The 95,277-nt window shown below is 65.7% G+C and carries 89 protein-coding genes, 1 tRNA gene and 2 riboswitches (1 of these 92 running past the window's edge); of the genes, 54 read left to right on the forward strand and 36 right to left on the reverse strand.

Going from position 1 to position 95,277, the window contains the following annotated elements:
- The 6 genes from soxB to soxX form a co-directional block, all read right to left on the reverse strand.
- On the reverse strand, positions 1–971 hold the 5' portion of the coding sequence (gene soxB, locus ACQR1Y_RS10260; protein ID WP_434876058.1) for a thiosulfohydrolase SoxB. The gene continues 778 nt to the left of window position 1, outside the view; the window shows 971 of its 1,749 coding nt (coding positions 1–971); its start codon is at positions 969–971; the stop codon falls past the left edge of the window.
- Between the two features lie 111 nt (positions 972–1,082).
- The gene (locus ACQR1Y_RS10265; protein ID WP_434876057.1) at positions 1,083–1,412 is read right to left on the reverse strand and encodes a hypothetical protein; all 330 of its coding nucleotides are present in this window, start codon (positions 1,410–1,412) and stop codon (positions 1,083–1,085) included.
- On the reverse strand, positions 1,409–2,254 hold the full coding sequence (gene soxA, locus ACQR1Y_RS10270; RefSeq protein WP_434876056.1) for a sulfur oxidation c-type cytochrome SoxA: 846 nt from the start codon (positions 2,252–2,254) through the stop codon (positions 1,409–1,411). Before soxA ends, ACQR1Y_RS10265 begins: the two co-directional genes overlap by 4 nt.
- The gene (gene soxZ, locus ACQR1Y_RS10275) at positions 2,251–2,562 is read right to left on the reverse strand and encodes a thiosulfate oxidation carrier complex protein SoxZ (protein ID WP_434856505.1); all 312 of its coding nucleotides are present in this window, start codon (positions 2,560–2,562) and stop codon (positions 2,251–2,253) included. The genes soxA and soxZ overlap by 4 nt, the downstream gene beginning before the upstream one ends.
- 14 nt (positions 2,563–2,576) lie before the next feature.
- Positions 2,577–3,071 carry a thiosulfate oxidation carrier protein SoxY gene (soxY, locus tag ACQR1Y_RS10280; RefSeq protein ID WP_434856504.1) on the reverse strand — a complete coding sequence of 165 codons (495 nt, stop codon included), beginning with the start codon at positions 3,069–3,071 and terminating at the stop codon, positions 2,577–2,579.
- Positions 3,072–3,091: 20 nt separating this feature from the next.
- Positions 3,092–3,430: a sulfur oxidation c-type cytochrome SoxX gene (gene soxX, locus ACQR1Y_RS10285; RefSeq protein WP_434856581.1), complete on the reverse strand. Its 339-nt coding sequence runs from the start codon at positions 3,428–3,430 to the stop codon at positions 3,092–3,094.
- Between the two features lie 154 nt (positions 3,431–3,584).
- Here soxX and ACQR1Y_RS10290 point away from each other — a divergent pair, with 154 nt between their 5' ends.
- Complete coding sequence (locus tag ACQR1Y_RS10290; protein ID WP_434876055.1) at positions 3,585–4,262, forward strand: DUF938 domain-containing protein; 678 nt, start codon at positions 3,585–3,587, stop codon at positions 4,260–4,262.
- Positions 4,263–4,383: 121 nt separating this feature from the next.
- Here ACQR1Y_RS10290 and ACQR1Y_RS10295 read toward each other — a convergent pair whose 3' ends face one another.
- Positions 4,384–6,462, reverse strand: coding sequence for a prolyl oligopeptidase family serine peptidase (locus ACQR1Y_RS10295; RefSeq protein ID WP_434876054.1), 2,079 nt, complete (start codon positions 6,460–6,462; stop codon positions 4,384–4,386).
- A 238-nt stretch (positions 6,463–6,700) separates the two neighbouring features.
- Here ACQR1Y_RS10295 and ACQR1Y_RS10300 point away from each other — a divergent pair, with 238 nt between their 5' ends.
- A complete protein-coding gene (locus ACQR1Y_RS10300; protein WP_434876053.1) occupies positions 6,701–7,930 on the forward strand; it encodes an MFS transporter in 1,230 nt (409 codons plus the stop codon).
- A 267-nt stretch (positions 7,931–8,197) separates the two neighbouring features.
- On the opposite strand, the gene ACQR1Y_RS10305 is transcribed toward ACQR1Y_RS10300, so the two are convergent.
- Positions 8,198–8,743: a carboxymuconolactone decarboxylase family protein gene (locus tag ACQR1Y_RS10305; RefSeq protein ID WP_434876052.1), complete on the reverse strand. Its 546-nt coding sequence runs from the start codon at positions 8,741–8,743 to the stop codon at positions 8,198–8,200.
- A 154-nt stretch (positions 8,744–8,897) separates the two neighbouring features.
- On the opposite strand from ACQR1Y_RS10305, the gene ACQR1Y_RS10310 reads away from it, so the two are divergent.
- Positions 8,898–10,082, forward strand: a complete 1,185-nt coding sequence (locus ACQR1Y_RS10310; RefSeq protein WP_434876051.1) for an acyl-CoA dehydrogenase family protein — start codon at positions 8,898–8,900, stop codon at positions 10,080–10,082.
- Between the two features lie 161 nt (positions 10,083–10,243).
- Positions 10,244–11,383, forward strand: coding sequence for an acyl-CoA dehydrogenase family protein (locus ACQR1Y_RS10315; protein WP_434876050.1), 1,140 nt, complete (start codon positions 10,244–10,246; stop codon positions 11,381–11,383).
- A 329-nt stretch (positions 11,384–11,712) separates the two neighbouring features.
- On the opposite strand, the gene ACQR1Y_RS10320 is transcribed toward ACQR1Y_RS10315, so the two are convergent.
- From ACQR1Y_RS10320 to ACQR1Y_RS10365, 10 genes are all read right to left on the reverse strand, one after another.
- Entirely contained in the window at positions 11,713–12,225 is a 513-nt protein-coding gene (locus tag ACQR1Y_RS10320) for a fasciclin domain-containing protein (protein ID WP_434876049.1), read from the reverse strand.
- 999 nt (positions 12,226–13,224) lie between these two features.
- Complete coding sequence (locus tag ACQR1Y_RS10325; RefSeq protein WP_434856497.1) at positions 13,225–14,262, reverse strand: amino acid ABC transporter substrate-binding protein; 1,038 nt, start codon at positions 14,260–14,262, stop codon at positions 13,225–13,227.
- 66 nt (positions 14,263–14,328) lie between these two features.
- The gene (locus ACQR1Y_RS10330) at positions 14,329–14,922 is read right to left on the reverse strand and encodes a L,D-transpeptidase (RefSeq protein WP_434856496.1); all 594 of its coding nucleotides are present in this window, start codon (positions 14,920–14,922) and stop codon (positions 14,329–14,331) included.
- A gap of 109 nt (positions 14,923–15,031) precedes the next feature.
- A complete protein-coding gene (locus ACQR1Y_RS10335) occupies positions 15,032–15,160 on the reverse strand; it encodes a DUF2474 family protein (protein ID WP_434876048.1) in 129 nt (42 codons plus the stop codon).
- On the reverse strand, positions 15,160–16,170 hold the full coding sequence (gene cydB, locus ACQR1Y_RS10340; RefSeq protein ID WP_434856494.1) for a cytochrome d ubiquinol oxidase subunit II: 1,011 nt from the start codon (positions 16,168–16,170) through the stop codon (positions 15,160–15,162). Before cydB ends, ACQR1Y_RS10335 begins: the two co-directional genes overlap by 1 nt.
- Entirely contained in the window at positions 16,167–17,570 is a 1,404-nt protein-coding gene (locus ACQR1Y_RS10345; RefSeq protein WP_434876047.1) for a cytochrome ubiquinol oxidase subunit I, read from the reverse strand. The genes cydB and ACQR1Y_RS10345 overlap by 4 nt, the downstream gene beginning before the upstream one ends.
- A gap of 347 nt (positions 17,571–17,917) precedes the next feature.
- Positions 17,918–18,529 (reverse strand): sigma-70 family RNA polymerase sigma factor, encoded by a 612-nt coding sequence (locus ACQR1Y_RS10350; RefSeq protein WP_434856492.1) that lies wholly within the window; start codon positions 18,527–18,529, stop codon positions 17,918–17,920.
- A 240-nt stretch (positions 18,530–18,769) separates the two neighbouring features.
- Positions 18,770–19,519, reverse strand: coding sequence for a response regulator (locus tag ACQR1Y_RS10355; RefSeq protein ID WP_434876046.1), 750 nt, complete (start codon positions 19,517–19,519; stop codon positions 18,770–18,772).
- A complete protein-coding gene (locus ACQR1Y_RS10360; RefSeq protein WP_434876045.1) occupies positions 19,516–21,261 on the reverse strand; it encodes an ATP-binding response regulator in 1,746 nt (581 codons plus the stop codon). The genes ACQR1Y_RS10355 and ACQR1Y_RS10360 overlap by 4 nt, the downstream gene beginning before the upstream one ends.
- Positions 21,231–23,165, reverse strand: coding sequence for an ATP-binding protein (locus ACQR1Y_RS10365; protein ID WP_434876333.1), 1,935 nt, complete (start codon positions 23,163–23,165; stop codon positions 21,231–21,233). Before ACQR1Y_RS10365 ends, ACQR1Y_RS10360 begins: the two co-directional genes overlap by 31 nt.
- Before the next feature lie 557 nt (positions 23,166–23,722).
- Between ACQR1Y_RS10365 and ugpB the strand changes: the two genes are divergently transcribed.
- The 10 genes from ugpB (at position 23,723) to ACQR1Y_RS10415 (ending at position 34,625) form a co-directional block, all read left to right on the forward strand.
- Positions 23,723–25,039, forward strand: a complete 1,317-nt coding sequence (ugpB, locus tag ACQR1Y_RS10370) for a sn-glycerol-3-phosphate ABC transporter substrate-binding protein UgpB (protein WP_434856579.1) — start codon at positions 23,723–23,725, stop codon at positions 25,037–25,039.
- Positions 25,036–25,998 carry a phosphotransferase family protein gene (locus tag ACQR1Y_RS10375; protein WP_434876044.1) on the forward strand — a complete coding sequence of 321 codons (963 nt, stop codon included), beginning with the start codon at positions 25,036–25,038 and terminating at the stop codon, positions 25,996–25,998. The genes ugpB and ACQR1Y_RS10375 overlap by 4 nt, the downstream gene beginning before the upstream one ends.
- A 203-nt stretch (positions 25,999–26,201) precedes the next feature.
- Positions 26,202–27,824: an ABC transporter substrate-binding protein gene (locus ACQR1Y_RS10380; protein ID WP_434856488.1), complete on the forward strand. Its 1,623-nt coding sequence runs from the start codon at positions 26,202–26,204 to the stop codon at positions 27,822–27,824.
- A gap of 196 nt (positions 27,825–28,020) precedes the next feature.
- Entirely contained in the window at positions 28,021–29,034 is a 1,014-nt protein-coding gene (locus ACQR1Y_RS10385; protein ID WP_315722552.1) for an ABC transporter permease, read from the forward strand.
- Complete coding sequence (locus ACQR1Y_RS10390) at positions 29,031–29,930, forward strand: ABC transporter permease (RefSeq protein ID WP_434856487.1); 900 nt, start codon at positions 29,031–29,033, stop codon at positions 29,928–29,930. The genes ACQR1Y_RS10385 and ACQR1Y_RS10390 overlap by 4 nt, the downstream gene beginning before the upstream one ends.
- A gap of 138 nt (positions 29,931–30,068) precedes the next feature.
- Positions 30,069–31,901 (forward strand): dipeptide ABC transporter ATP-binding protein, encoded by a 1,833-nt coding sequence (locus ACQR1Y_RS10395; RefSeq protein WP_434876043.1) that lies wholly within the window; start codon positions 30,069–30,071, stop codon positions 31,899–31,901.
- A gap of 13 nt (positions 31,902–31,914) precedes the next feature.
- Positions 31,915–32,106 carry a DUF4089 domain-containing protein gene (locus ACQR1Y_RS10400; protein ID WP_434856485.1) on the forward strand — a complete coding sequence of 64 codons (192 nt, stop codon included), beginning with the start codon at positions 31,915–31,917 and terminating at the stop codon, positions 32,104–32,106.
- Between the two features lie 10 nt (positions 32,107–32,116).
- Complete coding sequence (locus ACQR1Y_RS10405) at positions 32,117–33,517, forward strand: AtzE family amidohydrolase (RefSeq protein ID WP_434876332.1); 1,401 nt, start codon at positions 32,117–32,119, stop codon at positions 33,515–33,517.
- Positions 33,498–33,890, forward strand: coding sequence for an oxalurate catabolism protein HpxZ (gene hpxZ, locus ACQR1Y_RS10410; RefSeq protein ID WP_434876042.1), 393 nt, complete (start codon positions 33,498–33,500; stop codon positions 33,888–33,890). Before ACQR1Y_RS10405 ends, hpxZ begins: the two co-directional genes overlap by 20 nt.
- 3 nt (positions 33,891–33,893) lie before the next feature.
- Positions 33,894–34,625, forward strand: coding sequence for a GntR family transcriptional regulator (locus ACQR1Y_RS10415; RefSeq protein ID WP_434876041.1), 732 nt, complete (start codon positions 33,894–33,896; stop codon positions 34,623–34,625).
- A gap of 394 nt (positions 34,626–35,019) precedes the next feature.
- Here the strand turns inward: ACQR1Y_RS10415 and atzF are convergent, their stop codons facing one another.
- From atzF to ACQR1Y_RS10430, 3 genes are all read right to left on the reverse strand, one after another.
- Positions 35,020–36,810, reverse strand: coding sequence for an allophanate hydrolase (atzF, locus tag ACQR1Y_RS10420; protein WP_434876040.1), 1,791 nt, complete (start codon positions 36,808–36,810; stop codon positions 35,020–35,022).
- A gap of 242 nt (positions 36,811–37,052) precedes the next feature.
- Positions 37,053–37,598: a DUF805 domain-containing protein gene (locus ACQR1Y_RS10425; protein ID WP_434876039.1), complete on the reverse strand. Its 546-nt coding sequence runs from the start codon at positions 37,596–37,598 to the stop codon at positions 37,053–37,055.
- A gap of 330 nt (positions 37,599–37,928) precedes the next feature.
- Positions 37,929–38,447, reverse strand: coding sequence for a MarR family winged helix-turn-helix transcriptional regulator (locus ACQR1Y_RS10430; RefSeq protein WP_434876038.1), 519 nt, complete (start codon positions 38,445–38,447; stop codon positions 37,929–37,931).
- A 77-nt stretch (positions 38,448–38,524) separates the two neighbouring features.
- Between ACQR1Y_RS10430 and ACQR1Y_RS10435 the strand changes: the two genes are divergently transcribed.
- The 9 genes from ACQR1Y_RS10435 (at position 38,525) to ACQR1Y_RS10475 (ending at position 46,947) form a co-directional block, all read left to right on the forward strand.
- Positions 38,525–39,748, forward strand: a complete 1,224-nt coding sequence (locus ACQR1Y_RS10435; protein ID WP_434876037.1) for a cytochrome P450 — start codon at positions 38,525–38,527, stop codon at positions 39,746–39,748.
- A gap of 9 nt (positions 39,749–39,757) precedes the next feature.
- The gene (locus ACQR1Y_RS10440) at positions 39,758–40,081 is read left to right on the forward strand and encodes a 2Fe-2S iron-sulfur cluster-binding protein (RefSeq protein WP_434856478.1); all 324 of its coding nucleotides are present in this window, start codon (positions 39,758–39,760) and stop codon (positions 40,079–40,081) included.
- A gap of 46 nt (positions 40,082–40,127) precedes the next feature.
- Complete coding sequence (locus ACQR1Y_RS10445; protein WP_434876036.1) at positions 40,128–41,348, forward strand: ABC transporter substrate-binding protein; 1,221 nt, start codon at positions 40,128–40,130, stop codon at positions 41,346–41,348.
- 261 nt (positions 41,349–41,609) lie between these two features.
- Positions 41,610–42,782, forward strand: a complete 1,173-nt coding sequence (locus ACQR1Y_RS10450; protein WP_434856476.1) for an ABC transporter substrate-binding protein — start codon at positions 41,610–41,612, stop codon at positions 42,780–42,782.
- A gap of 143 nt (positions 42,783–42,925) precedes the next feature.
- Positions 42,926–43,843: a branched-chain amino acid ABC transporter permease gene (locus ACQR1Y_RS10455; RefSeq protein ID WP_434856475.1), complete on the forward strand. Its 918-nt coding sequence runs from the start codon at positions 42,926–42,928 to the stop codon at positions 43,841–43,843.
- Positions 43,840–44,787: a branched-chain amino acid ABC transporter permease gene (locus ACQR1Y_RS10460; protein WP_434876035.1), complete on the forward strand. Its 948-nt coding sequence runs from the start codon at positions 43,840–43,842 to the stop codon at positions 44,785–44,787. Before ACQR1Y_RS10455 ends, ACQR1Y_RS10460 begins: the two co-directional genes overlap by 4 nt.
- Complete coding sequence (locus ACQR1Y_RS10465) at positions 44,780–45,550, forward strand: ABC transporter ATP-binding protein (protein WP_434876034.1); 771 nt, start codon at positions 44,780–44,782, stop codon at positions 45,548–45,550. Before ACQR1Y_RS10460 ends, ACQR1Y_RS10465 begins: the two co-directional genes overlap by 8 nt.
- 31 nt (positions 45,551–45,581) lie before the next feature.
- Complete coding sequence (locus tag ACQR1Y_RS10470) at positions 45,582–46,286, forward strand: ABC transporter ATP-binding protein (RefSeq protein ID WP_434856577.1); 705 nt, start codon at positions 45,582–45,584, stop codon at positions 46,284–46,286.
- A 508-nt stretch (positions 46,287–46,794) separates the two neighbouring features.
- Positions 46,795–46,947 (forward strand): transporter, encoded by a 153-nt coding sequence (locus ACQR1Y_RS10475; RefSeq protein ID WP_434880034.1) that lies wholly within the window; start codon positions 46,795–46,797, stop codon positions 46,945–46,947.
- On the opposite strand, the gene ACQR1Y_RS10480 is transcribed toward ACQR1Y_RS10475, so the two are convergent.
- Both ACQR1Y_RS10480 and ACQR1Y_RS10485 read right to left on the reverse strand, forming a co-directional pair.
- Positions 46,944–48,062, reverse strand: coding sequence for an IS630 family transposase (locus ACQR1Y_RS10480; protein ID WP_434880035.1), 1,119 nt, complete (start codon positions 48,060–48,062; stop codon positions 46,944–46,946). The two genes, ACQR1Y_RS10475 and ACQR1Y_RS10480, sit on opposite strands and share 4 nt — an antisense overlap.
- A 118-nt stretch (positions 48,063–48,180) precedes the next feature.
- Positions 48,181–48,540, reverse strand: a complete 360-nt coding sequence (locus ACQR1Y_RS10485) for a hypothetical protein (protein ID WP_434880036.1) — start codon at positions 48,538–48,540, stop codon at positions 48,181–48,183.
- A 219-nt stretch (positions 48,541–48,759) separates the two neighbouring features.
- Positions 48,760–48,862: riboswitch (guanidine-I (ykkC/yxkD leader) on the forward strand.
- A 75-nt stretch (positions 48,863–48,937) separates the two neighbouring features.
- Here ACQR1Y_RS10485 and ACQR1Y_RS10490 point away from each other — a divergent pair.
- From ACQR1Y_RS10490 to ACQR1Y_RS10510, 5 genes are all read left to right on the forward strand, one after another.
- Positions 48,938–50,008 (forward strand): putative urea ABC transporter substrate-binding protein, encoded by a 1,071-nt coding sequence (locus ACQR1Y_RS10490; RefSeq protein ID WP_434880037.1) that lies wholly within the window; start codon positions 48,938–48,940, stop codon positions 50,006–50,008.
- Between the two features lie 436 nt (positions 50,009–50,444).
- On the forward strand, positions 50,445–51,266 hold the full coding sequence (locus ACQR1Y_RS10495; RefSeq protein WP_434880038.1) for an ABC transporter permease: 822 nt from the start codon (positions 50,445–50,447) through the stop codon (positions 51,264–51,266).
- Positions 51,266–52,039 (forward strand): ABC transporter ATP-binding protein, encoded by a 774-nt coding sequence (locus ACQR1Y_RS10500; protein WP_434880039.1) that lies wholly within the window; start codon positions 51,266–51,268, stop codon positions 52,037–52,039. The genes ACQR1Y_RS10495 and ACQR1Y_RS10500 overlap by 1 nt, the downstream gene beginning before the upstream one ends.
- 27 nt (positions 52,040–52,066) lie before the next feature.
- Positions 52,067–53,272 carry an agmatinase family protein gene (locus tag ACQR1Y_RS10505; RefSeq protein WP_434880040.1) on the forward strand — a complete coding sequence of 402 codons (1,206 nt, stop codon included), beginning with the start codon at positions 52,067–52,069 and terminating at the stop codon, positions 53,270–53,272.
- A gap of 143 nt (positions 53,273–53,415) precedes the next feature.
- Entirely contained in the window at positions 53,416–53,790 is a 375-nt protein-coding gene (locus tag ACQR1Y_RS10510; RefSeq protein ID WP_434880067.1) for a hypothetical protein, read from the forward strand.
- Between the two features lie 51 nt (positions 53,791–53,841).
- Here ACQR1Y_RS10510 and ACQR1Y_RS10515 read toward each other — a convergent pair whose 3' ends face one another.
- A complete protein-coding gene (locus tag ACQR1Y_RS10515; protein ID WP_434880041.1) occupies positions 53,842–54,762 on the reverse strand; it encodes a helix-turn-helix transcriptional regulator in 921 nt (306 codons plus the stop codon).
- Positions 54,763–54,890: 128 nt separating this feature from the next.
- On the opposite strand from ACQR1Y_RS10515, the gene ACQR1Y_RS10520 reads away from it, so the two are divergent.
- The 4 genes from ACQR1Y_RS10520 to boxB all read left to right on the forward strand — a co-directional run bounded on the left by ACQR1Y_RS10520 (position 54,891) and on the right by boxB (position 61,004).
- The gene (locus ACQR1Y_RS10520; RefSeq protein WP_434880068.1) at positions 54,891–56,411 is read left to right on the forward strand and encodes a benzoate-CoA ligase family protein; all 1,521 of its coding nucleotides are present in this window, start codon (positions 54,891–54,893) and stop codon (positions 56,409–56,411) included.
- Positions 56,412–56,888: 477 nt separating this feature from the next.
- On the forward strand, positions 56,889–57,692 hold the full coding sequence (locus ACQR1Y_RS10525; RefSeq protein ID WP_434880042.1) for an alpha/beta fold hydrolase: 804 nt from the start codon (positions 56,889–56,891) through the stop codon (positions 57,690–57,692).
- Positions 57,693–57,787: 95 nt separating this feature from the next.
- On the forward strand, positions 57,788–59,476 hold the full coding sequence (boxC, locus tag ACQR1Y_RS10530) for a 2,3-epoxybenzoyl-CoA dihydrolase (RefSeq protein ID WP_434880043.1): 1,689 nt from the start codon (positions 57,788–57,790) through the stop codon (positions 59,474–59,476).
- A gap of 76 nt (positions 59,477–59,552) precedes the next feature.
- Positions 59,553–61,004: a benzoyl-CoA 2,3-epoxidase subunit BoxB gene (gene boxB, locus ACQR1Y_RS10535; protein ID WP_434856462.1), complete on the forward strand. Its 1,452-nt coding sequence runs from the start codon at positions 59,553–59,555 to the stop codon at positions 61,002–61,004.
- Positions 61,005–61,264: 260 nt separating this feature from the next.
- Here boxB and ACQR1Y_RS10540 read toward each other — a convergent pair whose 3' ends face one another.
- Positions 61,265–62,074 (reverse strand): SDR family oxidoreductase, encoded by an 810-nt coding sequence (locus ACQR1Y_RS10540; RefSeq protein WP_434880044.1) that lies wholly within the window; start codon positions 62,072–62,074, stop codon positions 61,265–61,267.
- 170 nt (positions 62,075–62,244) lie between these two features.
- On the opposite strand from ACQR1Y_RS10540, the gene ACQR1Y_RS10545 reads away from it, so the two are divergent.
- On the forward strand, positions 62,245–63,525 hold the full coding sequence (locus ACQR1Y_RS10545; RefSeq protein WP_434880045.1) for a hypothetical protein: 1,281 nt from the start codon (positions 62,245–62,247) through the stop codon (positions 63,523–63,525).
- An 8-nt stretch (positions 63,526–63,533) separates the two neighbouring features.
- Here ACQR1Y_RS10545 and ACQR1Y_RS10550 read toward each other — a convergent pair whose 3' ends face one another.
- Positions 63,534–64,592 carry a polysaccharide deacetylase family protein gene (locus tag ACQR1Y_RS10550; RefSeq protein WP_434880046.1) on the reverse strand — a complete coding sequence of 353 codons (1,059 nt, stop codon included), beginning with the start codon at positions 64,590–64,592 and terminating at the stop codon, positions 63,534–63,536.
- Positions 64,593–64,757: 165 nt separating this feature from the next.
- Here ACQR1Y_RS10550 and ACQR1Y_RS10555 point away from each other — a divergent pair, with 165 nt between their 5' ends.
- The 4 genes from ACQR1Y_RS10555 to ACQR1Y_RS10570 all read left to right on the forward strand — a co-directional run bounded on the left by ACQR1Y_RS10555 (position 64,758) and on the right by ACQR1Y_RS10570 (position 69,281).
- On the forward strand, positions 64,758–66,152 hold the full coding sequence (locus ACQR1Y_RS10555) for an OmpA family protein (RefSeq protein ID WP_434880047.1): 1,395 nt from the start codon (positions 64,758–64,760) through the stop codon (positions 66,150–66,152).
- 2 nt (positions 66,153–66,154) lie between these two features.
- Positions 66,155–66,460: a hypothetical protein gene (locus ACQR1Y_RS10560; RefSeq protein WP_434880048.1), complete on the forward strand. Its 306-nt coding sequence runs from the start codon at positions 66,155–66,157 to the stop codon at positions 66,458–66,460.
- Positions 66,461–66,886: 426 nt separating this feature from the next.
- On the forward strand, positions 66,887–67,942 hold the full coding sequence (locus ACQR1Y_RS10565) for a lysylphosphatidylglycerol synthase domain-containing protein (protein ID WP_434880049.1): 1,056 nt from the start codon (positions 66,887–66,889) through the stop codon (positions 67,940–67,942).
- Positions 67,943–67,970: 28 nt separating this feature from the next.
- Positions 67,971–69,281 (forward strand): ATP-binding protein, encoded by a 1,311-nt coding sequence (locus ACQR1Y_RS10570; protein WP_434880050.1) that lies wholly within the window; start codon positions 67,971–67,973, stop codon positions 69,279–69,281.
- 63 nt (positions 69,282–69,344) lie between these two features.
- On the opposite strand, the gene ACQR1Y_RS10575 is transcribed toward ACQR1Y_RS10570, so the two are convergent.
- Positions 69,345–69,860: a GcrA family cell cycle regulator gene (locus ACQR1Y_RS10575; RefSeq protein WP_257167179.1), complete on the reverse strand. Its 516-nt coding sequence runs from the start codon at positions 69,858–69,860 to the stop codon at positions 69,345–69,347.
- Between the two features lie 473 nt (positions 69,861–70,333).
- Between ACQR1Y_RS10575 and ACQR1Y_RS10580 the strand changes: the two genes are divergently transcribed.
- The 5 genes from ACQR1Y_RS10580 to ACQR1Y_RS10600 all read left to right on the forward strand — a co-directional run bounded on the left by ACQR1Y_RS10580 (position 70,334) and on the right by ACQR1Y_RS10600 (position 74,990).
- Positions 70,334–71,542, forward strand: a complete 1,209-nt coding sequence (locus ACQR1Y_RS10580) for an aspartate aminotransferase family protein (RefSeq protein ID WP_434880051.1) — start codon at positions 70,334–70,336, stop codon at positions 71,540–71,542.
- A gap of 8 nt (positions 71,543–71,550) precedes the next feature.
- On the forward strand, positions 71,551–72,477 hold the full coding sequence (argF, locus tag ACQR1Y_RS10585) for an ornithine carbamoyltransferase (protein ID WP_434880069.1): 927 nt from the start codon (positions 71,551–71,553) through the stop codon (positions 72,475–72,477).
- A gap of 310 nt (positions 72,478–72,787) precedes the next feature.
- Complete coding sequence (locus tag ACQR1Y_RS10590) at positions 72,788–73,795, forward strand: Hsp33 family molecular chaperone (RefSeq protein WP_434880052.1); 1,008 nt, start codon at positions 72,788–72,790, stop codon at positions 73,793–73,795.
- 297 nt (positions 73,796–74,092) lie between these two features.
- Positions 74,093–74,470 carry a hypothetical protein gene (locus ACQR1Y_RS10595; protein WP_315783032.1) on the forward strand — a complete coding sequence of 126 codons (378 nt, stop codon included), beginning with the start codon at positions 74,093–74,095 and terminating at the stop codon, positions 74,468–74,470.
- A gap of 139 nt (positions 74,471–74,609) precedes the next feature.
- Positions 74,610–74,990: a hypothetical protein gene (locus tag ACQR1Y_RS10600; protein ID WP_434880053.1), complete on the forward strand. Its 381-nt coding sequence runs from the start codon at positions 74,610–74,612 to the stop codon at positions 74,988–74,990.
- Between the two features lie 780 nt (positions 74,991–75,770).
- On the opposite strand, the gene apaG is transcribed toward ACQR1Y_RS10600, so the two are convergent.
- Positions 75,771–76,166 carry a Co2+/Mg2+ efflux protein ApaG gene (gene apaG / locus ACQR1Y_RS10605; RefSeq protein WP_434856451.1) on the reverse strand — a complete coding sequence of 132 codons (396 nt, stop codon included), beginning with the start codon at positions 76,164–76,166 and terminating at the stop codon, positions 75,771–75,773.
- Between the two features lie 314 nt (positions 76,167–76,480).
- Here apaG and ACQR1Y_RS10610 point away from each other — a divergent pair, with 314 nt between their 5' ends.
- From ACQR1Y_RS10610 to ACQR1Y_RS10620, 3 genes are read left to right on the forward strand one after another with little or no spacing between them, the layout of a single operon-like run.
- Positions 76,481–77,797, forward strand: a complete 1,317-nt coding sequence (locus ACQR1Y_RS10610; RefSeq protein ID WP_434880054.1) for an OpgC domain-containing protein — start codon at positions 76,481–76,483, stop codon at positions 77,795–77,797.
- Entirely contained in the window at positions 77,797–78,555 is a 759-nt protein-coding gene (locus ACQR1Y_RS10615) for an SGNH/GDSL hydrolase family protein (protein ID WP_434880055.1), read from the forward strand. Before ACQR1Y_RS10610 ends, ACQR1Y_RS10615 begins: the two co-directional genes overlap by 1 nt.
- Before the next feature lie 55 nt (positions 78,556–78,610).
- The gene (locus ACQR1Y_RS10620) at positions 78,611–79,681 is read left to right on the forward strand and encodes a GDSL-type esterase/lipase family protein (RefSeq protein ID WP_434880056.1); all 1,071 of its coding nucleotides are present in this window, start codon (positions 78,611–78,613) and stop codon (positions 79,679–79,681) included.
- A gap of 75 nt (positions 79,682–79,756) precedes the next feature.
- Here the strand turns inward: ACQR1Y_RS10620 and ACQR1Y_RS10625 are convergent, their stop codons facing one another.
- Positions 79,757–80,965: an O-succinylhomoserine sulfhydrylase gene (locus ACQR1Y_RS10625; RefSeq protein ID WP_434880057.1), complete on the reverse strand. Its 1,209-nt coding sequence runs from the start codon at positions 80,963–80,965 to the stop codon at positions 79,757–79,759.
- Between the two features lie 76 nt (positions 80,966–81,041).
- Positions 81,042–81,121: riboswitch (SAM riboswitch) on the reverse strand.
- Positions 81,122–81,227: 106 nt separating this feature from the next.
- Between ACQR1Y_RS10625 and ACQR1Y_RS10630 the strand changes: the two genes are divergently transcribed.
- Positions 81,228–82,334: a 2'-deoxycytidine 5'-triphosphate deaminase gene (locus ACQR1Y_RS10630; protein ID WP_434856446.1), complete on the forward strand. Its 1,107-nt coding sequence runs from the start codon at positions 81,228–81,230 to the stop codon at positions 82,332–82,334.
- A gap of 111 nt (positions 82,335–82,445) precedes the next feature.
- Positions 82,446–83,918, forward strand: coding sequence for an MATE family efflux transporter (locus ACQR1Y_RS10635; RefSeq protein ID WP_434880058.1), 1,473 nt, complete (start codon positions 82,446–82,448; stop codon positions 83,916–83,918).
- Here the strand turns inward: ACQR1Y_RS10635 and ACQR1Y_RS10640 are convergent.
- The 5 genes from ACQR1Y_RS10640 to ACQR1Y_RS10660 all read right to left on the reverse strand — a co-directional run bounded on the left by ACQR1Y_RS10640 (position 83,915) and on the right by ACQR1Y_RS10660 (position 86,872).
- Positions 83,915–84,316: an SRPBCC family protein gene (locus ACQR1Y_RS10640; protein WP_434880059.1), complete on the reverse strand. Its 402-nt coding sequence runs from the start codon at positions 84,314–84,316 to the stop codon at positions 83,915–83,917. The genes ACQR1Y_RS10635 and ACQR1Y_RS10640 overlap by 4 nt on opposite strands.
- 10 nt (positions 84,317–84,326) lie before the next feature.
- The gene (locus ACQR1Y_RS10645) at positions 84,327–84,686 is read right to left on the reverse strand and encodes a VOC family protein (RefSeq protein ID WP_434880060.1); all 360 of its coding nucleotides are present in this window, start codon (positions 84,684–84,686) and stop codon (positions 84,327–84,329) included.
- 52 nt (positions 84,687–84,738) lie between these two features.
- Positions 84,739–85,578 (reverse strand): helix-turn-helix transcriptional regulator, encoded by an 840-nt coding sequence (locus ACQR1Y_RS10650; RefSeq protein ID WP_434880061.1) that lies wholly within the window; start codon positions 85,576–85,578, stop codon positions 84,739–84,741.
- A gap of 81 nt (positions 85,579–85,659) precedes the next feature.
- A complete protein-coding gene (locus ACQR1Y_RS10655; RefSeq protein ID WP_434880070.1) occupies positions 85,660–86,244 on the reverse strand; it encodes a methylated-DNA--[protein]-cysteine S-methyltransferase in 585 nt (194 codons plus the stop codon).
- 214 nt (positions 86,245–86,458) lie between these two features.
- Positions 86,459–86,872, reverse strand: coding sequence for an SPW repeat protein (locus ACQR1Y_RS10660; protein WP_434880062.1), 414 nt, complete (start codon positions 86,870–86,872; stop codon positions 86,459–86,461).
- A gap of 216 nt (positions 86,873–87,088) precedes the next feature.
- Between ACQR1Y_RS10660 and ACQR1Y_RS10665 the strand changes: the two genes are divergently transcribed.
- A tRNA-Gly gene (locus tag ACQR1Y_RS10665) sits at positions 87,089–87,162 on the forward strand.
- Positions 87,163–87,193: 31 nt separating this feature from the next.
- On the opposite strand, the gene ACQR1Y_RS10670 is transcribed toward ACQR1Y_RS10665, so the two are convergent.
- The gene (locus ACQR1Y_RS10670) at positions 87,194–89,041 is read right to left on the reverse strand and encodes an AMP-dependent synthetase/ligase (protein WP_434880063.1); all 1,848 of its coding nucleotides are present in this window, start codon (positions 89,039–89,041) and stop codon (positions 87,194–87,196) included.
- 144 nt (positions 89,042–89,185) lie between these two features.
- Complete coding sequence (locus ACQR1Y_RS10675; RefSeq protein ID WP_434856439.1) at positions 89,186–89,551, reverse strand: nuclear transport factor 2 family protein; 366 nt, start codon at positions 89,549–89,551, stop codon at positions 89,186–89,188.
- A 28-nt stretch (positions 89,552–89,579) separates the two neighbouring features.
- Here ACQR1Y_RS10675 and ACQR1Y_RS10680 point away from each other — a divergent pair, with 28 nt between their 5' ends.
- From ACQR1Y_RS10680 to ACQR1Y_RS10705, 6 genes are all read left to right on the forward strand, one after another.
- Entirely contained in the window at positions 89,580–90,077 is a 498-nt protein-coding gene (locus ACQR1Y_RS10680) for a hypothetical protein (protein ID WP_434856438.1), read from the forward strand.
- A gap of 711 nt (positions 90,078–90,788) precedes the next feature.
- Positions 90,789–91,313, forward strand: a complete 525-nt coding sequence (locus ACQR1Y_RS10685; RefSeq protein WP_434856437.1) for a hypothetical protein — start codon at positions 90,789–90,791, stop codon at positions 91,311–91,313.
- A gap of 158 nt (positions 91,314–91,471) precedes the next feature.
- Positions 91,472–91,654, forward strand: coding sequence for a hypothetical protein (locus ACQR1Y_RS10690; RefSeq protein WP_434880064.1), 183 nt, complete (start codon positions 91,472–91,474; stop codon positions 91,652–91,654).
- Positions 91,655–91,670: 16 nt separating this feature from the next.
- On the forward strand, positions 91,671–92,264 hold the full coding sequence (locus ACQR1Y_RS10695; RefSeq protein WP_434856435.1) for an SCO family protein: 594 nt from the start codon (positions 91,671–91,673) through the stop codon (positions 92,262–92,264).
- Between the two features lie 101 nt (positions 92,265–92,365).
- Entirely contained in the window at positions 92,366–93,274 is a 909-nt protein-coding gene (locus tag ACQR1Y_RS10700) for a transporter substrate-binding domain-containing protein (RefSeq protein ID WP_434880065.1), read from the forward strand.
- 181 nt (positions 93,275–93,455) lie between these two features.
- Complete coding sequence (locus tag ACQR1Y_RS10705) at positions 93,456–95,102, forward strand: lysine--tRNA ligase (protein ID WP_434880066.1); 1,647 nt, start codon at positions 93,456–93,458, stop codon at positions 95,100–95,102.
- Positions 95,103–95,277 lie beyond the last annotated feature (175 nt).

The raw sequence follows: 95,277 nt of genomic DNA on the forward strand, positions 1-95,277 counted from the left end.
GCGTTGCGGACCGCGACCGGCTGCGGAATCGCATCGTGGGTGTGGCCGCCCAGGATGACGTCGATGCCGGTCACGCGGCTCGCGAGCTTGAGATCGACATCCATGCCGTTGTGCGACAGCAGGATCACGGCGTCGACCTTGTCGGCGCCGCGCAAGGCATCGACCAGCTTCTGCAGCTCTTCCTCGCGGATGCCGAAGGTCCAGTCCGCGGTGAAGCGGCGCGGATGCGCGATCGGCACATAAGGGAAGGCCTGGCCGATGATGGCGACGCGCGCGCCGCCGACCTCCTTGATGACCGCCGGCTTGAACACGCGACCGGAGCCCGGATCGAACGCCTTGGCGTCGTTGAAGGCGGCCTCCTCGGTGAGGAACACGTTCTGCGCCAGGAACTCGCCCTTGAAGCGCGCGAGATTGGCGCGCAGCGCCGCCTCGCCATAGGTGAATTCCCAATGTCCGGTCATCGCATCGATGCCGAGCAGATTGGCCGCGCTGACCATGTCGGCGCCGCGCATCGCATGGGCGAGCCCGCTACCCTGCCACAGATCCCCGCCGTCGAGCAGCAGCGAGCGATGATCGCCGGCGTCGCTGCGCAGCTTGTCGATCAGCGTCTTCAGGTGCGCGAAACCGCCCATCTTGCCGAACCGGCCGGCATATTTCTCGAACTCGAACGAGGTGAAGGCGTAGGATTCGGCGCTGTCAGGACGAATGCCGTAGCGGTCGAGGAAGGCGCGCTCGACCAGATGCGGCGGCTTTCCCCACATCTCGCCGATGCCGAGATTGACGCTCGGCTCGCGGAAGAACACCGGCCGCAGCTGCGCATGCGTGTCCGTGATGTGCAGGATGCGCGCGTTGCCGAACTTCTCGATGTCGTAGAGACTGACGGTCTCGGCAGCGCGGGCGTTGCGCAGCAGCGCTGGCGCGGCGAGCGCAGCGGCACCTGACCATCTCAGAAAATCCCGGCGCCGAATCATGGCTCGCGTCCTAGCTCATGATGCGATTCCACGGAATCGCGTCATGATCCATCCTTTTTGTTCGAGCGTGAGGCTTCGGAAAACCGCTGGCCCAATTTTCCGGATCATGCTCTAGCGGATCTCCAAGTCTCTCCAGCGCTGATTCTCGCTGGTGGCCTGGACGATCGAGGCCTTGGCGAGCGCCTCGGCCTCCTGCGCGGATTTCAGCGCCTGGTCGAAATTGCCGGACTCCGCCGCCTTCTTTGCAGCATTCAGTGCGGCCTGGGTCACGGTCCATTGGTTGCGCAGACGTCCGGCTTCCTTGTTGGCGCTCTCGGCCGCCGCGAATGCCGTGAAGTAGTCGGCTTCCGACGCGGCCCGCGCGGAGCCGGCGCAGACCGCGGACACCATCATGGCGAACACGATCTTTTTCATGACGTTTGCCGCCGAGATATTTCTCATGGCCGCGCTCCCGGACCTGAAACCGGCAGGCCGTTCGATACGTAAGACAGATAGTATTCGAGGTTGCGGTACTCGTCCGACTGCGGCTCCAGCGGCACGGCGCGGGTCTGGCTGTTGCACGTCACGATGCGGCGGCTGATCGTGCCCATGCCGCTCCATTCGGAGCGGTAGATCGGCATCGCGTTGAGGATGCCGAGCGCCGGCGCCAGGATCTCGGCGCGGATGCGCTCGCCGGGGCTCTGCACATGGCAGCTCGCGCAGGAGAAGTTCAGCTGGCCGCGACGGGTGTAGAAATACTCCTTGCCCTTCTCGAAGGCCTCCAGCGCGCGCGGATCGTCGGGAATCTTGATGTCGAAGCGCTTGCCGCGCGAGGTATAGGCCATGTAGGCGGTGAGCGAGGCCATCTCGTCCTTGACGTAGGAGTAGGGCGGTTCGCCATTGGCCTCGCGGCAACGGTTCAGCGCCAGCTCCAAGGTGATGACCTTGCCTTCCTTGTCATCGAAATACGGATAGGTCTGGCGGATGCCGATGCCGCCGTTGGGGAAGCAGTCGGCGTAAGTCTTGCCGTTCTTGAACGGCTTGGCGAACATCTCCTTGCCGGCCTCGAGCGCGAACTCGTACGGAGGAAACTGCTCCTTCTCCTCCCACTGCTTCCGCATGTCCGCGTTCATCGAATACGGCCCGTTGACGAAATCGTCGAACGCCACCTTCGGGAACTTCTTGATGAAGAACTGCTGGAACACCTTGGCGTCCGCCGCCGGATCGGGCTTGTCGGCGGCAACGGCCGGTGCGCCGAGGCCGATCAGCGCGGCGAGGGCGAGAAGCGGGCGCAGGCGCATCATTGGATCGTCGCTGACAGGCTGTCGGTCGCGCCCTTGTTGTCGACCCAGCTCACCTTGAGCTCGTCACCCTTGGCCGCGCCCTTGAAGGCGAATTTGACGTAAGGGTCCTTGGAGACCGCAGTGCCCCAGTCGGCCAGGAACACGGTCTTGTCCTTGTGCGTGAAGGTCAGCTGCTGGATGTAATGCGCCGGAATCACTTCGCCCTTGGAATCCTTCACCAGGCCCGTATCCATCGGGTGCTGGATCAGGGTCTGAACCTCGGTGATCTCACCATTCAGGATCGCGCGGACGCGAATGCTCGCTGCCATGATCGTTCTCCCCCTTAGCCGCCGCAGCCGCCGACGGTGACCTTCACTTCCTTGGTGGCGCTGTAGAGCTTGCCGCCGGATTCGACGAGCGCGATGACGCTGGAGGTCTTGGCCATCTTCAGCCGGTTCGCCACCGCGGGCACGGTGCCCTCGGGGATCTTGTAGGTCGCGGCCAGCGCGTTCGGGTTCTCGGCGACGATGAACGCGATCGAGGTGACGTTCGGCAATGTCGTCGATACCGCGATCGGCACCACGCCGCCGTTCTCGGCAATCTCCGGCGCATCCAGCTTGATCTTGTCGGAGGCCTCGTGATCCCGGCCGTACAGCGCCTTGATCGCGTCGCCCGCGTTCTTCTGCTTGAAGGCGTCCTCCGGATATTTGTTGTCGTTGGTGGCGGCGAAAGCCGGCGTCGCGTGCAGCACGGCGTTGCCGAGGCCGATCAGCGCGACGAGGCCGGCGCCCTTCAGGAACAGGCGGCGATGGGCCAGCGGGCCGGACGAGGCGGACATGTGTATCTCCAGGCGGAAAGTCAGAGGGTCTGCAGGAAATCGACGATGGCGCTGATTTCCTGCTCGGTCAGGATGCGGTTGCGGCCGAACGGCGGCATCACGGTCAGCGGATTGCGAACGGTCTCGTCGTTGAGGATCGCGATCAGCTCGGTACGGTCGTACTTCGCTTTGAGGTTCTCGAGCTTCGGCCCGATCGAGCCCGGCAGGTCGCCGCCCTTGATCTCATGGCAGGTCAGGCAGTTGCCCTTGCTGCGGTCGAAGGCCAGCTTCTGGCCCTCGGTGGCGCCGGACTGGGCGTAGGCGGCCGCGGCAAACGAAGACATGGCGAGCGAAAGCCCCAGCGCCAGGGCGGTACGCATGACGGATGTGATCAAGATGGAGTTCCGACGGCTCGGTGATGTCAGCAATATAGCGGCTGCAAAGCATAAAGACCATCGGCTGACAATGCGGGTATGCTGGCCGCCGCAACGCGGTTAACGAGAGCCGTTCATCTGGACGGCCGGGGAGTTCGGAATGGCGGAGTATGTCGTGGAGTTCGGCCGGGACGGCCGGCGGGTGGAACCGGATGGACGGCTGGATGCAGCCGCGTTTCACCGCAACCACCAGCCGATCTGGGCCGTGCTGGCACGGCTGCTCGACGGCCGCTCCGGCGACGTGCTGGAGGCCGGCAGCGGCACCGGCCAGCATGTCGTGCATTTTGCCTCAGAGCGGCCGGACCTGACATGGTGGCCGAGCGACCTGAACGACAATCATCTCGCGAGCATCGCGGCGTGGCGCAGGCACGCGGGGCTGTCCAACATCCGCGACGCGCAGCGCATCGATTTGTCCGATACCGGCTGGGTCGGCGCATTCCGCGCCGCCGGCGGCCCTGCGCAACTGACCGCGATGTTCTGCGCCAACGTCATCCATATCGCGCCGTGGGCGGTGGCGGAGGGATTGTTCGCGGGCGCGGGGCAGGTGTTGTCGCCGAACGGACTGCTGGTGCTCTACGGCCCGTTCAAGCGGGACGGAAAGCACACGGCCGTCAGCAACGCCGTGTTCGATACGTCGTTGCGCGAGGGCAATCCGGAATGGGGCGTCCGCGACATCACCGATCTCGACGCGCTCGCCGCGCGCAACGGCTTGGTCTTGCGCGAGACGGTCGAGATGCCGGCCAACAACATGATTCTGGTGTTCGGGCGGGCTGCGTGAGTTGTCGACGGCGCATCGTCGACCCCCGTCATTGCGAGCGCAGCGAAGCAATCCAGGGGCCGGGTCGGGACTCTGGATTGCTTCGTCGCTTCGCTCCTCGCAATGACGCTGAGAGGTCGGCTCACCCCATCTCCAGCCCCACATGCCGCGCCAGGAACCGCGTGCCCAGCGTGATGAAGCTGGCGCGTTCGCGGTTGTCGGTGCCGTAGCCATGGCCGCCTGCGGCGGGCTCGTAGAACCAGGTGTCGTAGCCCATGGCCTGCAGCTTGGCGGTCATCTTGCGCGCGTGGCCCGGATGGACGCGGTCGTCGCGGCGCGTGGTGGCGATCAGGATCGGCGGATAAGGCTGGCCGGGCGTCGCGGTGTGATAGGCCGAGTAGGTCTGCAGCCAGCCCCACTCCTGGACCTTGTCCGGATCGCCATATTCGGCGATCCAGCTCGCGCCGGCGAGCAGCTTGGTGTAGCGGCGCATGTCGATCAGCGGGATGGTGCAGAACAGCGCGCCGAAGCGCTCGGGGTAGCGCACCAGCATGTTGGTGATCAGGATGCCGCCATTCGAGCCGCCTTGCGCGGCGATGCGCTTCGGCACGGTGACGCCGCGCCGGACGAGGTCGGCGGCGACGGCCGCGAAATCATCATGCGCGAGCCGCTTGCCGGCATAGCGGCCGGCATCGTGCCAGGCGGTGCCGAACTCGCCGCCGCCGCGGATGTTGGCCTGGACGAGCGTCCCGCCGCGCTCCAGCCACAGCTTGCCGAGCGCGGCATTATAGGCGGGCAGCAGCGTATGGCCGAAGCCGCCATAGGCATTCATATGCACCGGCGCATCGCCGGTCGGCTCGGCGGGGCCGGTCTGCGTGTAGGGAATCTTCACGCCGTCCACCGAGACCGCCTCGTGCCGCGTGACGACGTGTCCGTCGGCGGTGAACGTCCGTGGCGCCTGCTTCAAGACCACCGGCGCGCCGAGGTTTTCGACCAGTTGCAGCGACGGAGGAGTCAGCGGATCCTGGATGCTGGCCAACAGATCGCCATTTCCGGTCAATTCGTCGGAATCGAGCGGCCACACATTGACGGTGGCGAGCGTGGGCAGTCCCGGCAGCGGTTGAGAACTCCAGCCCTCCGCCGACGGCGTCCACACCTCGAATTGCGGCCGCAGCTCGTCCAGGATCGATAGCACCAGGCGGCCGCCGGCCCAGGACAGGCCCTGCAGCGCGCGCCGCGCGCTGGGCTCGAACAGGCGGATGAATTCGCGCGAGCCGGCGAGAAACGCCGACAGCCTGATGCCCAGCACGACGTCGGCCGGATGCGTGACCGCATCGATGGTCCAGGGCTGGCGCAGCTTGATTGCGATCCAGTCGCCATCCGGTGTGACCCAGCTGTCGCTCGGCACGTCCAGCCGCGTGACCGCGCCGCTGGCATCGCCGAGCCAGAGCTGATGGTTGAAGAAATCGAGCCCTTCCGAAAACCACACCCGCGCCGGCGTCACGCTGCGGTCGACACCGGCGCGGACCCAGACCGACTGGCCGTTCTCGGCCGCGAAGATCTGCTTTGCCGCGGCGACGGGCTCCCCGCGCCGCCACAATCGCACCGTGCGCGCATAGCCGGACGGCGTCGCCATGCCCTCGCCGAACGCGCTCGACAGCAGCAGCGTATCCCGGTCGAGCCAGTCGACGCTGCCCTTGGCCTCGGCCAAGGCGAAGCCGCCGTCGACGAAGCGCTTGGCCGTCAGATCGAACTCGCGCAGCACCACGGCATCGCTGCCGCCGCGCGACAGCGACAGCATCGCGCGCTCATGCTTGGGCGGCAGGCTGGAGACCCAGTTCAGCGCCCAGTCCTCGCCCTCGTCAGTCGCGAGGCGGTCGATGTCGAGCAGCACCTCCCATCGCGGTTGCGCTGTCCGGAACTCGTCCAAGGTCGTGCGCCGCCACAGGCCGCGCGGATGCACCGCGTCCTTCCATTGATTGTACAGCAGCCCGCCGCGCCTGGAGACGAACGGGATGTTGTCGGGCCGGTCGAAGATCGCGGCCAGCGCGTCGCGGTCGTGTTCGAAACCGGTATCGCCGAACGCGGCCAGTGTGCGCTGATTTTGCGCCGCGACGAAGGCCAGCGCGCGGTCGCCCTCGATGTCCTCAAGCCACAGATACGGATCGTCATCGGGGGCCGCGAGCGTCGGACGATCGTCGATTGAATCATCGATTGACATGGCTCAAGCTCCGCAGTCGCTGTGACCCGATAATACCGCTTGGCTTGATTAGCCGCGCCTACCGAGGCTGTCGAATCACGCCTCGCGATGCTGCAGGTCTTGTGGCTGCAAGTCTTGTGGCTGAAGGTCCTGTGGCTGCATGGCTTGCCTCCGCTGCGGCCGGTTGCCTCGGGCGCAGGCTTCCCGCAATAGTGCGGCCAGCAGAGCAGGCGCGCCGCCGCGCAGCCGGACATTCGAGATGATCGACCTCACCGTGACCGAAGACACTTCCGATGATGCCCGCGCGCGCCGCAACGTCACCCGCCTCGCCGCCGCGCAGGCGCTGACCGGCGCCAACTCGGCCGTGATCTTCGCCACCGGCGCGATCGTCGGCGTGACCATCGCACCGGACATCGGGCTCGCAACGGTGCCGATCTCGATGTACGTGGTCGGGCTTGCCGCCGGCACCTTGCCGACCGGCGCGATCTCGCGCCGCTACGGCCGCCGTGTCGCGTTCCTGATCGGCACCGGCTGTGGCGCGGTGACCGGCGTGCTCGGCTGCCTTGCCATTCTCCGCGGTTCGTTCGCGCTGTTCTGCCTCGCGACCTTCCTCGGCGGTCTCTACGGCGCCGTCGCACAATCCTATCGCTTCGCCGCCGCCGATGGCGCCAGCGCCGCGTTCCGGCCCAAGGCGGTGTCGTGGGTGATGGCGGGCGGCATCTTCGCCGGCCTGCTCGGTCCGCAACTCGTGCAATGGACGATGGACGTCTGGCAGCCTTATCTGTTCGCCTTCAGCTACCTGATCCAGGCGGCGGTGGCGCTGATCGCGATGGGCATCGTCTTTGGCGTCGATCTGCCGAAGCCGCAAGCCGCCGATCTGCACGGTGGCCGGCCGCTGTTGGAGATTGTGCGCCAGCCGCGCTTCATCGCCGCCGCGCTGTGCGGCACCATCGCCTATCCCGTGATGAACCTGGTGATGACCTCGGCGCCGCTGGCGATGCAGATGTGCGGTCTCACGGTGTCGGATTCCAATTTCGGCCTGCAATGGCACATCGTGGCGATGTACGGCCCGAGCTTCTTCACGGGCTCGCTGATCGCCCGCTTCGGCGCGCCGGTCATCGTCGCGCTCGGGCTGGCGCTGGAAGCGGTCGCCGCGATCATCGGGCTGTCCGGCCTGACCGCGATGCACTTCTGGGCCACGCTGGTGGCGCTCGGCGTGGGCTGGAATTTCGGCTTCGTCGGCGCCTCCGCGCTGGTGCTGGAGACGCATACGTCCGCCGAACGCAACAAGGTGCAGGCGTTCAACGATTTCCTGATCTTCGGCCTGATGGCGCTGGGCTCGTTCTCATCGGGGCAATTGCTGGCGCATTTCGGCTGGTCGGCGGTGAACCTGGTGGTCTTCCCGCCGGTGCTGCTGGGCCTGTGCGTGCTGGCGCTGGTGTGGTCGTCGAAGCGGCGGGTGGCTGCGAATGTGGTCGAGCGGAGCTAGAAGCCGCGCGCTCGGTGCGCCCCCCTCCCCCTTGCGGGGAGGGGTCGGGGGTGGGGGTTCCACGAACCGTGCTCTCGGTTAAACAAGATCGGAATCTCTCAATAGAGCCGGATTCCACGCCTCCATACACAACAGCTATTTGCACGAACAAAGGCGCGCCTCACTGAGTTCAGCGCCCGGAGACCCCCACCCCCGACCCCTCCCCGCAAGGGGGAGGGGATTGCACCGTCTTCGCGGTGACAGCGACGGATCGCAGCTCACAGCTGATCACTTCAACTCCGACACCTCGCCGTCCGGCAGATCGAACTCGAACGCGTTCAGCGTCATCGACACCATCGTGTAGTAGCCGCACAGGCCGATGATTTCGACCAGGCCGCGCTCGCCGAGCGTGGCGATCGCCTCCGCATACAGCGCGTCCGTCAGCCCGTGCCCCTCATGCAGCGACTTGGCGACGTCGTAGATCATCTGCGCCTTGGCATCGGAAAAGTCCGGCGTGCGGCGGTCGCGAATGTCCTCGATGATCTTGATGTCCAATCCGCCCGCCAGCGCCAGGCGCTTATGCGCGTACCATTCGTAATGCGCAGTCCAGTGCCGGGCCGTGACGAGGATCGCGATCTCCGACAGTGCGGCGGGAAACACCGTGTCGTAGCGCAGGAAGGCGCCGAGCCGGGTCGCGTGCCGCGCCATCTCCGGGCTGTTCAGCCAGGCCATCATCGGCGGCGGCGGCGAGCCCCGCTTGCTGGCGATCGACTCGTCATAGGTCTGGCGCTGGTCGGCGCTCATTTCGCCAGGCGAAAGAAGTTTCAGGCGCATGGTCGTTTCCTCGTATTTTCACGCGGCGGCATCATGACCATAGATCGCCGGACAAGGCGAGGGCGCCCGCGGCGACATCGATGTTGAATTCCCTGACGCGCTGAGGTTAGGTCGTTCCAACGACAGCAAACATGGAAACGCGCGAGGATCAGATATGGCCGATCTCGACACATTCCGCCGCGAAACGCGCGCCTGGCTCGAGGCCAATTGCCCGCCGGAAATGCGCCGGCCGATGACGTCCGACGAGGACACGTTCTGGGGCGGCCGCAACGCGAAATTCTCCTCCGAGCCGCAGCGCATCTGGTTCGAGCGCATGCGCGACAAGGGCTGGACGGTGCCGCATTGGCCGAAGGAATATGGCGGCGGCGGCCTCGACGGTGAGGAGGCGAAGATCGTGCGCCAGGAGATGGCGGCGATCGGGGCGCGCGCGCCGATCACCTCGTTCGGCATCTCGATGCTCGGACCGGCGCTGCTGAAATACGGCACCGAGGCGCAGAAGCGCGAGCACCTGCCGAAGATCACCGCCGGCCTCATTCGCTGGTGCCAGGGCTATTCCGAGCCGAATGCCGGCTCCGATCTCGCCTCGCTGCAGACGCGTGCCGAGAGCGACGGCGACGACTACATCATCAACGGCCAGAAGATCTGGACCTCCTACGCCAACTACGCCGACTGGATCTTCTGCCTGGTGCGCACCGATCCCACGGCGAAGAAGCATGACGGCATCAGCTTCATCCTGTTCGACATGACCTCGAAGGGCGTGTCGACCAAGCCGATCCTCTTGATTTCCGGCCGCTCGCCGTTCTGCGAGACCTTCTTCGACAATGTCCGCGTGCCCAAGGCCAATGTGCTCGGCACCGTCAATCGCGGCTGGGACGTCGCAAAATATCTGTTGCAGCACGAGCGCGCGATGATCTCCGGCATGGGCGAGCGCGGCGGCAGCCGGCCGCTGGGTCAGGTCGCGGCCGACTCGGTCGGCAGCGATGCGCAAGGCAGGCTCGACGATGCGCTGCTGCGCGCTGACATCGCCACCTTCGATGTCGACGAGGCCGCGCTTGCGGCCGCCGCCGAGCGCATGGTCGATCTCGCCAAGGCGGGGCAGGGCCATCCGGCATTCTCGTCGGCGATGAAGTATTACGGCACCGAGCTCAACAAGCGCCGCCACGAGATCCTGATGTCATCAGGCGGCATCGATGCGCTGGAATGGGAGAGCGAGCGCTCGCACGAAGGCGCCCGTCCGCGCGCCTGGCTGCGTACGAAAGCGAACTCCATCGAAGGAGGCACCTCCGAGGTCATGCTCGGCATTGTCGCCAAGCGCATCCTCGATCTGCCGGGGGCGTGACGAAAGACCCTCATCCTGAGGAGCGCGCCCCTTTGCGCGCGTCTCGAAGGATGAGGCCCCACTGTCGGCCTCATGGTTCGAGACGGCGCAAGGGCGCCTCCTCACCATGAGGGTTGAGAGCGAACCGGTCAGCCTCAGTTTCAGTTTCAAGGATTCTCGCCATGCCTCTCCTCCTCACCGAAGAACAATCCATGCTGCGCGACAGCGCGCGCGGTCTGATCTCCGATCACGCGCCGGTCGCTCACTTGCGCAAGCTGCGCGACACGAAAGACGAGACCGGCTTCTCGCGCGAGCTCTGGGCGACGTTCGCCGAGATGGGTTTCGCAGGCCTCCTGGTTCCCGAGGAGCATGGCGGCTCCGGACTCGGCGCGGTCGAGGCTGGCGTTGTCATGGAGGAGATCGGACGCACCTTGATGCCCTCGCCGTTCCTGGCGACCGCAGTGTTGTCAGCGTCGGCGCTGACCCGCGCGGGTTCGACCGCGCAGAAGTCAGAATACCTGCCGAAGATCGCAAGCGGCAAGCTGCTCGCCGCGCTCGCGCTCGATGAAGGCGCCAAGCATCGGCCGCTGCACACGGTGCTGCAAGCGGTGCGCTCCGGCAACGGCTTCAGGCTCAATGGCGCCAAGGCGATGGTGGTCGATGGCCATGTCGCCGATCTCCTGCTCGTCGTCGCGCGCAGCGCCGGCGCGCCGGGCGAGCGGGACGGCCTCACGCTGTTCCTGGTCGATCCCAGGGCCAAGGGCGTGGCGATAGAGCGCACCATCATGGTCGACGCGCACAACGCCGCGCGCATCACTTTCGACAATGTCGAGGTCAACGCGGATTACGTGCTGGGCGAGGTCGACGGCGGCGCCGCCGTGCTCGGCGGCGTGCTCGATCTCGGCCGTGGCGCGGTCGCCTCCGAGATGGTCGGCCTGAGCGAGGAGGTGTTCGGCCGCACGGTGGCGTACCTCAAGGAGCGCAAGCAGTTCGGCAAGGCGATCGGCGAATTCCAGGCGCTGCAGCACCGCGCCGCCCAGCTCTACATCGAGATCGAGATCACCCGCGCCGCAGTGCTGAAGGCGCTGCAGGCGCTCGAGGCGGATACCAGTGCTGCAACGGCCGCCGTCGCCGTGGCCAAGGCCCGCGCCGGCGCCACCGCAACGCGCGCGGTGCAGGAGGGCGTGCAGATGCATGGCGGCATGGGGATGACCGACCAGTTCGACATCGGCCTCTTCATGAAACGCGCCCGGGTCTGCGAGGAGCTGCTGGGGGATGCGAACTACCACGCGGCGCAGTTGGCGCAACTCAGAGGGTATTGAGTGAGGCAGCTCCTGCGAATCGTTATGCTCTTCGCAGGATGCCGAGGTTGGGCCATACCCACCGCTGTCGTCCCGGCGAACGCCGGGATCCATAACCACAGGGCGATGTGGCGACGCGCGCTGGTAGCTCCAGCGGTCGCCAAATTCCAGGCGGTGGTTATGGGTCCCGGCTCAAAGGCCGGGACGACACCGTTGTTGTTGAGACCGTATCGGCCCTCATAGGTCAGTTGCGTCCCCGCTATCTTGAACGTCGCGACGTCGGAGCTCACGAACAAAGAGCGCGACGTCATCGACGGCGCGCTCTCGTTTCAATCAATGTTCTCGCCGGATCAGTGATGCATCGCGGTCTTGGCCGGCGGCAGCAGCACCTTGTCGATGACATGGATGACGCCGTTCGAGGCGACGATATCGGCCTGGACGACATGGGCGTCGTTGACCTGCACGCCGAAGAAGGTGCCGTCGACGGCCACCGGCTGGCCCTGCGCGGTCTTGACGCTGAGCTTCTTGCCGGCGACGTCGCCCGCCTTCACCGCACCCGGAATGACGTGATACTTGAGGATCGCGGCGAGCTTGCCCTTGTTCTTCGGCTTCAGCAGGTCCTCGACGGTGCCCGGCGGAAGCGCTGCGAACGCCGCATCGGTCGGCGCGAACACGGTGAACGGGCCCTTGCTCTTCAGCACCGGCACGACGCCCGCGGCCTTGGCGGCGGCGACCAGCGTCTTGAACTGGCCTGCGCCGACGGCGGTGTCGACGATGTCAGCAGCGCGAGCAGCCGTGGCGGAGATGGAGAGCGCGCCGACCATCAACGCGCCGGCCACGAACGAACGGAATCCCAGCGTCATTCGAGTGTTTCCCTGTCAACTGAACTGATGAGTTGGCTGATGCGCAAAAGGGATTTGCAGCCCCTGTTCGCCCTGTCCTCCAGGTCGCACCAGCCTGACCGGATTGGTCGAGTTCGTTACGACCGATGCGATCGGATGGATTTGAGAGCGCGTTCACGAACTCGTGAGCGCGTTGCGGAGCCTCGGTAGCGGAGTGCGCGAGAGGCATGATTCTGCGGGACGAGTTACGCCATATCAGCAGGAGCTTTGCCCGTCGTGCCAATTTGTCGCAATCCGACGGGCGTTGTGTCGTCGGGCAAATCAGCTGCACAGTCTGCCGGTCTTGGCCCACAAGAGGGACGCTTCGCGATCGTCACGAGTGTCGGGCTGATGATGCGATGGCCGCATCGGATCGCAGCGCGTGTGAGCGTGCCGACGAACGATTCCGATGCGGACGTGAAAGTGCGTGGTCCTGGCGCCCCGAGGCTGGCGTCAAGCTCGCGACGATGCTGGCGCATCGCGCGGGCGACGGTGGCTAACAAGCCGGACACCGGGGAGAGCGCGCCATAAGCGTTAACACCATCGCGCAGGGAAGGCCGGGTTGTCCCGGCTGAGCCTGTGGTTCCTGCCGCCTGCAATTTTTTTCGCAGGCGGGCCGCAGGTGCCAGTCGGCACCTGGCCTTCCCTGCGCCCTCGATTTGGAAGAGGGCGGAGAAATGAGCAAAGCTCGGACGCGGAGAAGCGTCGCGAGGATGAGTTTGCTTATGCGATGTCGTTTGTCGGATTTAGCTCTCGTTGCGCGGGCGGTACGCTCCCTCTCCCCGTTCTTACGGGGAGAGGGTTGGGGTGAGGGGCAGACGCACGGGTGGTGTGAGCGGAGAGACCTGTACCCCCTCACCCGGATGTCATCTTGCGATGCCATCCGACCTCTCCCCGCAAGCGGGGCGAGGTACACCGAGCGAGCCGCTCATGATGTGGACTCACGTCCGCGACTTCGGCAAATGCCGGCGTCCGTCGGCCCTACCTGATCGGCGGCGCGTATTGCACGCCGCCCGCGTTCCACAGCTGGTTCATGCCGCGCGGGATCTTCAGCTTCGACTCGCTGCCGACGTTGCGCTCATAGACCTCGCCGTAATTGCCGACGTGGCGGATGATGCGGGCGGCCCAGTCCTTGGTGAGGCCGAGGTCCTGGCCGTAGGTGCCTTCATTGCCGACCAGCCGCATCACGTCCGGCTTCTTCGACTTCAGCGCCTCGTCGATGTTCTTGGAGGTGACGCCGAGTTCCTCGGCGTTGATCATCGCATACAGCGTCCACTTTACGATCATCATCCAGTCGTCGTCGCGCTGGCGGACCACCGGCGCGAGCGGCTCCTTGGAGATGACGTCGGGCAGGATGTCATGATCGTTCGGCTTCGACAGCGTCAGCCGCAGCGCATAGAGCTGCGAGACGTCGGCGGTGAAGGTGTCGCACTTGCCGCTGTCATAGGCCTTGAGGACGTCCTCGAGCTTGGGCAGCTTGACCTCCTCGTACTTCATGTTGTTGGCGCGGAAGTAGTCGGAGACATTGAGCGCGTTCGTCGTCGAGTCCTGCACGCAGACCTTGCTGCCGCTCAGGTCCAGCGCGGTCTCGAGCTTGCGCGAGCGCGGCACCATGAAGCCCTGGCCGTCGTAATAGGCGACCGCCGGGAAATACAGGTCGAAATTCTGCTCGCGCGCCATCGACCAGGTGGTGTTGCGCGAGAGGATGTCGACCTTGCGGCTCTGCAGCTCCTTGAAGCGCTCGTTGGCGTCGAGCGGCACGAACTTCGCCTTCTTCGGATCGTCAAAGATGGCGGCCGCGACCGCGCGGCAGAAATCGACGTCGAACCCGGTCCAGTTGCCCTTGTCATCGGGGATCGAGAAGCCGGGCAGGCCGGCATTGACTCCGCACAGCACCTCGCCGCGGCGGATCGTCCGCTTCAGGGTGCGGGTGTCGTACATTTCGTAGGTGACGGCGAAGGCCGCGACGAGGACAGCGACGGCGAGCCCGATCAGCAGGCCGCCTCGGAAAGTGCGCATGATGAATCTCTTTCGAAAAATGTCAGGACAAAGCGATGGCTGAATGTCCGGCGGCAGGCGCCGCCGTCACAGTTCCGGCTTCTGCCGCACCACGACCTTGGTGCCGACGGGCACGCGGTCGTAGAGATCGGCGACATCGGCATTCACCAGGCGGAAGCAGCCGGAGGAAATCTTGCTGCCGATGGTCCAGGGCTGGTTGGTGCCGTGGATGCGATACACGGTGGTGCCCAGATACATCGCGCGGGCGCCCAGCGGATTGCCGGGACCGCCGGCCATGAAGCGCGGCAGATAGGGCTGGCGCTGGATCATTTCCGGCGGCGGCGTCCAGTCCGGCCACTCGGCCTTCTTGGTGATGCTGAGCAGGCCCTGCCACTGGAAGCCGTCACGGCCGACCCCGATGCCGTAGCGGATGGCGCGGCCGCCCGGCTGCACCAGATAGAGGTGACGCTCGGCGGTGGAGACGATGATCGTGCCCGGCGGCTCGTTGGTGCGGAAGTAGACGACCTGCTTGCGCCACTCGGGATCGAGCTCGTAGCCGTCATCGGCGACCAGGCCGGGCTGATCCCCGGGATCGTCGGACTGGGCGAAGCTGTGCGATGTGGACAGCGCCAGCGCGATGATGGCGCTGGTGGCACACAGCAGGCGACGGAAACTCGGCATTCAAAGCTCTCCTCAACGGACCCCTGCGAAGCTTGCCCGATCAAATCCACCCGCCAAATTTCAGGGGCAAATTTGCAGCAAAGTCAAGGTGAGCGAGCGTGGCCGACCGTCATCCAAGCTTCATCCAGAGTCGCAGTAGAAATGCGACCGCGCCGACGGTGGCCACGCCGGCGAGCCACAGCGCGACGAACCAGCCGAGGCGCTTGGCGAGCGGGGCGGGAGGTGGTGACGGCGGCATCAATGATAGCCGGCGTCATGGCCGACCTTGCCGCGAAACACCCAATAGGCCCAGCCGGTGTAGCCCAGGATCAGCGGCACCAGCACCAGCACGCCGGGCAGCATCATCAACTGGCTGCGCTCGGGCGCGGCGGCCTGCCAGATCGTGACGCTCTGCGGCACGATGTAGGGATACATGCTGATGCCGAGGCCGGCATAGGACAGGAAGAACAAAGCGAGAGCCAGAAAGAACGGCCAGCCGTCGTGCTTCTGGGCGAGGTTCTTCATCAGCAGCACGGTGACGCCGATGACGGCGAGCGGCACCGGCGCGGTCAGCACGATCGCCGGCCAGCTGAACCAGCGCTGGGCATATTGGATGGTCAGCAGCGGCGTCGCCAGGCTCACGGCGGCGATGGCGAGCAGCATCATGAACAGGAGCACCCAGCTGATGCGATAGGCCTTGTCGCGCAGGTCGCCCTCGGTCTTCAGGATCAGCCAGGTGGCGCCGAGCAGCGCGTAGCCTGCGACCAGCGACACGCCGGTGAGGATGGAAAACGGCGTCAGCCAGTCCCACCAGCCGCCGGCATAGTGCCGGCCGTCGACATGCACGCCCTGCAGGATCGCGCCGAGCGCGATGCCCTGCGCCAGCGCCGCGACCCAGGAGCCGCCGGCGAAGGCGATGTCCCAGAGATTGCGTGTGCTGCGCGTGCGCCAGCGGAATTCGAAGGCGACGCCGCGGAAGATCAGCCCGACCAGCATCGCGATCAGCGGCGCATAGAGCGCCGGCAGCAGGATGGAGTAGGCGAGTGGAAACGCCGCCATCAGCCCGCCGCCGCCGAGCACCAGCCAGGTCTCGTTGCCGTCCCATACCGGCGCGACGGTGTTGGTGATGATGTCGCGGTCGTGCTTGCCCGGAAACAGCGGGAAGAGGATGCCGAGGCCGAGGTCGAAGCCGTCCATCACGACATAGATGAAGACCGCGAGCGCGATGATGAAGGCCCAGAGCGTGGCGAGATCAACGGCGACGCTCATGATCCCGCTCCCTGCACGACGCCGGCGGCCGGTGTGATGCCCCCTGATCGCACCGGCTCCGTGCCGCTCGGGCCGGGCTCGCCGGGATGCGGCGGGTCAGCCATCAGGCGCAGGATGTACGCAACGCCAGCGGCGAAGATGATGAAATACACGACGATGAAGGCGATGAGCGAGGCGCCCACGGCCGGTGCGGCCAGAGGCGAAACGGAGTCCGCCGTGCGCAGCAGCCCGTACACGGTGAACGGCTGGCGGCCGGTCTCGGTGGTGACCCAGCCGGCGATCACGGCGATGAAGCCGGCGGGACCCATCGCAATCGCGAAGCGATGCAGGCCGCGGTTGATGTACAGCCGGCCGCGCCAACGCTCCCACAGGCTGAACAGGCCGAGCGCCAGCATCAGGATCCCCAGCCCGACCATGATGCGGAACGACCAGAAGGTGATCGGCACCGGCGGCCAGTCCTTGCGGGGCACGGTGTCGAGCCCGGCCATCGGCGCGTCGATCTGGTGCTTGAGGATCAGCGAGCCGAATTTGGGAATGCCGAGCGCATATTTCAGCTCGCCCTTTTCCTGGTCGGGCCAGCCGAACAGATACAGCGGCGCGCCGTCCTTGTGGCTCTCGAAATGGCCCTCCATGGCCATGATCTTCACCGGCTGGTGCTCGAGCGTGTTCAGGCCATGCTGATCACCGACGAAGATCTGCAGCGGCGCCACCAGCGCCGCCATCCACATCGCCATCGAGAACATCACGCGCGGGCCCGGCAGATGCGGATTGCGCAGCAGATGCCAGGCGCCGACCGCGCCGACCACCAGCGAGGTCGTGAGATAGGCCGCCAGCACCATGTGGACGAGCCGATACGGGAAGGACGGATTGAAGATCACCTTGAGCCAGTCGACCGAGACGAACTGGCCCTCGGCGTTCACGGCGTAGCCGGCCGGCGTCTGCATCCAGGAATTGGCCGAGAGGATCCAGAACGCCGAGATCAACGTGCCCACGGCGACCATCAGGGTGGCGAGGAAATGCAGCTTCGGCCCGACGCGCTTGAGCCCGAACAGCATGACGCCGAGGAACCCGGCCTCGAGGAAGAACGCGGTCAGCACCTCATAGGCCATCAGCGGGCCGATCACCGGTCCGACCTTGTCGGAATAGACCGACCAGTTGGTGCCGAACTGGTAGGACATCACGATGCCGGAGACAACGCCCATCGCGAACGCGATGGCGAAGATCTTGAGCCAGTAGTTGAAGACGTTGAGGAAGACGTCCCGCCCCGTCCACAGCCACAGCGCTTCCAGCACCGCAAGGTAGGAGGCGAGCCCGATCGAGAAGGCAGGGAAGATGATGTGGAAGGTGACCGTGAAGGCGAACTGCGCGCGCGCGAGCTCCACCGCATCCAAACCGAACATCCGCGACCGTCCGTCATTGCAGGGCGCGCCCGGCCCTTCTCGCGCGGACCATTGCACCGGGACAAGGCGATATCAAATGGTCAAATCGCCCTATACCGACCCCACAAAAGACGAAGACCCGGCGGGGGCATCCGCCGGGTCTTCGGAGCAACCTTGGAGGTGGAATTTGCTCGCTCAAAACCGGGATCAGCTGGGGGACTGACGTCCGGTTGATGGGTCACGTTCTAGCGGTCGAACTTTTCCGAGTGATTGCGCCGAATGTTTCAATTGTTTCGTTCGGCGATTTTCTTGGTGTCGTCGTCACGGGAACCCGCCGGGACACCGGTCCCGACGAGAAGGAAGCGATATCAGGCCGCCAGGCTATGAACGCCGGCGCCGCGCAGGAGTTCCGCGAGGTGCTTGCGGGCGTAGAACATGCGGGTTTTCACCGTCGACTGCGGGATGCCGATGATCTGGCCGACCTCTTCCACGGACTTCTCATGGTAGTAGATCAGGGTGATGATCTCGCGATGCGCCGGCGACAGCTTGGCGACGCAGGCGCGCAGGATGGCGCTGGTGGTGGAGCGCTCGAGCGAGGTCTCCGGCGTGTCGCTGTCGTCGGCGATCTCGCGCACCTCGTCCTGGTCGATGTCCTCGAAGCGGCGCTGGCGCAGCGCGGTCAGCGCCTTGAAGCGGGCGATCGAGAGCAGCCAGGTCGAGACCTGCGAGCGGCCTTCGAACTGCTTGGCGGTGCGCCAGACGTCCAGGAACACCTGGCTGACGAGGTCCTCGGCGATCGTGGTGTCGCGGACGATGCGCAGGATGAAACGATAGACCCGCACATTGTGGCGCGCATAAAGCGTGTGCATCGCGGTGCGGTCACCATCGGCAATGCTCTCCAGGAGCATGTCGTCCGTGGTCGCCTGGGCCGCGATGATGCCCCGGCTGGCGGCGGAATTGATGGCAACGACGTTCTGCATGTCACTCTCCCGTTCCGCCGCCCCCTTGCGGCGTTTCGACGGGTGGGATTGTTACGGGGGCCCCGTTTCGGGACGTCTGCACCAAAGCAGGAAAATGGTTTCGTCGACCGGCAGAAATGTTTCGTCGCGCCGCACATCGCGAAACAGTCGTGGCGGAATTGTGCCTTATTCCAAAATGCGGAACGGAATCAGCGCCCAAGCCGGCTGCTGATGTCGCGCAAGCCCCCGCGCAGGGCCGATTCAGGCCCTATCGCCGGCCGGAGAAAACAGATAGCCGCCGCCACGGATGGTGCGGATCACCGCCGGCTTCGCGGGATCCGGCTCGATCTTGCGGCGAATCCGCATGATGCGCAGGTCCACGGCACGGTCGAATGCCTCGGCGTCGCGGGCATTGGCGAGCTCCAGCAGCCGTTCGCGGGACAGTACCCGCTTCGGATTGGCCGCGAATACCTTGAGCAGGCCGAATTCAGAGGCGGTCAGCGGATGCTCGTTGCCCTCGTCGTCGCGCAACGCCTGGGCATCGAGATCGAGCCATTTGGTCCCGAACCGCACCAGCTGCGGGTCCGGGGCCTTGGCCGGGGCGGGCTCCGCGACAGCCGCCACGGCGGCGGCTTTGGCCGGGACACTGCGACGCAACACGGAGCGGATGCGGGCCATCAATTCGCGCAGCTCGCAGGGCTTGGCGACATAATCATCGGCGCCGAGTTCGAGCCCGACCACCCGGTCGATCGGACTGGCCGTGGCCGTCAGCATGATCACCGGGATGTTGGTGCGGCCCTTGAGATCGCGGATGATGGAGAGGCCATCCTCCTCGGGCATGTTGAGGTCGAGCACGACGAGATCGGCGGGCCCGGTCTCGATGGCGCTGCGCAAGCTTTTGCCACCGTCGCACAAGGTCACGGTGAAACCGTGCATCTTGAGGTAATCACCCACCATCTCGCGGGCGGGCGCCTCGTCGTCGACGATGATGATGTGCTGGCTCTGACTCATGACAACTCGGCCGCCGGCAGTGTGATGGTGAAGGTTGACCCCGCTCCCGGCCCATCGCTCTTGGCCGTCACCTCGCCACCATGCATGTCGACGATGCGTTTGACAATCGACAGGCCGAGCCCGGTCGAGCTCTCGCCCGCGGTCGGCTTGGCCGACAGTCGCTGGAATCGCCCGAACAGCCGTCCGAGGTCCTCCGGCGACAGGCCGGCGCCCTGGTCGGTGATGCCGATGCTCGTGTTGTCCCCGTCGCCGCTGACGTCGACGCTGATCCGGCCGCCGATCGGGCTGTATTTGATGGCATTGCTAAGCAGATTGTCGATTGCCTCGCGAACGCGGTCGATGTCGCACATCGTCGACAGCTGCGGCGGCGCGGACACGGCGATGACCTGCTGCTTGTTCAGCGCCAGGGGCTGGTTGGCCTCGACCACCTCATGGACCAGCGCGGCGATATCGACCGACTCGCGGCGGATGGTGATGTCGAACGCATCGGCCATCGCGTCCGAGATCAGATGGTCGACCATCGAGGTGAGCCGCTTGGCCGCGTCCCGGATGTGGCCGATCTGGCTGGTGATGCCCTCGGCCGAGGCGCCGGTCGCGATCAGCTCGGTCAGCATCTCGGTGCGGCCGAGGATCACGCCGAGCGGATTCTTCAGATCGTGCGCGACTGTGCCCAGGATCTCGTTCTTGAAGCCATTCGCACGCTGCAGCCGCAGCCATTGCGCCGACAGCCGCCGGTTGGCCTGCATCAGCGCGCGGGTGCGCTGGGCGACGCGGTCCTCGAGCTGGGTGTTGGCCTCATGCAGCTGCTGATAGAGGATCACGTTGTCGAAGGCGATCGACAGGCGGCTGGAGAAGATCTCCACCAGCGAGCGATCCGTCTCGGACAGCGGCCGCTCCGCCTGCAGCAGCACCACCACCTCGCGCCCCGAGCCGGTGCGGACATAGAGCACGGTGCGGTGATCGGCGAACTCGTTGCTGCGCTGCCGGAACGCGGCCTCGACCATGTCGCGAAGATCGGGGTCGAGCGAGCGCGAGGTGACGGCGCCGGAGAAGCGGCTGTAGCAGCCGGAGCCGGCCAGCACCGAGAAATCCTCGGTCTGGCTGCCGTCGTCGCGCAGCACGAGGATTCCGGCGCAGTCGACGTTGAGCAGGGAGGCGATCTGCGTGAGCACGCCCTCGGCCAGCCGCTGCATCGATTTGAAGTCGTAGAGTGTCGAGGCGGCGTCGATGATGATCTCGAGGCCGCGCCTTGTCTGCACCATGCGCTCGAGCTGCTGGTAGCTGCGCAGCGCCGCGGTCAGCGAGGTGAACAGCTTGTCGGCCGTCAGCTCGGTCTTGGCCTTGTAGTCGTTGATGTCGTATTGGACGATGACGCGTCGCTCCGGCGCCTGGCCGGGCTGTCCCGTGCGCAGGATGATGCGGACGGTCTCGTTCTTGATTTCGTTGCGGATGTATTCGACGAGCTCGAGGCCGGCGACGTCGGTCTCCATGATGACGTCGAGCAGCACCGCGGCGATGTCGCTGTGCTCCCGCATCAGGGCGCGCCCCTCGGCGGCCGAATAGGCGGAGAGGATCTCGAGGCCCTGGCCGTTCAGGCTGTAGTCCGACAGCGCAAACCGCGTGCCCTCGTGCACGGCATGGTCGTCGTCGATGACGGCAATTTTCCACTTCCGGGCCGAACGGTCGTCCTCGTCGAAACCGGCATCCTCGATCAGCTGGAGGACATCGTCCTGTTCGGCCATTGCGTCGTTCCGTCACCCATTGCCGTCTCGGCGCCGCCCTTGGCGACCCGCGGCATGATAATCCGAAATGTGGTGCCTTGTCCCTCGCGGGATTCCAGCATCATGCGGCCGCCGAGCTGCTGCGTCACGAGGTTGTAGACGATATGCAGCCCCAGGCCGGTGCCCCCTTCGTTGCGGCGGGTCGTGAAGAACGGGTCGAACGCCTGCCGCTGCACGTCGGGGGTCATGCCGGCGCCGTTATCGGCGAAAATGATCTCGATGTCATCCGTCCCGCGCGGCCGCGCCGTGATCGAGATCGTTCCCGAGCGGCCGTCGGCGAAGGCGTGGTTGACGGCATTGAGGAAGAGGTTGGTCAGGATCTGGCCATAGAAGCCGGGATAGCCGTCGATGAAGAGGCCCTCGGGGACATCGACCTCGAGCGTGATCGGGGCGCGCTTGAGCACCGGCTTGAGGCTGGTGATGATCTGATCGGTGGCCTCGCCGAGCAGGAACGTCCGCCGCTCCGCATGGGAACGGTCGACCGCGACCTGCTTGAACGACTGGATCAGTTCGCCGGCGCGCTGCAGATTGGCGACCAGTTGCACCGAAGCGTCGCGCGAGGAGCGCACGAATTCCTCCAGCTGCGACCGGCGCAGGCCGCCTTCCGGCGAGCGCAGCGCCGCCTCGAACATCTCGACCCGGCGCGCAAAGCTCGAGGCCACAGTCAGGCTGATGCCGATCGGGTTGTTGACCTCATGGGCCACGCCAGCGACCAGGCCGCCGAGCGCGGCGAGCCGTTCGGCATCGATCAGATTCCGCTGCGCGGCATTCAGCTCGAGCAGGGCGCTTTCGGCCTTCTCCTTGGCGGTGCGCAACTCGTCCTCGGTCTTGCGCTTGGCGATCGCGTTCTCGCGGAAGGTTTCCACCGCGCGGGCCATCGCGCCGACCTCGTCGCGCGCTTCGGTGCCCTGGACCTTGCGGTCGTAATCGCCGAGCATGATCGCGCGCATCGAGGCCATGATCTGCTGCAGCGGCAGGCGGATCGACAGGGCGATCAGCACGCCCGCGGACAGGATGATGCCGAGGAAGATCACCGCGATCGACAGCACGCGGCGCGAAATGTCCTTCAGCGTCTTGTCGAAGGTCGCCTGCGCCTTCTGCTCGTGCTGGCGCATCTTCACCGAGAGGTCATCGATCGCGCCGATGGTCTCGGCCTGGCTCGCATCGATGGTGTTGCGCAGGAGCTCGGTGCGGTTCGTCAGTTGGTCGGTGAGCTTGGAAAAGCCGGCGCGCAACGCCGCGGTCCGGGCCGACAGCCGCTGCAGCGCGAGCCGCTGCAGATCGTTGTCGGCCAGGCTGGACATCACCGGAATGGTCTTCTCGATGGTTTCCGTGTTGCGGCGGGCATCGTCGGCGGAGGCGGGCGCGAGCGACAGATAATAGGAGTTTGCGGCCACCAGCATGGCCGTGAAGGCCTCGCGAGACTTGCCGAGCGACGGCCAGATCTCGGCGTCGCGATGGCCGGTCGCGCCCTCGATCACCGAATAGAGCCCGGCAATGTCGCGGGCGGGGCCGAGCACTTCCTCCTCATAGGTCTTGGAGATCGTCGCCTGCAGTGCGCGCAGTTCGCCGAAGCCATCGAGAAAGCGCACCGTGACCCGCTCCAACTCCTCCACCGAGCCCGACAGCATCGGATCGGTCGAGGCGCGCGTGGTGAGCGTGCCGAGCACGGCCTCGCGCAGCAGCAGGATCTCGGCAAACAGCTCCGGGCTCGGCTGATTGATGTAGCGGTGGATCAGGTTCTGCAGCCGGCTGGTTTCGCTTTCCAGCAGCGCCAGCACCTTGTCGGATTCGCGGACCTGGCGGACATCGTCCCAGGCGGTGCCCAGCACGGTGGCACCGTTCCAGATCAGCGCCGCCAGCACGATCACGACCGCCGAGTTGAGGGCGGCGATCGACAGGATGCGCCAGCGGATCGGAACGGCCCGCAGCACGCGAACGATCCGCGCCCGGCCCAGCACCGCCAGGCTCAATGGCCGCTTGACGGATCCCGGTTGCTCGGACCGCGCCACCATCGCTACCTCAGGCCGCGCGAGCGGAACCCGGCCGCACGCCAGCTTCCGCGCGTCGACCGGCTCGAATGCTGCGCCGCAGCCAATTGCGGCGACGGGCGGCGGCGCGCGCCTGCCAAAGGCCGCGCGAACACCGGCGCGGCGTCCACTCTCGAGATCGACGAAAGACGGGCGCAGTACACAGGCAACACTTTCCCCTTGATGATGAGGTCGGCCTGGAAACGAAAAGGTTCAACGGGGGTCCCGAGCAGGTGCTATAAGGCCATTCTGACGCCAAAGCGATACCCGTTCAATGGGTTACTCAAAAGTTGTTGCAGCCAAGGGTTGTTGGTTGGCCATATTGGTTCCGATTGCGATTTCAGTCACGCGCGCATTCATCAAACGAGTTGGAGATCAATCCGGTGAGGTTTCTGTCCCGTTGTCTTTCGATCGGATTGCTTCTCTGCGCCGTCGGCTCTGCCGCCGAGGTTCACGCCGCGACCGAGATTGCGTGGTGGCATGCGATGTCGGGCGAGCTCGGCAGGCAGGTCGACCGGCTGGCCGCCGAGTTCAACGCGTCGCAGGCCGACTATCGCATCGTGCCGACCTACAAGGGGAGCTACACCGAAACCGTCACGGCCGCGATCTTCGCGTTTCGCTCGCGCAGCCAGCCGGCGATCGTGCAGGTCAATGAGATCGCGACCGCGACGATGACCGCGGCCAAGGGCGCGATCTATCCCGTGTACGAGTTGATGCGCGACGAGCAGGAGGGCTTTTCGCCGGCCGCCTATCTGCCTGCCGTCGCCGGCTATTATGCGGATGCCGACGGCAACATGCTGTCATTTCCGTTCAACGCGTCGACGCCGATCCTGTACTACAACAAGGACCAGTTTCGCGCCGCCGGGCTCGATCCGTCTGCGCCTCCGAAGACATGGCCGGAGCTCGGCCAGGCGGCCAAGCGGCTGCGCGACCATGGCATGGCCTGCGGCTTCACGACCTCCTGGCCGTCCTGGATCAACATCGAGAACTTTTCCGCCTTCCACAACCTGCCGGTCGCCAGCCGCGCCAACGGCTTCGGCGGACTGGATGCCGTGCTGAGCTTCAACAATCCGCAGGTCGCGCGGCACGTCGGCCAACTGGCGGAATGGCAGAAGAGCAAGGTCTTCGACTACGGAGGCCGCGGGCAGGCGGCAGAGCCGCGCTTCCAGAAGGGCGAGTGCGGCATTTTCATCGGCTCGTCGGCGACGCGCGCCGACATCAAGGCGAATTCGAAATTCGAGGTCGGCTATGGCATGCTGCCGTATTGGCCCGACATTGCCGGGGCGCCGCAGAACTCGATCATCGGCGGCGCGACGCTGTGGGTGCTGCGCGACCGTCCCAGGGCCGAATACAAGGGTGTCGCCAAGTTCTTTGCCTATCTGTCGCGGCCGGACATCCAGGCGGCCTGGCACCAGAACACCGGCTATCTGCCGATCACCCGGGCCGCCTTCGATCTCACCCGTGCGCAAGGGTTCTACGACCGCAATCCGGGTGCGGCGATCTCGATCGAGCAGGTGACGCTGCATCCGCCGACGGAGAATTCGCGCGGCTTGCGGCTCGGCTCCTTCGTGCTGATCCGCGATGCGATCGAGGACGAAATGGAGCAGGCGTTCAGCGGCCGCAAGCCGGCACAGGCGGCGCTGGATTCCGCCGTCGAGCGCGGCAACAAGCTGCTGCGCCAGTTCGAGCGTGCGAGCCCGGACCGTTGACGCCGACGCTGCCGCCGGTTGCGGATAGCGCCGAGCTCCGGCGGCTGCGGGCCGACACAGCGCGCTGGCTGCCCGTGGCGCGCGACATCGTCCGCGGCCATGGCTATGGCGAAGCGCCGCTGGCGCCCTTCGCCTCCGGCACCAATTTGGTCGCTGCGCTTGGCGACGATGCGATCCTGAAGATCTTTCCCGCCATCCTGCACGGACAGTTTCTGTCGGAGCAGGCCACGCTGCGTCTGCTCGGCGGGCGCGTCGGGGCCGTCGATACGCCGGGCCTCCAACACGCCGGGGAGCGTGACGGCTGGTCCTACCTGATCATGACACGGCTCCAGGGTATTCCAGCCGCGCAGGTGTGGCCGGAACTGCCGGAAGACGGCAAGCAGCATCTGCTGCGGCAGCTCGGCCAGTTGATTGCCGCCGTCCAGCGCGTCCCGGCCGGCGACCTGCTCGTGCTCGAGCCGCGCTGGCCGGATTTCCTGCATGCGCAAATTGCCGGATGCCATGCGCGTCATACGCGGCTCGGCTTGCCCGAGCGGCTTCTTGCCGAACTCGACGATCTCCTGCGCGACGTGGCGGCATGGCTTCGCACTGATACGCCGCCGGTCATTCTCACCGGCGAATACATTCCGGAGAACTTCCTCGTCGCGCGCGATGGCGATGGCTGGCGCGTCAGCGGCCTGTTCGACTTCGGCGACGTCATGACCGGTCCCGGGGAGTACGATCTGCTCGGGCCCAGCGCGTTCATGGCTGCGGGTCATGCGGGCCGCGTGCGGGCGCTGTTCGAGGGCTATGGTCTCGCGCCGTCCGCGATTGACTCGCGGCTCAAGCGACGGCTGCTCGTGCTCATGATGCTGCACCGGGCCAGCGATCCCGTTCGGCACATCGCCATTCCGGATTGGCCTGCCAAGGTCAGCAGCTTCGATCAGCTGCAGGCGTTGATCTGGCCGGATGGATCCTGAGGGGAGCGCTGCGTAAATCGGTCGCATGATGGTTGCGTAGGCTACAATTTGTGCAATTTCGTCCTTCTGTATGCAATGAGGTTCTGCCCAAGTTGCCGTTCATGTGCTCGCCTATAGCGAATTCAACGGCTTAGTCGTTTCCTGGGCTTGGCACGAAGCTTGCGATCAATGTTCCCGCCGGTCGTTGTTCTCGGGAGCATTTGATGAAGCGTCGTGATTTTCTGAAATCCGTGTCCGGTCTGGCCGCAGGTGCCGCGCTGCCGATGGCGCCGGCGGTGATCTCCTCCGCCAGGGCCGATGCGCGGTCCGAGACGCTGCTCATCGTGTCCGAGGGCGGCCCCAACAATCTCGACATCCACGGCGTCGGCACCAACGTGCCGGGCTACGAGGTGTCGTGGAATTGCTACGACCGCCTCATCAGCCACGAGATGAAGAGCGGCCCGGGCGGCGTGCCCTATTACGACCGCGACAAGTTCAAGCCCGAGCTCGCCGAGGACATGACCATCGGTGACATGTCCGCCACCTTCAAGCTGCGCAAGAACGCGAAATTTCACGACGGCACCCCGGTCACGGCCAAGGACGTGAAATGGTCGCTCGACCGTGCCGTCAGCGTCGGCGGCTTCCCGACCTTCCAGATGAGTGCGGGCTCGCTGACCAAGCCGGAGCAGTTCGTCATCGTCGACGACCATACCGTGCGCGTCGACTTCCTGAAGAAGGACCGGCTGACGATCCCCGATCTCGCGGTCATCGTGCCCTGCGTGGTCAATTCCGAGCTGGTGAAGAAGAACGCCACGGAAAAGGATCCGTGGGGTCTCGAATACACCAAGCAGCAGACAGCTGGCTCCGGCGCCTACAAGGTGACGAAGTGGACCGCCGGCACCGAAGTCATCATGGAGCGCAATGACGACTGGGTGTGTGGCCCGCTGCCCAAGATCAAGCGCGTGATCTGGCGGATGGTGCCGCAGGCCGGCAACCGCCGGGCGCTGCTCGAGCGCGGCGACGCCGACATCTCCTATGAGCTGCCGTTCAAGGACTTCCAGGAGATGAAGACGAACGGCAAGCTCAGCGTCGTGTCGCTGCCGTTCTCCAACGGCATCCAGTATATCGGTATGAACGTCACCAAGCCGCCGTTCGACAATCCGAAGGTGCGGCAGGCGATGGCCTATGCCATGCCTTACCAGAAGATCATGGACGCGGTGCTGTTCGGCCTCGCCAATCCGATGTTCGGTGCGCCGGCCGACAAGGCGACCGACGTCGCCTGGCCGCAGCCGACCAAGTACTTCACCGACATGGACAAGGCGAAGGCCTTGCTCGCGGAAGCCGGTTATCCCAATGGCTTCGAGACCACGATCTCGTTCGACCTCAACTTCGCGCAAGTGAACGAGCCCTTGTGCGTGCTGGTGCAGGAGAGCCTCGCCCAGCTCGGCATCAAGACCACGATCAACAAGGTGCCCGGCGCCAACTGGCGCACCGAGCTGAACAAGAAGGAAATGCCGCTCTACACCAACGTGTTCTCAGGCTGGCTCGATTATCCCGAGTATTTCTTCTACTGGTGCTATCACGGCAACAATTCCGTGTTCAACACGATGAGCTACAAGTCGCCGGTGATGGACAAGTTCATCGACGGCGCCCGCGACGCCGCCGCGATCGGCGACAAGGCCAAGTACGACGCCGATGTGAAGGGCTTCGTCGATCTCGCTTTCGCCGAGGTCCCGCGCATCCCGCTGTACCAGCCGTTCGTCAACGTCGCGATGCAGAAGAACATCTCCGGCTATCAGTACTGGTTCCACCGCCGCCTCGACTATCGCGCGCTGGTGAAGGGATGAGCGTCGTGATCAGGGCAAGTGAGGTGAGCCGCGCTCTTTCCCTCCCTCCCCCCTTGTGGGGGAGGGGCGGGGAGGGGGGTAGCCACAGCCACCGCCGTTGCGGCTTACCCCCCTCCCCAGCCCTCCCCCACAAGGGGGGAGGGAGCGCACCGGGCCGTGCTGCCAAATCGTGCCTCGTTCCGGCGAGGCAGTGCCCATGCTGAGCCTGATCGCCAAGCGCCTCGCCTTCGCCATCCCCTCGCTGATCGGCGTCGTGATCGTCACCTTCCTGCTGACCCGAGCACTGCCGGGCGATCCCGCCGCCTACTTCGCCGGTCCCGCCGCGACCAAGGAAGCGGTCGAGCAGATCCGCAAGAAGCTCGGCTTCGACAAGCCGCTGGTCGAGCAATTCTTCCGCTACACCGTCGATCTCGCCCATGGCGATCTCGGCAGCTCGCTGACGACGGGCCAGCCGGTCGCCACCGAGATCCGTAATCGCCTGCCGGCCTCGGCGGAGCTGACGCTGCTCGGTCTGCTGGTATCGGTCGCGATCGCGCTGCCGCTCGGCGTGCTCGCTGCGACCCGGCCGGGATCGTGGATCGATCACACCTGCCGCGTCGTCACCACGGCCGGCGTGTCGCTGCCGGTGTTCTTCACCGGCCTCGTGCTGGTCTACGTGTTCTATTTCCGGCTCGGCTGGTCGCCGGCGCCGCTCGGCCGGCTCGACGTGTTCTACAGCGCGCCGAACAATGTGACCGGCTTCTATCTGATCGACACGCTGATCGCCCGCGACGGCGAGGCGTTCCGCTCGGCGCTGAGCCAGCTGATCCTGCCTGCCGCGACGCTCGCGATCTTTTCGCTGGCGCCGATCGCGCGCATGACGCGCGCCTCGATGCTGGCGATTCTGTCGTCGGAGTTCGTGCGCACCGCGCGCGCCTCGGGCCTGTCGCCGTCGACGGTCACGGTGACCTACGCGTTCCGCAACGCGATGCTGCCGGTGATCACCACGCTGTCGATGGTGTTCTCCTTCCTGCTCGGTGCCAATGTGCTGGTCGAGAAGGTGTTCGCCTGGCCGGGCATCGGCTCCTACGCGGTCGAGGCGCTGATCGCCTCCGACTTCGCGCCGGTGCAGGGCTTCGTGCTGACGATGGCGGTCATGTACGTGATCCTCAACCTCGTCATCGACATTCTCTATGGCGTCATCGATCCCCGTGTGAGGCTGGAAGGATGAGCACTGTCGCGCCGACCCTCGAACCTGCCGCCGCCAACAGCACGTCCGGCCTCATGGCCCTGATCGGGCATGCGCGCTATGTGCTCGCCGAGAACAAGGTGACGGGCTTTGCCTTCGGGCTGCTGGTCATCATCCTGTTCGCGGCGATCTTCGGCCCGTGGATCGTGCCGTATGATCCGCTCGCCAGCGACACCGCGTCAGCGCTGAAGCCGCCATCGGCGGCGCATTGGTTCGGCACCGATCAGCTCGGCCGCGACATCTTCAGCCGTGTCGTGGTCGCGACCCGGCTCGACACCTTCATCGCGGTCGCCTCGGTCGCGCTGGTGTTCTTCATGGGCGGTCTGGCCGGCGTCGCCGCCGGCTTCTTCGGCGGCTGGACCGACCGCATCGTCGGCCGCATCGCTGATACGATCATGGCGTTCCCGCTGTTCGTGCTGGCCATGGGCATCGTCGCCGCGCTCGGCAACACGGTGCAGAACATCATCATCGCCACCGCGATCGTGAACTTCCCGCTCTATGCCCGCGTCGCGCGCGCGGAAGCCAATGTCCGCCGCAACGCCGGCTTCGTGCAGGCCGCGCGGCTGTCCGGCAACAGCGAATTGCGCATCCTGCTCGGTCATATCCTGCCCAACATCATGCCGATCATGATCGTGCAGATGTCGCTGACCATGGGCTACGCCATCCTCAACGCCGCCGGCCTGTCCTTCATCGGCCTCGGCGTCCGGCCGCCGACGGCGGAGTGGGGGATCATGGTCGCCGAGGGCGCCTCCTTCATGGTCTCAGGCGAATGGTGGATCGCGCTGTTTCCCGGCCTCGCGCTGATGATCGCCGTGTTCTGCTTCAACCTGCTCGGCGACGGCCTGCGCGACATCGTCGATCCCCAGCGCAGGACGTGAGGCGATGGGCGCGCCACACCAAAACTCCGTCATTGCCGGGCTTGACCCGGCAATCCATCAACTGACGACGAAATTGTTGGTTTGGATGGATGCGCGGATCAAGTCCGCGCATGACGGTCTGAGATTCTGGAGAGCAACATGACCGCCCAGCCGCTGCTCGACGTTCGCGATCTCACGGTCGAATTCTCCACCCGCCGCGGCATCGTCAAGGCGGTGCAGCATGTCGACATCTCCGTCGCCAAGGGCGAGACGCTGGCCATTGTCGGCGAGTCCGGCTCCGGCAAGTCCGTGACCTCCTATGCCGTCATGCGCATCCTCGACCGCGCCGGCCGCATCGCCGAGGGCTCGGTGATGTTCTCCGGCGTCGACGTCAAGGCGGCCGCCGAGACCGAGATGCGCGACCTGCGCGGACGCGAGATCTCGATGATCTTCCAGAACCCGCGCGCGGCGCTCAACCCGATCCGCAAAGTGGGCCAGCAGATCGAGGACGTGCTGAAGCAGCACGCCCAGGCCGCGGCCAGCGACCGCGCCGAGAAGGCGATCGCCGCACTCGAGCAGGTCAAAATCGCCCGCCCGCGCGAGCGCTACCACGCCTATCCGTTCGAACTGTCCGGCGGCATGTGCCAGCGCGTCGTCATCGCGCTGGCGCTGGCGTGCAATCCGCAGCTCCTGATCGCCGACGAGCCGACGACGGGCCTCGACGTCACCACGCAGAAGGCGGTGATGGACCTCGTCGTCGAGCTGACCAAGAGCCGGGGCATGTCGACGATCCTGATCACGCATGATCTCGGTCTCGCCGCGGCCTATTGCGACCGCGTCGTCGTGATGGAGAAGGGCCGCGTGGTCGAGACCGCCAAGGCCACCGACATCTTCGCCAACCCGCAGCATCCCTACACCCGCAAGCTGATGCGAGCCACGCCGCGGCTCGGGGTGTCTCTGCGCGAGTTGCTGCCGGAGGAGGAGGCGCCAACCGCGCCGCACACACCATCCGTCATGGCCGGGCTTGACCCGGCCATCCATCCTTCTTCGCAAGAGTCGCGCAAGACGATGGACCCCCGGGTCAAGCCCGGGGGTGACGAGCGGAGTGGGGAGGGCGAGCGGAGCAGAGAAGGCGAGCAGCGTACGGGTAGCAGCAAGCCGCTCCTCCTGGTCGACAAGTTGGTCAAAGAATATCCCCGCCAAGGCGCGTCCGCGACCTTATCAAAACTGTTCGGCCGCAAGCCGGCCATCGAGCCGGAGGTGTTCCGCGCCGTCGACGGCATCAGCTTCACCGTCGGGCACGGCGAGAGCGTCGGCCTAGTCGGCGAGTCCGGCTGCGGCAAGTCGACGACGTCGATGATGGTGATGCGGCTGCTCGACCAGACCTCGGGCCGCATCAGCTTTGACGGCGAGGAGATCGGCAACATCCTGCCGCAGGCCTTCGCGCGGCTGCCGCAGCGCAGCCGCATCCAGATGGTGTTCCAGGATCCGACCGACAGCCTCAATCCGCGCTTCACCGCGGCGCGTGCCATCGCCGATCCGATTTTGCAGCTCGGCGACATCAAAGGGCGCAACGCGCTGCGTGCGCGCTGTGAGGAGCTCGCGACCATGGTCGGGCTGCCGCTGAACCTGCTCGACCGTTTTCCGCACCAATTGTCGGGCGGCCAGAAGGCCCGCGTCGGCATCGCCCGCGCGATCGCGCTGCACCCGAAGCTCGTCATCCTCGACGAGCCGACCGCGGCGCTGGATGTTTCCGTGCAGGCCGTCGTGCTGAACCTGTTGCAGGACCTGAAGCAGAAGCTAGGCATGAGCTATCTGTTCGTCTCCCATGATTTGAACGTGGTGCGGCTGTTGTGCGATCGTGTGATCGTGATGCGGTCGGGGCGAATCGTCGAGGAAGGCACGTCCGAACGTGTGCTAGGTGATCCGCAGGACGCCTATACGCGCGAATTGCTGACCGCGATTCCGCATCCGCCGTTGCCGGCGCATTGAGGGGGAGAGCTGCATGGCCGAGCCATCGGATCGGGACTGGGATGACTACATCGACGCCGTCGGGCGCGCGCTCGGCCTGCCGATCGAGGATGCCTGGCGTCCTGCCATCCGCGCCAATCTCGCGGTCTCGCTGAAGATGGCCAAGCTGGTCGACGAATTCTCCCTCACTGACGAAGCCGAGCCCGCCAGTGTCTTCACCGCTTGATTCCGCCGACATGACCGCGGGCGCCATCGCCGCCGCGGTCGCCACCCGCAAGCTCACCGCCGTCGAGGCCACCGACGCCGCCTTGGCGCGGATCGCGGCTCGCGACGGCGTGCTCAATTCCTTCACCGACGTGACCGCCGAGCGGGCGCGTGCGAAGGCGCGCGCGGTCGATGCCGACATTGCTGCCGGCAAGCCGGTCGGCCCGCTCGCCGGCGTGCCCTTCGCGGTGAAGAACTTGTTCGACGTCGCGGGCCTGCCGACGCGGGCCGGCTCCAAGATCAATCGCGATCGTGCGCCGGCCACCCGCGACGCGACGCTGATCGCGCGCATGGAGGCCGCCGGCGCCGTGCTGGTCGGCGCGCTCAACATGGGCGAATACGCCTACGACTTCACCGGCGAGAATGTGCACGACGGTCCGTCGCGCAATCCGCATGATCCCTCGCGGATGAGCGGCGGCTCGTCGGGCGGTTCGGGCAGCGCCGTCGGCGGCGGCCTGGTGCCGATCGCGCTCGGCTCCGACACCAACGGCTCGATCCGCGTGCCCTCGTCGTTTTGCGGCATCTTCGGCCTGAAGCCGACCTATGGCCGGCTGTCGCGTGCGCGCTCGTTCCCGTTCGTGATGAGCCTCGATCATCTCGGCCCGTTCGCGCGCTCGGTCGAGGATCTCGCGCTTGCCTATGACGTGATGCAGGGTCCCGATGCCGAGGATGCGGCATGCACGACGCGCGCTCCGGAACCTGTGTCGAACCTGTTGTCGCAAGGACTCGACGGGCTGCGAATTGCCATTGCCGGCGGTCACTTCCAGAAGAACCTGTTTCCCGAAGCCGCCGAGGCCGTCAGCCGGGTTGCGACCGCGCTGAAGGTGACGCAGGTGGTCGATGTGCCCGAAGCCGCGCGCGCGCGCGCCGCGGCCTATGTCATCAGCACGACCGAAGGCGCCTCGCTGCATCTCGACCGCCTGCGTAAGCAGCCGCAGGATTTCGATCCGGCGGTGCGCGATCGCCTGATCGCGGGCGCGATGATTCCGGCGCCGATGGTCGACCGCGCGCAGAAATTCCGCCGCTGGTATCGCGCCAAGGTGCTGGAGCTGTTCAAGTCGGTCGACGTGCTGATCGCGCCGGCGACGCCGTGCATTGCGCCGAAGCTCGGGCAGGCGACCTTCGTGCTGGATGGCGTGGAGCTGCCCGTGCGCGCCAATATCGGCATCCACACCCAGCCGATCTCGTTCATCGGACTTCCCGTCGTCGCCATTCCCATTCCGCTGGCGCCGATGCCCATCGGTGTGCAGATCATCGCCGCCCCCTGGTGCGAGCACGTCGCATTGCGTGTGGCCCACGCCTTGCAACAGCTGGGCGTCGCCGCTGCGCCGGCCCCGAGAGGAGTTCTGGAGAATGGAAGTCGATCTGCCTGATGTCGTTGCGGAGGTCACAGCGCAGTTCCAGCGTTACGAACAGGCGCTGGTCAGCAACGACGTTGCCGTGCTCGACGAGCTCTTCAAGCAGGACGCGCGCACCTTGCGCTACGGCATCGGCGAGAACCTCTATGGCTATGGCGAGATCTCCGCGTTTCGCGCCGCGCGCTCGCCGGCCGGATTGATGCGCCGCACGGCGCGCACCGTGATCACTACCTATGGCCGCGACACCGCGGTCGCCTCGACGCTGTTCTATCGCGACACGGTGCCTGGCAAGGTCGGGCGCCAGATGCAGACCTGGATCCGGTTTCCCGAGGGCTGGAGAATCGTGGCCGCCCATGTCAGCATCATCGACGAAGCAAAAGGCGCCTGAGGCATGAGCCTGGACGATCTTCCGCCGCGGACGCGTGCGCGGGTCATCCGTGAAGCCGACGTGCAGCGCAGCGAGCGGGCGCCGCCGGCGGTCGCGAAGATCACGCGCGCCGAGGAGCTGCGTCTGCAACTCGCCGACGACATCGTGCGCGGCATGCTGGCGCCGGGCGCGCCGCTCGACGAGACCGAGATCGCCAAGCGTTTCAACGTCTCGCGCACGCCGGTGCGCGAGGCGCTGCGCCAGCTGGCGGCGTCCGGCCTGATCGAGGCGCGCGCGCATCGCGGCGCCGTCGTGGCGCGTCCCTCGGTCGACCGTCTGACCGGCATGTTCGAGGCGATGGCCGAGCTGGAAGCCATGTGTGCGGGCCTCGCCGCGCAGCGCATGACCCCGGTCGAGCGGCAGCGGCTGGAAGCGATCCACGAGGAGCTGCGCAATCTCAGCCACGCCGGCAACCCCGAGCGCTTCCACGAGGTCAATGAGCGCTTCCACAACGCGATCTATGCCGGCGCGCACAACGCCTACATCGCCGAGATCACGCTGGCGACGCGCGTGCGCGTACAGCCGTTCCGCCGCGCCCAGTTCCGCAATCTCGGCCGTCTCGCCAAGTCGCATGCCGAGCACGACCGCGTCGTCGTCGCCATCCTGCGCGGCGACAAGGCGGGCGCCGCGAGCGCCATGAAAGCCCATATCGAGCTGGTGCGCGGCGAGTACGAGATCTACGCGGTGTCGGTGTAGGCCGCCGATCGTCTTCGCTAGGAACCGCGGAGAGTAGGACTCCTGGACAAGCAGGATGCTCTCCCCCCGGCGGTGGTGCGCCCCCTCTCCCGCGTGCGGGGGAGGGATGGGGTGGGGGCGCCACAGCAGCAGTCTTTCCGGAGCGGCCCCCACCCGCATCGCATCTGACGATGCGATGCGACCTCCCCCGCACGCGGGGGAGGCACCGATCGAGCTTGCCGCGCGCGTAGGACTTTTGGACGAGCAGGATGCTCTCACCCCGGCGGCAATGTGCCCCTCTCGCGTGCGAGAGGGCGCATTCATGAACAGCGCGCTGATCTTCCGGCGATCGAATGCGGCGATGATGAGCCGATTGGCTGCAACGGCCGCGCCGTGCTCGTCACGACGGAAGTCCTCAATCCTTCTGCGCCATGTAGGCGCGCCAGCCGCCGAATTCCGAGATGTCGCGCGCGCCGTCCAGCGCAACCGGCTCGACGAGGAATCCCTTGGCGGTGCGGCCGTCCTGCAGCCGGATCGTGCCGATCGACAGCGGCGGCGGAATGAGGTTGATGAACTTTCCGAAGCTTGCGGCCGACAGCGCCCAGAGCTCGACCGCCATCGCGGTGCCTTTGCCCTCGTCGACGCGCAGCATTCCGGGCTTGGGCGGCGTGGTCGACAGCGCATAGAGCTTGTAGTCCGGCGCGGTCGCCGTCGCTTCCAGCAGCCGACCTCCCAGACCTGTCAGTTCGTGATTGAGCGCCATTCCGGAGAGATGCGCGCCGACCACGACGATCGCGATCTCGTCGCCATGCAGCGACGGTGACGGCGGGGCCAGCGGCGGCTGCGGCACGGCCTTGGCTCCGACCGGCAGCGCCGTATCGGCATGAAACGCGCGGCCGACGCTCGCCAGCGCCGCATCGTGTCCGGCGGGTGCGAGCAGCGTGACGCCGAATGGAATCCCGTCGCCGCGCATCGCGGCCGGCACGGCGAGGCCGCAGAGATCGAGCAAATTGACGAAATTGGTGTAGGTGCCGAGGCGGCTGTTCAGCAGAATCGGATCGGCGAGGACCTCCGCTGTCGTGTAGGCGGTGGGCGCCGTCGGCAGCACCATCGCATCGATCGCGCCGAAGGTGCGCTCGGCGACCTTGCGTAGCGCCTGCAGGCGATACAGCGCCGCAAACGTGTCGGCCGCGCTGCCGCGCGCGCCGCCGATGGTGATCTCGCGCGTCACGGGATGGATGGCGTCGGGATCGGAGGCGAGCAGGTCACGGATCACGAGATAGCGCTCGGCCACCCACGGGCCTTCATAGAGCAGCCGCGCCGTCTCGTAGAACGGCTCAAGGTCGAACTCGACGAGTTCGGCGCCGAGCTTGACGAAGCGCGCGACGGCCGCGCCATAGGCCGCTTCCGCGGCCTTGTCGCCGAAGAAGATCAGTTGTCCGGGGCGGGGAATGCCGAGCTTCACGCCTTGCGGAAACGCAGTCACGGCCGCGAGCGGCCGGTCGCGCGAGAACGGATCGAGTGGATCCGGCGCCGCCATCACGGACAATGCCGCCGCGGCATCGTCGACGGTGAGCGAGAACACCGAGATGCAGTCGAGCGTCCGGCACGCCGGCACGAGGCCCGCCGTCGAGATCATGCCGAGGCTCGGCTTCAGCCCGACGATGTTGTTGAGCATGGCCGGCACGCGGCCCGAGCCTGCGGTATCCGTTCCGAGCGACAGCGGCACCAGGCCCGCTGACACTGCGACCGCCGAGCCGGAGCTCGAACCGCCCGGCACGAGGTCACCGTGAACGGGATTCTTCGGGATGCCATAGGGCGAGCGCACGCCGACGAGGCCGGTGGCGAACTGGTCGAGATTGGTCTTGCCGATGATGATCGCGCCTGCGGCGCGCAGCCGCGCGACCGCAGTGGAATCCCGCGCCGGCGTATAGGCGAAGGCCGGGCAGGCGGCCGTTGTCGGCAATCCCGCGACGTCGATGTTGTCCTTCACCGCAACCGGCACGCCATATAGCGGCAGCGCCCCGGCGTCCTTCCCCGAAAGCGCCCCGGCCTCGGCGAGCGCATCCGCCTCGTCGCGCAGGCTGATGAAAATGGCGGGGTCGTTGTGCGCGCGGATCCGCTCGAACGTCCGGGCGACCGTCTGCTGCGGCGTGGTCAGGCCGGCCCGATGGGCGGCCACGATCTCGGCGGCGGTCTCGGTCACGCGGCGCTCCGGATCTGTCCGGAATCTGATGTGTGGGTTGCCATTTGCCTGCGCTCCGCTTCGCCGATGCTGCTGATGTAGCAAGCCACATGCCATTGTGTACATGGCCGGGGATGCGGCGTTGGAAGCGAAAAATATTGTAATTCAGAGAGTTGATGTGACGGCTCCGGCCGCCATTGGGCCGGTCGAGCGGCGATCCCCTCGCATTTTGCTCAGAAAATGAGCAATGCGGGTTGGCTGTCCTAGTAGCTGCGCCGGCCGGCGTCGCCGCCGGTGATGCGTGCGAGCCGGGCATCCGTGGCCGAACCGGAGCTGCGGGCGCTTCGGAACGTCGCCGCCGGCGCGGTGCTCACGGACCTGCCGCCGGAAGACGATGCATCGTCGGCGCCGCTCGGGAAGAACAGCAGCGCGGCGCTGAGGCCGAGATTGACCAGGCTGCCGACCCACGTCCCATGCTGGGCGGACGTCGCGGCATATTCAGGAAACCGGCCGGCGATGACGTAGTCCAGCGCCATGACGGCGATCCAGGCCGGGATCACGCACACCGGGTCCCAGCCGATGTCGCGGAAGCGCATCGACTGCAGCATGGCGTTCGCGATTAGGAACAGGCCGATCCAGACTATGAGAGGTCCGGTCAGCGCGAGACCCGCCTTTTGCGAGGTCACTGCCGCGAGACCCATGGCGAGAACGATGCCGAGGACGATGAAAGCGACCACGAGCGCGAGCGAGGCCAGGAAGTACTGCAGCCGCCCGAGGCGCATATTGAATCCGAAGATGAATCCCAGCATCCGTCTCTCCCGCAGGCTGCGCCGCGACTGCGGGTTCGCCGATACAATCTGGATAGCAGGGCGAAATTGCCGTGCCGCTGCATGGATCATTAAAATTGTAAGCATCGGGACCCGCGCCGGGCGAGGAGCAAATTTATCGTTGCCAAAGCAACTAATCCGTGGAACGATTGTGTTCGTAGATTGAGTGAGGCGCAGCGCAAAGCCGCGCCGCCAACGAGGGATGGAAACGCCATGCGCAGCCTGCTCGCAGCAGGCGCGGCCGCTTGCGCGCGCGCGAATGGACGGTCTGGGCAGGGCGCTCAGGCCTGGAGCGATCGATCTCGGCCGGGGTCAGCTCGCGCCGGTAACGGCGTCGAGATTGTCGTGGATGCGGCGGAGCAGGGCGATCAACGTTTCCTGCTCGCTCTCGTCGAGGCATGCCAGCAGCCGCCGCTCGCGCTCCAGTGCGGCGATGATGACCTTGTCGTGCGTGGCGCGGCCCTTGGCCGTCAGCGAGATCGAGTGGCTGCGGCCGTCCTGCGGATCATCGCGGATCGCGATCAGGCCGCGGCCCTTCATCAGCGCCAGGGTGCGGCTGACCGGGCCCTTGTCGAAGCCGATGACACTGCAGATGCGCGAGGCCGGAATTCCCGGCTCGATCGCCAGCAGCGACATGATCCGCCATTCCGTGACGTTGACGCCGAAATTGCGCTGGTAGAACGCAGTCGCGCTGTTCGACAGCTTGTTAGCGATGAAGGTGATGAAGGCCGGCACATAGCGGTCGAGATCGAGCGTGAGGCCGTGGGCCCGATCTTGACCCTCAGTCTCGCGTGGCGGCGCTTCGGGCGGCTTTCTCTGTTTCCCGCTCATGATCTCCAGCGTCCATGCATTCCCACTCATAGGGATACGAAAAGCCGCATGACAAGGCCAAACTTCGGGAGAGCAGCATGAACCCAACAGGTCTTTCCTCGGACGCCGGTGTAGCGCCTGATATCCCACATCTCGCGATCGATCCGTTCTCCTACGGCTTCTTCGACGATCCCTATCCCGCGCATGAGGAGATGCGCGAGGCCGGTCCCGTCGTCTATCTCGATCAGTGGAACGTCTACGGCGTCGCCCGCTATGCCGAAGTCTACGCGGTGTTCAACGATCCGCAGACCTTCTGTTCCAGCCGCGGCGTTGGATTGAGCGATTTCGCCAAGGAGAAGCCGTGGCGGCCGCCCAGCCTGATCCTAGAGGCGGATCCGCCGGCGCATACGCGGACCCGCGCGGTGCTGAGCAAGGTGCTGTCGCCTTCGGTGATGAAGCGGCTGCGCGACGGCTTCCTGGCCGCGGCCGAGGCCAAGGTCGACGAACTCCTGGCGCGCGGCACGTTCGATGCGATCCCCGATCTCGCCGAAGCCTATCCGCTCTCGGTGTTCCCCGACGCACTTGGTCTGAAGGCCGAAGGGCGCGACCACCTCATTCCCTATGCAAGCCTGGTGTTCAACGCGTTCGGTCCGCCGAACGAATTGCGCCAGCAGGCGATCGAGCGCTCGGCACCACATCAGGCCTATGTCACCGAGCAATGCCAGCGCGACAATCTCGCGCCCGGCGGTTTCGGCGCCTGCATCCATGCCTTCAGCGACAGCGGCGAGATCACACCGGCCGAGGCGCCCTTGCTGGTGCGCTCGCTGCTGTCGGCCGGGCTCGACACCACCGTCTATGGCATCGGCGCGGCGGTGTCCTGCCTGGCGCGCTTTCCGGATCAGTTTGCACGGCTGCGCGCCGATCCGTGGCTGGCGCGCAACGCGTTCGAGGAGGCGGTGCGGTTCGAGAGCCCGGTGCAGACCTTCTTCCGCACCACGACGCGTGATGTCGAGCTCGGCGGCGTCGTCATTCCCGAAGGCGAGAAGGTGCTGATGTTCTTGGGCGCAGCCAATCGCGATCCCCGCCGCTGGGAGCACCCGGATGCCTACGACATCACGCGAAAGGTCTCCGGTCATGTCGGCTTTGGCTCGGGCATCCACATGTGCGTCGGCCAGCTCGTCGCGAGGCTCGAAGGCGAGGCGGTGCTGACCGCGCTCGCGCGCAAGGTCGGCAGCATCGCCATAAGCGGCGAGCCGAAGCGCCGCTACAACAACACGCTCCGCGGGCTGGAGAGCCTGCCGGTCACCTTCACTCCAGCCTGAGCGACGTCAATGACCACCATCACCTTCATCCATCCCGACAACCGCAGCCAGACCGTGGACGCCGCGGATGGCGATAGCCTGATGCTCGCCGCACTCACCCATGGCGTCGACGGCATCACCGCCGAATGCGGCGGCAACGCCGTCTGCGCCACCTGCCATGTCTATGTCGACGACGCCTGGACGGCGAAGCTCGACCCGGTGTCCGACGACGAGGACGCCCTGCTCGACGGCACCGCCGCCGAGCGGCTGCCGAACAGCCGGCTGTCGTGCCAGATCAAGGTGCAGCCGGCGCTCGCGGGCCTCGTGGTGCGCATTCCGGACCGGCAGAGCTGACGGTTTCGACAACAATCAAAACAAGCAATCCAAGGGGAGGACCACCATGAAGCAACTCAGGACCTGCGCGCTGGCGCTGGCGGCGTCGTTCGGCGTCTCGGCCACGGCAACCGCGGGCGAGATCTCCGACAATGTCGTGCGCGTCGGCGTGCTCAACGACATCTCCGGCATCTTCCAGGACACCAACGGCATGGGCTCGGTCGAGGCCGCACGCATGGCGGCGGAGGATTTCAACGGCGGCGGCAAAGGCATCAAGGTCGAGATCGTCTATGCCGACCACCAGAACAAGGCCGATGTCGGCTCGGCGATCGCGCGCAAATGGCTCGATGTCGACAAGGTCGACGCCATCGTCGACGTGCCCAACTCCGCCGTCGGCCTCACGATCAACGAGCTCTTGCGCAACAGCCGCATGACGTTCCTGGCCTCGTCGACGGCGAGCTCCGATCTCACCGGCAAGGCCTGCTCGCCGAACACCATTCAATGGGTCAACGACGCCTGGGCGACCGGCAACACCACGGCGGCCGCGATGATGGGCCGCGGCGGCAAGGACTGGTACTTCATCACGGTCAACTACGCGCTGGGACAGGGCATCGAGGCAGAGGCCACCAATTACATTGAAAAGAACGGCGGCAAGGTGCTCGGCTCGGCCAAGCATCCGCTCGGCACGACCGACTTCGCCTCCTTCCTGCTGCAGGCGCAGGGCTCGAAAGCCAAGGTGATCGGGCTCGCCAATGCCGGCGGCGACACCATCAACGCCGTCAAGCAGGCCGCGGAGTTCGGCATCCAGCAGGGCGGCCAGTCGCTAGTCGCGTTCCTGCTGTTCATCAACGACATCCACGGCATGGGCCTGAAGGCCGCGCAGGGCCTGCAGCTGCTCGAAGCCTTCTATTGGGACATGGACGACGACACCCGCGCCTTCGCCAAGCGCTTCGCGGCGCGCCCGGGCATGAACGGCAAGATGCCGAGCGGCAACCAGGCCGGCGTCTATGCCTCGACGCTCGCTTATCTCAACGCGGTCGCAGCGACCGCCAGCGACGACGCCAAGGATGTCGTGCCGCAGATGAAGACGGTGAAGGGCAAGGACAAATTGTTCGGCGATGTCACCATCCGCGCCGACGGCCGCGTGGTGCATCCGATGTATCTGTTCGAGGTGAAGAAGCCCGAGGAGTCGAAGTACCCCTACGACTACTATCGCCTGGTCTCCACGATTCCGGCCGAGCAGGCGTTTCGCCCGCTGGCCGAGGGTGGTTGCGCCCTGATGAAGTGACGCTCGTTGCGAGTGACACGAGGAGAACCGCAGCGGGCCGTGTCACATTGACCCGGCCCGTTTCTGCTGTGCTGCAGTATCCTTAACAGGCACTATAGTTCTTGCCTTTGCCCGTTTGCGGGAATTATGGTGCATGGACCGACGGTGCGCAGAATAAAATCCGCGCGGCGGCCTGCTGCGGCGAAACGCCGCCACTCGCCGTGCTGCTGCGTGCCGGTGAAACAACGATAAGAACTGATCGTGATCAGGGGAGGGACGACCATGAAGACGAGCTTCTGGCTGGCTGGCGCGGCGGCGCTGCTGTTTTCGAGCACGGCCTTTGCCGGCGACACCATCAAGATCGGCTTCGTCTCGACGTTCAGCGGCCCCACCGCCGTGATCGGCAACGACATGCGCAACTCGTTCGAGCTGGCGCTCGACCATCTCGGCCGCAAGATGGACGGCAAGCCGGTCGAGGTGATCTACGAGGACGACCAGCAGAAGCCGGATGTCGGCAAGCAGAAGACCGAGAAGCTGGTGCAGTCCGACAAGGTCGACTTCATCGTCGGCTACATCTGGTCGAACGTGCTCTTGGCCTCGCTCAAGACCGCTGTGGATTCCCAGACCTTCCTGATATCAGCCAATGCCGGCCCGTCGCAGCTCGCCGGCGAATTGTGCTCGCCCTACGTGTTCTCGACCTCCTGGCAGAACGACCAGACGCCCGCCGCGATGGGCCTCTACATGAACCAGAAGGGCGTGAAGTCGGTGTTCCTGATCGGACCGAATTATGCGGCCGGCAAGGACATGCTGGCGGGCGTGAAGAGCACCTTCAAGGGCCAGGTGGTCGGTGAGGAATATACGGTGTGGCCGAGCCAGCTCGACTTCTCGGCCGAGCTCTCCAAGGCGCGCGCCTCGGGCGCCGAGTCGATCTTCGTGTTCTATCCCGGAGCTGCCGGCGTGCAGTTCCTCAATCAATACGCGCAGGCCGGCCTCAAGGAGAAGATGCCGCTCTACACGGCCTTCACCGTGGACGAATTGTCGCTGCCGCTGCAGAAGGACAACGCGATCGGCGTACCCGGCGCCCAGGAGTGGGTCAACGACCTGCCGAACGAGCAGAACAAGAAATTCGTCGAGGATTACCGCAAGAAGTACACCGGTCTGCGCCCGACCTATTACGGCGCCCAGGCCTATGACGCCGCGCAGCTGATCAACAGCGCTGTCGTCGCGGTCAAGGGCGACACCTCCAAGAAGGCCGAGATGAAGGCCGAGATGGAGAAGGCCAACTTCAAGTCGCTGCGCGGCAACTTCAAGTTCGGCAAAAACCATATTCCGATCCAGAACTTCTACCTGCAGGACGTGGTCAAGGACGCCGACGGCCAGCTCTCCCTGAAGACTGTGGCGACCATCGTCGAGAACGACCAGGACCGCTTCCACGAGAAGTGCCCGATGAAATGAGCCAAAAGAATTTCGGGCCGGGGTCGAGACCGGCCTGGAATTTGCTTGAAGCTTAAAACATCTCCGGCCTAAGATCGGGACGGACATGGCGGCAGCGCCTGCAATGGTTCTGCCGCCGTCTTTTTGAGCGTGAAGTGAGGGGCATGCTTCTCGTCGTCGAACAATTCCTGAACGGGCTGCAGTTCGGACTGCTGCTCTTCCTGCTGGCTGCCGGCCTGACGCTGGTGTTCGGCATCATGGACCTCGTCAATCTCGCGCACGGGTCGCTGTACATGATGGGCGCCTATTTCGCGGCGACCTTCGTGGCCTGGACCGGCAGCTTCGTGCTCGGCGGCGTCATGGCGCTCGGTGCCACGCTTCTGCTCGGCATCGTGCTCGAATTCACGGCACTGCGCCATCTCTATGGGCGCGACCATCTTGACCACGTGCTCGCGACCTTCGGCCTGATCCTGTTCTTCAACGAGGCTGTCCGGCTGATCTGGGGTCCCGCGGGCCTTGCGCTGTCGCTGCCGTCCTGGCTCGCCTTCCCCGTGACGATCCTACCGGGCATTCAATATCCGGCCTATCGCCTGGCGATCATCGTCGTGGCACTCCTGGTGGCGCTGCTGCTCTATCTCGGCGTCATGCGCACGCGCATCGGCATGCTGATCCGCGCCGGCGCCTCCAACCGCGAGATGATCGGCGCGCTCGGCATCAACATCAAGCTGCTCTACACCTTGGTGTTCGGCCTCGGCGCCGCGCTCGCCGGTCTCGCCGGACTGATGCAGGCGCCGATCCTCACCGTGCAGATCGGCATGGGCGAGAACATCCTGATCCTCGCCTTCGTCGTCATCGTGATCGGCGGCATCGGCTCGATCCGCGGCGCCTTCATCGCCGCGATCATGATCGGCCTGATCGACACGATGGGCCGCGCCTTCCTGCCCAATCTGCTGCGCCAGGTGCTGAACTCGGCGGCAGCCTCCACGGCGGCGCCGGCGATGTCGTCGATGCTGATCTATCTCCTGATGGCGATCGTGCTGGTGGCGCGGCCTGAAGGTCTGTTCCCGGCCAACCGCAGATGACATCCAAGCTCAACGTCTCGACAATCGTGGCCGCGCTCGTCGTGGCCGGCCTCGTGCTGCTGCCGGTCTATTCGAACCTGACCGGCAACATCTTCATCCTCACGCTGTTCACCCGCATCGTGATCCTGGCGCTGGCGGCCGTCAGCCTGAACCTGCTGATGGGCTATGGCGGCATGATGAGTTTTGGCCATGCCGCCTATCTCGGCATCGGCGGCTACGCCGTCGGCATCCTGGCGCAGGAGGGCATCGGCTCCGGCTGGGCGCAGTTTGCCGTGGCGATCGCGGTGTCCGCGCTCTACGCGCTGGTCATCGGCGCGCTCTCCTTACGCACCCGCGGCGTCTACTTCATCATGATCACGCTCGCCTTCGCGCAGATGGCCTATTACGTCGCCTCGGGCCTCGCGCGCTACGGCGGCGATGACGGCCTCACCGTCTACAAGCGCAGCGATTTCGGCGGCCTGATCAATCTCGGCAACCGCGTCCAGTTCTACTACCTGTGCCTGGCCTGCCTGCTCGCCGTCGTCGTGCTGGTCTGGCGCATCGTCAATTCGCGCTTCGGCCTGGTGCTGCAGGGCCTGCGCTCCAACGAACAGCGCATGCAGGCGATCGGCTTCCCGTCGAAGCGCTACAAGCTCGCCTGCTTCGTCATCGCCGGCATGCTGTGCGGGCTGTCGGGCGCGCTGCTCGCCAACAACACCGATTTCGTCAGCCCGGCCGTGATGTATTGGACCCGCTCCGGCGATCTGATGGTGATGGTGATCCTCGGCGGCATGGGTACCTTGATGGGGCCGGTCGTCGGCTCCGTGGTGTTCCTGGTGCTGGAGGAGGTGCTGTCGCAGCTCACCGAATATTGGGCGCTGATCATGGGGCCGCTGCTGCTCCTGATCGTGCTGTTCGGCCGCGGCGGCATCATGGGCATGCTCGGGAGGTTGAACCGTGGCTGAACCGCTGCTCCGCGTCGACAATCTGGTGCGCCGCTTCGGCGGCATCGTCGCCACCGATCACGTCTGCCTCGACGTCTCCCAGGGCGAGATCCACGCCATCATCGGACCCAACGGCGCCGGCAAGACCACCTTGATCAGCCAGCTCACGGGGCATCTCGCGCCGCATGCCGGCCGCATCTTTTTGGGCGGCCGCGACATCTCGCATTTCCCGGCCTACAAGCGCAGCGCGCTCGGACTGGCGCGTTCGTTCCAGATCACGTCTCTGCTGACCGACTTCACCGCCGCCGACAACGTCGCGCTCGCAGCGCAGGCGCATGACGGCAGGCACTCGTTCCGCTTCTTCGCCAATGCGCGCAAGGAGAAGCCACTGCGCGACGCCGCGCGCGCCGCGCTGGAGCGCGTCGGCCTCGGTCATCGCGCCGACGTGCTGGTGTCGAAGCTCAGCCATGGCGAACAGCGCGAACTGGAGCTCGCGGTCGCGCTGGCGACCAAGCCGCAGATCATGCTGCTCGACGAGCCGATGGCCGGCCTCGGCGTCACGGAATCGCAGCGCATGGTGAAGCTGCTGGCCGAGCTGCGCAACGAGGTCTCGATCGTGCTGGTCGAGCACGATATGGAGGCGGTGTTCGCGCTCGCCGACCGCATCTCCGTGCTGGTCTATGGCCGCATCATCGCCTCGGGCAAGCCGGACGAGATCCGGCAGAACGAGGAGGTCAAGCGCGCCTATCTCGGCGATCAGCATGTGGTGGTCGGCCATGGTTGATCAGAAAATGGGTGATCGGAAAGACAACGGCATGCTGCTCGACGTCGACGGCATCGAGACCTGCTACGGCTTGAGCCAGGTCCTGTTCGGACTGTCGTTGGCAATCCGTCCCGGCGAGATGGTCTCGCTGATGGGCCGCAACGGCATGGGCAAGACGACGACGATCCGCTCGATCATGGGCCTGACCCAGGCGCGCGCCGGCCAGATCCGCTTCAGCGGCCATGAGACGCGCAAGCTGCCGTCCTACCGGATCGCGCAGCTCGGCATCGGCCTGGTGCCGGAGGGGCGGCAGATCTTCCCGAACCTGACCGTGACAGAGAATCTCGTGGCGGCCTCGACCAACCGGCTCGGCGCGTCTGATCCGTGGACGCTCGACAAGATCCACGCACTGTTTCCGCGGCTCGCCGAGCGCGGCAGCAACATGGGCAACCAGCTCTCCGGCGGCGAGCAGCAGATGCTCGCGATCGGCCGCGCGCTGATGACCAATCCAAAGCTGCTCATCCTCGACGAGGCGACCGAAGGCTTAGCGCCGCTGATCCGCGAGGAGATCTGGAACTGCCTGTCGCTGTTGAAATCACGCGGGCAGTCGATCCTGGTGATCGACAAGAACGTCGAGCACCTCACCCGCATCTGCGACCGCCACTACATCATCGAGCGCGGCCGCACGGTGTGGAGCGGAACGTCGGAGCAGCTGATGGCGGAGCCGGAGCTGCAGCACCGCTATCTCGGCATTTGATTAGTCTCAGTCTCGCGGCAAGCTCGGTCTGTGCCTCCCCCGCGTGCGGGGGACGTCGTAGCGCATCGCCAGATGCGCTGCGGGTGGGGCTGCTCCGGAACGACTGCCGCCGTGGCGCCCCCACCCCAGCCCTCCCCCGCAAGCGGGAGAGGGGGCGCGCTGCCGCCGGGGTGAGAGCATCCTGCTCGTCTAAGAGTTCTGCTCTCCCAGCAAGCTCGGTCAGCGCCTCCCCCGCGTGCGGGGGAGGTCGTAGCGCATCGCCAGATGCGCTGCGGGTGGGGGCCGCTCCGGAACGACTGCCGCCGTGGCGCCCCCACCCCAGCCCTCCCCCGCAAGCGGGAGAGGGGGCGCGCCGTCGCCGGGGTGAGGTGGTCGGCCAACGAACTGGCCTTGGTCGTCGTATCAGTCAGTCCTGCTGACGTGAGCCGAATTTCCGTTGAGGGGCGGCGTGGAGAGGACTATTCTTTCAAGTGGTAGTTTGTCTTGCCTTTTATCGAAGGTTGAGCAAATGCGTACGCCCCACCGAAAAGTCCAAGCAACGCAAAAAGCCGCATCAACCCTGCGCGGCTTCTGGTCCGATCATTCCGATCTCGAGACGGCGCTGTGTCTCGCGTTCATGCTGATCGTCGGCGTCATCGTGAAGCTGACGCCGCCGGCCTAGTGTCCTGAACCAGAAGTTCGCAACATCGGGTCTTGTTTTTCCGGGGCATTGTAACGACAGAAGCGCTCGATGGAAGCGAGGATGTCGTCGGCGGATTTGGTCCATCGGAACGGTTTCGGATCGGCGTTGTGTCGTTCGATGAATGAGGCGATGTCTGCCCTGAGGGCGGCTACGCTGCGATAGACGCCGCGCCTGATCTTCTTATCGGTGAGGAGCGAGAAGAAGCGCTCCACCTGGTTGAGCCACGACGAACTGGTCGGGGTCAGGTGGACGTGCCAGCGTGGCCGTTTTACGAGCCATCTTTGGATCAATGGCGTCTTATGCGTGGCGTAGTTATCCATGACCAAGTGAACGTCGAGCTCAGACGGCACTCTCGCTTCGATCTCGTCGAGGAACTTGCGGAACTCGGCTGCGCGATGGCGCCCGTAGCATTTGCCAATCACCCGTCCGGTCGCAATATCGAGGGCAGCGAACAGAGATGTGGTGCCATGCCTTTTGTAGTCATGGGTTCTTCGGGCTGCTTGGCCGGGACGCATCGGCAGCATCGGCTGGCTGCGGTCTAGCGCCTGGATTTGGGACTTCTCGTCCACACACAGAACGATGGCGTGCTCCGGCGGTGAGACGTAGAGGCCTACGACATCGCGCACCTTGGCCACGAAGTTCGGGTCGGTCGAGAGCTTGAACGTCTCCATCCGGTGCGGCTGGAGGCCGAAGGCCCGCCAGATGCGTTGTACCGTCGATACGGATAGGCCGCTCGCCTTCGCCATGTCCCGGGAGCTCCAGTGAGTGGCGTTCTCGGGGCAACTCTCCAACGTTCTCACGATCACGGCTTCGATGCGGGCGTCGTCAATCGTGCGAGGCGCGCCGGAGCGCGGTTCATCATGCAGCCCGGCCACGCGCTGCTCTACAAAACGCCGTCGCCACTTGCCTACTGTGCCCCGCTCCAGGCCTAGCTTCGCCGCCACGTCCGTGTTCTGACCGCCTTCCGCGCAGGTCAGCACGATCCGGGCTCTCAAAGCTAGCGCCTGCGCCGTCTTCCGCCGCTTCGTCAGCGACGTCAGTTCGGCGCGCTCGTCATCGCTCAATATCAGGGGGGGAAGGTGCTGGACCGCCATTGTAGCCTCCGTCGCTGTTTGCCTCAATTCTTGGCACAGCGACGCGAATCTACTGCGAATCTATGATTGCGAACTTGTGACTCGGGACACTAGGTGCCGTCGATCACCGCACCCGCGCTCAGCGTTCGAACGGGATGTACTTCTGGTATTCCTTGGGCACCCGGCTGCGGTAGCGCGACGGCACCGTGCCGCTGCGCAAGGAGTCTTCGACTTCCTGCCGGGTGGTCTTGGTCCGCTTTTTCTTTTTCGGAGCGTCGGCGGCGGCGGCGGGCTTCGTTTCACCCGGCTTCGTCTCGGCAGGCTTGGTCTCAGCCGGCTTGTCGCTCGCGGGTGCCGCTGCAGCAGGCGACGGATTCGGGGTGGGGGAGGGAGTTGCGGCTGGCGCGTCCGCGGCGGGCGCACTTTGCGCGATGGCCGTTCCGGACATCAGACCCGCAGCCAGCAGGCCTGCCACTGCGATCCCGGATAATCTGATCATGACAACGAGACTCCCAACCACGGCACCGGATGTGCCGACTTGATGAGGTCGTTCGCGCGCGATGACCGGTTCATGCCGCGGGTGCATGGCCATCGTCGCCAACGATCCTCACCGCCCAAGATAAATTCGTGATGCCGTCTTTTTAAGCACATGCTGCGGTCCGTTCCGTTGAATCGCAAGCATTTTCCTCTGGCATGCGGATTGCTGATCTCAGTGCTTAGAGTTGGCTGCTAGGGTTCCGGTTCTCCACGCGAGAACGCTGGTCCGAGAGCAGCCGCCAGGGGAGAGCCCTGGTGCACGGCGGGATAAAAACCCGGGAGACCTCAGTGGCCGCGCTTGGCAGGCTCGAGGTTGTGTTTGCCAGTCCGCAGGTCAAAAAACCGATGAGGGACTGGACATGTTCAACGCGCGAAAACTGTTTGTTGCACTGCTCGCGGCATCGACGCTGGCGACCGCATCGCTGTCGCCCGCTTACGCCGAGAAGAAGAAGGAATTCAACATCGCCTGGACGATCTATGTCGGCTGGATGCCGTGGCCCTATGCGGCGGAGTCCGGGATCGTCAAGAAATGGGCCGACAAATACGGCATTTCGATCAAGGTCACCCAGATCAACGATTACGTCGAGTCGATCAACCAGTACACGGCCGGCAAGTTCGACGGCGTGACCGTCACCAACATGGATGCGTTGACGATCCCGGCCGCCGGCGGCGTCGACACCTCTGCCATCATCCTGGGCGACTACTCCAACGGCAATGACGGTGTCGTCCTGAAAAAGGGCAAGACGCTCGCCGACATCAAGGGCCAGAAGGTCAATCTCGTCGAGCTCTCGGTGTCGCATTATCTGCTGGCGCGCGGGCTGGAGACCGTGAAGCTCTCGGAAAAGAACATCAAGACGGTCAATACGTCCGACGCCGACATCGTCGCGGCGGCGAAGTCGCCGGATACGACCGCGGTCGTCACCTGGAATCCGCAACTGCTCGAAGTCAAGGCCGAGCCGGGCGCGACCTTGGTGTTCGACTCCAGCAAGATCCCCGGCGAGATCGAGGATCTCCTCGTCGTGAACACGCAGACGCTGAAGGACAATCCGGAGCTCGGCAAGGCGCTGACGGGCATCTGGTACGAGACCATCGCGCTGATGAAGGACCAGAGCGAGAAGGGCAGGGCCGCGCGCGAGGCGATGGCCAAGCTCTCGGGCACCGATCTCGCGGGCTTCGAGACTCAGCTCAAGACCACGTTCATGTACTACGAGCCGAAAGACGCGCTCGCCTTCATGACCGGTCCGGAGCTGCCGAAGATCATGGATCACGTCCGCACCTTCTGCTTCGACCACAACCTGCTCGGCGAGAACGTCAAGTCGAAGGACGCGGTCGGCATCTCGACGCCGGCCAAGGCGCTGGGCTCCACCACGAACGTCAAGCTGCGGTTCGATCCGACCTACATGAAGATGGCGGCCGACGGGAAGCTCTGATCATCTTCCGTCGGCCTATCAGCCTCTCCCCTCACCCTGAGGAGCCCGCCTTAGGCGGGCGTCTCGAAGGGCGAGGCCCGTTCCGTGGCCTCATGGTTTCGAGACGGCGCTGGCGCGCCTCCTCACCATGAGGAGGTGCACCTGAGATCGGTGCTGCAAGTTGATCGTCGCCAGAGTGCTGATGGAGAGAGACGAATATCGGCGCGGCGCTGTCGGTGCGCTCCCTCTCCCCGTCCTTCATGGGGAGAGGGTTGGGGTGAGGAGCAGCCACGCGCACCGGCCGTGCGGAGAGCCCCCCTCACCCGGATTGCATCTCGCGATGCAATCCGGCCTCTCCGCGCACGCGGGGAGAGGCTGGCAGCCCGCTTCGGGCTCGACTGTACGGACAATTGACCACGAACAGCGCGCTCGTGGAGACGATTGAGGGAGCTTGGCGATGCCGCGTGCCATGAACGTCGTTCCGAACCGGGGCAGCCGGCTGTTGCTGGCGTTGCTGCCGTTCCTGCTGATCGCGCTGATCTATGTGATCGGCTCGGCGCAGCGTCGCGCAGACAATCCCGACGACAAGCTGCTGCCGCCGGTGTCGGAGATGGTCGCGACCTCGAAGCGGCTCGCGACCGAGCCGGACCGGCGCTCCGGCGACTACGTGCTGTGGGCGGATACGGCGGCAAGCCTGCAGCGCCTCGCCCTCGGCCTCGGCATCTCCGCGATCATCGGCCTGACGCTCGGTCTCGCCATCGGCCTGCTGCCGATCGCGGGCGCCGGCTTCGGCACCCTCGTCGCGGTGCTGTCGATGATCCCGCCGATGGCGGTGCTGCCCGTGCTCTTCATCGTGTTCGGCCTCGGTGAATTGTCCAAGGTCGTCCTGATCATCATCGGCGTCACGCCGACCCTGGTCCGCGATCTCTCGCTGGAAGTGCAGAACATGCCGCGCGAGCAGCTGATCAAGGCGCAGACGTTGGGTGCCTCGACTTGGCAGGTCGCGATCCGCGTGGTGCTGCCGCAGATCATGCCGCGGCTGATCCAGGGTCTCAGGCTGATGATCGGCCCGGCCTTCCTGTTCCTGATCTCGGCGGAAGCCATCGCCTCCGACGTCGGCCTCGGCTATCGCATCTTCCTGGTGCGGCGTTACCTGTCTATGGACGTGATCCTGCCCTACGTCGTCTGGATCACGCTGCTTGCCTACGTGTTCGACTACGCCCTGGTGTGGTTCGGTCAGCGCGCCTTTCCCTGGGCCTATGCGCGAGGGAGCCGCTAATGAGCACGCTGTCCTTCCGCAACGTCTGGGTCGAGTACGGCAACCAGGTCGTGCTCGAGCGCATCAATCTCGAGATCGCCTCCGGCACCTTTCTCTCGATCGTCGGCCCCTCCGGCGCCGGCAAGAGCACGTTCCTGCGTCTCATCCTCGGCCAGGAGAAACCGAGCCAGGGCGCGGTGCTGCTCGACGGCCAGCCATTTCCGGCCGAGCCCGGCCCGGACCGCGGCATCGTGTTCCAGCGCTACTCGGTGTTCCCGCATCTCACGGTGCTCGGCAACGTGCTGCTCGGCTATGAGCTCGCGGCGAGCCCGCTCACGGCGCGCCTGTTCGGTGCGGCGCGCAAGGACGCGGTCGAGAAGAGCCGCGCGCTGATCGAGGCGGTCGGTCTCGGTTCTCACGCCGACAAATATCCGAGCGCGCTGTCCGGCGGCATGCAGCAGCGGCTCGCGATCGCGCAGGCGCTCGCCAAGCAGCCACGCGTGCTGCTGCTCGACGAGCCGTTCGGCGCGCTCGATCCCGGCACCCGCGCGCAGATGCATGCGCTGATCAAGCCGCTGTGGCGCGAGCACAACATGACCATCGTGATGGTCACCCACGACATCAAGGAGGCCTTCGGCCTCGCGACGCGGCTGATCGCGCTCGACCGACCGCGCAAGGATCCGCAGGCGCCCGAACGCTTCGGCGCGCGCATCACCTATGACCTCGATCTCACCCGCGACAGCGCGGTGCCCGTGCTCGGCTTCATCCGCGCCAGCGTCCAGGCGGCGCAATAACACCCAGAAGAAACGAAGGAGAACTCCATGTCATTCCCCGCCATGCGGCGCACCCGCCGTGCCGGCCTGCAGCCACAGCGCCAGGGCCTGCGCCGTCACCATCCGGACTTCGACAAGATGGCCACGCAGGGCTGGCAGGCGCTGGAGGCCGAAGGCAAGCTGCCGACGAACGGCTGGCGCAAGGAGCGGCAATGGGCGCTCGACATGGGCCTGCCCGGCGCCGACACACTGACCGATCGCGACATCCCGACCTTCGCGCGCGGCGAGCTGCCGCATTTCGCGGGCATCAACACCTTCATGAAGGCGCCCTATGTCGAGAACGTCCGCGACGTCGGCAAATACGACGCCGCCGTGATTGGCATCCCGTTCGATTCCGGCACCACCTATCGTCCCGGCACGCGCTTCGGGCCGCAGGGCATCCGCCGCATCTCCGCGCTCTACACGCCTTACAACTACGAGCTCGGCGTCGACCTCCGCGAGCAGATGACCCTGTGCGATGCCGGCGACGTCTTCACCATCCCCGCCAATCTGGAAAAGAGCTTCGACCAGATCAGCCGCGGCGTCGCGCATGTCGCCTCGTCCGGCGCGCTGCCGATCATGCTCGGCGGCGACCACTCGATCGGCTTCCCTTGCGTGCGCGGCATCGCGCAGTGCACTGACAAGAAGATCGGCATCATCCATTTCGATCGCCACATCGACATCCAGGAAAAGGATCTCGACGAGCGCATGCACACCACGCCCTGGTACTGGGCGACCAACCTGCCGAACGTGTCGCCGACCAATCTGGTGCAGCTCGGCATCGGCGGCTGGCAGGTGCCGCGCGAGGGCGTCGAGGTCGCGCGCAAGCGCAACACCAACGTGCTGACGATCGCCGACATCGAGAAGATCGGCCTGGAGAAGACCGCCGAGATCGCGCTGGAGCTGGCCTGGAAGGATGCCGACGCCGTCTACATCTCGTTCGACGTCGACTCCATCGATTGCGGCTTCGTGCCCGGCACCGGCTGGCCGGAGCCCGGCGGTTTCCTGCCGCGCGAGGCGCTGAAGCTCTTGGGCCTCGTTGCCGCCGAGGGCCTGTGCGGGCTCGAAGTCGTCGAGGTCTCGCCGCCCTACGACACCTCGGACATCACCGCACTGATCGGCGTGCGCGTCGTGGTCGAGGCGCTGGGCTCGATGGTTGCCCACGGCAAGCTCGGCAGCCACAAGCACATCATCAACAAGCCGGTCAGCTATTGAGGTCCGCGATGCGCCATCATCATCACCATCACGGCCATCATCATCACGACCATGGCCATTCCCACGATCATGATCATCACCATGACCACGACCATCCGCCGCACGGCCCCGGCCACAACCATCCGCATGGCGGCCGCTCGCCGGTGCAGTGGCAGACGCCGCATCAGCCGGAAGGCGCGAAGCCCGCGCCGGTGGTCGAGCCCGATCTCGACAAGGTCGAGGCCGCCTTCGTCGACGGCTTCATCGCCGCCCCCGATCCGACCAGCTTCCTGCGGCTCGCGCGCGTTCCGTTCGAGATCCTGCGCGAGGGCGAGAGCCTGAAGCTCTTGCGCGTCGAGATCGACGCGCTGACCGATGTCGGCAGCCTCACCCCGCATCTCGGCGGCAGCAGCTTCCGCTACGATCCCTTGCCGTCGAACTTCATCTCCCGCCGCCGCCGCCTGCGCTTCATCTATTTCGATGGCGCCGGCCTGACGCCGCTGACCTACGCGGAGCTGCGGGAGATCGAAACGCGGTAGTCTCGGCCGGACTCGTCCGCGCGTCTGCCCGTCCAACCGGGCAGGCGCGCCTCACCCCCGCGCGAACATCCGCGCCTCGTTGGCGATGACCGGCTTCACAGCCTCGCCGAGCCGTGCGGCGGCCGCGTCGACCGTCAGCCCTGCCGTATCCACCACCGCATTGGCCCGCGCATACAGCGGCTCGCGGCTGGCGAGGATGTTGCGCAGCTCGGCCATCGCCGAGCGGTCGTCGGCCATTGGCCGCAAATCGCCCTGCTTGCGCACGCGGGCCATGTGCTCCTCCGGCTCGGCCTTGAGCCAGATTGTGTAGAACGAGGTCAGGATCAGGTCGAACGTGACAGGCTCGGAGACGATGCCGCCGCCGGTTGCCAGCACCATCGGCTCCTTGCGGGCCAGCAGTTGCACCAGCGCCGTCTGCTCCATGCGGCGGAAGCCTTCCTGGCCGTAGAGCGCGATGATCTCGGCAGCCGACAGGCCGTTCTGCCGCTCGATTTCCTTGTTGAGCTCGACAAAACTCCAGCCGATCCGCTCCGCCAGCATCCGCCCGAGCGTCGACTTGCCCGCGCCGCGCAGGCCAATGAGCGCAATGCCGGAGAACGTCCGCCGCAGCGGCGCCGAGGCGCCGCCGGCGAGCAGCTCCTTGACCTGCGCGATCTGGCTCGGGCTCGCCTTCTTCAGGAGATCACGGATGACCGGCCAGTCGGGCGAGGGCTCGCCGCCGGGAATGATGTCGTCGAGCGGCGCGTTGATGGCGTTGGCGATGCGGCGCAGCAGTACGATCGAGACGTTGCCTTTGCCGCTTTCGAGCTGGGCGATGTAGCGCTCGGAAATGCCGGAGACCTCGGCCAGCACCTTGCGCGACATGCCGGCGACGCCGCGCATCCGCCGCACCCGCTGGCCCAGCTGGTCGAGGAAGTCGGTCTCGGCCGCGGACTGGCCGTCGTCGCGCGGGGCGTCGCTGTGTGACGTCATATCCCTGAGGTACTCTTGTGATCAGGAAACATAGTGCCGGGGAGGATTGACAGCAAGCGATGTTGGTGGCCTTCTATGAATTATAATTCAAAAATCGGGGGAGGAACGCCGTGAAGTCGTACAATGCGGTGTCGTGGCTGCTTGACCGCAATGTCGAGGCCGGCCGCGGCGACAAGCTCGCCTACACCGACACTGTCTCCGAGCTGACCTATCGCGGCCTGCAGCAGCAGTCCTGCCGCGTCGCCAATGTGCTGCGCCGCCTCGGCGTTCGCCGCGAGGAACGCGTGGCGATGATCATGCTCGACACGGTGGATTTCCCCGCCGTCTTCCTCGGCGCGATGCGCGCCGGCATCGTCCCGGTGCCGCTCAACACGCTGCTGACGTCGGAGCAATATGCCTATGTGCTCGCCGACTGCCGCGCCCGGGTGCTGTTCGTGTCCGAGGCGCTGTATCCGGTCGTGAAAGACATCGTCGGCCGGATGCCGGACCTCAATTGCGTCGTGGTCTCCGGCAGCAACGCGTTCGGCCACAAGCTGCTGTCCGAAGAGTTCGCGCGCGAGAGCGATCAGTTCGACACCGTCGCCACCCACGAGGATGAGCCGGCGTTCTGGCTGTATTCCTCCGGCTCGACCGGCATGCCCAAGGGCGTCCGCCATCTCCACGGCAATCTCGCCGCGACCGCCGAGACCTACGCCAAGCAGGTGCTCGGCATCCGCGAGAGCGACGTCTGCCTCTCCGCGGCAAAGCTGTTCTTCGCCTATGGCCTCGGCAACGCGCTGACCTTTCCTTTGTCGGTCGGCGCCACCACGATCCTGAATTCCGAGCGCCCGACGCCGGCTTTGATGTTCAAGCTGATGAACCGCTACAACCCGACCATCTTCTACGGCGTGCCGACCTTGTTCGCGGCGATGCTGCACGACGAGTCGTTGCGTCACGAGAAGGCGGGCAGCGCCTTGCGCATCTGCACCTCGGCCGGCGAAGCGTTGCCGGAATCCGTCGGCAATGCGTGGCGCGCGCGCTTCGGCGTCGACATTCTCGACGGTGTCGGCTCGACCGAGCTGTTGCACATCTTTCTGTCGAATGCGCCCGGCGACATCAAATACGGCTCCTCCGGCCGCCCGGTGCCGGGCTATCAGGTCCGCCTCGTCAACGAGGCGGGACAAGACGTCCCCGACGGCGAGGTCGGCGAAATGCTGGTGCATGCGCCCTCGGCCGGCGAGGGCTATTGGAATCAGCGCCACAAGACGCGCTCGACCTTCGAGGGCTATTGGACGCGCACCGGCGACAAATATGTCCGCGACGCCGACGGCCGCTACACCTTCTGCGGCCGCTCCGACGACATGTTCAAGGTCTCCGGCATCTGGGTGTCGCCGTTCGAGGTCGAGAGCGCGCTGATCACGCATCCCTCCGTGCTGGAGGCGGCCGTCGTGCCGGAGGCCGATCCGGAAGGTCTGTTGAAGCCGAAAGCCTATGTCGTGCTGCGCCCGAGCGTCGACCGCGAGACGCTGCACGAGGCATTGAAAGAGCACGTCAAGCAGAAGATCGGCCCGTGGAAGTATCCACGCTGGATCGAGGTGGTGGACGCGTTGCCAAAGACCGCCACCGGCAAGATCCAGCGCTTCAAGCTGCGCGAGGGGGCGAGTCAGTAGTTGGTCTTCCTGCCCGTGAGTTGGCCCTGCTGTTAGTTGTCGTCATGGCCGGGCTTGACCCGGCCATCCATCTCTCTGCGAGAAGGAAAGACGTGGATGCCCGGGCCTTCGCCGCGCCGAAGCGGCTTCGGCCGCGCAGGCGGGTCAAGCCCGGGCATGACGAAGGAGAGAATAGCGCATGACGCTCGAAGCTAACGGCTTCCTCGCCATCAACGCTACCCCAACAGCGCTAGATCGGCCCCGCTTCGCTGCGCCCTCCGGTATGATGAAACAAGACACGCACATGATGAAGCAACTCATCGCCGCAAACTCCGCTCGGCTCTCTCCCCCCTTGTGGGGGAGAGGTGGAGAGGGGGGTATCATGAGCGCCGGTGCTTGTGGCTCACCCCCCTCCCTAGCCCTCCCCCACACGGGGGGAGGGAACGACGGAGCTCGCCGCGCGAGCATTTTTGGCCAGTGGTATGAGTGGAGATCGCGATGACCTTGGCTGCATCCGGCTTCCTCACCATCGATTCCGTGCAACTCGAATATCGCCTGATCGGCCCGCAGCCCTCCGCGGCGCCATGCATCGTGCTGCTGCATGAAGGCCTCGGCTCGGTCGGCCTGTGGGGCGACTTTCCCGACAGACTGCAGGCCGCCACCGGCACCTCCGTGTTCGCCTATTCCCGTGCCGGCTACGGCGCCTCGAGTCCGGTGATCCTGCCGCGCCCGCTCGACTACATGCAGCGCGAGGCGCGGGAGGTGCTGCCGAAGCTGCTCGACCTCATTGGCTTCCGGCGCGGTCTGCTCGTCGGTCATTCCGACGGCGCTTCGATCGCGGCGATTTATGCCGGCAGTCACGCCGACCGCCGCCTCGACGGCGTCGTGCTGATCGCGCCGCATGTCATCGTCGAGGACGTCTCGGTCGCCTCCATCGCCGCGATCAAGACCGCCTATGAGACCACCGAGCTGCGGGCCAAGCTCGCCCGCTGGCACAAGGACGTCGACAATGCCTTCCATGGCTGGAACGGCGCCTGGCTCGATCCGGCCTTCCGTGCCTGGGACATCACCGCGGACCTTGCCTACATCCGCGTCCCCGTGGCCGTGATCCAGGGCGCCGACGACCAGTACGGCACGGTCCGGCAGGTCGAGATCATCCAGGAGGAGTGTTACTGCCCGGTCGAGGTGACCATGCTGCCCAGGACCAGCCATTCCCCGCACCGCGAGTCGCCCCAGGCGACCCTGCGGGTTATTGCCGAGTTCGCCGCGGCCACCCTGCCGCTCACCCAATCACAAACATGAAATAAAATGCATGTTTCGGCATTTCCTCGTAGACGGCAGCCAGAACATGCATTATTTTACATCTCAACGATAAGCACTCCAACGAAGGGTGACTCATGGCCGGGGAAGACCGCGTACTCGCGGGAGGCAAGACGTTCATCGATTTTCAGACCGATCCCTCCCGCTACAAGCATTGGAAGCTCTCGATCGACGGCGAGGTGGCGACGCTCGCCATGGACGTCGACGAGAATGGCGGCCTGTTCGAGGGCTACCAGCTCAAGCTCAATTCCTATGATCTCGGCGTCGACATCGAGCTGGCCGACGCCGTGCAGCGGCTGCGCTTCGAGCATCCCGAGGTGAAGGTCGTCGTGTTGCGCTCGGCCAAGCCGCGCGTGTTCTGCGCCGGCGCCAACATCCGCATGCTCGCGGGCGCCACCCACGCCCACAAGGTGAACTTCTGCAAGTTCACCAACGAGACCCGCAACGGCTTCGAGGACTCGTCCGAGAATTCCGGCCAGCGCTTCATCACCGTCGTGAACGGCACCGCGGCCGGCGGCGGCTATGAGCTCGCGCTCGCCACCGACCACATCATCCTCGCCGATGACGGCTCGTCCTCGGTGTCGCTGCCGGAGGTGCCGCTGCTGGCGGTGCTGCCGGGCACCGGCGGTCTCACCCGCGTCGTCGACAAGCGCAAGGTGCGCCGCGACCGCGCGGACGCGTTCTGCACCACGGAGGAGGGCGTCAAGGGCAAGCGCGCCGTACAATGGCGGCTGGTCGATGAGATCGCGCCGAACTCCAAGGTCGACGCCAAGGTCGCCGAGCGCGCCAAGGAATTCGCCGCGGCGTCCAAGCGCAACGGCAGCGGCAAGGGCGTCGCGCTGACCCCGCTGAAGCGCGTGATCGACGCATCGAGCGTGCGCTACGGCTTCGTCAATGTCGATATCGACCGTGCCGCCCGCATCGCCACGATCACCATCTCGGCGCCGGAAGCGGCGCCGCCGGCCGATATCGACGGCATGATCGGGCAGGGCGCGTCCTTCTGGCCGCTGCAGGTCGCGCGCGAGCTCGATGACGCCATCCTGCATCTGCGCATCAACGAACTCGGCATCGCCATGCTGGTGTTCAAGTCGCATGGCGACCGCGCCCATGTCCTGGCCCATGACGCGTTCCTCGAAGCCAACAAGGCGCATTGGCTGGTCAACGAAATCAGGCACTATTGGAAGCGCGTGCTGAAGCGCATCGACGTCACGTCGCGCACGCTGGTCACGCTGGTCGAGCCCGGCTCCTGCTTCGCCGGCACCCTGGCCGAGCTCGTGTTCGCTTCCGACCGCTCCTACATGCTGATCGGCACCATCCAGGGCGACAACCGCCCGGCGCCGGCGATCGAATTGTCGGCGATGAATTTCGGCCCCTATCCGATGAGCCACGGCCTGACACGGCTGCAGTCGCGCTTCCTCGATGATCCCAACGGGCTCGAGCGCGTGCACGAGCATATCGGCAAGCCGCTCGAAGCCGATGACGCCGAGGAGCTTGGCCTCGTCACCTTCGCGCTCGATGACATCGACTGGGAGGACGAGATCCGCGTCTTCCTCGAGGAGCGCGCCAGCTTCTCGCCGGACAGCCTTACCGGCCTCGAGGCCAATCTGCGCTTCGCCGGCCCCGAGACGATGGAATCGAAGATCTTCGCCCGCCTCACCGCCTGGCAGAACTGGATCTTCCAGCGCCCCAACGCGGTCGGCGAGGACGGCGCACTCCGGCGCTACGGCACCGGCGAGCGGCCGCAATACGACATGACGCGCGTATAGTTCTCATCCGTCATGGCCGGGCTTGACCCGGCCATCCACGAGCCAAGCAGCTCGAACGAATTCAGGGAGGCACGCCATGAACATGAACATCATGAACGTCGACTACTCGACCAAGATCCCGAACAACGTGAATCTCGCCGAGGACCGCCAGGTCCTGAAGGCGCTGGAAGGCTGGCATCCCGGCTACGTCGACTGGTGGAACGACATGGGCCCGGAAGGTTTCCAGCAGTCGCTGGTCTACTTGCGCACGGCCTATTCGGTCGACCCGCGCGGCTGGGCCAAGTTCGACTACGTCAAGATGCCCGACTATCGCTGGGGCATCCTGCTGGCTCCGCAGGAAGAGAACCGCAAGATCCCGTTCGGCGAGCATTATGGCGAGCCGGCGTGGCAGGAGGTCCCCGGCGAATACCGCGCGCTGATGCGCCGCCTGATCGTGATCCAGGGCGACACCGAGCCGGCCTCGGTCGAGCAGCAGCGCCATCTCGGCAAGACCGCGCCCTCGCTCTACGACATGCGCAACCTGTTCCAGGTCAATGTCGAGGAGGGCCGTCACCTCTGGGCGATGGTCTACCTGCTGCAGAAATATTTCGGCCGCGACGGCCGCGAAGAGGCGGATGATCTGCTGCGCCGCCGCTCGGGCGATGCGGATTCTCCGCGCATGCTCGGCGCCTTCAACGAGAAGACGCCGGACTGGCTGTCCTTCTTCATGTTCACCTATTTCACCGACCGCGACGGCAAGATGCAGCTGCACTCGCTCGCGCAGTCCGGCTTCGATCCGCTGTCGCGCACCTGCCGCTTCATGCTGACCGAAGAGGCGCACCACATGTTCGTCGGCGAGACCGGCGTCGGCCGCGTCATCCAGCGCACCGTCGATGCGATGCGCGCCGCCGGCATCGACGATCCCACCGATATCGCCAAGGTGCGCGCGCTCGGCGTCATCGATTTGCCGACGATCCAGAAGAAGCTGAACCTGCACTACACGCTGTCGCTCGACCTGTTCGGCTCGGAGGTCTCGACCAACGCGGCGAACGCCTTCAATGCCGGCATCAAGGGCCGCTACCACGAGACCCAGATCCAGGACGATCACCAGCTCAAGAACTCGACCTATCCGGTGCTGAAGCTGGTCGACGGCGAGATCAAGCGCGTCGACGAGCCTGCCTTGACTGCACTCAACATGCGCCTGCGCGACGACTACTCGCAGGACTGCATCAAGGGCCTGCTGCGCTGGAACAAGATCATCACCACGGCCGGCTACGACTTCGAGCTGAAGCTGCCGCACACCGCCTTCCACCGCGCCATCGGCGAGTTCAAGGACGTCCATGCGACACCCGACGGCATCCTGATCGACGAGGGCACCTGGCAGAAGCGCAAGGGCGACTGGCTGCCGTCGTCCGACGACGGCGCCTACATCTCCTCGCTGATGAAGCCGGTCACCGAGATCGGCGAATACGCCTCCTGGATCGCCCCGCCGAAGGTCGGCATCGACAACAAGCCAGGCGACTTCGAGTACGTGAAGATCGAGACCTGATGAGAGGCGAATAGGGAGTTAAGAGCGGCGAATAGGAAGCTGCCCGCTATCCCACCTCGCGAAGCCACTGTCAGCGCCTGATCTCGAACCGCTGAAGTCGAGATCGATGACCGGAACTCGCTCTGTTCCCTCCCCCCTTGTGGGGGAGGGCTAGGGAGGGGGGTAGCCACGGAGACGGTCGTTCGTGGCTACCCCCCCTCTCCACCTCTCCCCCACAAGGGGGGAGAGAGCAGACTTTTCGTGGCGATAGAGTTTCGGCCTCAGCTATCCCAGCCCGCGCCCGGAATGCCCGGGTTGGCGTACACGATCCCGCCATCCACCGCGATCGTGTTCCCCACCACATAGTCGCCCGCACGTGACGCCAGGAAGATCGCGGTGCCTGCCATGTCCTCGTCGGTGCCGATGCGCCCCGCGGGGACGCGGGTTGCGACCTCGTCGGCATGGTCGCGGGCGGCCTTGTTCATGTCGGACTTGAACGGACCCGGCGCGATCGCGGTGACCACGATATGGTCCTTGATCAGTTTCGCCGCCATGCGCCGCGTCAGGTGGATCAGGCCGGACTTGCTCGCCGCATAGGAATACGTCTCCAGCGGGTTGACGAAGATGCCGTCGATCGAGGCGATGTTGATCACCTTGGCCGGCCGCTCGGCGCTCGCAGCCGCGCGCAAGGGCGCGGCCAACGCCTTGGTCAGGAAGAACGGCGTCTTGACGTTGAGGTTCATCACCTTGTCCCAGCCGCTCTCCGGGAATTCGTCGAAGTCGGCGCCCCAGGCCGCGCCGGCATTGTTGACGAGGATGTCGAGCCTGGGCTCGCGTGTCTTGATCTCGCCGGCGAGCATGTCGATCCCTGCCATGGTCGAGATGTCGATCGGCAGCGCGATGCATTCACCGCTATACTCGGCCGACAGCTGCTTCGCCGTCTCCTCGCACGGGCCGGCCTTGCGGGCCGTGATGTAGACCCGCGCCGCGCCCTGCGCGAGCAGGCCGGCCGCGATCATCTTACCGATGCCGCGCGAGCCGCCGGTGACCAGCGCGATGCGGCCGTCGAGCGAGAACAGATTTTTCAGCATGTGGTTTCCTCCTGTCGTTGTTACCCGTTCTGGGTGGCCCGATCGTTCGAGTCAAGCGATGGAACGAAGCCGCGGGCGGCATATGAAGCGTGAGCTTGCGCGACCCGCTTTGTCACCACAACCGCCGCCGTGATATCGTCGGTGCCGTTGCGTGATGAGTCGGTGACTTGATGTTCGAGTGGATCAAGAAGCGTTTTGTTCGGGAGCAGGCGGAAGATCTCACGACCGAGTTCGTGCGGACGTTGATTGCAGAGTGCCGTCGGCAAGGTCTCGTTGTGCAAAGCTTCGATCCGTCCGCCCGCAGCTTCGTCGCCGCTCTGCAGGACGGCTCGCAGGTCACCGCCTTCATCGACAACACCTTCACCGAATGGCAGGCGCGGCTGCCATCCCGCCGGGAGGAATTGGTCGCCCGTTTCGTGCGCTCGCTGGTCGAAGCGCGCAGTCACGGCACGCTCTCGCCGGAGAGTCTTGCGGATGAGCTGATGCCGGGAATTCGCTCCCGCGTGCTGGTCAGCGAGCTGATGCTCCGCGATTGGATCGGCGGCGGTCCGGCTGATGACAGCCGTGTGACGGCGTCACTGCCATTCGCAGCGGACCTTGTCGTCTGCGCCATTCGTGATCGGCCCGACAGCATGTCGCTCCTGAAGGTGGATGAGCTTGTGGCGGCCGAAATGCCGCTGGACCGTGCGCTTCGCCAGGCCATGGTGAACTTTCGCGCAAGAATGCCGCAGCCGGTGTTCGAGCCGCTGGGGCAGGGGCTGTTCGGCTGTGCCAACCTCGGGGACTATCAATCGTCACTGCTGCTGCTGGCGCCGGGCGAGGACTACGCGCTGCCGCCGCTCGACGGTGCGCCGGTGGCCGCCGTTCCCGGGCGCAACGTCTTCTACGTTGCCGGATCCAACGACCCCGCGGGGCTGGTGCGGCTGCTCGAGATTTCCGCCAGCGCCGCTGAGACGCCGCATTTCTGCACGGCGTCGCTGCTGCAGTGGAACGGAGAGCGGTGGGGCGGGGCCACGCTGGCCAATGCCGCGCTCGAGGCCCGTCACCGCGACATCCGCCAGCAGCGGCTTGTGGCCGACTATGACCGGCAGAAGCAGCTGCTCGATCACTACCACCAGCTCCATGGACAGGACGTGTTCGTGGCCAGCCTGCAGCTGTATCGTGCCAAGGACGAGCCGGTGTCGTTCAGCGTGACCACGCTGGCCTCCGGCACTCATGGAACGTTGTTGCCGCGGGCCGATCGGCTGGCCCTCGTCTGGCAGGTGATCGATCCCGGCACCGGACTGGCAGCGTCGAAGCCCGGCGATGTGCTTCACGTGACCTGGCCGGATGCGATGACCGTTGTCGGCGGTTTGTTCGCGCCCGTGCCGCATCTGTACCCGCCGCGGTTTCGCGCTCTCGGTTTCCCCGATCGCGAAGCCTGGGCCCGGCTGGAAGCGATGGCGCGCTGATCAGTTGCTCACGCCGCGTCGATGCGGCGGAAACCGTTCCACATCGCGGTGGCCGCGCCGGAGGTCAGCACCGGCAGCACGCGCGCCTCCTGATAGTGGCCGTTCAGCGAGACGCGCGACAGCGCGGTGAGATGGTCGGCGCTCTCGGCGAAGATCATGCCGGGGCGCGTTGTGACAGCGGTCTTGTACCCGCTCGCGGCCGCCAGCACGAACTCCCGCTGCGCGGCGGCGGCACGGTCGCCATAGGGATAGGCCATGTGCAGGACCTCCCGCTGCAACTCGGCCTCGATCCGGGCCCGGCTTTCGGTGATCTCGATCCGCGCCGTGTCCTCGGTCTGCTTAGCGAGATTGCAATGGCTGATCGAATGCGCGCCGATCGAGATCAGCGGCTCGGCCGCGAGCGCGCGGAGCTCGTCCCAGGACATGCAGAGCTCGCGGCTGATGACGGTCTCATCGATGCCGTGGCGCGCGCACAGCGCGCTGATCTCGCGCCGGACGTCGTGGTCGCCGGGCAGGGCGCGCAGCCAGTCGTGCAGGCGCTGGAAGGTCACGCATTTGGCCGACGGCGTCGATGCATCGAGCCGCACGGGCAGGCCGCCGATCTCGACCTCGATCGCCTGCGCCTTTGCGACCAGCCGTTCCAGCGCGACCCACCACAGCCGGCCCTGCCCCGAGGCGAAGTCGCTGGTGACGTAGATCGTGAACGGCGCGTCGAACTCGCGCATCACAGGCAGGGCGAAGTCGCGGTTGTCGCGGTAGCCGTCGTCGAAGGTGAAGCAGGCGAAGCGGCGGGTGAAATTCCGTGCCACCAGCCGCTGATGCATGTCGTCGAGGGTGATGATGTCGATGTCATGCGCGCGCAGGTGCGACAACATTTCGCGCAGGAAATCCGGCGTGACTTCGAGATGACAATTGGGCTGAAAAGCGGCGTCGCGCGCCGGCCGGACGTGGTGCAGCGTATAGATCGCGCCGACGCCGGAGAAGATCGGGCGCAGCCAGACATGCGCGCCGCTCAGATACAGCGCTTCCAGGCCGGCGCGGATAAAGGTTTTGCGAAATCGCCTCATCTGAAATAAGCGGCCCGGTGAGTGTCGGGACGAGATTACCGACAAACCGCTGAAGAAAACCTTAGTCCTGACGTTGCAAGATACCGGAAAGCTCGCCTCATTTCCGGTTTGACAGGCATGCAAGGGTTTGTTTTCTCTCTGCTTCCTCGATGCGACGGATGACGAATGCGCGGACTTTTCAGGTGGAGCGGCAAATGGTGGCCCGGCGTCATCCCGCTGATCGTGCTCTGGGGCTTTGCGGCCTGGACGAGCACCGTTCCCCTGGAAAATGACCTCGCCAGCCGCAGTTCGGCCGCACTTCGTGGCGCCGTGCTCGACCGCACCAGCATCACCGTCGACGGCCGCGATGTCGAGCTGCGCGCCAATGCATTTTCGGAGGCGGGACGCCGCGACGCCGTTGCCGCCGTCGACAATGTCGCCGGCGTGCGGCTGGTCAACGACGAGACGCGGCTGGTCCCCGAGGCCAAGCCGTTCGTGTGGTCGGCCGAGCGCGACGTCGTTCGCGTGACGCTCGGCGGCAGCGCGCCGCTGCCGGCCTTGAAGGGCAAGCTCGTGGAAGCGACACGGGCGGCGCTGCCCGGCGTCGAGGTCGCGGACCAGATGGGCCTGGCGCGCGGCGCGCCGGCGCGCTTCGAGGACGCGGCGCTGCTTCTGATCGGCCAGATCGGCAAGCTCAAGGACGGCAAGTTCACGATCTCCGATGGCGACGTCACGCTGACCGGCATGGCCCGCGAGCTCGGTGGTCGCGAAGCGATCGCAACTGCGCTCGGCAAGCTGCCGGACGGCTTCAAGGTCGCGAGCAACGAGGTCAAGGCGCCGCCCTATATCTTCCAGGCCTACAAGGATCCGGTCGCCGTCACCGTGACGCTCGCGGGCAACGTGCCCGATGAGAACATTCATGCCGTGGTCGTCGGCTCGTCGTCGCGCAAATTCTTCAGCGAGAAGGTCGTCGACAATCTCAAGAACAGCGTCGGTGCGCCCGCCAATTTCGTCAATGCGGTGGTGCCGGCCCTGGGCGCGCTGTCGCGGCTGTCGACGGGGACGCTGGTTGTCTCCGACCGCGACATCAAGATCTCCGGTGACGCGCTCTATGACGCCGCGGCGGCCCAGATCCGCACCGGGCTCGCCAAGGAGGTGCCGCAGGGCTGGCAGGTGAAGGCCGAGATCACCGTCAAGCCGCCCGCCGCCCCGGTCGATCCGACGGTCTGCCAGCAGCTGTTCTCGGACGTGCTGGGCAAGGCGAAGATCCGCTTCGAGACCGGCCGCAGCGACCTCGATCGCGACTCCACCGGGCTGCTCGACCGCCTCGTCGAGATCGCGTTCCGCTGCCCCGCGGCCAATGTCGAGATCATCGGCCACACCGATGCCGACGGCGACTCCGCGGCCAACCAGGTGCTGTCGCAGAAGCGCGCCCAGGCGGTGGCCGACTATCTGGTCAAGGCCGGACTGCCGGCCGACCGCTTCAGCCCGATCGGCTATGGCAGCACCCAGCCGGTCGCCGCCAACGACACCGCCGACGGCCGCGCGCAGAACCGGCGCATCGAATTCGTGGTGAGGTGAGCATGGCCTATCTCGTTGCCTTCCACTGGGGCTGGCTGGCCGGCGCCTTCGCTATCGGGCTGGCCATGGGCTGGGTCGCCGTGGTGCATCGCGCCCCGCGCGTCTCGGGCTGGCTGACCTGGCTGCTGGCGGCGCTGGCCATAGGCCTGGTCGCGGCCGCCGTGACCAGCCTCGTGCCCGGCCGGGCCGGCTATTGGCTCGAACTGCTGCTGGTGATGTTCGTGCCGTATCTGGCCGGCTGCGCGATCGGCACCTGGCTGCGGGCCATGGTGGTCACCCGCAGCATGCGGCAGCGCTCGGCGGCCTGAGGCCCTGCGGCCGCGTTCGGTGGCCGGCCCGGGTCCTGTCGCAGATGCGAGACACGAAGGTTTGACGGCCTCGGCGCCTTTCAACCGCGCATCCGGTGCTTATCGTCATGGGCGGTGATCGACCGCCATCGAGGACCCCCTGGAAAGCCCGGGGGCGGGTGTCCCTCACCGAAGTTTAACCCGGAAATCGCAGGCTGAACGGCGGCGAGGCAGTTGCCTGCTGGTCTTGCCTCAAGTGCGGCAAAACGGTGCATCGCATTTCCGTAAAGCCTGCTAAGTATATCCATGTGTACGCTTTTGTTCGCACGCTCCGTGTTCCCCAATGCGCCGAAACGCGCTACCACGGCGTTGTATGCGCACATGACGAGGCGCCTTCAGGACGCCCCGTCGACGGCCGTCGTGATGGGATCGCGGTGAGAGGTGTCGATGCTTGAAGCCATACGCAGAGCGGCCGCGTTCCTGCGCGAGAAGCAAGTCCTGCACAAGCTCGGCGTGCTGATCAGCATCGCGGTCATCGCGGTCGCCTGTTACGTCCTCTACCACATGCTGCGCGGCATCGACACCTACGAGGTGCTGGAAGCGATCAAGAGTACCGAGCCGCACCAGATCGCGCTCGCCGCTCTGTTCGTCGCCGCCGGCTATTTCACGCTGACCTTCTACGATCTGTTCGCGGTGCGCGCGATCGGCCACGACCATGTGCCGTACCGCATCAATGCGCTGGCCGCCTTCACCAGCTATTCGATCGGCCACAATGTCGGCGCCAGCGTCTTCACCGGCGGCGCCGTGCGCTACCGCGTCTATTCCGCCTATGGGCTGAACGCGATCGACGTCGCGAAGATCTGCTTTCTCGCCGGCCTGACCTTCTGGCTCGGCAACGCCGCCGTGCTCGGAATGGGCATCTGCTATCATCCGGAAGCCGCGGCCTCGATCGACCAGCTGCCGCCCTGGGTCAACCGCCTGGCCGCGATCGCCATCCTGGCCGGCCTCACGGGCTATGTCGCCTGGGTCTGGACCAAGCCGCGCGTGGTCGGCCGCGGCCCCTGGAGCGTCACGCTGCCGGGCGGGCCGCTGACCCTGCTGCAGATCGCGATCGGCATCATCGACCTCGGTTTCTGCGCGCTGGCGATGTACGTGCTGGTGCCGGACGAGCCCAACCTCGGCTTCGTCGTCGTCGCCGTCATCTTCGTCTCGGCCACCTTGCTCGGCTTCGCCAGCCACTCTCCCGGCGGGCTCGGCGTGTTCGATGCCGCCATGCTGGTCGGCCTCTGGCAGATGGACCGCGAGGAGCTGCTGGCGGGAATGCTGCTGTTCCGGATGCTGTATTATTTGGCGCCGTTCCTCATTTCTGTAATCTTGCTGACGTTTCGCGAGGTCATTATCAGCGCGAGGTCGAAACGGCTGCGCCAGGCCGCGCTCAGCCTCGACCCCACCCCTCCGCCTGAGGCCGCCTTTGCAAGGAAGCGCAGCGATTCCGGTGCCTGACGCGACCTCCAGGGAACAGTAGGACGCAATGGCCCTCGACGCTCCCTCCGATCCGGTGCTCTCGATCTTCTCCCCCTGGCCTGACCGGCTGCGCCATTCCGCGATCATCCTGCTGGCCGCCGCGATCGCGCTGACCGGTCTGGTGCTGCTCGACGAATTGCTGCCGCTGCGGGCGCTGGCGGTATTCCTGTGCATCTCGGCGGCCGCCCTGGTGCCGTGGCGGCTGCACAGCGCGGTGGCCAAGCGCGAGGAGGAGCAGCGCCACGCCAACCCGGTCGAGGCGCCCGCCGTCAGTGCCCTGGTGGACGGCATTCCCGATCCGGCCGTGCTGCTCGACCGCGCCGGCCGCGTCATCCACCTCAATGCCGCCGCCGCCCAGCTCGCGCCCGCTCTGCGCAAGGGCGAGCTCGCGCAATTTGCGCTGCGCACGCCGGAGATCATCACCGCGTTGCGCGAGGCCATCGCCACCACCGAGATCCGCCGCGCCACCTATCACGACCACGTGCCCGTGGATCGCTGGATGGAGCTGATCATCACGCCGGTGCCGGTGCCGACCGCGTTCGGCGGCACCGACAAATGCATGCTGATGACCTTCCACGATTTGACGCCGCTGCGCCGGGTCGAGGAGATGCGCGCCGATTTCGTCGCCAATGCCAGCCACGAGCTGCGCACGCCGCTCGCCGCGCTCTCCGGCTTCATCGACACGCTGCAGGGCCCTGCCAAGGACGATCCGAAGGCGCGCGAGCGCTTCCTCGGCATCATGCACACCCAGGCCACGCGCATGGCGCGGCTGATCGACGACCTCTTGTCGCTGTCGCGCGTGGAGCTGTCGGCGCATGTCCGCCCGGACACGCTGGTCGATGTCGTTCCGATCATTCGCCAGGTCACCGACGGGCTCGAGCCGCTGGCCAGGGAGCGTCAGGTGGTGATCGAGACCACGGTGCCGGAGACGCCGGTGACCATCGCCGGCGACCGCGAGGAGCTGCTGCGCGTGTTCGAAAACCTGATCGAGAACGCGCTCAAATACGGCGCCTCCGGCGGCCGCGTGATCGTATCGCTGGAGCAGGCGGTGTCTGCCGAGAATGCCCCGGAGATCCGCGTCAAGGTGCGCGATTTCGGCCCCGGCATCGCGCCGGAGCATCTGCCGCGGCTCACCGAGCGGTTCTATCGCGTCGATGTCGGCGACAGCCGCGCGCAGGGCGGCACCGGCCTCGGCCTGTCATTGGTGAAGCACATCCTCAATCGCCATCGCGGCCGGCTGCTGATCGAAAGCGTGCCGCGCAACGGCGCCGCGTTCACCGCGTGCTTCCCGCAATCCCGCTCCGCGCGCGCATCCTGATCTGCCAGAAAGCAAAAGGCCCGGCGCAGGCCGGGCCATCATCCTCGTGATGAGTTGGGCCGCTCAGCGCGACGTCGACTTCGCCGGCTGGCGGCGCCGGTCGGCCGCGGGCTGATAGGCGACGCGCGAATGCTGCGCGCAATAGGGCAGGCCGGCGAGCGCCTTGCCGCCGCAGAAAAAGAAGTCCGGGCTCGAGGGATCGCCGACCGGCCAGTGGCAGGTCGCTTCATTGAGCTCCAGCAGCGACAGCCGCTGGTTCATCGGCACGACGTTGTCGAATGCAACTGGATCGGGCTCCGCCTCGACCTCGAAAACCTGTGCGAGCGCGGTGTTGCCGCGCGCCACCGGGCGCGCCACCCGCATCATCGGTTGAGCAGGACGGGCCGCCTTGCGCTGGCGTGGCGCCGCGGTGGCCGGGCTCTTGGCGCGGCCGGACAAGCCCAGCCGGTGCACCTTGCCGATCACGGCGTTGCGCGTCACGTTTCCGAGTTCCGCGGCGATCTGGCTGGCCGACAGTCCGGCCTCCCAGAGCTTTTTCAACTGCTCGACGCGATCGTCGGACCAGGTCAATACCGTCATCGAACCTTTCCCTTCGCGTTGCGCCGGCCAATTCTGGGACGGCGCTGCGATATCTGTCTCAAAAACCCCTGCCGGCAGAATCCCTTATCCCTCGCCGGGAGCGCGTGAAGCACCCGGACGTTACGCGAACTCAAGAACTCCTAGAGGGATCGGTTACTGCCGCACGAGATGTCGTACTCGACGCTGAAAACGCTACAATATGGCGTGACTCTCGCGCAAGAGTCGGTGGTCACCGTCCACACATTCCGCGGTTCCGTGTTGCATGTTTTGAGCTATGTCATGCGCCCGCAATGTCACGGGCCTGCGCCCATCGATCAGACGACGCGTAGTTGACTCCCACCGCCGCGCGCATACAATAGGTGCACGTGCCGCCTTGAAAAGGCGGCACATTTTGTTTTCCAGGGTGGGGTCCCTGATGCGCGATGGCATCGCATGGCGCGTGTCTCGGCCACCCGTCAGCTCATGTGATCGCCATGACAAGTGTTGCTGCTACGCATCTGCTCCCCGTATTCGCCCGGGTCGATCTGTCGTTCGAGCGCGGCGAAGGCGCGTGGCTGATCGCGACCAATGGTGATCGCTATCTCGACTTCACCTCCGGCGTCGCCGTCAATTCGCTCGGCCATGCGCATCCGCATCTGGTGAAGGCGCTGCAGGAGCAGGCGACGAAACTCTGGCACATGTCGAACCTGTTCAAGAGCCCGGACGGCGAACGTCTCGCCGCACGGCTGTGCGAGCAGAGCTTTGCCGACTACGTGTTCTTCGCCAATTCCGGCGCCGAGGCGATGGAAGGCGCGATCAAGATCACGCGCAAATATCACGCGGCGAAAGGCCATCCTGAACGTTACCGTATCATTACGTTCGAAGGCGCGTTCCACGGCCGCACCTTGGCGACGCTTGCGGCCACCGGTTCCGCGAAATATCTCGACGGCTTCGGCCCGCCGATGGATGGCTTCGACCAGGTTCCATTCGGCGACATCGAGGCGGTGAAGAAGGCGATCGGCCCGCACACGGCCGGCATCCTGGTGGAGCCGGTGCAGGGTGAAGGCGGCGTGCGCACCGCGCCGCTGTCCTTCTACAAGGCGCTGCGCCAGCTTTGCGACGACAACGGCCTGCTGCTCGTCATCGACGAGGTGCAGACCGGCATGGGCCGGACCGGCGACCTGTTCGCGCATCGCTGGCTCGGCGTCACGCCGGACGTGATGTCGCTCGCCAAGGCGCTGGGCGGTGGCTTCCCGATTGGCGCGGTGCTTGCGACAGCCGAGGCGGCTTCGGGCATGACGCCGGGCTCGCACGGCTCGACCTTCGGCGGCAATCCGCTGGCGGTGTCGGCGGCCAATGCGGTGCTCGACGTGATGCTCGCGCCCGGCTTCTTCGATCACGTCCGCAAGATGTCGCTGCTGTTGAAGCAGAAGCTCGCGGCGGTGAAAGACCGTCATCCCGACATCATCGCCGAAATCCGCGGCGAGGGTCTTTTGATCGGCGTCAAGGCGGTGGTGCCGTCGGGTGATCTTGTTGCCGCGCTGCGCGATCAGAAGCTCTTGACCGTCGGCGCCGGCGACAACGTCGTGCGCTTCCTGCCGCCGCTGATCGTCAATGAATCCGAAATCGAACAGTCGGTCGACATGCTCGATCGCGCCTGCACGGCGCTGTCGGGTCCTGGCAAGCAGGCGGCCGCATCATGAGCAGGACCATGGGCAAGACGCCGCGTCACTTCCTCGATCTCACCGAGATGCCGGTCGAGGAGCTGCGCAACATGCTGGCGCTGTCCAGCGCCATGAAGAAGACGCTGAAGGCCAACGAGCCGGCGAAGAAGCCGCTCGAGGGCAAGGTGCTGGCGATGATCTTCGACAAGCCGTCGACCCGCACGCGGGTGTCGTTCGACGTCGGCATGCGCCAGCTCGGCGGCGAGGCGATCATGCTGACCGGCGCCGAGATGCAGCTCGGCCGCGGCGAGACCATCGCCGACACCGCCCGCGTGCTGTCGCGCTATGTCGATGCGATCATGATCCGCATCTTGAGCCATGAGGCGCTGCTGGAGCTCGCCGCGCATGCCACCGTGCCGGTCATCAACGGCCTGACGCGGCGCTCGCATCCCTGCCAGGTGATGGCCGACGTCATGACCTTCGAGGAGCATCGCGGTTCGATCGAGGGCCGCACCGTGGCCTGGACCGGCGACGACAACAACGTGCTGGCCTCCTGGGCCCACGCCGCCGAGCGCTTCAAGTTCCGCCTCAACGTCGCCACGCCGCCGCAGCTGTCGCCGGGCAAGCCGATGAAGGATTTCATCCGCGCCACCAAGGCCGACATCCATCTCGGCCACGATCCGGACGTCGCGGTGAAGAACGCCGATTGCGTCATCACCGACACCTGGGTCTCGATGGGCGACAAGGACGGCGAGCACCGCCACAATCTGCTCAAGCCCTATCAGGTCAACTCCAAGCTGATGTCCTTGGCCAAGCCCGAGGCCCTGTTCATGCACTGCCTGCCCGCCCACCGCGGCGAGGAGGTCACCGACGAGGTCATCGACGGCCCGCAGTCGGTCGTGTTCGACGAAGCCGAAAACCGCCTGCATGCGCAAAAGGGCATCCTGGCGTGGTGTTTCGGCGAGCGGGCGTAGAGTATTGAGGATGCGTCGGCGTCTGCGCGTAGCCTCTGGCGCGGATATCTAATCAGTTCACGTTTGGCTCGGTGAGCCCAGCTCTCGCAGCGCCGACGGTGCGCTCCCTCTCCCCGTTCTTACGGGGAGAGGGGTGGGGTGAGGGGCAGCCGCGCGGGAAGTGGACGTGGTGAGACCTGTACCCCCTCACCCGGATTGCATCTGACGATGCAATCCGACCTCTCCCCGCAAGCGGGGAGAGGTCAGCAAGCCGCGGCATTGTCGCCTGTCACCGTCTTCCTTTTCGGTCAACCATCCCCAAATACGCCCCATGACAGCCAATCCCCCCGACACCAACATCAACCTCGACACCAGCCGCGCGCCCTCGGCCGTGCCGGTCGATGACGCCGTGCTGCCGTTCGAGGTCGCCGCGCTCGATCTGCGCGGGCGGCTGACCCGGATGGGGCCGGCGCTCGACGACATTCTCACCAAGCACGCTTATCCCGCGCCGGTCGGCAAGCTGCTCGGCGAGGCGATCGTGCTGACGACCTTGCTCGGCTCCGCGCTGAAGTTCGACGGCCGCTTCATCCTGCAGACCCAGACCGACGGCCCGGTGTCGTTCCTGGTGGTCGACTTCCAGGCCCCCGACCGCCTGCGTGCCTATGCGCGCTACGATGAGGCGCGGCTGCAGGAGCTGAAGGAGCAGGCCAAGGACTCCGGCACTCTGCTCGGCAAGGGCCATCTGGCGATGACCATCGACCAGGGTCCCGACATGAGCCGCTACCAGGGCCTCGTCGCGCTCACCGGCGGCAGCCTCGAGGAGGCCGCCCACGAATACTTCCTGCGCTCCGAGCAGATCCCGACGCGCGTGCGCCTCGCCGTCGGCGAGGAGTGGAGCGGCGGCAAGCACCGCTGGCGCGCCGGCGGCCTGCTGACGCAATTCCTGCCGCAAGCGCCCGAGCGCCTGCGCCAGGCCGACCTGCCTCCCGGCGACGCACCCGAGGGCACCGAACTGCACGCGGTCGAAGAGGACGAGGCCTGGGTCGAGGGCCAGTCGCTGGTTGCCACCGTCGAGGACGTCGAGCTGATCGATCCCGCACTGTCCGGCGAGCGGCTGCTGTACCGTCTCTTCCACGAGCGCGGTGTCCGCGTGTTCGATCTCGTGCCGCTGCAGGCGCGCTGCTCCTGCTCGCGCGATGCGGTCGCCAACATGCTGAAGAGCTTTTCGCCCGAGGACCGCGCCGACATGGTCAAGGACGACAAGGTCGTCGTCACCTGCGAGTTCTGCTCCTCGGTCTATCAGTTCACGCCGCACGAAGCGGACGTGACGGAGAACTGAGAGCGCAAGCCTGGCTCTGCAAGTCAGGGCGAAGTGGCGGAGCGAGCTATCTCCCCACGTCATCGCGAGCGCAGCGAAGCGATCCAGAGTGGTTTCCGCAGCTCTGGATCGCGTCGTCGCTTCGCTCCTCGCGATGACAGCAGTGTGAAACTCCTGCGTGGGCGCGCGCATGAATTCTGGCGGAGGAGCCGGACATCGCAAGCCTGCAACACGCCTGATCGTTCTCCCTTGCGCATCTCGACGTCTGCAATTCGCGCAGCTAAGGTTCCGGCGGGTTCAGGTGCTGGGGGCACTCGCATGCGTGCGCTGTTTGTTGTCGTCTCGCTTCTTCTGTCCGTCGTGGCGGCGCGCGCCGAGCGGGTGATCCCGTCCGGCAAGCCGCTGATCCTGTTCAACGCGACATCGGTCAATCCGGATTGCAGCGCGCTCGGCAATGTCGAGGTGCGGGTCGTGCAAGGCCCGGAGCACGGCAGGGTCTCGGTCAGCAGAACGCGCGTGTTTCCGAACTATGCGGCGGGCAATCTGCGCAGCACTTGCAACGCGCGCCGCGTGCCCGGCGTGCTGGTGACCTATGTCTCGCAGCGCGGCTATGTCGGCGACGATCTCGTCGTCATCGAGGTGTTCTTCCCGAACGGCCGCGCCCAGCGCGCCACCGTGGCCATCCGCGTGGTCTGATCGATCGGCTGCTCCGCGAAGGCGCGACATCGCGCGGATCGTTCGTCTGTCGAACTGGATGTTTGGGCATCCGAACGCTCTCGACGTTCGCAACCTCCGCGGCTAAGTTCCACTCGAAAGTCGTTGCCGGGGGCGTTGCATGCGTATGCTGTTGGTCGTGATCGGTCTGCTCGTGTCGATGGGGGCGGCGCAGGCCGCCACGAAGTTCGTCCTGTCGGGCAGGCCGGTGATCCTCTATCAGGCCGGCGCCACCAATCCGGATTGCACCGCCGCCGGCGAGGTCGTGCTGCGCGTCATTCAGGAGCCCGAGCATGGCAAGGTCACCATCCGCCGCGCCGGTTTCTATCCCACCTTTCCTGATGGCAATGTGCGCAGCGCCTGCAATCGCCGTCGGGTGCCCGGCGTGCAAGCCGTCTATACGTCTCAGCGCGGCTATGTCGGGATGGACACCGTCGTGATCGAAGCGTTCTGGCCGGCCGGCCGCGCCGTCCGCTTCACTGCGCCGATCCGGGTCATGTGAAACGTATCCGCTGCGACAGGCGGACGTTGTGAGTTCGTTGTCTTCGAAGGCCTGTCCTGCGCCGGCGCGCCAACGAGCTGCCCGTCGCGCTATTCTGCCGCAGCAACAAACAACTTGTGCCGTCGGGCAAATCAGGCGCACATTTCCGCGCGTCCCTGCTGCCGCATGAGGGGCGTGTCGCGACCGTCACGAGACGTTGGCAGTGGGATGCGATGGGCGTGTGTCGACGCAGCGTGGCTTGGTTCGCGCGGACGAACGGCGGTGCACGCACGGTCAAGTCGCGCGGTCCTGATATCCCGATGCTGATATCAACTCGCGTTGGAGCGCTGCTTCACGTGGGGATGGTGGCCAACAAGCCCGGCGCACCAGGGAGAACGCGAAGCAGCCGTTAAAACCGATCGCGCAGGGAGGGCCGGGTCGTTCCGGCTGAACCTGTGGTACCTGCCGCCTGCATTTTTTCTCGCAGGCGGGCCGCAGGCCTCAGCCGAGGCCTGGCTCTCCCTGCGCCCTCTGTTGGAAGAGGGCGGACGAAGAGGACAAAGCTCGGGCGCGGATGCGTGGCGAGGGCGTTGAGGCGTGTCGATCTGGCGAATGACTGCAACGTGGGTTCTGGCGGTCTTGCTCCGCTGTCATGCCCCGCGAGGGCGGGGCATCCAGTACGCCGAGCCCTCTCGTTTGATCACTGCGGTCCCGGAATACTGGATCGCCCGGTCAAGCCGGGCGATGACCGTGAGGGATCCGGCGTACACACCTACTCACCGCGAGACGTCAGCGCCCCCGCTAATTCAGCACCCGCTTGCCGCCATCAGGTCCGTCCAGCGAGAACGCCGGCACCGCGATATCGAACTGCTCGCCGCTCTCGCTCTCCATCTGATAGGAGCCCGACATGAAGCCGGAGGCGGTCGTCAGCGGCACGCCGGAGGTGTATTCGAACCGCTCGCCCGGCGCGAGCACCGGCTGCTCGCCGACCACGCCCTCGCCGCGGACCTCCTGCTGCCGGCCGACGCCGTCGGTGATGATCCAGTGACGGCTGCGCAGCCGCACCGTCTCCTCACCGGTATTAGTGATGACGACTGTATAGGACCAGAACCAGCGGCCATCCGTGACCGAGGATTTCTCGGGCAGGAAGTTGGGCTCGACGGTCACTTCGATGTGGCGAGTCACGGCGCGATACATGACGGCATTGTAGCGGAAACCGATGTCGGAACCAATCGTAACGCCATCGTGCTTTCAACACAGTTCCGCCTTATGGCACCAGAATCGCGGACTCTGCCGCCGGGTATCCTCCGATCCGTCGGTCGGGATCGGAGCCCCGGCGGGGCCGGCCGTCGTCGCCCCTGTGATGCGTTGCGATCGCTGCCGTTGGTCCGCGCGGCCGAAAAACTGGGCACGGCCCAGCCGACAAGTCCTTCATCGCTTGCGCAAAAATTGCGCAGCCCTACATTCGCCCTGCCGGGCCTTCCAGGCTGGCAGCCTTGACGTGGTGCCTGATGACGTCGATTGCCGATCGCCTTTCCGGACCATCCGCGCCCGCCGCTGCCGCGCCGACGTCGCTCGCGGAAACGGCTGCGGCTGCGAGCGTGGGCGCGCCCGCCATCACGGCTGCCCCGGCAGCGGCGCCGCCGGCGAAGGCTGCTTCACCCGCAATCACATTCCCGGCAGTCGGTGAGCGCGAGCTGCGGCTCGATCTGTTCCGCGGGCTGGCACTGTGGCTGATCTTCATCGATCATTTGCCGCCGAATCTGCTGACCTGGTTCACGATCCGCAACTACGGCTTCTCCGACGCCACCGAGATCTTCATCTTCATCTCCGGCTACACCGCCGCGTTCGTCTACGGCCGCGCGATGCAGGACGCCGGCTTCATCGTCGCCACCGCGCGCATCCTGCGCCGGGTCTGGCAGATCTACGTCGCCCACGTCTTCCTGTTCACGATCTTCCTCGCCGAAATCTCCTACGTTGCGACCAGCTTCGAGAACCCGCTCTACACCGAAGAGATGGGGATCATGGACTTCCTGAAGCAGCCGGACGTGACGATCGTGCAGGCGCTGATCCTGCGCTTCCGGCCCGTCAACATGGACGTGCTGCCGCTCTACATCGTGCTGATGCTGTTCCTGCCGTTGATCCTGTGGCTGATGCGCTGGCGTCCCGATGTCACCCTCGGTCTGTCGGTCGTTCTCTACGCGGTCACCTGGGAGCTCGATCTCTATCTCACCGCCTATCCGAACGGCTTCTGGGCCTTCAATCCGTTCGCCTGGCAATTGCTGTTCGTGTTCGGCGCGTGGTGCGCGCTCGGCGGCGCACAGCGCATGTCACGCATCATCAATTCCCCGATCACGCTCGGGCTCTGCGTCGCCTATCTGGTCGCGGCCTTCTGCGTCACCCTGACCTGGTACATCCCGCAGCTCGGTCATCTGATGCCGCGCCGAATCGAGCAATGGATGTATCCGATCGACAAGACCGATCTTGACGTGTTGCGTTTCGCGCATTTCCTCGCACTCGCAGCACTCACCGTGCACTATCTGCGCAAGGATTGGCCGCTGCTGAAGTCACGCTGGCTGCGGCCGCTGATTGTTTGCGGGCAACACTCGCTGGAGATCTTCTGCCTCGGCGTGTTTCTGGCGTTCGCGGGTCATTTCGTGCTTGCCGAAGTGTCGGGCGGCGCCATGATGCATGCGGTGATCAGCCTGTGCGGCATCCTCATCATGTGGGGGGTGGCGTCGCTGATTTCGTGGTACAAGCGTGAGGCCGATAAGGGCGCGGCGCGAAAAGGTGCGCGCAGCAACGCCGATCTGGCGGGAGGGGGCTGATGAAGTCCGTCTCGTGGTTAAGGTTTGGTATCGCAGCGCTGGCGGTGACGCTGGCAGCGTCTGCGCGCGCGGAAGACGCGCCGCAGAATTGCGAGGTGCCGGCCTACCTGCTGACGACCGAGAGCCCACTCCCGAAAGTTGCAGACGCCGTCAAGACCGCCCGCACGCTGGATATTCTCGTCGTCGGAAGCCGCTCATCCTCCATCGTCAGCACGGCGGATGCCGCCGCGTATCCTTACCGGCTGCAGGCGGCCCTGAAGGACAAGCTTCCGGCCGTCACCATCAACCTGACGGTCGAGCTGCAGCCGAAAAAGACGGCGGAGGAAATCGCCGGAAATCTTGTTAAACTGGTGGAAGGAAAAAGGCCTAATTTGGTCATCTGGCAGACCGGAACGGTCGACGCCATGCGGTCGATCGATCCTGATGAGTTCCGGCAGGCGGTCGACGACGGTGTGGCGACGCTGCAGAGAGCGGGAGCTGATGTCGTCTTGATGAACCTGCAATACAGCCCGCGGACGGAAACGCTGATTTCCGTGCCGCCCTATGTCGACAACATGCGGGTGGTGGCGCAGCAGCGCGACATTCCGCTGTTCGATCGCTTCGCGATCATGCGGCAATGGAACGAGCAGGGCGATTTCGACCTGTTCAATCCGACGCACGGGGTCGAGCTGGCCAAGCAGGTTCATGATTGCCTCGGACGGGCGCTGTCGAAGTTCATCATCGACGCGGCGCATGTCGGTCCGGCGCAGCAGAACTAGGGTCATGTTGTCTATGTGTTCGAATAAATTGTGCCGCGTATCTGGGACATGGGAGATGCTTTCGGCTGCCGTGGTCCTGGTGACGGCTCTCTCGATCAGCCCGCAGCTCGCACGCGCGCAGGGCGCCGAGGTGGCTGCCGAGTTTGCGGTCAGCGAATTGCGTCCGACCATCGGCCACGTCATGGTGGCTCAGGCCGGCAATCCGGCGCCCGGTCCGATCGCCGCCGTCAATCCTGCGGCCAAGACGTCGCCGCCGGCAAATGCGCCAGCCATGACGGACGCGCAGTCGCCCGCGAGTGCGGCGGTCATGGCCGCCACCCCGTCGCAGTCGCGCAGCATCACCGAGCGCGCGATCGACAAGGTCAAGCAGGTCGCGAAGTCCGCGAGCGACATCTTCAACCGCGTGCCCTGCCTGCCGCCGAAGGGCGTCGCGAAGAAGAATTTCATTTCCCTGCCGCATGTGGCGAACAAATTGGCCTCCGGCCTGCCGGTCGTCATCGTCGCCTTCGGCTCGTCATCGACGCAGGGCTATGGCGCGAGCACGCCCGACTACAACTATCCGAACCGGCTCGCAGCGCAGCTGCGCCGGCAATATCCGATGGCCGACATCACCGTGATCAATGCCGGCGTCGGCGGTGAGGATGCGCCGGAAATGATGAAACGGCTGGAGACGTCGGTGATCGATCGTCATCCGGATCTCGTGATCTGGCAGGTCGGCACCAATGCGGTGCTGCGCGACCTCGATCCGACCGAGACCGCCAAGCTGGTCGAGGACGGCGTCGCCAAGATCCAGGCGGCGGCGTCCGACGTCGTGCTGGTCGATCTGCAATATTCGCCGAGGGTCAACGAGCGTTCGGAGAACGCCAGCCGCATGAACAAGCTGCTCGGCCGCATCGCCGAGCTGCATCACGCCGGCATCTTCCCGCGCTTCGAGGTGATGCGCGACTGGCACGAGCGCCAGGCGATCCCGATGAATGAGTTCGTGATCTCGGACGGCCTGCACATGAGCGACTGGGGCTACGCCTGCTTCGCCCAGCTGCTCGGCGACGACATCATCCGCTCGGTCGGCCAGGTGAAGCTCGGCATCAACGCGCCGTCCGAGGTGTTGACCTATCGGCCGATGTGACGAGGGCGAGTAGGGAATAACGCGTAGCGAATAGGGGACGGGACCATCTATTCGCTACTGCCAATTCGCCATTCGCTAAGCGGCCTTCAGGGCCGCGTCGAGATCCTCGATCAGATCATCGGCATGCTCGAGGCCGGCGGAGAAGCGGATGAAGCCCTCGCTGATCCCAAGCTCGGCGCGCGCCTCCGGCGTCAGCCGCTGATGCGTGGTAGTTGCGGGATGCGTGACCAGCGTCTTGGAGTCGCCGAGATTGTTGGAGATGCGCGCGAGCTTGAGCCCGTTGAGCGTGCGGAACGCCGCGGGCTTGCCGCCCTTGACCTCGAAGCCGACCAAGGTCGAGCCGGCGCGCATCTGCTTCCTGACCGTCGCCGCCTGCGGATGGTCCTCGCGGCCCGGATAGATCAGCCGCGAGATCTTCGGATGCGCGGCGAGGAAGTCGGCCACCTTGCCCGCCGTGTCGGTCTGCGCGCGCACGCGCACAGCGAGCGTCTCGAGGCCCTTCAGCAGCACCCAGGCGTTGAACGGCGAGATCGACGGGCCGGTCTGGCGCATGAAATTGTGGATGTGCTCGGCGATGAACGCCTCCGACGACAGGATCACGCCGCCGAGGCAGCGGCCCTGGCCGTCGATATGCTTGGTCGCGGAGTACACGACGACATCGGCGCCCAGCGCCAGCGGGCTCTGCCAGATCGGGGTGGCGAAGACGTTGTCGACGATCAGCCGCGCGCCATGCGCGTGCGCGATCTCGGCAATCGCCGGGATATCCATCACGTCGAGTGTCGGATTGGTCGGGCTCTCCAGGAAGAACGACTTGGTATTCGGCCGGACCGCCTTCTGCCACTGGTCGAGGTCGAGCCCGTCGACCAGGGTCGACTCGATGCCGTAGCGCGGCAGCAGGTCCTCGACGACGTAGCGGCAGGAGCCGAACAGCGCCTTGGCCGCGACGACATGGTCGCCGGCGCGCAGGGGCGCCAGGATCGCGGTGGTGACGGCGGCCATGCCGGTGGCGGCCGAGCGGCAGGCCTCGGCGCCTTCGAGCTCGATCATGCGGCGCTCGAACATCGCCGTGGTCGGGTTGGAGAAGCGCGAATAGATGAAGCCGGGATCCTCGCCCTTGAAGCGCGCCTCGCACTCCTCGGCGGTGGCGTAGACGAAACCCTGCGTGAGATAGAGCGCCTCGGCGGTCTCGCCGAATTCGGAGCGCAGGCCGCCGGAATGCACCAGCCGGGTTTCGGGACGGTAGTGGGCGAACGACGCCGGCGCCTTCGCGGGGGACTTCGACATGTGACCTCCATCGTGACCACCGCGCCTGGCGATGGGCACAAAAAAACCGGCCTGGGAAAACTCCTCACGGCCGGGATCACAATCGTCCCCGGCCTGTTTAGCGACTTATTTAACGTGGCTGCAAGCCGGCCGGCTCAAATCACCACGGGATAAGTCGTGCTCATAGTCCCACCCGGCCTTTCCGTCAAGCCAGCCATCGGATAACCGGTCAAAAGACCCTATATAGGCTCGCATAGCCGCCATTCCGGCAAAGGATCAGGTCTTGCCGTTTTCGCTTCCCGCCGACGCCCATGGCATCCTGCCCGACCGCATGATCGTGGCGATGGCCGAGGCCGGCCTGATCATTCCCGAATACGATTTCGTCGAGAGCCAGATCCAGCCCGCGAGCTTGGATTTGCGGCTGGGCGACGTGGCCTATCGGGTGCGGGCGAGCTTCCTGCCGGGGCCGGGCTCCACGGTGGCCGAGCGCATCGACGAGCTGAAGCTGCACGAGATCGCGCTCGCCGATGGCGCGGTGCTGGAGACCAACTGCGTCTACATCGTGCCGCTGCTGGAGAGCCTGGCGCTGCCGAAGGACATCGTCGCCGCCGCCAATCCGAAGAGCTCGACCGGGCGGCTCGACGTGTTCACGCGCGTGATCGCCGACGGCACCCGCCGCTTCGACATGATCGGCGCGGGCTATCACGGCCCGCTCTATGCCGAGATCAGCCCCAAGACGTTTCCCGTCTTGTTGCGCGAGGGCTCGCGCCTCTCCCAGGTCCGCTTCCGCTACCGCGATGCCGTCTTGTCCGAGGATGAGCTCATCGCGCTGCACGAGGCCGAGCGGCTGGTCGATCGCGACGATGCCGATCTCACCGGCGGCGTGGCGCTGTCCGTCGACCTCTCCGGCAGCAATGCCAACGGCTATGTCGGCTACCGCGCCAAGCGCCATACGGGGGTCGTCGATGTCGACCGCCGCGGCGGCTATCCGGTGGAGGAATTCTGGGAGCCGATCAAGGCGCGGCCCGACGGCAGCCTGATCCTCGATCCCGGCGAGTTCTACATCCTCGCCTCGAAGGAGGCCGTACAGGTGCCGCCGGACTACGCCGCCGAGATGGTGCCGTTCGATCCGCTGGTCGGCGAATTCCGCGTGCACTATGCCGGCTTCTTCGATCCCGGCTTCGGCTATGCCGGGGCCGGCGGGCAGGGCTCCCGCGCCGTGCTCGAGGTGCGCTCGCGCGAGGTGCCGTTCATCCTCGAGCACGGCCAGATCGTTGGCCGGCTCGTCTACGAGAAGATGCTGGCGCGGCCGAACGCGATGTATGGCAGCCGCATCGGCTCCAACTACCAGGCGCAGGGCTTGAAGCTCTCCAAGCACTTCCGCCTGTAGCGCGCTGCGCGCCGCGCGCGCACCCCCAATGCATCCGGCGCACGCCGCGATGTGCTAGAGACGACCGATAATTGCGCTGCGACACCAACCGCAGCCACGCGGGGAGCGAACATGTCCGAGATCGGCCTGGCCGACACTCCGGTCGGCGAGGGGCGGCCCGTGCCGCCCGTCAAGCCGGCGCGGAACGCGGTGGCCGACGGGCCGATCCTCAAGACATTGCTGTCGCTGGCCTGGCCCAACATCATCGCCAACACTGCTGGCACCTGCGTGGTCATCGCCGAGACCTCCTATATCGGCCGGCTCGGCATCGAGGCGCTGGCCGCGATGGCCCTGGTGTTCCCCCTGGTGATCCTCACCATGACGATGTCCGGCGGTGCGATGGGCGGCGGCGTCGCCTCGGCGATTGCGCGTGCGCTCGGTGCCGGCGACACCGACCGCGCCTCGACGCTGGCTTCGCATGCGCTGCTGATCGCGCTGACGTTCGGCGCGACCTTCATGGTCGGCATGCTCACGTTCGGACCCGGCCTGCTGGAGACGCTCGGCGGCCGCGGCACGGTGCTGACCCACGCCGTGGCCTATCTGCAGATCTTCTTCGGCGGCGCCATGTTGCCCTGGCTGATGAACTCGATGGCCGGCATTCTGCGCGGCACGGGCAACATGAAGCTGCCGTCGTTCATGATCCTGAGCTCCGCGCTGCTGCAGATCGTGCTCGGGGGAACGCTTAGTCTGGGCCTCGGCTTGGGCATGCGCGGCGTCGCCGCCGGCGCGCTGCTCGCCTTCAGCGTCAGCATCTCGGTCATGGGCTGGTACCTGTTCTCCGGCCGCGCGCGCGTCAGGCCGAAGCTGCGGGGCCTCAAGATCAGCGGCGCGATGTTCGCGGACATCCTGAAAGTGGGTGCGGTCGCCTGCTTCTCACCCCTGCAGTCGGTGCTCTCGATCGCGATCTTCACGCACATGCTGGCCGGCTTCGGCACCGCCGTGCTCGCCGGCTACGGCATCGGTGCCCGGCTGGAGTTCATGATGACCACCGTGGCGTTCTCGGTCGGCATGGCGTCGGTCCCGATGGTCGGCATGGCGATCGGCGCCGAGCGTGTCGCGCGTGCTCGTCGCATCGCCTGGACGGCCGGCATCGTCTCGTTCACGTCAGTCGGCGCGCTCGCCACCTTGATTGCGTTCGTCCCGCAAGTGTGGGTCGATATCTTCACGCAGGATCCGAGCGCGCGCGCCGCCGGCGCGCATTATCTGCGCATCGCCGCGCCGATGTATGCGTTCATCGGTCTCGCAATCTCGATGTATTTCTCATCGCAGGGCGCGGCCAAGGTGCTCGGACCGGTGCTCGCGCAGACGGTTCGGCTCGTCTTCATTGCCGTCGGCGGCAGCTATCTGCTGCAGCATGCCGCGACAGAAGGCGAGTTCTTCATGCTGGCGGCGACCTCGATGGTGCTGCTCGGCGTGCTCACACTCGCCAGTGTCATGCTGACCCGTTGGGGACCGAAGCCGGCCACGGTCGAGCTCAGCCCGGCCGTGGTCACGGCCGAGCTTGCTTCCGTCGCGGAGGCTCCGCCGGTGCGGCGCGCGGGCTAGGCGGCGAGCCTCCCCAGCGTGCCCTGCATCGTGCGCGCGCCGATCTCCATCTGCTGCGCGATGTAAGGCCCGATGGCGTGCGGCAGCACGTCGGTAATCCAGATCATTCGGCAGCGAGTTTCGCCGTCCGGGATGATCTGTATCGAGGCGCTGTGCCGGGTCATGCGTGGATCGTCGATCGCATAGACGATGCGCCGCCGCGCATCGTCGCAATCGATGAGTTGCTCGCGCACGACGTTGCCGTTGGCGAAGCTGACGATGCGGACATCGTCCTCGAGCCTGGTATCGACCACGAAGCCGGGCGCCAGCCTGGTATGGACCGCGCCGAAATCGCGCACCACGGCCCACACCGCGTCTGCAGGCAGTGCAATGGAAACATCCTTGTAGATCGATGCCATGACGTTGCTCTCACGGACACACGGCTTCGATGTTGTTGCCGTCGGGATCGAGCAGGAACGCCGCGTAGTAGGTCGGGCTGTAATCCAACCGCGGCCCGGCGCCACCATTGTCGCTGCCGCCCGCCCTCAGCCCCTCGCTGTGGAACTTTGCGACCGCCGCATGGTCCTTGGCGCGGAAGGCGACATGCGCTGCGCCGCTACGTCCGGTCCTGTCGAGATAGAGCCACAGCGCCGGCTCGCCCTTCGGGCCGATGCCGGCGGAAGTCTCGTCCTTCGAGCAGAGAATGTGGCCGAGCGGCGCGAGCGCAGACGTGTAGAACCGCACGCTCGCGTCGAGATCGCTGACCTTCAGGCCGATATGATCGTACATCGATGATCTCCCAAGTGCCGCACGCGGGGCCGCGTGCATTGGGATCATCCAATCAGTGCCGGCTTATCCGTTCTTGGAAAATCTTGCGCTCGCCGCGCGAAGCCTTGCGGAACTTGGCGGGCGAGATGCCGGCGGCGCGCGTGAAGGTGCGGGTGAAGTTGGAGAGATCGGCAAAGCCCGTGTCGTAGGCGATGGCGGTGACCGGGGTGTCCTCCTCGCTCAGACGCCGCGCCGCACGCCGCAGTCGCGCCCGGATCAGATATTGATGCGGCGTGACGCCGAGCGTCGCCGCGAACAGCCGCAGGAAATGAAACGGACTGACGCCGGCTTCGCGTGCGGCGCCGGCAAGATCGATGGTTTCATGCGCATTGTCGTCGAGCCATAGCGCAGTCTCGACCGCGCGCCGGCGATCGCGCAAGCTCGGCTTGATCGAACGCTTCTGACGGCCGGTGACCGCCGCAACGAAGCGGCCGACAAGGAGATGTCCGATCTCGTCGAGGCCCAGCGTCTGCTCGCGCGTCGCGACAGCCTGTGCGAGTTCGCTGAGCACCATGAGCTCCGGCAGCGGCGGAATCGCGCCCGTCTGCCACGCCTGTCTGTTGCCGCCGATCTCGTCGACGAGCTCGTCAGCAAAAAAGAACGACAGGCACTCGTCGCCGCAGACGTGGTCGTGCGTGCACATGAACTCGTCGCCGGGGTGGCCCACCAGCAGAGCGCCGGTGACGAGTTCGTGGAAGCGGCCGCGGTGATGGCAGCCGAAGCTGCCCTTGCGCACATAGGACAGCGAGTAGCCGCCGAATTGCTCGACATAGGGACGCTCGCCCGGGACCGCTGCGCAGCGGAACTCGGACACGGTGACGTCTCGGCTTTCGAACAGGATCGTCGCGGTCATTCCGCAAATCTAATGCATGGTCCGCAAAAGGCGAGTGGCTTGCTGCAACGCCGGCGCGCGCGAGCGTTGCGCGCCCCGATCTCAGCGTGCGCGCGATGCGGCGCGCGGCCGCTCCGCGGCCAGCAAGGCGTCGAACAGCGTGAAGCCCGCAGGCGTCTTGGCGCCTTCGAGCGCCAGCAGCCGCCGTTTGGAGATGAGGCCGCTGTTGGGCGACGGCTTGTCCAGGCCATTGCCGATTTCTCGTACGCGATGACAGGGAACGATCAGCACGAACGCATTTTTCGACAGCGCCTGCACGATCGAATGCAGCGCGCCGGGAACGTGCAACTCATTCGCGAGCTCTTCGGCGCTGCGCGTTTCTCCGCGCGGAATCGCGCGAATGGCGTCATAGACGCGCTGATTGAACGGCGTCACGCCGCCGAGGTCGAGGACGACGTGGGAGAAGTCGACATCCTGCCCGCGCAGCATGGCGCTGATGGTCTTGATCGCAAGTTCAGTATTTGAACACGGGCTCTCCTCCCGTGCTTCGGGAAACTGCCGGAACATGCGCCGGCGCGTCTCGATTTCGCGTGCTTCCGGCAGTTGCACGCCGGTGATTCCCGCATCGCTCCACGCAATGCCGCAACGGCCGAGGGCCGTATCAAAGATCGTATACCCACGCCCCATGACGCCACCCCAACCCCACACCACAAGCATAACATCGTCGCGGTCGCCCGCATCAATTTTGTTAACAGCGTGTTAACAGCGCGGCGCGACCGGGGCGGGGTTTGCCCTGATTTGGGTCATGCTTGTCAAGCACTGCGTCGTGATGGTCGCAACGGTATTGCGATGGCGGGATGCAACGCAGCGTAGCGGCCTTCGAGGTGGAGATGCCACGTCGTTAGATGCGCTGCCCCATGGTGGATCGGTCGCCAGTAAAATCAGGATCATGCGCGAGCCACAGTTCGAGCAGGCTCAGGAACGTGACGGCGACGCCGATGACGATGCTGACATGCATCGCCGAGCTGTGCGCAAAGCCGAGCATCCAAGGCGCCGCAATCAGCCAAACGCCCAATGCGACTTTGAGCCACTCCTCCCAATCCGCAAATGCCAGCAGACCGCCGACCGACAGCGCGACGACCGCCGTGCCGACCACTGCGGCATCGATCCGGCCAGCGGCGCGAGCAAAGCCGAACAGCCAGGGCGCGACCGTGAGGAACAGGCCGCAGGCGAGTGTGTAGATATCGGGCGCCGAGGGACGCGAGAGAATCGCGAGCGCTGCCGAAGCCGAGGAGGCGCGGTGATGGCTGTTCATGTGGTCAGCTTCCATGGGCCTGACGGCGAGGCGAGGAGGTGCCGCCTGATCAGCACAAGCACCCGCTTTTCGGCCCGTTCCCAGGCCGGCGGTCTCGAGCCGATCACGATTGGGCGAGCCCGCTGGCGCCGCGGCGCCCGCGGATCGCCTCGGTGTCCGGCTCGCGGCAACAAGCCGCTTGGCGAAACGCCTCCTCTCGGCTAAGCATGGACGAGCGCGGGCGTAGTTCAATGGTAGAACGGCAGCTTCCCAAGCTGCATACGAGGGTTCGATTCCCTTCGCCCGCTCCAATCTCGCCCCGGCTTTTTCAGCGTCAACGGCTCATTGCGCTGCCGCCGGCCGCTTCGCGTAGATGGCGTCGATCTCCTTCGCAAACGCTCGCTCGATCGCCGGACGCTTGTTCTTCAACGTCGGTGTGATCAGGCCCTGCTGCACCGTCCACGGCTCCAAGGTCCAGTGCACCGCCTTTGGCGTCGCGTAGGACGGATAGGCCTTTACGGTGCGGGCGATGTGGCGCAGCAGCGAAGCGGCTTCAGCGCCGGGGCCGCGCTGCCCGTGCGCAGCCAATCTGGCCTGCTGCTCGGTCCAGCCCTTGGCGTTGAGCACGACGATCGCCGTCAGGAACGGCCGGTTCTCGCCGATCACGATGGCCTGCTCGAACAGCGGATCGGTCAGGATCGCGGTTTCGAGATCGGCCGGTGCGATCTTCTCGCCGGTGGAGGTCACCAGGATGTCCTTGATCCGCCCGGTGATGGTGATGCGGCCGTCGTCGATGCGGGCCTGGTCGCCGGTGTGCAGCCAGCCGTCGGCCTCCTTGACGCGCGCGGTCTCTTCCGGCTTGCGCCAATAGCCGAGCATCACGCTCGGTCCGCGCACCATCAACTCGTCATTGACGCCGATGCGAACCTCGACGCCGGGCAGGGCACGGCCGACGGTGCGCGGGTCATTGTCATCAGGCGTGTTGACGCTGACGACCGGCGAGGTCTCGGTCATGCCGTAGCCCTGCAGCACCTCGAGCCCGAGTGACAGGAACAGACGGACCACCGGCTCGGCGATCGGCGCGCCGCCGCTGACCGCGACCTTCAGCCGCCCGCCGAACCGCGCCAGCACCTTTTGCGCGACGAGGCGCTGCAGCAGCGGCCAGGCGGGGCGGTCGAACGTGGAGAGAGGCGTGCCGCGCCCGTGCTGCGCATCGAAGCGGCGGCCGCCGATCGCGATCGTCAGGTCGACCAGTGCGCGTTCGAGCGGATTGGCCATGGCGCGGTGATGCATCACCAGCGAATAGATCCGCTCATAGATGCGGGGAACGGAGACCAGGATCGTCGGGCGCACCTGGACGAGATCGTCCGACAGCTGCTTCACCGAGCGCGCATAGGCGACGCAGGCGCCGATCGCGATCGGGTAGTAATAGCCGGCTGTCCGTTCGAACGTATGCGACAGCGGCAGGAATGACAGGAACAAATCGTCGATGCCGGCCGTGAGCCGCTGGTGGATGGCCTTCACGTTGGCGACGACGTTGCCGTGCGACAGCATCACGCCTTTCGGCCGGCCGGTGGTGCCGGAGGTGTAGACGATGGCGGCGAGGTCGTGCGGCGCGACCGTGACCGGGGCCTCGGGTGGTGCCGCGTCGGCTGCGCCCAGCCACGCCTCCAGCGATACGAGGCGATCGTCGGCGGAGCGGGCGGGACCATGATGGTTCGGTCCGGCGGAGATGATGCGCTTGAGCTCGGGAAGGGCCTGGCCGACCGCGGCAATCTCATCCCAGCGCTCGTCCGAATCGACCAGCAGCAGCCGCGCGCCGGAATCCGCGAGGATGTAGGCGATGCTGTCGGCATTGTCGACGGCGTGCATCGGGACCGGCACCAGCCCCCGCGCAAGCGTCGCCTGATCCATCGCGAGATGCGCAAGGCCGTTCGGCATCAGGATAGCGATGCGTTCGCCCGGGGCCAGGTCTTCCGCCGCGAGGGCGCGTCGCCAGCGCGCAACGACGGCATCGATCTCGCGCCAGGAGAAGCTCGTCCATCGGCCGGTATCCGGGTCGCAGTGACGATAGGCGTCGTGGTCGGGACTCTGCGCGACGCGCCAGCGCCACAACTCGGGCAAGGTCGCAATGGCAGCCAGCGGGCCGGCCGCCATTGCGGGATCATCGATGGGACTTGATTGCTGCACGCCTGTCTCCGGCGATCCTGAATGCGTCGCGCCGGCAGCGTCTTGCCGTCACGGTTCAGGGTCGACGTTGACGTAGCGCAATCACACGGCGCCTGCTCTGCCACGGCGACATGGGAGCCCCGGTGCAGGCGGCTGTGCTGGCCGTCAGGCGGCTGGCGGCACCTTGTCGAGAAATCCGGTCACGCGCCGGATGCGGCCGCCGGCCAGTTCGACGTAATCGGTCCCTTCGATCGGGGCTTCGGCATCGTCGGGGCCGAGCGACCAGGAGAAGCGGACGTGGTCGCCGTGGCCATCGGGGGTGCCGCGCAGGCGAAAGCGAAAGTCGGGAAAGCGCTGCTGGACGCCGGTCACGAGGGCGTCGATTCCGTCATGGCCGTCACCGCGCATCAGCGGGTCGGCATAGCTGGCCTCGGTGCTCCAGTGCCGAGCGAGCAGGGCTTGGCGTTGCGCGGCATCGCGCGCGTTCCACAGTGCAATGTAACCGTCGGCGACGATCTGAGTGTCGGTCATCGGTGCTCTCCATGTTGTGAACGATGGCATGCCGATGATCGCGCCGTTCGCGCGACGAATCGATTACGTCCAACGTCAACTCAACCCTCATGACCAAACTGTAAGTTGCCGCCCGTCGGCGCGAGACCTAGGTCTTTGCGCGGAGGCGGTGCGGGGAATGCGTCTCATGTTGTCCGACACTTGGAAGCTGATTGCCGTTGCGATCTGCCTGGTGCTGTTCACGGCGGATACCGTGCTCAAGCCGCAGGACAAGCCCAATCGCATGGTGTTCTTCGAGCTGCATCGGGGCGAAAGCCCGTCGATGATCGGCATGATGCGCGACGATCTGCTCAAGCTGCCCGGCCGCGGCGCCAGTCGCATCCGCAACGCGCTCGCGCGCGGCGAGACGTTAACGGTCTGGCAATATGAGTTAAGAAAAACTGAAGACGGCCGCTATCAGGAAGTGCCGTCGCGCCAGATCGAGCTCGGCGCGGCCGATGCGCCGCTCGTCACGTTCGGTGCAAGCGTTCGCCTGCCCGACGGTTAGTTCGACCCCTCGCTCCGAAGCGAGCCGGCTACGCCGACGTCCTCCGTTTGAACGCACGATCCGAGCAGGACGGTCGGCTCCGGCGGCCGATCCGCGTGCGCGCGGCCTGCGGTGGTACGTGGCGCGAATGTGGCGAAATCGCCGTAAAACCTCTGATTGCATCAACGCAGTGCAACCCTGACCCGAGGCTGTCGCGCGCCGCATGATCATTTGCAAGCATCGTCCGTCATCCATGTGCAACGCCGTGTGCGCAAGGTGACCGAACACCGCCGCCTTGCGTGTCGTCGCCGTGTTTGCGCGGCTTCCGCGCGCCCCGTGATTCTGCGGGGATTTTGCGCCGCCGTGGCGCGAATGCCGTCGTGCCCGGCGAATCACGCCGAGCCTTCGCCAAGCTCGTGGCGCGGCTGCCATGTCCGGAACCAGGGTTGGACCGGTTTCGCGTGATCGCGACTCATTGGTGCAGCGGGCCTGCAACACTCGCGCTGAATTTGGCGTCGGTCGCTGCGCTCTCCTGGACAAAAACACGATCTCGAAACACGCTGCATTTGCGATTTGGATTTGGCCTTCGCGTTCCGGTTCTGCGGATGGGCTCGTGATTGCAAAGGTCCGCCGCAGTCCAAGTATCGCAAGGCGTGCATCACAAGACGTGCATCACACGAAGTGTACCAAAGTCGGTCAGATCGGTTTCGCCGGGTTGAACTGGGGCTCGACATGAAATTTTGGACGGGGTTGCTCGCGGTCGTTCTCTTGCTGTCGGGGGTCAGTGCGAGCCAGGCCGTGGTCCGCATTGCCGATGACCGCGGCGGTCGGATCGGGACCTATGTCGACAAATACCAGGGCCTGCGGTCGTCCGGTGAGTATGTGATCATCGACGGTCTGTGCGCGTCCGCCTGCACGATCGTTCTCGGCGCCATTCCCCACGACAAGATCTGCGTCACCTCGCACGCCAATCTCGGCTTCCACGCCGCCTGGGATTTCGGCACCAACGGCCGGGCCGTCACCAATCCGGAGGCGACCCAGATGCTGTACTCGATGTACCCGTCGCAGATCCGCCGCTGGATCACCCAGCGCGGCGGCCTGACCCCCCGGATGATCTTCCTGAAGGGCAAGGAGCTGCAGGCGATGTACAAGCCCTGCTACATGGACGCCCAGGCCGCTTCACCGCCCAATCCTCAGGTCGCGCCCAACGCTCCGGCGATGTCGCCGGGAGCCGCCAAGGCGTCTGCTTCGCATTAGGACGTCTGCTTCGCATTGACGTGTACCGCGCTCCGCCCGGAGCGCATGATCCGCGGTCGGGCAAGCGGCGCTTGCCTCAGCCGTCCGCGGGGCTTATCTCAGGCGTTACGGGGTGGGATGGGCCGTTCGGCCGGCGCCCGCCGGGTGAGTACGCCATCATGCAGCCTCTTTCCGCGCCGCAAGAGATACCGGCCGCAACGGTCGCGCGCCGTCCTGTCGCGGCCATCACGGCTATCGTCGCGGCACTGGGGCTCGCTGCCGCCGCGGCGATACTCTGGCTGCAGTACGGGACCGCGGTCTTCTTCGACATGATCGCGGCCGGCTGGCAGGCCTGCTTCTGAGAGAAGGAACCTTGGCATGAAGTCCAATGTCACCCGTCCGCTGGTGATCATCGGCGCCTTCGCCGCCAGCCTGGTGGTCGGGCTGTCGCTGATGTTCCTGCTCATGGGCGGCGGCCGCAACATCGCAGCCCCTGCCGCGATCGGCGGACCGTTCCAGCTGACCGACCAGAGCGGGGCCACGGTCACCGAGAAGAGCCTGCAAGGCCGGCCGACGCTGATCTTCTTCGGCTTTACCCATTGCCCGGACGTCTGTCCGACGTCGCTGTTCGAGATCTCCGAGGTGCTGCGCGCGATGGGCAAGGATGCCGATGCCGTGAACGCCTACTTCATCTCCGTCGATCCGGAGCGCGACAACCCGGCGACAATGAAGGAGTATCTCTCGAGCTTCGACCCCCACCTCAAGGGATTGACCGGCGATCCCGAGGTTCTGGCCAAGGTGCTGACCGAGTACCGCGTCTATGCCAAGAAGGTCCCGCTGAAGGATGGCGACTACACGATGGACCATACCGCGCTGGTCTATCTGATGGACCGCAACGGCCGGTTCGTTGCGCCGTTCAACCTGAAACGGACCCCCGAGGAAGCGGCGGCGGATCTGAAGAAGTACCTCTGAGCGGCGTTAACGCTCAGGCTGGGCGGCCGCGCCTGACCGGAATCCAGCCTCGAATTCGCGCCTGAATGGTCTATAAGGCACGTTGACCCTCGGGACCGCTGATGCCGACCGTCTTGTCACGACCCTCGAACTCCGTTTCTCGCACCGGCGCCGTCGTCGCCGCGGCGTTGTTCTGCCTTGGCCTGGGCGCCGCCGGCTCGGACGCCCATGCGCAGGCGCCGGTCCGGCCCGCCGTCGAAGCGGCGCCGCAGGCCGTGCCGGGATTCTGGGATCCGCGCCGCCGGCCGGAGCGGCCGGAGCTGTCGCGCCTCACCGTGATCCGCTTCCTCACCGAGACCGACTACCCGCCGTTCAATTTCACCGGTCCGGACGGCAACCCCGCCGGCTTCAACGTCGATCTCGCCAGGGCGATCTGCGACGAGATCAAGGTCACCTGCACCATTCAGATGCGCCGGTTCGAGACCCTGCTCGACGCGCTGTCCTCCAACCGCGGCGACGCGATCATCGCCTCGATCGCGGTGACACCGCAGATGCGGGCGCGGGCCGATTTCTCCGATCCGTATTACCGGGCGCCGGCGCGCTTCGTGTCCCGTCGCGACGCCGTGATGACCGAGATCCGCCCCGAGTTCCTCGAGGGCAAGAAGATCGGGGCCGTCGCCGGCACCGCGCATGAGGCCTACCTCAAGGCGATGTTCACCGACGCCGAGATCAAGACCTATCCGAACGACGAGGCGCTGCGGCAGGCGCTGCGCCGCTCCGAGGTCGACCTGATCTTCGGCGACGGCATCTCGCTGGCGTTCTGGGTCAACGGCACTGATTCCGGCGATTGCTGCGCCTTTTCCGGTGGACCTTTCGTCGAAAGCCGCTATTTCGGCGAGGGCGTCGGCATTGCCGTGCGCAAGGGCAACGACCTCCTGCGCCAGGCCTTGAACTGGGCGCTGTTCCGGGTCTGGGAAAAAGGCCGCTACACTGACCTGTGGCTGCGCTATTTCTCGATCAGCCCGTTCTAGAGTTAAACCTGCCGGTGGATACGGCGCATCGCGCCGAACCCACCATCGCTGCGCATCCACCGTCATTGCGAGGAGCGGAGCGACGAAGCAATCCAGAGCCGCGTGTGAGACTCTGGATCGCTTCGCTTCGCTCGCGATGACGCCTAGTGTTAATTCTGCTGCTTTGAACCGGTACTGTCAGATGTCCACGATCGATCTCGCCCTTCCCAGCCCGAGCGACCTGCGCGCGCTCGCCGAGAACTCCAACGCCTGGCCGTTCGAGCAGGCGAAGGCGATCGTCAACCGGCTGAAGAAGACTCCGAAGGACGAGGTGCTGTTCGAGACCGGCTATGGCCCCTCCGGCCTGCCGCATATCGGCACGTTCGGCGAGGTCGCGCGCACCACGATGGTGCGCCACGCCTTCCGCGTGCTCACCGAGGACAGGATCAAGACCCGGCTCATCGCGTTCTCCGACGACATGGACGGCCTGCGCAAGGTGCCGGACAACGTGCCGAACAAGGAGATGCTTGCCTCGCATCTCGGCAAGCCGCTGTCGCGCATCCCGGATCCGTTCTCCAACGAATATCCGTCGTTCGCCGCCCACAACAATGCGCGGCTGCGCGCCTTCCTCGACAAGTTCGGCTTCGAATACGAGTTCGCCTCCTCGACTGACTACTACACCTCGGGCAAGTTCGATGCGGCGCTGCTGCGCATGCTGGAGCGGCTGGAGAAAGTGATGGCGATCATGCTGCCGTCGCTGCGCGAGGAGCGCGCGGCGAGCTACTCGCCGTTCCTGCCGATTTGTCCGCGCACCGGCCTCGTGCTGTATGTGCCGATCGTCGAGCACGACGCCAAGGCCGGAACGATCTCCTATGACGATCCGGAGACCAAGGAGCGCATGACCGTTCCGGTCACCGGCGGCCATTGCAAGCTGCAATGGAAGCCGGATTGGGCGATGCGCTGGCACGCGCTCGGCGTCGACTATGAAATGGCCGGCAAGGACCTGATCGATTCGGTGAAGCTGTCGGGCAAGATCTGCGCGGCGCTCGGCGGCACGCCGCCGGAGGGCTTCAACTACGAGCTGTTCCTCGACGAGAAGGGCCAGAAGATTTCGAAGTCGAAGGGCAACGGCCTGACCATCGACGAGTGGCTGCGCTACGCCTCGCCGGAATCGCTGTCTCTGTTCATGTACCGCGAGCCCAAGGCGGCGAAGCGGCTGTATTTCGACGTCATCCCGCGCAATGTCGACGACTACCAGCAGTTCCTCGAGGGCTTCCCGAAGCAGGACGCCAAGCAGCAGCTCGGCAATCCGGTCTGGCACATCCATTCCGGGCGGCCGCCGAAGGCCGACATGCCGGTGACGTTCCAGCTGCTGCTGACCTTGGTGTCGTCGTCGAACGCCGAGAATGCCGAGACGTTGTGGGGCTTCATCGGCCGCTACCGTCCGGGCGTGACGCCGCAGACCCACCCCAAGCTCGACGCGATGGTCGGCTATGCCATCAACTACTATCGCGACTTCGTCGCGCCGACCAAGACCTTCCGCGAGCCAACCGAGGGCGAGCGCGTGGCGCTGCAGGATTTGCGCGACGCGTTGTCGAACCTGCCCGCTGAGGCGACGGCGGAGGAGATCCAGAACGTGGTCTACGAGATCGGCCGCCGCGAGCCGTTCCTCGATCACGCCAAGAAGGGCAAGGACGGCCGCCCCGGCGTCTCGCTGGACTGGTTCAACATGCTCTACCAGGTGCTGCTCGGCCAGGAGAAGGGCCCGCGCTTCGGCTCCTTCGTCGCGGTCTACGGCATCAACAACGCGGTGGCGATGATCGACGGCGCGCTGGCCCGCTCGGCGTGAGAGCCACGCTGCTCGCCACACAAACGGTGTCGTCCCGGCCTTGAGCCGGGACCCATAACCACCGGCTTGAATTTGGCGGAGAATCTCCGCCTCCTTCTAGAACATGATGTTTTTTGCCGGAATCAGGATTCCCCAGGCGGTGAACTTCTGATTCAAATTCCATGCTGGAGCCGGA

The organism is Bradyrhizobium sp. HKCCYLRH3099 (genome assembly GCF_051167855.1).
Lineage (GTDB): Bacteria > Pseudomonadota > Alphaproteobacteria > Rhizobiales > Xanthobacteraceae > Bradyrhizobium.

Excerpts from the sequence above, each read along its gene's own strand:
- ACQR1Y_RS10265 (WP_434876057.1), bottom strand. The coding sequence starts at position 1,412 with ATGAGAAATATCTCGGCGGCAAACGTCATGAAAAAGATCGTGTTCGCC.
- soxA (WP_434876056.1), bottom strand. The coding sequence starts at position 2,254 with ATGATGCGCCTGCGCCCGCTTCTCGCCCTCGCCGCGCTGATCGGCCTC.
- soxZ (WP_434856505.1), bottom strand. The coding sequence starts at position 2,562 with ATGGCAGCGAGCATTCGCGTCCGCGCGATCCTGAATGGTGAGATCACC.
- soxY (WP_434856504.1), bottom strand. The coding sequence starts at position 3,071 with ATGTCCGCCTCGTCCGGCCCGCTGGCCCATCGCCGCCTGTTCCTGAAG.
- soxX (WP_434856581.1), bottom strand. The coding sequence starts at position 3,430 with ATGCGTACCGCCCTGGCGCTGGGGCTTTCGCTCGCCATGTCTTCGTTT.
- ACQR1Y_RS10290 (WP_434876055.1), top strand. The coding sequence starts at position 3,585 with ATGGCGGAGTATGTCGTGGAGTTCGGCCGGGACGGCCGGCGGGTGGAA.
- ACQR1Y_RS10295 (WP_434876054.1), bottom strand. The coding sequence starts at position 6,462 with ATGTCAATCGATGATTCAATCGACGATCGTCCGACGCTCGCGGCCCCC.
- ACQR1Y_RS10300 (WP_434876053.1), top strand. The coding sequence starts at position 6,701 with ATGATCGACCTCACCGTGACCGAAGACACTTCCGATGATGCCCGCGCG.
- ACQR1Y_RS10305 (WP_434876052.1), bottom strand. The coding sequence starts at position 8,743 with ATGCGCCTGAAACTTCTTTCGCCTGGCGAAATGAGCGCCGACCAGCGC.
- ACQR1Y_RS10310 (WP_434876051.1), top strand. The coding sequence starts at position 8,898 with ATGGCCGATCTCGACACATTCCGCCGCGAAACGCGCGCCTGGCTCGAG.
- ACQR1Y_RS10315 (WP_434876050.1), top strand. The coding sequence starts at position 10,244 with ATGCCTCTCCTCCTCACCGAAGAACAATCCATGCTGCGCGACAGCGCG.
- ACQR1Y_RS10320 (WP_434876049.1), bottom strand. The coding sequence starts at position 12,225 with ATGACGCTGGGATTCCGTTCGTTCGTGGCCGGCGCGTTGATGGTCGGC.
- ACQR1Y_RS10325 (WP_434856497.1), bottom strand. The coding sequence starts at position 14,262 with ATGCGCACTTTCCGAGGCGGCCTGCTGATCGGGCTCGCCGTCGCTGTC.
- ACQR1Y_RS10330 (WP_434856496.1), bottom strand. The coding sequence starts at position 14,922 with ATGCCGAGTTTCCGTCGCCTGCTGTGTGCCACCAGCGCCATCATCGCG.
- ACQR1Y_RS10335 (WP_434876048.1), bottom strand. The coding sequence starts at position 15,160 with ATGCCGCCGTCACCACCTCCCGCCCCGCTCGCCAAGCGCCTCGGCTGG.
- cydB (WP_434856494.1), bottom strand. The coding sequence starts at position 16,170 with ATGAGCGTCGCCGTTGATCTCGCCACGCTCTGGGCCTTCATCATCGCG.
- ACQR1Y_RS10345 (WP_434876047.1), bottom strand. The coding sequence starts at position 17,570 with ATGTTCGGTTTGGATGCGGTGGAGCTCGCGCGCGCGCAGTTCGCCTTC.
- ACQR1Y_RS10350 (WP_434856492.1), bottom strand. The coding sequence starts at position 18,529 with ATGCAGAACGTCGTTGCCATCAATTCCGCCGCCAGCCGGGGCATCATC.
- ACQR1Y_RS10355 (WP_434876046.1), bottom strand. The coding sequence starts at position 19,519 with ATGAGTCAGAGCCAGCACATCATCATCGTCGACGACGAGGCGCCCGCC.
- ACQR1Y_RS10360 (WP_434876045.1), bottom strand. The coding sequence starts at position 21,261 with ATGGCCGAACAGGACGATGTCCTCCAGCTGATCGAGGATGCCGGTTTC.
- ACQR1Y_RS10380 (WP_434856488.1), top strand. The coding sequence starts at position 26,202 with ATGAAGCGTCGTGATTTTCTGAAATCCGTGTCCGGTCTGGCCGCAGGT.
- ACQR1Y_RS10385 (WP_315722552.1), top strand. The coding sequence starts at position 28,021 with ATGCTGAGCCTGATCGCCAAGCGCCTCGCCTTCGCCATCCCCTCGCTG.
- ACQR1Y_RS10390 (WP_434856487.1), top strand. The coding sequence starts at position 29,031 with ATGAGCACTGTCGCGCCGACCCTCGAACCTGCCGCCGCCAACAGCACG.
- ACQR1Y_RS10395 (WP_434876043.1), top strand. The coding sequence starts at position 30,069 with ATGACCGCCCAGCCGCTGCTCGACGTTCGCGATCTCACGGTCGAATTC.
- ACQR1Y_RS10400 (WP_434856485.1), top strand. The coding sequence starts at position 31,915 with ATGGCCGAGCCATCGGATCGGGACTGGGATGACTACATCGACGCCGTC.
- ACQR1Y_RS10405 (WP_434876332.1), top strand. The coding sequence starts at position 32,117 with ATGACCGCGGGCGCCATCGCCGCCGCGGTCGCCACCCGCAAGCTCACC.
- hpxZ (WP_434876042.1), top strand. The coding sequence starts at position 33,498 with ATGGAAGTCGATCTGCCTGATGTCGTTGCGGAGGTCACAGCGCAGTTC.
- ACQR1Y_RS10415 (WP_434876041.1), top strand. The coding sequence starts at position 33,894 with ATGAGCCTGGACGATCTTCCGCCGCGGACGCGTGCGCGGGTCATCCGT.
- ACQR1Y_RS10425 (WP_434876039.1), bottom strand. The coding sequence starts at position 37,598 with ATGCTGGGATTCATCTTCGGATTCAATATGCGCCTCGGGCGGCTGCAG.
- ACQR1Y_RS10430 (WP_434876038.1), bottom strand. The coding sequence starts at position 38,447 with ATGAGCGGGAAACAGAGAAAGCCGCCCGAAGCGCCGCCACGCGAGACT.
- ACQR1Y_RS10435 (WP_434876037.1), top strand. The coding sequence starts at position 38,525 with ATGAACCCAACAGGTCTTTCCTCGGACGCCGGTGTAGCGCCTGATATC.
- ACQR1Y_RS10440 (WP_434856478.1), top strand. The coding sequence starts at position 39,758 with ATGACCACCATCACCTTCATCCATCCCGACAACCGCAGCCAGACCGTG.
- ACQR1Y_RS10445 (WP_434876036.1), top strand. The coding sequence starts at position 40,128 with ATGAAGCAACTCAGGACCTGCGCGCTGGCGCTGGCGGCGTCGTTCGGC.
- ACQR1Y_RS10450 (WP_434856476.1), top strand. The coding sequence starts at position 41,610 with ATGAAGACGAGCTTCTGGCTGGCTGGCGCGGCGGCGCTGCTGTTTTCG.
- ACQR1Y_RS10455 (WP_434856475.1), top strand. The coding sequence starts at position 42,926 with ATGCTTCTCGTCGTCGAACAATTCCTGAACGGGCTGCAGTTCGGACTG.
- ACQR1Y_RS10460 (WP_434876035.1), top strand. The coding sequence starts at position 43,840 with ATGACATCCAAGCTCAACGTCTCGACAATCGTGGCCGCGCTCGTCGTG.
- ACQR1Y_RS10470 (WP_434856577.1), top strand. The coding sequence starts at position 45,582 with ATGCTGCTCGACGTCGACGGCATCGAGACCTGCTACGGCTTGAGCCAG.
- ACQR1Y_RS10475 (WP_434880034.1), top strand. The coding sequence starts at position 46,795 with ATGCGTACGCCCCACCGAAAAGTCCAAGCAACGCAAAAAGCCGCATCA.
- ACQR1Y_RS10480 (WP_434880035.1), bottom strand. The coding sequence starts at position 48,062 with ATGGCGGTCCAGCACCTTCCCCCCCTGATATTGAGCGATGACGAGCGC.
- ACQR1Y_RS10485 (WP_434880036.1), bottom strand. The coding sequence starts at position 48,540 with ATGATCAGATTATCCGGGATCGCAGTGGCAGGCCTGCTGGCTGCGGGT.
- ACQR1Y_RS10490 (WP_434880037.1), top strand. The coding sequence starts at position 48,938 with ATGTTCAACGCGCGAAAACTGTTTGTTGCACTGCTCGCGGCATCGACG.
- ACQR1Y_RS10495 (WP_434880038.1), top strand. The coding sequence starts at position 50,445 with ATGCCGCGTGCCATGAACGTCGTTCCGAACCGGGGCAGCCGGCTGTTG.
- ACQR1Y_RS10500 (WP_434880039.1), top strand. The coding sequence starts at position 51,266 with ATGAGCACGCTGTCCTTCCGCAACGTCTGGGTCGAGTACGGCAACCAG.
- ACQR1Y_RS10505 (WP_434880040.1), top strand. The coding sequence starts at position 52,067 with ATGTCATTCCCCGCCATGCGGCGCACCCGCCGTGCCGGCCTGCAGCCA.
- ACQR1Y_RS10515 (WP_434880041.1), bottom strand. The coding sequence starts at position 54,762 with ATGACGTCACACAGCGACGCCCCGCGCGACGACGGCCAGTCCGCGGCC.
- ACQR1Y_RS10525 (WP_434880042.1), top strand. The coding sequence starts at position 56,889 with ATGACCTTGGCTGCATCCGGCTTCCTCACCATCGATTCCGTGCAACTC.
- boxC (WP_434880043.1), top strand. The coding sequence starts at position 57,788 with ATGGCCGGGGAAGACCGCGTACTCGCGGGAGGCAAGACGTTCATCGAT.
- boxB (WP_434856462.1), top strand. The coding sequence starts at position 59,553 with ATGAACATGAACATCATGAACGTCGACTACTCGACCAAGATCCCGAAC.
- ACQR1Y_RS10540 (WP_434880044.1), bottom strand. The coding sequence starts at position 62,074 with ATGCTGAAAAATCTGTTCTCGCTCGACGGCCGCATCGCGCTGGTCACC.
- ACQR1Y_RS10545 (WP_434880045.1), top strand. The coding sequence starts at position 62,245 with ATGTTCGAGTGGATCAAGAAGCGTTTTGTTCGGGAGCAGGCGGAAGAT.
- ACQR1Y_RS10550 (WP_434880046.1), bottom strand. The coding sequence starts at position 64,592 with ATGAGGCGATTTCGCAAAACCTTTATCCGCGCCGGCCTGGAAGCGCTG.
- ACQR1Y_RS10555 (WP_434880047.1), top strand. The coding sequence starts at position 64,758 with ATGCGCGGACTTTTCAGGTGGAGCGGCAAATGGTGGCCCGGCGTCATC.
- ACQR1Y_RS10560 (WP_434880048.1), top strand. The coding sequence starts at position 66,155 with ATGGCCTATCTCGTTGCCTTCCACTGGGGCTGGCTGGCCGGCGCCTTC.
- ACQR1Y_RS10565 (WP_434880049.1), top strand. The coding sequence starts at position 66,887 with ATGCTTGAAGCCATACGCAGAGCGGCCGCGTTCCTGCGCGAGAAGCAA.
- ACQR1Y_RS10570 (WP_434880050.1), top strand. The coding sequence starts at position 67,971 with ATGGCCCTCGACGCTCCCTCCGATCCGGTGCTCTCGATCTTCTCCCCC.
- ACQR1Y_RS10575 (WP_257167179.1), bottom strand. The coding sequence starts at position 69,860 with ATGACGGTATTGACCTGGTCCGACGATCGCGTCGAGCAGTTGAAAAAG.
- ACQR1Y_RS10580 (WP_434880051.1), top strand. The coding sequence starts at position 70,334 with ATGACAAGTGTTGCTGCTACGCATCTGCTCCCCGTATTCGCCCGGGTC.
- argF (WP_434880069.1), top strand. The coding sequence starts at position 71,551 with ATGGGCAAGACGCCGCGTCACTTCCTCGATCTCACCGAGATGCCGGTC.
- ACQR1Y_RS10590 (WP_434880052.1), top strand. The coding sequence starts at position 72,788 with ATGACAGCCAATCCCCCCGACACCAACATCAACCTCGACACCAGCCGC.
- ACQR1Y_RS10595 (WP_315783032.1), top strand. The coding sequence starts at position 74,093 with ATGCGTGCGCTGTTTGTTGTCGTCTCGCTTCTTCTGTCCGTCGTGGCG.
- ACQR1Y_RS10600 (WP_434880053.1), top strand. The coding sequence starts at position 74,610 with ATGCGTATGCTGTTGGTCGTGATCGGTCTGCTCGTGTCGATGGGGGCG.
- apaG (WP_434856451.1), bottom strand. The coding sequence starts at position 76,166 with ATGTATCGCGCCGTGACTCGCCACATCGAAGTGACCGTCGAGCCCAAC.
- ACQR1Y_RS10610 (WP_434880054.1), top strand. The coding sequence starts at position 76,481 with ATGACGTCGATTGCCGATCGCCTTTCCGGACCATCCGCGCCCGCCGCT.
- ACQR1Y_RS10615 (WP_434880055.1), top strand. The coding sequence starts at position 77,797 with ATGAAGTCCGTCTCGTGGTTAAGGTTTGGTATCGCAGCGCTGGCGGTG.
- ACQR1Y_RS10620 (WP_434880056.1), top strand. The coding sequence starts at position 78,611 with ATGCTTTCGGCTGCCGTGGTCCTGGTGACGGCTCTCTCGATCAGCCCG.
- ACQR1Y_RS10625 (WP_434880057.1), bottom strand. The coding sequence starts at position 80,965 with ATGTCGAAGTCCCCCGCGAAGGCGCCGGCGTCGTTCGCCCACTACCGT.
- ACQR1Y_RS10635 (WP_434880058.1), top strand. The coding sequence starts at position 82,446 with ATGTCCGAGATCGGCCTGGCCGACACTCCGGTCGGCGAGGGGCGGCCC.
- ACQR1Y_RS10640 (WP_434880059.1), bottom strand. The coding sequence starts at position 84,316 with ATGGCATCGATCTACAAGGATGTTTCCATTGCACTGCCTGCAGACGCG.
- ACQR1Y_RS10645 (WP_434880060.1), bottom strand. The coding sequence starts at position 84,686 with ATGTACGATCATATCGGCCTGAAGGTCAGCGATCTCGACGCGAGCGTG.
- ACQR1Y_RS10650 (WP_434880061.1), bottom strand. The coding sequence starts at position 85,578 with ATGACCGCGACGATCCTGTTCGAAAGCCGAGACGTCACCGTGTCCGAG.
- ACQR1Y_RS10655 (WP_434880070.1), bottom strand. The coding sequence starts at position 86,244 with ATGGGGCGTGGGTATACGATCTTTGATACGGCCCTCGGCCGTTGCGGC.
- ACQR1Y_RS10660 (WP_434880062.1), bottom strand. The coding sequence starts at position 86,872 with ATGAACAGCCATCACCGCGCCTCCTCGGCTTCGGCAGCGCTCGCGATT.
- ACQR1Y_RS10675 (WP_434856439.1), bottom strand. The coding sequence starts at position 89,551 with ATGACCGACACTCAGATCGTCGCCGACGGTTACATTGCACTGTGGAAC.
- ACQR1Y_RS10680 (WP_434856438.1), top strand. The coding sequence starts at position 89,580 with ATGCCGATGATCGCGCCGTTCGCGCGACGAATCGATTACGTCCAACGT.
- ACQR1Y_RS10685 (WP_434856437.1), top strand. The coding sequence starts at position 90,789 with ATGAAATTTTGGACGGGGTTGCTCGCGGTCGTTCTCTTGCTGTCGGGG.
- ACQR1Y_RS10690 (WP_434880064.1), top strand. The coding sequence starts at position 91,472 with ATGCAGCCTCTTTCCGCGCCGCAAGAGATACCGGCCGCAACGGTCGCG.
- ACQR1Y_RS10695 (WP_434856435.1), top strand. The coding sequence starts at position 91,671 with ATGAAGTCCAATGTCACCCGTCCGCTGGTGATCATCGGCGCCTTCGCC.
- ACQR1Y_RS10700 (WP_434880065.1), top strand. The coding sequence starts at position 92,366 with ATGCCGACCGTCTTGTCACGACCCTCGAACTCCGTTTCTCGCACCGGC.
- ACQR1Y_RS10705 (WP_434880066.1), top strand. The coding sequence starts at position 93,456 with ATGTCCACGATCGATCTCGCCCTTCCCAGCCCGAGCGACCTGCGCGCG.